This window comes from Shinella sp. HZN7, assembly GCF_001652565.1.
Lineage (GTDB): Bacteria > Pseudomonadota > Alphaproteobacteria > Rhizobiales > Rhizobiaceae > Shinella > Shinella granuli.
This window is the reverse complement of the sequence record NZ_CP015742.1, coordinates 1-110,354: the sequence shown is the minus strand read 5'-3', so window position 1 is coordinate 110,354 and position 110,354 is coordinate 1. Positions and strand designations below refer to the sequence as shown.

At 62.4% G+C, this 110,354-nt stretch carries 117 protein-coding genes, 6 pseudogenes and 1 other annotated feature (1 of these 124 running past the window's edge); of the genes and pseudogenes, 54 read left to right on the top strand and 69 right to left on the bottom strand.

The features are described 5' to 3' along the window. From shn_RS31445 to shn_RS31345, 21 genes are all read right to left on the bottom strand, one after another. Window positions 1–1,562: the 5' portion of a dipeptide/oligopeptide/nickel ABC transporter permease/ATP-binding protein gene (locus shn_RS31445; protein WP_064334448.1), read on the bottom strand. The gene continues 196 nt to the left of window position 1, outside the view; only the first 1,562 of its 1,758 coding nucleotides appear in the window; its start codon is at window positions 1,560–1,562; its stop codon lies off the left edge, out of view. A 28-nt stretch (window positions 1,563–1,590) separates the two neighbouring features. After that, window positions 1,591–2,538, bottom strand: a complete 948-nt coding sequence (locus tag shn_RS31440) for an ABC transporter permease (RefSeq protein WP_064334447.1) — start codon at window positions 2,536–2,538, stop codon at window positions 1,591–1,593. A gap of 30 nt (window positions 2,539–2,568) precedes the next feature. Next, window positions 2,569–4,146 carry an ABC transporter substrate-binding protein gene (locus shn_RS31435; protein ID WP_064334446.1) on the bottom strand — a complete coding sequence of 526 codons (1,578 nt, stop codon included), beginning with the start codon at window positions 4,144–4,146 and terminating at the stop codon, window positions 2,569–2,571. 100 nt (window positions 4,147–4,246) lie between these two features. After that, entirely contained in the window at window positions 4,247–5,404 is a 1,158-nt protein-coding gene (locus tag shn_RS31430; protein WP_064334476.1) for an osmoprotectant NAGGN system M42 family peptidase, read from the bottom strand. A 90-nt stretch (window positions 5,405–5,494) separates the two neighbouring features. Beyond that, on the bottom strand, window positions 5,495–6,778 hold the full coding sequence (locus tag shn_RS31425; RefSeq protein WP_064334445.1) for a DUF2254 domain-containing protein: 1,284 nt from the start codon (window positions 6,776–6,778) through the stop codon (window positions 5,495–5,497). 60 nt (window positions 6,779–6,838) lie between these two features. Beyond that, window positions 6,839–8,200 carry a sigma-54 dependent transcriptional regulator gene (locus shn_RS31420; RefSeq protein ID WP_064334444.1) on the bottom strand — a complete coding sequence of 454 codons (1,362 nt, stop codon included), beginning with the start codon at window positions 8,198–8,200 and terminating at the stop codon, window positions 6,839–6,841. Next, entirely contained in the window at window positions 8,197–10,011 is a 1,815-nt protein-coding gene (locus shn_RS31415; protein WP_064334443.1) for an ATP-binding protein, read from the bottom strand. The genes shn_RS31420 and shn_RS31415 overlap by 4 nt, the downstream gene beginning before the upstream one ends. Window positions 10,012–10,097: 86 nt before the next feature. Next, a complete protein-coding gene (locus shn_RS31410; protein WP_064334442.1) occupies window positions 10,098–10,496 on the bottom strand; it encodes a DUF1850 domain-containing protein in 399 nt (132 codons plus the stop codon). Continuing rightward, complete coding sequence (locus tag shn_RS31405) at window positions 10,493–12,598, bottom strand: TRAP transporter permease (RefSeq protein WP_064334441.1); 2,106 nt, start codon at window positions 12,596–12,598, stop codon at window positions 10,493–10,495. Before shn_RS31405 ends, shn_RS31410 begins: the two co-directional genes overlap by 4 nt. A gap of 77 nt (window positions 12,599–12,675) precedes the next feature. Continuing rightward, a complete protein-coding gene (locus tag shn_RS31400) occupies window positions 12,676–13,632 on the bottom strand; it encodes a TAXI family TRAP transporter solute-binding subunit (RefSeq protein ID WP_064334440.1) in 957 nt (318 codons plus the stop codon). 456 nt (window positions 13,633–14,088) lie between these two features. Next, window positions 14,089–15,774 (bottom strand): exonuclease domain-containing protein, encoded by a 1,686-nt coding sequence (locus tag shn_RS31395; RefSeq protein WP_064334439.1) that lies wholly within the window; start codon window positions 15,772–15,774, stop codon window positions 14,089–14,091. 3 nt (window positions 15,775–15,777) lie between these two features. Next, window positions 15,778–16,308 carry a hypothetical protein gene (locus tag shn_RS31390; protein WP_064334438.1) on the bottom strand — a complete coding sequence of 177 codons (531 nt, stop codon included), beginning with the start codon at window positions 16,306–16,308 and terminating at the stop codon, window positions 15,778–15,780. 11 nt (window positions 16,309–16,319) lie between these two features. Beyond that, window positions 16,320–18,146 carry a DUF294 nucleotidyltransferase-like domain-containing protein gene (locus shn_RS31385; protein WP_064334437.1) on the bottom strand — a complete coding sequence of 609 codons (1,827 nt, stop codon included), beginning with the start codon at window positions 18,144–18,146 and terminating at the stop codon, window positions 16,320–16,322. Window positions 18,147–18,227: 81 nt separating this feature from the next. Further along, window positions 18,228–19,994 (bottom strand): sodium:solute symporter family protein, encoded by a 1,767-nt coding sequence (locus shn_RS31380; RefSeq protein ID WP_064334436.1) that lies wholly within the window; start codon window positions 19,992–19,994, stop codon window positions 18,228–18,230. Between the two features lie 9 nt (window positions 19,995–20,003). Beyond that, window positions 20,004–20,264, bottom strand: a complete 261-nt coding sequence (locus tag shn_RS31375; protein ID WP_064334435.1) for a DUF4212 domain-containing protein — start codon at window positions 20,262–20,264, stop codon at window positions 20,004–20,006. A gap of 320 nt (window positions 20,265–20,584) precedes the next feature. Further along, complete coding sequence (locus shn_RS31370) at window positions 20,585–22,069, bottom strand: SulP family inorganic anion transporter (RefSeq protein ID WP_064334434.1); 1,485 nt, start codon at window positions 22,067–22,069, stop codon at window positions 20,585–20,587. Between the two features lie 70 nt (window positions 22,070–22,139). Then, window positions 22,140–22,195 (bottom strand) — a sequence feature (sul1 is cis-regulatory element that is thought to sense ions involved in sulfur or methionine metabolism; They are found in Alphaproteobacteria). A gap of 36 nt (window positions 22,196–22,231) precedes the next feature. Continuing rightward, window positions 22,232–23,599, bottom strand: coding sequence for a chloride channel protein (locus shn_RS31365; RefSeq protein WP_064334433.1), 1,368 nt, complete (start codon window positions 23,597–23,599; stop codon window positions 22,232–22,234). A gap of 223 nt (window positions 23,600–23,822) precedes the next feature. After that, the gene (locus shn_RS31360) at window positions 23,823–24,290 is read right to left on the bottom strand and encodes a DoxX family protein (protein WP_064334432.1); all 468 of its coding nucleotides are present in this window, start codon (window positions 24,288–24,290) and stop codon (window positions 23,823–23,825) included. Next, the gene (locus shn_RS31355) at window positions 24,268–25,044 is read right to left on the bottom strand and encodes a DUF2063 domain-containing protein (RefSeq protein WP_064334431.1); all 777 of its coding nucleotides are present in this window, start codon (window positions 25,042–25,044) and stop codon (window positions 24,268–24,270) included. Before shn_RS31355 ends, shn_RS31360 begins: the two co-directional genes overlap by 23 nt. Before the next feature lie 3 nt (window positions 25,045–25,047). Next, the gene (locus tag shn_RS31350) at window positions 25,048–25,902 is read right to left on the bottom strand and encodes a DUF692 family multinuclear iron-containing protein (RefSeq protein ID WP_064334430.1); all 855 of its coding nucleotides are present in this window, start codon (window positions 25,900–25,902) and stop codon (window positions 25,048–25,050) included. Window positions 25,903–25,967: 65 nt separating this feature from the next. Then, on the bottom strand, window positions 25,968–26,249 hold the full coding sequence (locus shn_RS31345; protein WP_064334429.1) for a DUF2282 domain-containing protein: 282 nt from the start codon (window positions 26,247–26,249) through the stop codon (window positions 25,968–25,970). 226 nt (window positions 26,250–26,475) lie between these two features. Between shn_RS31345 and shn_RS31340 the strand changes: the two genes are divergently transcribed. The 3 genes from shn_RS31340 (at window position 26,476) to shn_RS35425 (ending at window position 28,358) form a co-directional block, all read left to right on the top strand. Beyond that, a complete protein-coding gene (locus shn_RS31340; protein ID WP_064334428.1) occupies window positions 26,476–27,030 on the top strand; it encodes a sigma-70 family RNA polymerase sigma factor in 555 nt (184 codons plus the stop codon). A gap of 1 nt (window position 27,031) precedes the next feature. Next, complete coding sequence (locus tag shn_RS31335; RefSeq protein ID WP_064334427.1) at window positions 27,032–27,667, top strand: NrsF family protein; 636 nt, start codon at window positions 27,032–27,034, stop codon at window positions 27,665–27,667. A 238-nt stretch (window positions 27,668–27,905) separates the two neighbouring features. After that, window positions 27,906–28,358 carry a response regulator gene (locus shn_RS35425; protein WP_084438697.1) on the top strand — a complete coding sequence of 151 codons (453 nt, stop codon included), beginning with the start codon at window positions 27,906–27,908 and terminating at the stop codon, window positions 28,356–28,358. A gap of 310 nt (window positions 28,359–28,668) precedes the next feature. Here the strand turns inward: shn_RS35425 and shn_RS31330 are convergent, their stop codons facing one another. From shn_RS31330 to shn_RS31315, 4 genes are all read right to left on the bottom strand, one after another. Then, complete coding sequence (locus tag shn_RS31330) at window positions 28,669–30,123, bottom strand: TrkH family potassium uptake protein (protein ID WP_064334426.1); 1,455 nt, start codon at window positions 30,121–30,123, stop codon at window positions 28,669–28,671. Window positions 30,124–30,495: 372 nt separating this feature from the next. Continuing rightward, complete coding sequence (locus shn_RS31325; RefSeq protein ID WP_064334425.1) at window positions 30,496–31,503, bottom strand: YihY/virulence factor BrkB family protein; 1,008 nt, start codon at window positions 31,501–31,503, stop codon at window positions 30,496–30,498. Beyond that, window positions 31,481–32,083, bottom strand: a complete 603-nt coding sequence (locus shn_RS31320) for a hypothetical protein (protein WP_064334424.1) — start codon at window positions 32,081–32,083, stop codon at window positions 31,481–31,483. The genes shn_RS31325 and shn_RS31320 overlap by 23 nt, the downstream gene beginning before the upstream one ends. A gap of 248 nt (window positions 32,084–32,331) precedes the next feature. Beyond that, entirely contained in the window at window positions 32,332–33,945 is a 1,614-nt protein-coding gene (locus shn_RS31315) for a BCCT family transporter (protein WP_064334423.1), read from the bottom strand. Window positions 33,946–34,258: 313 nt separating this feature from the next. Here shn_RS31315 and shn_RS31310 point away from each other — a divergent pair, with 313 nt between their 5' ends. The 4 genes from shn_RS31310 (at window position 34,259) to paoC (ending at window position 38,603) form a co-directional block, all read left to right on the top strand. After that, a complete protein-coding gene (locus tag shn_RS31310) occupies window positions 34,259–34,753 on the top strand; it encodes a DUF305 domain-containing protein (protein WP_064334422.1) in 495 nt (164 codons plus the stop codon). A 67-nt stretch (window positions 34,754–34,820) separates the two neighbouring features. Next, entirely contained in the window at window positions 34,821–35,453 is a 633-nt protein-coding gene (gene paoA / locus shn_RS31305; RefSeq protein ID WP_064334421.1) for an aldehyde dehydrogenase iron-sulfur subunit PaoA, read from the top strand. Next, on the top strand, window positions 35,450–36,400 hold the full coding sequence (locus shn_RS31300; RefSeq protein WP_064334420.1) for a xanthine dehydrogenase family protein subunit M: 951 nt from the start codon (window positions 35,450–35,452) through the stop codon (window positions 36,398–36,400). Before paoA ends, shn_RS31300 begins: the two co-directional genes overlap by 4 nt. Before the next feature lie 4 nt (window positions 36,401–36,404). After that, window positions 36,405–38,603: an aldehyde oxidoreductase molybdenum-binding subunit PaoC gene (gene paoC, locus shn_RS31295; protein ID WP_064334419.1), complete on the top strand. Its 2,199-nt coding sequence runs from the start codon at window positions 36,405–36,407 to the stop codon at window positions 38,601–38,603. A gap of 124 nt (window positions 38,604–38,727) precedes the next feature. Here the strand turns inward: paoC and shn_RS37675 are convergent. The 3 pseudogenes from shn_RS37675 to shn_RS35420 form a co-directional block, all read right to left on the bottom strand. Further along, a pseudogene (locus tag shn_RS37675) lies at window positions 38,728–38,958 on the bottom strand (Tn3 family transposase); the annotation flags it as partial. Further along, a pseudogene (locus shn_RS36140) lies at window positions 38,952–39,709 on the bottom strand (IS5 family transposase). The pseudogenes shn_RS36140 and shn_RS37675, both read right to left, overlap by 7 nt. 94 nt (window positions 39,710–39,803) lie before the next feature. Beyond that, window positions 39,804–41,339, bottom strand: a pseudogene (locus tag shn_RS35420) (RcgA family putative transporter); the annotation flags it as partial. Window positions 41,340–41,519: 180 nt separating this feature from the next. On the opposite strand from shn_RS35420, the gene shn_RS31275 reads away from it, so the two are divergent. Next, window positions 41,520–42,278, top strand: a complete 759-nt coding sequence (locus tag shn_RS31275) for an SDR family NAD(P)-dependent oxidoreductase (protein WP_064334417.1) — start codon at window positions 41,520–41,522, stop codon at window positions 42,276–42,278. A 46-nt stretch (window positions 42,279–42,324) separates the two neighbouring features. On the opposite strand, the gene shn_RS31270 is transcribed toward shn_RS31275, so the two are convergent. The 15 genes from shn_RS31270 to shn_RS31205 form a co-directional block, all read right to left on the bottom strand. Next, window positions 42,325–44,448, bottom strand: coding sequence for a type IV secretory system conjugative DNA transfer family protein (locus shn_RS31270; RefSeq protein WP_064334416.1), 2,124 nt, complete (start codon window positions 44,446–44,448; stop codon window positions 42,325–42,327). Beyond that, window positions 44,445–45,443: a P-type DNA transfer ATPase VirB11 gene (gene virB11, locus shn_RS31265; RefSeq protein WP_064334415.1), complete on the bottom strand. Its 999-nt coding sequence runs from the start codon at window positions 45,441–45,443 to the stop codon at window positions 44,445–44,447. The genes shn_RS31270 and virB11 overlap by 4 nt, the downstream gene beginning before the upstream one ends. Then, window positions 45,440–46,861, bottom strand: a complete 1,422-nt coding sequence (gene virB10 / locus shn_RS31260; RefSeq protein WP_064334414.1) for a type IV secretion system protein VirB10 — start codon at window positions 46,859–46,861, stop codon at window positions 45,440–45,442. The genes virB11 and virB10 overlap by 4 nt, the downstream gene beginning before the upstream one ends. Then, window positions 46,858–47,640: a TrbG/VirB9 family P-type conjugative transfer protein gene (locus shn_RS31255; RefSeq protein ID WP_064334413.1), complete on the bottom strand. Its 783-nt coding sequence runs from the start codon at window positions 47,638–47,640 to the stop codon at window positions 46,858–46,860. The genes virB10 and shn_RS31255 overlap by 4 nt, the downstream gene beginning before the upstream one ends. Then, window positions 47,640–48,374, bottom strand: a complete 735-nt coding sequence (locus shn_RS31250) for a virB8 family protein (RefSeq protein ID WP_064334412.1) — start codon at window positions 48,372–48,374, stop codon at window positions 47,640–47,642. The genes shn_RS31255 and shn_RS31250 overlap by 1 nt, the downstream gene beginning before the upstream one ends. Before the next feature lie 154 nt (window positions 48,375–48,528). Next, window positions 48,529–48,900: a hypothetical protein gene (locus tag shn_RS31245; protein ID WP_064334411.1), complete on the bottom strand. Its 372-nt coding sequence runs from the start codon at window positions 48,898–48,900 to the stop codon at window positions 48,529–48,531. A 15-nt stretch (window positions 48,901–48,915) separates the two neighbouring features. Next, entirely contained in the window at window positions 48,916–49,152 is a 237-nt protein-coding gene (locus shn_RS31240; RefSeq protein ID WP_145926127.1) for a hypothetical protein, read from the bottom strand. Window positions 49,153–49,207: 55 nt separating this feature from the next. After that, window positions 49,208–50,227: a type IV secretion system protein gene (locus tag shn_RS31235; protein ID WP_064334409.1), complete on the bottom strand. Its 1,020-nt coding sequence runs from the start codon at window positions 50,225–50,227 to the stop codon at window positions 49,208–49,210. 4 nt (window positions 50,228–50,231) lie between these two features. Then, the gene (locus shn_RS36680) at window positions 50,232–50,405 is read right to left on the bottom strand and encodes a hypothetical protein (protein ID WP_168169007.1); all 174 of its coding nucleotides are present in this window, start codon (window positions 50,403–50,405) and stop codon (window positions 50,232–50,234) included. A gap of 6 nt (window positions 50,406–50,411) precedes the next feature. Then, window positions 50,412–51,128: a type IV secretion system protein gene (locus shn_RS31230; RefSeq protein WP_064334408.1), complete on the bottom strand. Its 717-nt coding sequence runs from the start codon at window positions 51,126–51,128 to the stop codon at window positions 50,412–50,414. A 10-nt stretch (window positions 51,129–51,138) separates the two neighbouring features. Beyond that, on the bottom strand, window positions 51,139–52,296 hold the full coding sequence (locus shn_RS31225) for a transglycosylase SLT domain-containing protein (protein ID WP_064334407.1): 1,158 nt from the start codon (window positions 52,294–52,296) through the stop codon (window positions 51,139–51,141). Next, on the bottom strand, window positions 52,289–54,700 hold the full coding sequence (locus shn_RS31220; RefSeq protein WP_064334406.1) for a VirB4 family type IV secretion/conjugal transfer ATPase: 2,412 nt from the start codon (window positions 54,698–54,700) through the stop codon (window positions 52,289–52,291). The genes shn_RS31225 and shn_RS31220 overlap by 8 nt, the downstream gene beginning before the upstream one ends. Further along, window positions 54,697–54,987: a type IV secretion system protein VirB3 gene (locus tag shn_RS31215; RefSeq protein WP_064334405.1), complete on the bottom strand. Its 291-nt coding sequence runs from the start codon at window positions 54,985–54,987 to the stop codon at window positions 54,697–54,699. Before shn_RS31215 ends, shn_RS31220 begins: the two co-directional genes overlap by 4 nt. 1 nt (window position 54,988) lies before the next feature. Continuing rightward, the gene (locus shn_RS31210; RefSeq protein WP_064334404.1) at window positions 54,989–55,312 is read right to left on the bottom strand and encodes a TrbC/VirB2 family protein; all 324 of its coding nucleotides are present in this window, start codon (window positions 55,310–55,312) and stop codon (window positions 54,989–54,991) included. Between the two features lie 44 nt (window positions 55,313–55,356). Next, a complete protein-coding gene (locus shn_RS31205; protein ID WP_145926126.1) occupies window positions 55,357–55,875 on the bottom strand; it encodes a lytic transglycosylase domain-containing protein in 519 nt (172 codons plus the stop codon). Window positions 55,876–55,997: 122 nt separating this feature from the next. Between shn_RS31205 and shn_RS31200 the strand changes: the two genes are divergently transcribed. Continuing rightward, the gene (locus shn_RS31200; protein ID WP_064334402.1) at window positions 55,998–56,624 is read left to right on the top strand and encodes a hypothetical protein; all 627 of its coding nucleotides are present in this window, start codon (window positions 55,998–56,000) and stop codon (window positions 56,622–56,624) included. 7 nt (window positions 56,625–56,631) lie between these two features. Beyond that, entirely contained in the window at window positions 56,632–57,123 is a 492-nt protein-coding gene (locus tag shn_RS31195) for a thermonuclease family protein (protein ID WP_084438695.1), read from the top strand. Here shn_RS31195 and shn_RS31190 read toward each other — a convergent pair whose 3' ends face one another. After that, window positions 57,124–57,330 (bottom strand): hypothetical protein, encoded by a 207-nt coding sequence (locus shn_RS31190; RefSeq protein WP_064334400.1) that lies wholly within the window; start codon window positions 57,328–57,330, stop codon window positions 57,124–57,126. 461 nt (window positions 57,331–57,791) lie between these two features. Here shn_RS31190 and shn_RS31185 point away from each other — a divergent pair, with 461 nt between their 5' ends. Then, entirely contained in the window at window positions 57,792–58,583 is a 792-nt protein-coding gene (locus shn_RS31185) for a hypothetical protein (RefSeq protein ID WP_064334399.1), read from the top strand. Between the two features lie 42 nt (window positions 58,584–58,625). Here the strand turns inward: shn_RS31185 and shn_RS31180 are convergent, their stop codons facing one another. The 3 genes from shn_RS31180 to shn_RS31170 are packed head-to-tail and all read right to left on the bottom strand — an operon-like array spanning window position 58,626 to window position 64,064. Next, on the bottom strand, window positions 58,626–61,883 hold the full coding sequence (locus shn_RS31180; RefSeq protein ID WP_064334398.1) for an error-prone DNA polymerase: 3,258 nt from the start codon (window positions 61,881–61,883) through the stop codon (window positions 58,626–58,628). Next, window positions 61,880–63,391, bottom strand: a complete 1,512-nt coding sequence (locus tag shn_RS31175) for a DNA polymerase Y family protein (protein ID WP_064334397.1) — start codon at window positions 63,389–63,391, stop codon at window positions 61,880–61,882. The genes shn_RS31180 and shn_RS31175 overlap by 4 nt, the downstream gene beginning before the upstream one ends. Beyond that, complete coding sequence (locus tag shn_RS31170; RefSeq protein ID WP_064334396.1) at window positions 63,312–64,064, bottom strand: ImuA family protein; 753 nt, start codon at window positions 64,062–64,064, stop codon at window positions 63,312–63,314. Before shn_RS31170 ends, shn_RS31175 begins: the two co-directional genes overlap by 80 nt. Window positions 64,065–64,481: 417 nt before the next feature. On the opposite strand from shn_RS31170, the gene shn_RS31165 reads away from it, so the two are divergent. From shn_RS31165 to shn_RS31155, 3 genes are all read left to right on the top strand, one after another. After that, entirely contained in the window at window positions 64,482–64,694 is a 213-nt protein-coding gene (locus shn_RS31165; RefSeq protein ID WP_064334395.1) for a hypothetical protein, read from the top strand. A gap of 70 nt (window positions 64,695–64,764) precedes the next feature. Then, window positions 64,765–65,745 carry a sensor histidine kinase gene (locus shn_RS31160; RefSeq protein ID WP_064334394.1) on the top strand — a complete coding sequence of 327 codons (981 nt, stop codon included), beginning with the start codon at window positions 64,765–64,767 and terminating at the stop codon, window positions 65,743–65,745. 8 nt (window positions 65,746–65,753) lie between these two features. Further along, entirely contained in the window at window positions 65,754–66,131 is a 378-nt protein-coding gene (locus shn_RS31155) for a response regulator (protein ID WP_064334475.1), read from the top strand. A gap of 123 nt (window positions 66,132–66,254) precedes the next feature. On the opposite strand, the gene shn_RS31150 is transcribed toward shn_RS31155, so the two are convergent. Further along, on the bottom strand, window positions 66,255–66,755 hold the full coding sequence (locus shn_RS31150) for a hypothetical protein (protein WP_064334393.1): 501 nt from the start codon (window positions 66,753–66,755) through the stop codon (window positions 66,255–66,257). Between the two features lie 179 nt (window positions 66,756–66,934). On the opposite strand from shn_RS31150, the gene shn_RS31145 reads away from it, so the two are divergent. After that, the gene (locus tag shn_RS31145; RefSeq protein WP_064334392.1) at window positions 66,935–67,264 is read left to right on the top strand and encodes a hypothetical protein; all 330 of its coding nucleotides are present in this window, start codon (window positions 66,935–66,937) and stop codon (window positions 67,262–67,264) included. Between the two features lie 11 nt (window positions 67,265–67,275). Here shn_RS31145 and shn_RS31140 read toward each other — a convergent pair whose 3' ends face one another. Next, entirely contained in the window at window positions 67,276–67,479 is a 204-nt protein-coding gene (locus shn_RS31140; protein WP_064334474.1) for a cold-shock protein, read from the bottom strand. Between the two features lie 215 nt (window positions 67,480–67,694). Between shn_RS31140 and shn_RS31135 the strand changes: the two genes are divergently transcribed. From shn_RS31135 to shn_RS31125, 3 genes are read left to right on the top strand one after another with little or no spacing between them, the layout of a single operon-like run. Next, window positions 67,695–68,063 carry a hypothetical protein gene (locus shn_RS31135; RefSeq protein WP_064334391.1) on the top strand — a complete coding sequence of 123 codons (369 nt, stop codon included), beginning with the start codon at window positions 67,695–67,697 and terminating at the stop codon, window positions 68,061–68,063. 7 nt (window positions 68,064–68,070) lie between these two features. Then, entirely contained in the window at window positions 68,071–70,707 is a 2,637-nt protein-coding gene (ligD, locus tag shn_RS31130; RefSeq protein ID WP_064334390.1) for a DNA ligase D, read from the top strand. Window positions 70,708–70,744: 37 nt separating this feature from the next. Continuing rightward, on the top strand, window positions 70,745–71,128 hold the full coding sequence (locus tag shn_RS31125) for a DUF4112 domain-containing protein (RefSeq protein WP_064334389.1): 384 nt from the start codon (window positions 70,745–70,747) through the stop codon (window positions 71,126–71,128). Here shn_RS31125 and ligD (shn_RS31120) read toward each other — a convergent pair whose 3' ends face one another. The 3 genes from ligD (shn_RS31120) to shn_RS31110 are packed head-to-tail and all read right to left on the bottom strand — an operon-like array spanning window position 71,129 to window position 73,966. Next, window positions 71,129–72,184 carry a non-homologous end-joining DNA ligase gene (gene ligD / locus shn_RS31120; protein WP_064334388.1) on the bottom strand — a complete coding sequence of 352 codons (1,056 nt, stop codon included), beginning with the start codon at window positions 72,182–72,184 and terminating at the stop codon, window positions 71,129–71,131. Window positions 72,185–72,239: 55 nt separating this feature from the next. Beyond that, window positions 72,240–73,049 (bottom strand): Ku protein, encoded by an 810-nt coding sequence (locus shn_RS31115; protein WP_064334387.1) that lies wholly within the window; start codon window positions 73,047–73,049, stop codon window positions 72,240–72,242. Window positions 73,050–73,060: 11 nt separating this feature from the next. Continuing rightward, entirely contained in the window at window positions 73,061–73,966 is a 906-nt protein-coding gene (locus shn_RS31110; protein ID WP_064334386.1) for a Ku protein, read from the bottom strand. A gap of 202 nt (window positions 73,967–74,168) precedes the next feature. Between shn_RS31110 and shn_RS31105 the strand changes: the two genes are divergently transcribed. Both shn_RS31105 and shn_RS31100 read left to right on the top strand, forming a co-directional pair. Further along, window positions 74,169–74,351 carry a hypothetical protein gene (locus tag shn_RS31105; RefSeq protein ID WP_064334385.1) on the top strand — a complete coding sequence of 61 codons (183 nt, stop codon included), beginning with the start codon at window positions 74,169–74,171 and terminating at the stop codon, window positions 74,349–74,351. 37 nt (window positions 74,352–74,388) lie between these two features. Then, window positions 74,389–75,261: a hypothetical protein gene (locus shn_RS31100; protein WP_064334473.1), complete on the top strand. Its 873-nt coding sequence runs from the start codon at window positions 74,389–74,391 to the stop codon at window positions 75,259–75,261. 2 nt (window positions 75,262–75,263) lie between these two features. Here shn_RS31100 and xth read toward each other — a convergent pair whose 3' ends face one another. Further along, entirely contained in the window at window positions 75,264–76,046 is a 783-nt protein-coding gene (gene xth / locus shn_RS31095; protein ID WP_064334384.1) for an exodeoxyribonuclease III, read from the bottom strand. Window positions 76,047–76,225: 179 nt separating this feature from the next. Here xth and shn_RS35415 point away from each other — a divergent pair, with 179 nt between their 5' ends. Further along, window positions 76,226–76,477 carry a hypothetical protein gene (locus shn_RS35415; protein ID WP_084438694.1) on the top strand — a complete coding sequence of 84 codons (252 nt, stop codon included), beginning with the start codon at window positions 76,226–76,228 and terminating at the stop codon, window positions 76,475–76,477. Between the two features lie 116 nt (window positions 76,478–76,593). On the opposite strand, the gene shn_RS31090 is transcribed toward shn_RS35415, so the two are convergent. Next, entirely contained in the window at window positions 76,594–76,851 is a 258-nt protein-coding gene (locus shn_RS31090; RefSeq protein WP_064334383.1) for a hypothetical protein, read from the bottom strand. Next, window positions 76,851–77,144 (bottom strand): annotated as a pseudogene (locus tag shn_RS36135) (SOS response-associated peptidase family protein); the annotation flags it as partial. The gene shn_RS31090 and the pseudogene shn_RS36135, both read right to left, overlap by 1 nt. A 165-nt stretch (window positions 77,145–77,309) precedes the next feature. On the opposite strand from shn_RS36135, the pseudogene shn_RS37490 reads away from it, so the two are divergent. The 8 genes and pseudogenes from shn_RS37490 to shn_RS31050 form a co-directional block, all read left to right on the top strand. Beyond that, window positions 77,310–77,546 (top strand): annotated as a pseudogene (locus shn_RS37490) (ArsR/SmtB family transcription factor); the annotation flags it as partial. Window positions 77,547–77,672: 126 nt separating this feature from the next. Then, on the top strand, window positions 77,673–78,200 hold the full coding sequence (locus shn_RS37265) for an arsenate reductase ArsC (protein WP_064334472.1): 528 nt from the start codon (window positions 77,673–77,675) through the stop codon (window positions 78,198–78,200). An 8-nt stretch (window positions 78,201–78,208) separates the two neighbouring features. Then, window positions 78,209–78,634: an arsenate reductase (glutaredoxin) gene (gene arsC, locus shn_RS31075; protein WP_064334471.1), complete on the top strand. Its 426-nt coding sequence runs from the start codon at window positions 78,209–78,211 to the stop codon at window positions 78,632–78,634. 9 nt (window positions 78,635–78,643) lie between these two features. Next, on the top strand, window positions 78,644–79,708 hold the full coding sequence (gene arsB, locus shn_RS31070) for an ACR3 family arsenite efflux transporter (RefSeq protein ID WP_064334382.1): 1,065 nt from the start codon (window positions 78,644–78,646) through the stop codon (window positions 79,706–79,708). 44 nt (window positions 79,709–79,752) lie between these two features. Further along, complete coding sequence (locus shn_RS31065; RefSeq protein WP_064334381.1) at window positions 79,753–80,499, top strand: sulfite exporter TauE/SafE family protein; 747 nt, start codon at window positions 79,753–79,755, stop codon at window positions 80,497–80,499. A gap of 82 nt (window positions 80,500–80,581) precedes the next feature. Next, window positions 80,582–80,899, top strand: a complete 318-nt coding sequence (locus tag shn_RS31060) for a helix-turn-helix transcriptional regulator (protein ID WP_064334380.1) — start codon at window positions 80,582–80,584, stop codon at window positions 80,897–80,899. A gap of 49 nt (window positions 80,900–80,948) precedes the next feature. After that, complete coding sequence (locus shn_RS31055; RefSeq protein WP_064334379.1) at window positions 80,949–82,343, top strand: NAD(P)-binding protein; 1,395 nt, start codon at window positions 80,949–80,951, stop codon at window positions 82,341–82,343. Next, on the top strand, window positions 82,340–83,581 hold the full coding sequence (locus tag shn_RS31050; RefSeq protein WP_371328638.1) for an MFS transporter: 1,242 nt from the start codon (window positions 82,340–82,342) through the stop codon (window positions 83,579–83,581). Before shn_RS31055 ends, shn_RS31050 begins: the two co-directional genes overlap by 4 nt. On the opposite strand, the gene shn_RS36130 is transcribed toward shn_RS31050, so the two are convergent. The 5 genes and pseudogenes from shn_RS36130 to shn_RS31025 form a co-directional block, all read right to left on the bottom strand. Further along, window positions 83,541–85,532 carry a tyrosine-type recombinase/integrase gene (locus tag shn_RS36130; protein ID WP_064334378.1) on the bottom strand — a complete coding sequence of 664 codons (1,992 nt, stop codon included), beginning with the start codon at window positions 85,530–85,532 and terminating at the stop codon, window positions 83,541–83,543. The genes shn_RS31050 and shn_RS36130 overlap by 41 nt on opposite strands. Beyond that, a complete protein-coding gene (locus tag shn_RS31040) occupies window positions 85,516–86,622 on the bottom strand; it encodes a tyrosine-type recombinase/integrase (RefSeq protein ID WP_064334377.1) in 1,107 nt (368 codons plus the stop codon). Before shn_RS31040 ends, shn_RS36130 begins: the two co-directional genes overlap by 17 nt. Window positions 86,623–86,663: 41 nt before the next feature. Further along, window positions 86,664–86,966 (bottom strand): annotated as a pseudogene (locus tag shn_RS31035) (SOS response-associated peptidase); the annotation flags it as partial. Window positions 86,967–87,057: 91 nt separating this feature from the next. Continuing rightward, window positions 87,058–88,182 (bottom strand): DNA polymerase IV, encoded by a 1,125-nt coding sequence (dinB, locus tag shn_RS31030; RefSeq protein ID WP_064334376.1) that lies wholly within the window; start codon window positions 88,180–88,182, stop codon window positions 87,058–87,060. 3 nt (window positions 88,183–88,185) lie between these two features. After that, entirely contained in the window at window positions 88,186–90,255 is a 2,070-nt protein-coding gene (locus shn_RS31025) for an ATP-dependent helicase (protein ID WP_064334375.1), read from the bottom strand. A gap of 331 nt (window positions 90,256–90,586) precedes the next feature. On the opposite strand from shn_RS31025, the gene shn_RS31020 reads away from it, so the two are divergent. After that, window positions 90,587–90,937 carry a hypothetical protein gene (locus shn_RS31020; RefSeq protein WP_145926125.1) on the top strand — a complete coding sequence of 117 codons (351 nt, stop codon included), beginning with the start codon at window positions 90,587–90,589 and terminating at the stop codon, window positions 90,935–90,937. A 159-nt stretch (window positions 90,938–91,096) separates the two neighbouring features. Next, on the top strand, window positions 91,097–91,612 hold the full coding sequence (locus shn_RS36125) for a hypothetical protein (protein ID WP_145926124.1): 516 nt from the start codon (window positions 91,097–91,099) through the stop codon (window positions 91,610–91,612). A 497-nt stretch (window positions 91,613–92,109) separates the two neighbouring features. Here shn_RS36125 and shn_RS31005 read toward each other — a convergent pair whose 3' ends face one another. Both shn_RS31005 and shn_RS31000 read right to left on the bottom strand, forming a co-directional pair. Beyond that, window positions 92,110–92,544, bottom strand: coding sequence for a hypothetical protein (locus shn_RS31005; protein ID WP_145926123.1), 435 nt, complete (start codon window positions 92,542–92,544; stop codon window positions 92,110–92,112). Between the two features lie 124 nt (window positions 92,545–92,668). Further along, window positions 92,669–92,932, bottom strand: a complete 264-nt coding sequence (locus tag shn_RS31000) for a helix-turn-helix domain-containing protein (RefSeq protein ID WP_084438690.1) — start codon at window positions 92,930–92,932, stop codon at window positions 92,669–92,671. 52 nt (window positions 92,933–92,984) lie between these two features. On the opposite strand from shn_RS31000, the gene shn_RS30995 reads away from it, so the two are divergent. From shn_RS30995 to shn_RS30975, 5 genes are all read left to right on the top strand, one after another. After that, window positions 92,985–93,494: a hypothetical protein gene (locus tag shn_RS30995; RefSeq protein ID WP_064334369.1), complete on the top strand. Its 510-nt coding sequence runs from the start codon at window positions 92,985–92,987 to the stop codon at window positions 93,492–93,494. Between the two features lie 33 nt (window positions 93,495–93,527). Then, the gene (locus tag shn_RS30990; RefSeq protein WP_064334368.1) at window positions 93,528–93,857 is read left to right on the top strand and encodes a single-stranded DNA-binding protein; all 330 of its coding nucleotides are present in this window, start codon (window positions 93,528–93,530) and stop codon (window positions 93,855–93,857) included. A 130-nt stretch (window positions 93,858–93,987) separates the two neighbouring features. Then, window positions 93,988–94,341, top strand: a complete 354-nt coding sequence (locus tag shn_RS30985) for a type II toxin-antitoxin system RelE/ParE family toxin (RefSeq protein ID WP_064334367.1) — start codon at window positions 93,988–93,990, stop codon at window positions 94,339–94,341. Further along, on the top strand, window positions 94,338–94,631 hold the full coding sequence (locus shn_RS30980; protein ID WP_064334366.1) for a helix-turn-helix transcriptional regulator: 294 nt from the start codon (window positions 94,338–94,340) through the stop codon (window positions 94,629–94,631). Before shn_RS30985 ends, shn_RS30980 begins: the two co-directional genes overlap by 4 nt. A 669-nt stretch (window positions 94,632–95,300) precedes the next feature. Beyond that, window positions 95,301–96,314 carry a hypothetical protein gene (locus tag shn_RS30975; protein WP_064334365.1) on the top strand — a complete coding sequence of 338 codons (1,014 nt, stop codon included), beginning with the start codon at window positions 95,301–95,303 and terminating at the stop codon, window positions 96,312–96,314. A gap of 456 nt (window positions 96,315–96,770) precedes the next feature. On the opposite strand, the gene shn_RS30970 is transcribed toward shn_RS30975, so the two are convergent. Beyond that, window positions 96,771–96,959, bottom strand: coding sequence for a hypothetical protein (locus shn_RS30970; RefSeq protein ID WP_064334364.1), 189 nt, complete (start codon window positions 96,957–96,959; stop codon window positions 96,771–96,773). Beyond that, window positions 96,956–97,123: a hypothetical protein gene (locus shn_RS36675; RefSeq protein ID WP_168169006.1), complete on the bottom strand. Its 168-nt coding sequence runs from the start codon at window positions 97,121–97,123 to the stop codon at window positions 96,956–96,958. The genes shn_RS30970 and shn_RS36675 overlap by 4 nt, the downstream gene beginning before the upstream one ends. Before the next feature lie 225 nt (window positions 97,124–97,348). On the opposite strand from shn_RS36675, the gene shn_RS30960 reads away from it, so the two are divergent. From shn_RS30960 to shn_RS30925, 8 genes are all read left to right on the top strand, one after another. Next, a complete protein-coding gene (locus shn_RS30960) occupies window positions 97,349–97,699 on the top strand; it encodes a DUF2200 domain-containing protein (protein ID WP_064334362.1) in 351 nt (116 codons plus the stop codon). Window positions 97,700–98,189: 490 nt separating this feature from the next. Next, window positions 98,190–99,038, top strand: a complete 849-nt coding sequence (locus tag shn_RS30955) for a DUF932 domain-containing protein (RefSeq protein WP_064334361.1) — start codon at window positions 98,190–98,192, stop codon at window positions 99,036–99,038. 70 nt (window positions 99,039–99,108) lie between these two features. After that, window positions 99,109–99,456: a hypothetical protein gene (locus shn_RS30950; protein ID WP_064334360.1), complete on the top strand. Its 348-nt coding sequence runs from the start codon at window positions 99,109–99,111 to the stop codon at window positions 99,454–99,456. Further along, a complete protein-coding gene (locus shn_RS30945; protein WP_064334359.1) occupies window positions 99,453–99,686 on the top strand; it encodes a hypothetical protein in 234 nt (77 codons plus the stop codon). The genes shn_RS30950 and shn_RS30945 overlap by 4 nt, the downstream gene beginning before the upstream one ends. Further along, window positions 99,673–100,248 carry a hypothetical protein gene (locus shn_RS30940; protein WP_064334358.1) on the top strand — a complete coding sequence of 192 codons (576 nt, stop codon included), beginning with the start codon at window positions 99,673–99,675 and terminating at the stop codon, window positions 100,246–100,248. Before shn_RS30945 ends, shn_RS30940 begins: the two co-directional genes overlap by 14 nt. After that, a complete protein-coding gene (locus shn_RS30935; protein WP_064334357.1) occupies window positions 100,241–100,513 on the top strand; it encodes a hypothetical protein in 273 nt (90 codons plus the stop codon). Before shn_RS30940 ends, shn_RS30935 begins: the two co-directional genes overlap by 8 nt. A gap of 190 nt (window positions 100,514–100,703) precedes the next feature. After that, on the top strand, window positions 100,704–100,997 hold the full coding sequence (locus shn_RS30930; RefSeq protein ID WP_145926122.1) for a hypothetical protein: 294 nt from the start codon (window positions 100,704–100,706) through the stop codon (window positions 100,995–100,997). Further along, window positions 100,994–101,215 (top strand): hypothetical protein, encoded by a 222-nt coding sequence (locus shn_RS30925; RefSeq protein ID WP_064334355.1) that lies wholly within the window; start codon window positions 100,994–100,996, stop codon window positions 101,213–101,215. Before shn_RS30930 ends, shn_RS30925 begins: the two co-directional genes overlap by 4 nt. A 414-nt stretch (window positions 101,216–101,629) precedes the next feature. Here shn_RS30925 and shn_RS30920 read toward each other — a convergent pair whose 3' ends face one another. From shn_RS30920 to shn_RS30910, 3 genes are read right to left on the bottom strand one after another with little or no spacing between them, the layout of a single operon-like run. Beyond that, on the bottom strand, window positions 101,630–101,935 hold the full coding sequence (locus shn_RS30920; protein ID WP_371328637.1) for a hypothetical protein: 306 nt from the start codon (window positions 101,933–101,935) through the stop codon (window positions 101,630–101,632). Between the two features lie 10 nt (window positions 101,936–101,945). Next, window positions 101,946–102,353, bottom strand: a complete 408-nt coding sequence (locus shn_RS30915; protein ID WP_245337536.1) for a type II toxin-antitoxin system PemK/MazF family toxin — start codon at window positions 102,351–102,353, stop codon at window positions 101,946–101,948. Then, window positions 102,334–102,585 (bottom strand): type II toxin-antitoxin system Phd/YefM family antitoxin, encoded by a 252-nt coding sequence (locus shn_RS30910; RefSeq protein ID WP_064334353.1) that lies wholly within the window; start codon window positions 102,583–102,585, stop codon window positions 102,334–102,336. Before shn_RS30910 ends, shn_RS30915 begins: the two co-directional genes overlap by 20 nt. A gap of 502 nt (window positions 102,586–103,087) precedes the next feature. On the opposite strand from shn_RS30910, the gene shn_RS30905 reads away from it, so the two are divergent. Both shn_RS30905 and shn_RS30900 read left to right on the top strand, forming a co-directional pair. Beyond that, entirely contained in the window at window positions 103,088–103,291 is a 204-nt protein-coding gene (locus shn_RS30905) for a hypothetical protein (RefSeq protein WP_064334352.1), read from the top strand. Then, complete coding sequence (locus shn_RS30900; protein WP_064334351.1) at window positions 103,288–103,575, top strand: hypothetical protein; 288 nt, start codon at window positions 103,288–103,290, stop codon at window positions 103,573–103,575. Before shn_RS30905 ends, shn_RS30900 begins: the two co-directional genes overlap by 4 nt. Window positions 103,576–103,817: 242 nt before the next feature. On the opposite strand, the gene shn_RS30895 is transcribed toward shn_RS30900, so the two are convergent. Next, window positions 103,818–104,126: a hypothetical protein gene (locus shn_RS30895; RefSeq protein ID WP_064334350.1), complete on the bottom strand. Its 309-nt coding sequence runs from the start codon at window positions 104,124–104,126 to the stop codon at window positions 103,818–103,820. 503 nt (window positions 104,127–104,629) lie between these two features. On the opposite strand from shn_RS30895, the gene shn_RS30890 reads away from it, so the two are divergent. The 8 genes from shn_RS30890 to shn_RS30855 all read left to right on the top strand — a co-directional run bounded on the left by shn_RS30890 (window position 104,630) and on the right by shn_RS30855 (window position 109,076). Further along, window positions 104,630–104,950 carry a DUF736 family protein gene (locus shn_RS30890; protein WP_064334349.1) on the top strand — a complete coding sequence of 107 codons (321 nt, stop codon included), beginning with the start codon at window positions 104,630–104,632 and terminating at the stop codon, window positions 104,948–104,950. Between the two features lie 91 nt (window positions 104,951–105,041). Next, a complete protein-coding gene (locus shn_RS30885) occupies window positions 105,042–105,833 on the top strand; it encodes a hypothetical protein (protein WP_064334348.1) in 792 nt (263 codons plus the stop codon). A 34-nt stretch (window positions 105,834–105,867) separates the two neighbouring features. Beyond that, complete coding sequence (locus shn_RS30880; protein ID WP_064334347.1) at window positions 105,868–106,110, top strand: hypothetical protein; 243 nt, start codon at window positions 105,868–105,870, stop codon at window positions 106,108–106,110. Beyond that, complete coding sequence (locus shn_RS30875) at window positions 106,107–106,415, top strand: hypothetical protein (protein WP_064334346.1); 309 nt, start codon at window positions 106,107–106,109, stop codon at window positions 106,413–106,415. Before shn_RS30880 ends, shn_RS30875 begins: the two co-directional genes overlap by 4 nt. 238 nt (window positions 106,416–106,653) lie before the next feature. Then, window positions 106,654–106,911, top strand: a complete 258-nt coding sequence (locus shn_RS30870) for a type II toxin-antitoxin system Phd/YefM family antitoxin (protein ID WP_064334345.1) — start codon at window positions 106,654–106,656, stop codon at window positions 106,909–106,911. Further along, window positions 106,904–107,320 (top strand): hypothetical protein, encoded by a 417-nt coding sequence (locus shn_RS30865; protein ID WP_064334344.1) that lies wholly within the window; start codon window positions 106,904–106,906, stop codon window positions 107,318–107,320. The genes shn_RS30870 and shn_RS30865 overlap by 8 nt, the downstream gene beginning before the upstream one ends. 660 nt (window positions 107,321–107,980) lie before the next feature. Then, window positions 107,981–108,421: a hypothetical protein gene (locus shn_RS30860; protein WP_064334343.1), complete on the top strand. Its 441-nt coding sequence runs from the start codon at window positions 107,981–107,983 to the stop codon at window positions 108,419–108,421. A 79-nt stretch (window positions 108,422–108,500) separates the two neighbouring features. Then, window positions 108,501–109,076: a hypothetical protein gene (locus shn_RS30855; RefSeq protein ID WP_064334342.1), complete on the top strand. Its 576-nt coding sequence runs from the start codon at window positions 108,501–108,503 to the stop codon at window positions 109,074–109,076. Between the two features lie 548 nt (window positions 109,077–109,624). Here shn_RS30855 and shn_RS36120 read toward each other — a convergent pair. After that, window positions 109,625–109,924, bottom strand: coding sequence for a hypothetical protein (locus shn_RS36120; protein ID WP_145926121.1), 300 nt, complete (start codon window positions 109,922–109,924; stop codon window positions 109,625–109,627). Between the last annotated feature and the right edge of the window lie 430 nt (window positions 109,925–110,354).

The following is a 110,354-nucleotide window of genomic DNA, read 5'->3' as shown; positions in this document are numbered from 1 at the left end:
ACCACGCCGAAATCGTGCGTGATGAAGAGGAGCGCCATGCCGCGTTCGCGTTGCAGGTCGCGCAGAAGTTCGAGGATGCGCGCCTGCACCGTCACGTCGAGGGCGGTGGTCGGCTCGTCGGCGACGATGACGTCCGGATCGTTGGCGAGCGCCATGGCGATGCCGACGCGCTGGCGCTGGCCGCCCGAGAGCTGATGCGGATAGTGCCTCGCCCGCTCGCGGGCGTTGGGAATGCCGACCTTGTCGAGCAGGGCGACCGCCTTTTCGCGACGTTCCGCCGCGCCGAGCGGCTGGTGCGCGGCAACCGCCTCCTCCACCTGCCGCCCAACCGGCATCATCGGGTGCAGCGTCGTCAGCGGGTCCTGGAAGACATAGGCGACGCGGCTGCCCCGGCTGGCGATGAGGCGCGTCTCGGGCATGGCCAGCACGTCCTCGTCCTTCAGGTAGATCGCGCCGTTGCGGATGAGGCCGGGCGGCGAGGCGACGAGGCCCATGACGGACAGCGCCGTCACGCTCTTGCCCGAGCCGCTTTCGCCGATGAGGCCGAGGCATTCGCCCGGCCGGACGTGGAGAGAGACGCCGCGCACCGCCGGCAGGACATCGCGGCCGCGCCGGAAGCCGGTTTCCAGCCCCTTGATGGAAAGGGCGGCGTCCTTCGCCGTGTTTGGCGGCGCGGCGCGGCCGGGCGCGACATGGGTGACGGGGCCGGGCCTTGCGAGCGCGCCGGAGCGCAGGCGCGGATCGAGCACGTCGCGGATGCCGTCCCCCAGTAGATTGAGGCTGATGACGATGAGGAAGATCATCACGCCGGGGACGATGGAGACATGCGGCGCGGTGAAGAGCTGGGCGCGTCCCTCGCCGAGCATCGAGCCGAGATCGGCCTGCGGCGGCTGCGCGCCGAGGCCGAGGAAGCTCAGCCCCGCCGTTTCGAGGATCATCCAGCCGGCCGTGGTCGACATGGTGATGACGATGACAGGCAGGACGTTGGGCAGCACCTCCGTGACGACGATGGCGAGCGGTCCCTTGCCGGAAAGCCGCGCCGCATCGACGAATTCGCGATGCGCGTAGCCGAGCGTCACGCCGCGCACGTTGCGCGCGAAGAAGGGAATGTTGACGACGGCGATGGCGTAGAGCGCGTTCATGAGGCCGGGGCCGAGGGCGGCGACGATGGCCAGCGCCAGCAGGATATAGGGAAAGGCCATCAGCATGTCGATGCCGCGCATCATGAGGTTGTCCGCCCGCCCGCCTGCATAGCCGGCCACGATGCCGATCGCCGAGCCGAGGACCGCGGCGATGAACGTGGCCGCGAGACCGACCGCCAGCGAAATGCGCGCGCCCCAGAGCAGGCGGCTGAGGATATCGCGGCCGAGTTGGTCGGTACCGAGCAGGTGGCCTTCCGTCAGCACCGGCTTCAGGCGCTCGGCGGGGGCGGTCGCGTCGGGATCGGGCAGCGGCAAGAGCGGGACGAGCAGGGCGAGAAGCGCGATGACGAGGATGAGGCAGAGCCCCGCCGCCGCCAGCCGGTTGTTGGCCAGCAGGCGCCAGGCGGTCAGGCGCGGGATGCGGAGGCCGCTGTGACGGCGTGCGCGCTCATGCGCGGATCCTCGGGTCGAGCATGGACTGGAGCAGGTCGGCCGCGAGGTTGAACAGCACGTAGCTCGCCGCCACCACGAGCACGCCGCCCTGCACGAGCAGGATGTCCCGCGTCGAGATGGCCTTCACCAGCATCGCGCCGATGCCGGGCCACTGGAAGACCGTCTCGATATAGACCGCGCCGCCCAGAACGAAACCGGCCTGGATGCCGATGACGGGAATGATGCCGACCAGCGCGGCGCGGAAGGCGTGGCCGTAGATCACGCGCCGCTCCGGCAGGCCCTTGGCGCGGGCCGTGCGCACGTAGTCCTGCCGCAGCACTTCCAGCATGGCGCCGCGCGTCAGCCGGGCGATGACGCCGGCCGCGACGACCGAAAGGGTTGCGGCCGGCAGGATGAGATGAAGGAGGAGATCCTTGAGATCGCCGCCGCCATAGACGGCATACATGCCGGAAGCCGGCAGGATGCGCCAGTGCACGGCGAAGAGGTAGATGAGCAGCAGGCCGAGCCAGAAGGAGGGCATCGAGATGCCGGCGAGCACGACGAAGGTGATCGCCCGGTCCGCCCAGCCGAACTGGCGCACCGCCGAGACGACGCCGGCCAGAAGCCCGATGGTCGAGCAGAGCACCAGCGACACGCCCGCCAGCACGAGCGTCGCCTGAAAGCGCTCCAGCACCTCGTCGAGAACCGGCCGGTTGAGCGCGAAGGAGCGGCCGAAATCGCCGTGCAGCACGTTGCCGATCCAGATCAGATATTGCTGCGCCAGCGGCTTGTCGAGGCCGAGGTCCCGGTTGATGCGCGCGACGTTTTCCGGCGTGGCATAGGCGCCGAGAATGGCCGTCGCCGTATCGCCCGGGATCAGCGCCATCACGAGGAAGACGATGACCGACAGGCCGAACAGCACGGGCACGACGGCGAGCAGCCGCTTCGCGATATAGGCCGGCATGGGACCTCCCGATCTTCGCGGCGGGCGCCGCTATTGCTTCGCCACGCCGCGCAGGTCGAGAAGGAAGGAGGGTTGCAGCTTGAAGCCTTGGACGGCGGCCGTGGTCACGGCGTTCTGCTTCCAGTTGGCGACGAAGAGCCAGGGCGCGTCCTCATGCACCGCCGCCTGCACCTTCGCGTAGAGCTTGCCGCGTTCGGCCTGGTCCGTCGATGCGCGCGCCTGTTCGAGCAGCGAATCGACCTCCGGATTGGAATAGTAGCCGGAATTGAAGCCGCCCTTGTCGGGCATGGCGTCGGTGCGCAGCGTCAGATAGGGCACGGTGTCCGGGTCGTTGGTCATCCACGCCATCTCGGCCATGTCCGCCTTGCCTTCGAGGCCCGGATTGACGCGGCCGAGGAAGGTGTTCCACTCGTAGGTCTCGATCTTCACCGTAAAGCCCGCCGCCTGGAGGTCCGCCTGAATGGCCGCGCCCATGGTGACCGGATCGAGCATGCCGGAGCCGCCCTCCGTGACGTAGAAGGTCACCTGCGGGTTTTCCACGCCCGCCTCGGCCAGGAGAGCCTTGGCCTTCTCCGGGTCGTAAGGATAGGGCTCGACCGTGCTTTCCACCCAGTTGAAGGCCGGCGGAATGGGCCCGGCGGCGACCGTCGCGGTGTCTTGCAGGACGTCCTTGACGAGCGTTTCCTTGTTGACCGCGTAGTTCGCCGCCTGGCGCACGCGCTTGTCGGCGAAGGGGCCTTCCTTCGTGTTGAGGATCGCGAACCAGACATGGGGGCCGGCCTGTTCGGCGACGGCGAAATTGGCGTCCTGCCTGAAGGTCGCGAGATTGTCCGGCGGCACCTCCACCATCACGTCCAGGCCGCCCGCCATCATTTCCGCCACGCGCGTGTTGGCGTCGGTGACCGGCCGGAACACGACGGCCTCAAGCTGCGCGGTGCCGCCCCAGTAGTCCGGGTTGCGTTCGATCACCACCCGCTGGTTCGACTGCCATTCGGCGAATTTGAACGGTCCGGTGCCGGAGGGGCTGCGGCCGTAGTCCTTGCCGTGCTGTTCCACCGCGGCCGGCGAGACGATCAGGCCGGTCGGATAGGCGAGGTTGGACAGGAAGGGCGCGAAGGCCTCCTTCAGCCTGAACTCGACCGTGTGCGGATCGACGGCCTCGACCGAGGCGATCGAGGAGAAGTTGAAGGAAAGCGGGAAGGGGCCGGTGTTGTAGAACGGATGGTCCTTGTTCAGCATGCGGTCGAAGTTGAACTTCACCGCCTCGGCGTCGAAATCCGAACCGTCGTGGAATTTCACGCCCTCGCGCAGCTTGAACCGGTAGGTCCTGCCGTCGTCGGAAACCTCCCAGCTCTCGGCGAGCGCCGGCTCAACCTCCAGCGTGCCGTCCTTGAAGCGCACGAGGCCGTCATAGAGGTTGACGAGGATGCGGAAGTCGTTGGTCGCCGTCACCGTGTGCGGGTCGAGGGACTGGGGCTCGGCGATCTGGCCGACGACGAGCACGTCGGGCGGGGTCTGCGCTGCGGCCGGCAGGGCGATGAGCCCCGGGACAAGCGCGGCGCAAGTAAGGGCGGCCGCCGCAAGGGCGCTCCGAAACAGCCTCTTCATGGGGAAGATCCTTTCGATTTGGCGTCGTTCGTTCGGCCTATTTATAAGGATAAATTTCCACCATGCAATAATTTATCATGATTAAATGGCCGTCGGCCCGTCAGGGGGCGTCCGGCTCGTCCGCGCTCAGGTCCTGTTCGGCCTGCTCCACCTTCTGGTGCGTGAAGCCGCGCAGGCCGGAGATCTCCTCGGCGTCGCGTTCGATCTGCACCTCGCTCGCCGCATAGAAGACCGCCAGCCGCGCCAGCGAGATCAGCGCATGGAGATGGATGCGCTCGTAACCGTGCGAGGCGTCGACGCCGAAGGCGAGCAGGGCGGTGCGCACGTCGTGCCCGGCCTCGATGGCGGAGGCGGCGTCCGAGCGATAGTAGCGGAAGACGTCCTTCTGGACGCGGATGCCGTGTTCGCCGCAAAGCTCGAAGAGCTTCTTCGACAAGTGGTAGTCGAAGGGGCCGGTCTGGTCGGCCATGGCGAGCGTCACGCCGAACTCGTCGGAATTCTGGCCGGGTGCGGTCGTGCCGTTGTCGATGGCGACCAGCGAGGCGATATCGGGCACCAGCGCGGCCGAGGCGCCGACCCCCACTTCCTCGCCGATGGTGAAGAGCCAGTAGGTATCGACGGGCGTCTCGACCGCTTCGCGCTGCATGGCCTCCAGCGCGGCCAGCATGATCGCGACCCCGGCCTTGTCGTCGAGATGGCGCGAGACGATAAAGCCGTTGTCGAGGAATTCGGGCTGCGGATCGATGGCGACGATATCGCCGACATCGATGCCGAGCTGCGCGATGTCCTTGCGGTCGCGCGCCAGCGCGTCAATGCGCAGTTCGACATACCGCCAGCCCGTCGGCTGGGTGTCGACCTCCTCGTTGAACGTGTGGCCGGACGCCTTCAGCGGCAGGATCGTGCCGCGATAGGTTCCCTTGCCGGAAAAGATCGAGGCTCGCGCGCCCTCGGCGAACCGCGCCGACCAATGGCCGATGGAGACGAGTTCGAGCCGCCCGTTGCCCTTCAGCGCCTTGACCTGCGCGCCGAGCGTATCGAGATGGGAGACGATGCCGCGCGCCGGGCGGCCGGCAGCGCCGGGGCGGCGGGCGCGGATCGCGCCGCGGCGGGTCAGCTTGACCTCCAGCCCGAGGCTTTCGAGTTCGCGCGCGGTATAGCGCACGGCTTCGTCGGTGAAACCCGTGGGGCTCGGTATGGCGAGCAACGCCTTCAGCCGGCTTGTCAGGTATTCCGGGTCGATCGTGATCGGTGCCTGCATGCGGCCGTTGTCGCAGCCAAGGACCGCCCGCGTCAACAATCGTGTCCGGAAAATCATCTTCCGACATGGCGTTCTTATGGCGTTTTTGCTTTATTTCACCCTGTTAGGATCTCGAACGCTTTTTGCCGCCTCCTGCAGCCTATGCAGGTCACTCTCCAGCCCGAGAGCCAGGGCGGCGCGATCAAGCGCTTCTTTCGAGTGCCGCTCCGCGGCCGCGCGGAACCGTGGCTGGCGGAAGTTTGCCAGAGTGGCGAATGCCTTCTGCAGGCGGATGCCGACTTCCACGATCGCCGCGCCGTCTCGTGCAATCGGCGTGAAGAGATCGTCGAAGATGTCATCCAGTTCGATCGCCGGGACATGGATATCGGGATAGAGCACCTCGGCATCTTGTCCGGCTTCGACCGGCTCCGTCCACACGGCAAGGACCCGCAATGCCCGGCTGATGACGTCGATGGCTGTGCCCGGGTCATTGACGGCCGGGGAAAGGGCGCGCGAGGCGATTTCCGCCAGAACGGAGGCGCCGAACCGGGGATCCTGATCGAATGTCCTGGTGTCCTCCACCGAAAAGCAGGTGGCGATCTGTGCCACCGTTTTCTCAGCGTCCTGCTCTGTCCCGCCGTCGAAAAAGGCGACGGGTCTTGTCGGATCAACGAGCTGGCCGGGGATCAGGTGAACAAAGATTCGTGCCTCCGCAGCGGTCGCGATATCGGAAAGCGTACCGGTATCGAGATGCTGGATGTATCCGATCCTGTCGATGAAGACAGGCTTGGCGACCGACGGGATGTCCGTCCTGTCCGCCAACCTTTGACCGCCGAGATGGGGGCGCTGCCGGCGGGCGCGCATCGCCTCGATCGTCGCGGCCTCGACCCTTTCCGTCGTTTCGGTGACACGTCCCAGGCGCGAGAGATGGTCGATCCAGCGCAGCAGGGTCACGATGACGAGACCGATGACGCCGATCGTAACGAGAAACAGCACCACGCGGCCCTGGTCGCCGTAAGCCCCCGTGCTGAGGGCGATGATGCCGACGAGGCTGAAAAGAAAGGAGCCGACGAAGGTCGCGAGCACGTTCTGCGTCGTGCTGTCCTCCATCACAAGTTTCGTCGCGCGTGGTGTGACGTTGCTGGTCGCGGCGGAATAGGCGGATACCATGGTGCTCAAGGAGAAGGTGGTAACCGTCAGCATGCTGGAAGCGATGATCCCGAGAATGTTGTCCACCGCATCGGCCCCGATGCGGGTTGAAAGGTCTCCGGGGATGAAGGGGGCCACCACGATGGCGATCAATGCCGTTACGATGGCGAGAACGGAAAATAACGTCGCCCGGACCCAAATCCGGCGCACAAGCTGCGAAAGCAGCCATCCCCATCGCGACGTCATTGGCAAATCCTGTGAAATCCGAAGACAAAAACGCTTTGCGGCTGCCTGCTCATGCCAATGTCATTCCTCTCTGTGGTCGGGGCGGCGTCTGCGCGGGCCCGCAAGACCCCGGCGGCTCATCTTCTCGCTCAATGTGCGAAGGGGCACGCCGAGGCTCGCGGCGGCGCGGGCGGTGTTGCCGTCGTTGCGTTGCAGCGCTTCGCCGATGACATGCGCCTCATAAGCTGCCAGCCGCTCCGGCAGGGTGAGCGTGTCGTCCTTGAAGGGGGTATCGCGCACCGTCGCGGCAGGTTCGTCGAGGCCGAGGGCAAAACGCTCGGCCTGCGCCTTGAGTTCACGCACATTGCCGCGCCACTCCTGTTGCCGCAATTGCTCGATCCGGCTGGCGGGAACCGCCCGAACGGGCCGGCCGTATCTGTGCGCCGCAAGGGAAGCGAAATGGCCGAACAGCAGGCCGATATCGTCGCGCCGCTGGCGCAGCGGCGGAATGCGAACGTCGACCGTGGCGAGGCGATAAAAGAGGTCTTCGCGGAAGCGCCCGGCCGTAATATCGGCGAGAAGGTCGCTTTTGGCGGCCGCGACGATCCGAACGTCGACGGAGCGTAGCCGGTTCTCGCCGAGGCGCTCGACGACCCGCTCCTGCAGCACGCGCAGGATCTTCGCCTGCAGGCCGAGGGGCATCGATTCGATCTCGTCGAGAAAGATCGTGCCGCCGGCGGCATGCTCGAACTTGCCCTCGCGATCTGCGCTCGCGCCGGTGAAGGCGCCTTTCACATGGCCGAAGACCTCGCTTTCGAAGATGGATTCCGGCAGCGCCCCGCAGTTGATGGCGACGAAAGGTCCGGCGGCGCGCCGGCTGAGCCGGTGGAGCGCTCGGGCGACAAGTTCCTTGCCCGTGCCTGTCTCGCCGATGACGAGGACGTCAATATCGACATCGGCAAGCGTCGCGACGCGGTTGCGCAAGTCGCGGATCGCTGGGCTGTCGCCGATGATGGCGTCCTTTTCCTCGCCGACGCCGACAAGACCCTGGAGACGTGCGATCTCCTCTCTCATGCGCCGCTTCTCCACGGCCTTGTCGAGAACGGAGAGCAGGCGGTCGGCATCGTAGGGCTTTTCCAGAAAGTCCTCCGCGCCGTGTTTCATCGCCTGGACGGCAAGGCCGACATCGCCATGGGCCGTGATGAGCACGACAGGCACATCCGGCTTCTGGCGGACGATGGAATTGAGCAGCATCATGCCGTCGATGCCCGGCATACGCACGTCGGTGACGACGACATCGGGCCCGATGCGCAGCAGGGCCGCGAAGGCCTCCTCTGGTCGATGGAACGCGTCGACGGAAAAACCGCTCACGGTGAGCCAGTCCGTCGCAGCCTTCAGGAGATCGCGGTCGTCGTCGACGAGCAGGATGCGGCCGCGCTTCATTGCGCCGCCTCCAGGCGTCCGGCGCCGCGCCTGCCGAGCGGGACGGAGACGGTGGCGGAGGTTCCCCCGCCCGGCACTTCGGCGAACCGGATTTCGCCGCCGCATTCGCGTACGATCGTCGTGGCGATGGACAGGCCGAGGCCAAGGCCCTCGCCCGTCAGCTTGGTGGTGAAAAAAGGTTCGAGAATGCGCTCGCGATGTTCCGGCGCGATGCCCGATCCGTTGTCGATGATCGCCACCTCCACCCGATCGGCATCCTGCGTGCGCCGGATGGTGATGGCGGGATTGGGCCGCCCTTCGACGGCATCCAGCGCGTTTAAAAGGAGATTGAGAATCGCCTGCTCAAGCTTCAGTGCGACGGCGATTACAACGGGCGAAGGTGCCTGTGTCTCGATGACCGGGGTGATGCCGAGGCTTTTCGTGCGCGGGGCGGCGAGGTCCGCCACGTTGCGGATGACGCTGTCGATCGACACCTCCTCAAGGTCCGAGGCATCCTTGCGCGCGAAGGTCTTGAGATGCTTGACGGTGCGCTGCATGCGCTTGACGAGGGAGCGGGCATCGACGATGCGCTCGCCCGCGGCTTCGGCGGCTTCCTTGCCCACCAGTACGCCTGCGGTGGCAAGCGTCGCGTCGAGCGCCGCGAGCGGCTGGCTCACCTCATGCACGATGGCCGTCGACATGCGGCCGAGCGCCGCCATCTTTTCCGAATGGATGAGGCCTTCCTGGGCGCGGCGCAACTCGTCCTCGGTCCGGCGGCGCATGTCGATCTCGCAGGCGAGATCCTGGGTGCGTTCGGCCACCATGTGTTCGAGCAGTTCGCCTTGCCGCAGCCGCATGCGCATGATCTGGGCGCGCTGATGCAGGAAGTACAGCGTGCCGGTCGCAAGGAGCCCGGCGATTAGCGCGGTGAGCGCCCAGAAGCCGGCGAGCTTGGCCGTATCCCCGGTGCCGGTCGCCGCCAGCACGCGCCAGCCGTCCGGCTCGACCGGCGAGAAGCGGGCGAGCAACGGCGTGCCGCTCTCCGCGAGGCGGAGCGCCGGTTCCTGCAAGGCGCCGGAGGGCAGGCCCACCCCCTGTGGCAGGATCGGCCTGCGCGCCGCAGGGTCGGCGCCCTCGTAGGTGCGTTCCGCCGCAAGCCGCGCCGAGGCTTCCGTCCCGAGCGGTACCAGCGGACGGTACTTCCAGTCCGGGTTGCCGGAGAGGAAGACGATGCCCCAGCGGTCGGCGATGGCGGTCTGCACGCCAGCTGCCTCCCAGGTCAGCTCCAGCGGCGACAGGTCCGCTTTTACGACAACGACGATGGGCGGCTTTCTGGCGATATCGATTCGCGAGGCGAGGAAATAGCCAGGTTTGCCGGTCGTTACGCCGATGGCGTAGTAGCGGCCCTCTCCTTCGCGCAACGCATTGCGGAAATAGGGGCGGAAACTGTAGTTCTGCCCGACGAAGCTTTCCGGCGTCGCATGGTTGCTCGCCGCAAGGGTCACGCCATGCGCATCGAGCACGTAGAGTTCGGCAGGGCCGGCCTGCCGGACGATGGTCTCCAGATAGGCATTGGCGGCGGCAAGGGCTGCCTCGCCGCGCTCCGGTCCGGCTATCGCGCGAATACGCGCATCCTCGCCGATCACCATCGGCAGGTAGCGGAAGCGCTCGATCTCCGTTTCGATGGCGCGATTGGTCAGGACGAGGCTGCGCTGAAGCTGGCCTTCGAGCGTGCCGATGGCGACGCCGCTTGCCAGGTGATAGGCGACGAAGGGGGCAATGCAGGTCACGACAAGCATGGCGATCGTCATGCGGCCGATGGTGCGCGTCATTCCGGGACCGATCCGTCTCTCATTTCTCTCGGCCGAGAGCTTAGCGCCCCTTGCGTTTGGAAAGAACAGGAGAATGGTGTCCCGGATCATTTGCCAGGCTCCTGCCCGGTATCCGCGCCGGCTTCGGCGCAGGGCCGCAGGACGATGGGCTCTCCCTTCTCGCGGCCAAGCTCTCGGCATCCGTTTGCGGCGCAGAGCGTCCAGCCGGAGCCGGTGGCGCCGGACGATGCGAGGACCAGTTCGGCAAGCGGCGCGGCACGCGGCTCCCACACCCACCAGCCGTCCTCGCGGTGCGCGCCTTCGCCGGGCTCCATGCCGGCGCCCGATCCCTTCACGCGCGCTTCCCGCAGCACCAGTCCGTCCGGCGTGACGGCCCAGCGTTCCTGCCACGCGATCTTCTCCACCGAATGGGTCCAGCTCAGGGTGAAGAGACCGGCGGCAAGGACGATGGCCTTGCCGCCGGCAAGGCACAGCAGGGTGCTCATGCCGCTTTAGGCGCGACCGCCGCTCGCGCTCTGCGCCAGACGAGGACGGCGAAGACGGCCCCAAGCGCGAAGCCGATCTCGTCCGTCAGGGGCAGCGCGGCGAGCATGGTGAAGGAGGCGGCGGTGGCCAGCGCCCGCTCGAAGAGGTTGAGCCGCACGGCGGCAAAGCCGATCACCGCCGCGCCCCACAGACCGATGGCGAAGCCCGTCTTGAAGACGATATAGGCGACGGCCGCGGGATAGCCGAGGGACGCGGCGGCCGGGCCGCCGTCCTGCAACATCAGCGCTGGCGAATAGACGGCCATGAAGGGGATGACGAAGCCGGCGGCCGCGACCTTGATGGCCTCGAAGGAGATCTTCAGGCCGCTCTCGCGGGCGATGGGCGCGGCAGCGAAGCAGGCGAGCGCGACGGGCGGCGTCAGGTCGGCGAGAATGCCGAAATAGAACACGAACATGTGGCTGACGATCAGCGGCACGCCGAGTTCGAGCAGCGCGGGCCCGGCGATGGAGGATGTGATGATGTAGTTCGGGATCGTCGGAATGCCCATGCCGAGCACGAGGCAGGTCACCATGGTCAGGAGCAGCGACAGGAACAGACTCTTGCCGCCGACGGAGACGATGAACTGGCCGAAGGTGTTGGCCGCCCCGGTCAGCGTCATCGTGCCGATGATGATGCCAACGAGCGCGCAGGCGATGGCCACCGGCAGCGCTGTCTTGGCGCCTTCCGCCAGCGCGTCGCGGCAGATGGCGAGCGTCTCCCGGCCGCTTTTCCACGCGGCATTGGCGAGGATCAGCACCGCCAGCGCGACGACGATGACCTCCATGCCGAATTTGAAGAAGGCGGCGGCGACGAGGCCGAGGCCGATCCAGAAGATCGTCCGGATCGCCGTCGAGGGAAGGCCGAGGGCGATGGAACTGCCGAGGATGAGCAGCAGCGTGAAGCCGAGGCCGACCGTGCCGGCGAAGAGCGGCGTATAGCCGGAGAACAGCAGCCAGACGAGTGCGGCGAGCGGCAGGACGAGATACCAGCCCCTGGCGATCGCGGCGCGCGCCGAGGGCAGCTCGTCGCGGGGCAGGCCGAGAAGCCCGCGCTTGCCAGCCTCCAGGTGCACCATCCAGAAGGCGGAGGCGAAGTAGAGGATCGCGGGAATGAGGGCGGCCTTGACGACCTCATGATACTCGACGCCGAGCGTCTCGGCCATGATGAAGGCGACAGCGCCCATCACCGGCGGCATGATCTGGCCGCCCATGGAGGCGGTGGCCTCGACGCCGCCGGCGAAGGCGGGGCGGTAGCCGAAGCGCTTCATCAGCGGAATGGTGAACTGGCCGGTCGTGACCACGTTGGCGACGCCGGAGCCGGAAATTGTGCCCATCAGGCCGGAGGAGATGATCGACACCTTCGCGGCCCCGCCGCGTCGCGCGCCGACGAGGCTGAGCGAGACGTCGTTGAAGAGCTGGATCATGCCCGCCTTTTCCAGGAAGGCGCCGAACAGGATGAAGAGGAAGATGTAGCTGGAGGAGACGAGCGTCGGAATACCGTAGATGCCCTCCGTGCCGTAGGCCATGTGATCGATGACCTGGGAGAAATCGTAGCCGCGGTGATCGAGCGGGGCGGGCAAGTATTCGCCGAACAAGCAATAGGCGAGGAAGACGCCGGAGATGATCGGTAGCGCCGGTCCCATCAGCGCCCAGGCGGCGGCGAAGACGACGCCGATGCCGATGACGCCGAAGACGATGTCCTGCGGCAGAGGGTCGCCTGCGCGCAGCAGGAGGTCGGCATATTCGTAGCACTGGTAAAATGCGACCGCCGCGCCGAGCGCCGAGAGGCTCCAGGCGAGGATGCGCGTGGCGCCGCCCTTGCCGGACATGGCGGCGAGCAGCGGAAAGATCAGGACGGTGACGAAGCCGACATGAATCGCGCGGATGAGCTGGCTCGGCGGATCGAGCATGTGCGCGGCTGTGGCGATCTGGAAGAGGGAAAACAGGAAGGCGATCGCAAAGAGCAGGCGTCCTTCCGCCGTTGCGGGGAAAGCGCCCGCGAGCGCGTCATGCTTGCTGAGATCGACGGCTGCGCCGTCGACCGGTCCATGGGTGTCGTGCATCGTTTCCTCCCGAGCGCCGATGGGTGAGGGCTTCCATGCGGCGCTCCTCCGTCGCCGCATGGATCGTCCCGGACTCGTCAGAGCAGCCCCTTTTCCTTGTAGAAGCGCTCGGCGCCCGGATGCAGCGGGATCGGCATGCCCTTCAGCGCCTCCTTGAGGTCGATCTGCTCGGCCGCCTTGTGCGCGGCGACCATGGCCGGAAGGTTCTCGAAGAGCTGTTTCGTCATCTGGTAGGCGGTCTCGTCGGAAACCTCCGAGTGGGTCACGAGGAAGTTGACCACGGCGACCGTCGGCACGTCCTTGTCCTGCCCCTGGTAAGTGCCGGCCGGAACGGTCGCGGCGATGTAGGGCGCGCCGAGCTTCGTGGCGATGTCTTCCGGAACCGAGACCATCTGCACGTCGAGCGAGGTCGCGAGGTCCTTGAAGGACGAGACGCCGAGGCCGGCCGATTGCAGCGTGGCGTCGAGCTGGCGGTTTTTCATCAGTTCGACGGATTCGGCGAACGGCAGATATTCCGTCTTGCCGAGGTCGTCATAGCTCATGCCAGCCGCCGTCAGGATGGCGCGGGCATTGAGCTCCGTGCCGGATTTCGGCGCGCCGACCGAAAGACTCTTGCCCTTGAAGTCGGCGAGCGTGGCGATGCCCGAATCCTTCGACGCCATGATCTGGATGTAGTTCGGGTAGATGGCGGCAATGCCGCGCAGCTTGTTGAGTGGCGCCTTGAAGCCGGCCTCGGCATTGCCTTCCCAGGCCAACTTGACCGAATCGCCGAGCGCGAAGGCAATCTCGCCGCGGCTCTGCTGCAAGAGGTTCAGGTTCTCGACCGAGGCCTTGGTGGCCTGGACCTGGGTGCGGGCGCCTTCGATCTTCTCGCCGTAGATCTTCGATAGCGCGACGCCGAGCGGATAATAGACGCCGGATGTGCCGCCCGTCAGCACGTTGATAAATTCATCCGCCCGTGCACTTACGTTGGACATCGTGAGTGACATGGCCGCGACTGCCGTGATGGCGGCGTAGTTGAAAGCTCTTTTCATGGAAATTCCTCCCTGGCTATAAGGCGCGCGTCTGTCTCCCGTCCGCGCTGCTCCTAAGCAGCAAGAGTCGGGCCAAATCGAAGCCGCTGAATTATAAGGCTAAATTGACCGGATTGAACCTATATCGGCAAAGAATTGCTACCCAGTCGATGGTGTTTGGCAGAATTTTGCCAAGACGCCACAAAATTGTTTAGACAAACCTTCGTGCCGTCATGAACTTGCACGAAAAGGAATAAAACTGGTCGAACACAAGGAATTTAGCGGGCGCGGAGCATATCAACACCAGGCCGTCATCGGAGGACTTCTTAGGGAGAAGAATTGACGACGGCCTGGGACCGATACCGGTAGAATATAGCCTGCATGACGTGGAGGCATTGTCAACCTGTGTGCTTGGACACAATGAAATTATCGGCATGAAGCAGTGGCTTCGTGTCTTTCGCTATGCCAGCTGAGCCTTTAAGGTTTGCGAACTCCTTCAACTATGCGATGACCATCGGAAAGCGTGCGGTTCTGCCTCATATGCGCGACGAGATCCCCAAACCTTGTTATCCCCCGGCCCATCAATATCCCTTTGAGCTTGAGGAAGACCTCTGCCGTCGCTACGGCGTCGCCCAGGGCCGTGTGGCGCTGCATCGCCGGTATGGATATGGCGAGGCGGCTCGCCAAGGCGTCCAGCGTGTGGCTCTCATGCTGCCCGAAAGTCATGACAGAGATAATGCCGGTATCGAGAACCGGGTTGTCGAACTGGATGCCTAGCGCCTTTTCACGCCGATGGAGAAACGCCATGTCGAACGGCGCATTATGGGCGACGAGCACGCAGTTCCCGACGAATTTGTGGAATCGTTCCACGGCGTGAAGGACATCCGGCGCTTCGGCGACCATGGCATCCGTCACCCGGTGGATCGCCGTCGACGCTGGTGGAATAGGGCGTCCTGGATTGACGAACGTATCGAAGACCTCGCCCGGCATGAGCTTGCCGTTCACAATCCGCACTGCAGCAATCTGAACCAGCTCGTCGCCCCGTTCAGGAAGAAGGCCCGTCGTTTCGGTATCGAAGACGACATAGTTGAGGTCGTCGAGTTCCGCGTCGGCGACGACGTCCCGGCTTACACGGGAAAGCAGGTCGAAATCATAGACGACCGTTCGCGGCAAGGTCGCGGCGGGCGAGGGGAACGGCTCGAAGGTCTGCGCCACGCTGTTCAGCGCGCCGGCCAATGTCGTCGGCCAGCCGTCCGCCTCGCACGCCTGATACCGATGCTCCAGTTCCTCCCAGTTCCAGATCGCCCCGGTTTCTCTTAGGCTGCCGTCGCCGGCTGGAGAGCCGGGCGTTCCGATCATTGGACGCAGTGCCGTGAACACGTCGCGCAAGAGCGCATCGCGCCGGGCGAAGGCGGCAACCTCTTCCGTCACGTCGCGCAAGGTCATGACATAGGCGCCCGCGTCCCCGTCGTTGTCACCGGCCAGACGCATACGGCCCGCGAGCCGCCGCGCGCCGCTCACGCAGACGAATTCGAGGACGGCGTCGGGCGTGTCTCGTTCCAGCAGGCGCTTATGGGCGTGGCGTATCTCGTGGTCGCCGAGATAGTCGAACAGGCTGCGGTCGAGGCAGACCGGCGTGTAGCGCGTGCCGAGCAACTGCTGGGCGACGCTGTTATAGAAGGCCACATGGTGGCGTCCGGTGCACAGGAGGACGGCTGGCGGGACGTCGGACAGCATCTGCTCCAGCTTGCTCCTGTCGGCAAGGAGCCTCGACGTTTCTCGTGCGATGGTCTCGGCAAGGTCACTTCGCGCCCGGTTCAATGTTGCAATGGCGGTTGAAGCCGCCACGGACAGTTCACCCAGGTGTTCCGCGTCCATGATAAGAAGGTCGTTGGTCACGTCCGCATGCGTGCGTGCATGCATGGCCGCCGTGATCCCTTTTATCGGTCGCGCGAAATATCGATCGAACAGGAACCACGCCCAGCAGATCAGGGCGGAAAGCCCGAAGCCGATGGCGATGGCGGCCTGCGTGACCGCATTGTGGACGGTCGCGACCTTCTCGCGATGATAGCCGAACCCGATGCCGAGCGCGAGGATAGCCATGCTGCCCGCCGCCAGGGCGACGAAGAAAATCAGTACCCGTCCGCGAATGCCCACACGCACCGGTCATCCTCCTGACGGCGCGCAGGCGGCCCTCAGGACCGCGTCGTCGGGCGCCAGATCGATCCATGCTGCGTTTTCGATCCCGCCATTCGCCCCGATGGAGACATTCCCGCCGGACAGGTCGGCGCGTTTGTTTCCGGCGCAGTCGAACGCCACCTTGACCAGCGTGCTTGGCTGCCAGCGCGCGGCCAGCCGGAGGCCGACGATCCTCTGATCGGGAAAATCCGGATGACGCTGAATGGAGCGGGTATCGACCGCGGTGAACCGTGTAGTCACAGGTGCGAGATAGGACCATGGCCGCCAGGGCGCGCTTTCCCCGTTGTGCCATGCAACGACGACGCCATTCGGCTGGGCTGCGACAGATCGGGAAAACCAGCTATATTCGCTCCATACGGAATACCCCAGGATGCCGATGCCGGCGGCGGCGGGGACCAGCCATTTCGGCAGCAGCCCGCCGGTCAGGCGGCGCAAGGCCATCGCGATGCCCGCTAAAGCCACGCCGGCGACGACGGCAGCAATCAACTCATATAACATTCAGCCTCCCCTTACACAGGTGCGCTTCCCCGCTGAGCCAGCGCGGATTGCATCGTTCGGACGACAACGAAGGCATCGCGGAGGTGGGAGCGCTCCAGATCACCGAATTCGTAAGGCGCAAGATAGTTGTCGGGCCTGCGGCCGGCTCTGACCTGCGCGGCCTGATTGCGCAATCGGAATTCGGCGATGAGATCGTAGGCCGCGACGAGATCGCTCGCGCCGGCGCCGGAAATGACGCCCGCTTCCTGTGCGGCGAGCAGCCGGGCGCGCGTATTGGCCGGCGCAAGCCGCGCAATCAAGGCGTAGACCCTGCCGAGATCGACGACCGGGATCACGCCATTGTGCTTCATGTCGATCTGGTTGCGATGCTCACCAGCGCGAACAGTGGCAAAACCACGCAACAAACCGAGTGGCGGGGCGTGCTTCAGGGAGTTGCTGATCATATGGGCGACGAAGATGGAATTGCGGCTCGCCCGATCCAGCGTCTCGGCCTGGAGATCGGCAAACAGCGCCGCGCTGCCGGCGATCGGGCGCAGATCGAACATGACGCTTGCGAGCATTTGCGCCATCGGGTCGGGTGTTGTGATCCATCCCTGGAAATAGGACCGCCACACGCGTACAGGCTGGCACCAGCGTGGATTTGTCGCCATCATGTCGCCCGGGCAATAGACATAGCCGCAGGCGTGCAGGCCGTCGCTGACGAAGCGGGCGAGTTTTTCAAACCAGGGACGCTGGCTTTCGACGAAGCTGTCGTCGATAAAGACGCAATTGTCCTGGTCGCTGATACCGGTCTGCTCCTGCCTACCCTGACTACCGCAGGCAAGCCAGACGTACGGCACGGGCGCAGGGCCCAGAATCTCCTCGGCAAGATGTATCAGCCGTCGTGTCACGGCATCGGCGACGTCGGTAATCAGCCGCGTGACGACCTCGTGGCGATTGTTGCCACCGACAAGCTGCACGAGCAATCTGGGGATATGATCGGTCACCGTGCGCAGCTCTTCCACCTTTTGCGCCTTGGCGATTTCATGGATAATCTGGGTCGAGGATACGGCTTGGAACCGTGTCAGGTCGGTCTGCGTCACCATGCCGACAAGCCTGCCGCCGTCGATCACCGGTAGGTGGCCGATATGCCTTTCCAGCATCAGATTGAGAACGTCGGAGCCGAGTGCCTCGACGGGCAGGCCGATCGGCTCGCGGGTCATCACGGCCGAAACCTGCGTGGTGTCAGGGTCGAGCCCTTCCGCAAGCACTCCCGTTGAGAGATCGCGGATGGTCAGGATACCGACAAGGTGACCATCGTCGACGACACCCAACGAGGAGATCCGTCGATCGCGCATGAGACGGGCCGCGTTTCGGATATTCTCTTGCGGCGTGCAGGTGACCGGTGGGCTCGACATGAGATCCCCGACCTTCTGCACCGACATGTCGCCGCGTAGCGGTTCGGCATGGCGCCCACGAGCAAAGAAACGTTGAAAGAGGGGCTGCTCCGCGATCAGCCGTCTGAATTCGTCCGACGGCAGAAGGAGAAGCAACGTATCCGAAAGCGTACGCGCCGTCGTGGCGGCGAAGCCGTCTTCCATCAGGCCCCGTTCGCCAAAGGAATTACGGGGGTGAAGCTGGGAGATAACCGCTCCGGCGGCGTCCGTTACTTCGACCCCGCCGTCCATTACGAGGAAGAGACCGGGTACGGGCTCTCCGCAGCTATATATTATTTCGGCTTTGCCGTGGGCGTGGCAGGTGAAGCGCCGTGCAACGCAATCGAATTCCGCCTTCGGCAGGCTATCGTAAGGATGCACGGATTCCAGGAATTTCGCGATGTCCGCTGGCGTAGGAACCATGGCAATCCTGATCGAGCGCAAGGCAATCTGAAGAGGAAGTGGAAGGCGGACCAATGAGGTCCGCCTTCCCTGAACATCGAATCAGTGGCTGGTTGCGGCACCCGCACCACGCGGGACGCGGATGGACTCGACGAGATCCTGAACATGCTTCGGCGGAGCCGCCGTCATCGTGGAGACGACATAGGCTGCGCCGAAGTTGAGTAGGGCACCGATTGGACCAAAGGCCGTCGGAGGAATGCCGAAGAGGTAGTTTTCCGGCACGTTCTCCAGCATGTTCGTGCCTGCGACGAAGAACCAGCCCAGATAGGTGAACAGGTAGACGCAGGTGACGATCAGGCCGACGAGCATGCCGATGGTCGCACCGGCCGAGTTGATGCGCTTCGAGAAGATGCCCATCATCAGTGCCGGGAAAATCGTCGCGGCTGCGAGGCCGAAGGCCAGCGCCACAGTCTGGGCGGCGAATCCCGGGGGATGCAGGCCGAGCAGCGTCGCGATGAGGATTGCGCCTGCCATGGCGATACGGGCCGCCATGAGTTCGTTCTTCTCCGAAATGTCCGGCTTCAGCCAATCCTTGATCAGGTCGTGGCTGATGGCCGAGGAAATGGCCAGAAGCAGGCCGGCGGCCGTCGACAGGGCGGCAGCGAGACCGCCAGCGGCGATAAGGCCGATGACCCAGCCGGGCAGTTGCGCGATTTCTGGATTGGCCAGAACGAGGATGTCGTTGTTGATCGTCAATTCGTTGCCAGTCCAGCCGCGTTCGGCAGCCGTGGCGGCAAAGCCTTCGGACTTGTCGTTGTAATACTGAATACGACCGTCGCCGTTCTTGTCCTCGAACTTCAGCAGGCCCGTCACTTCCCAGGTCTTCATCCAGTCGGGACGCTCATCATAAAGGACCGCCTGCTGCTCCGTGCCGGCAGGGAAGATCGTGTTGATGATGTTGAGACGTGCCATCGCGCCCACGGCCGGGGCCGTCAGGTAAAGCAGCGCGATGAAGACAAGTGCCCAGCCGGCGGACCAGCGCGCGTCGGCGACTTTCGGAACGGTGAAGAAGCGGATGATCACGTGCGGCAGGCCGGCCGTGCCGATCATCAGCGAGAGCGTGAACAGGGTCATGTTGAGCATGGAACCCTGGCCGGTGTAGGCGCCGAAGCCGAGATCGGTCACGACCTGATCGAGCTTCTGCAGAAGGGGCATGGCCGATTCGGTGTGCGTGCCGAACAGGCCGAACCACGGGATCGGATTGCCGGTGAGCTGAAGCGAGATGAAGATCGCCGGAATGGTGTAGGCGATGATCAGAACGACATATTGAGCCACCTGCGTATAGGTGATGCCCTTCATGCCGCCGAGAACCGCATAGACGAAAACGACCGCGGCCGCGATCCACAGGCCGGTGGACGCTTCCACCTCGAGGAAGCGCGAGAACGCAACGCCTGCGCCAGTCATCTGACCGATAACATACGTCACCGAGATGACGATGAGGCAGACTACAGCGACGAGACGGGCGGACTGGCTGTAGAAGCGGTCGCCGATGAATTGCGGCACGGTGAACTTGCCGAACTTGCGGAGATAGGGAGCAAGAAGCAGCGCCAGCAGCACATAGCCGCCGGTCCAGCCCATCAGATAGGTGGAATTGACGTAACCGCCGCTGGCGATGATCCCGGCCATCGAGATGAAGGAGGCGGCGGACATCCAGTCCGCGGCGGTGGCCATGCCGTTCATGACAGGATTGACGCCGCGATTGGCGGCGTAGAATTCCGCCGTGGAGCCTGCACGGCTCCAGATGGCGATGCCGATATAGAGTATGAAGGACGCCCCTACAATCAGCAGGTTAAGTGTGTACTGGTCCATTTGCCTGCCTCACTCCTCGTCGACGCCGTGTTCGCGGTCGATCTTGTTCATGTAGATGGCATAGTAGAAGATCAGCGCAATGAAGATCACGATTGATCCCTGTTGCGCGAACCAGAAGCCCAGGTCGCTTCCGCCCACTGGAATTGACGCCAAAACGGGGCGCAGCAGGATACCAAAGCCGTAGGATACGACCGCCCAGATAGCCAAACAAATGAAGATGACGCGAATATTTGCTGACCAGTATGCATTGGACGAAGAATGTTCCGTCACTTGATTGCTCCTCCCTCTAAACAGCGTGCCTTCCGGTCACGCCCTCCTTTGCTCATCCAATCGTCCTCTTTTCGCGACGGAATGAGCAATCGTTAAGGGATACCTTTTCTTGATCAGTCGGGATATTCGTCATTAGTCGAGTGTGTTCGTTTGCCCCGCACGCGTAAACCCGATTTCCGGTCGAGCGCCGACCATGCCCGATTGGCAAGGCGGGCCCGGAACGGCCGGCGCCTTGTCGTCCCAGGCCCCGCGTTGGTCCGTGAGAACGAGTCAAGCCAGCCGCCACCGATCTCGCCTCCCGCATTCGAGCCCGGTCCCAGTCATTTGCCGGACGCCGAGAATGCCGCATGCTCCTTGTCGTGCAGGGCGAAGCGGTCGAGCATATGGGCGCTTGCCTTGTTGACGCCAATGACAGCGACATTGACGCGCTGCCGGCGGTATTTGAGGACGACCTTGTCGAGCGCGCCGACGGCGGTGATGTCCCACAGATGCGCCTGCGTGACGTCGATCGTCACCTTGCGGAGCGGCTCCGTGAAATCGAAGGCGGCGACGAAGCTCTCCGCCGAGGCGAAGAAGATCTGGCCATCGACGTGATAGGTGCGCTCGCCGCGCTCGTCGTTCAGCACGGAACGAACGTGGAAGAGCTTTGCCACTTTGCCGGCGAAGAACACGCCCGAAAGAAGAACGCCGACCAGCACGCCTTTGGCCAGGTCATGCGTGCCGACGACGGTCACAACGGTCGCCAGCATGACGATGGAAGATGACGGCGGATTGCGGCGCAGATCGAGGATCGAGCGCCAGGAGAAGGTGCCGATCGAGACCATGATCATCACGGCGACAAGGGCAGCCATCGGAATGATGCGCACGAGATCGTCCAGCACGAGGATGAGGAACAGCAGGAAGCTGCCGGCGACGAAGGTGGAAAGCCGCCCGCGGCCGCCGGAAGTGACGTTGATCACCGACTGGCCGATCATGGCGCAGCCGCCCATGCCGCCGATGAGGCCGGAGGCGATGTTGCTCGCCCCCTGGCCGATGCATTCCTGGCTCTTCGAGCTCGGCGTATCCGTCATGTCGTCGACGATCTGCGCCGTCAGCAGCGATTCGAGCAGGCCGACGGCGGCGAGCGCGACGGAATAGGGGAAGATGATCTGCAGCGTCTCGAAGGTCAGCGGCACCTGCGGCAGGGCGAAGACCGGCAAGGCGGAGGGCAGCTCGCCGAGATCGCCGACGGTGCGCAGGTCCAGCCCGCCCCACCATGCGATGCCGGTCAGCACCAGGATGGCGACGAGCGGCGACGGAATGGCCCTGGTGACGTATGGAAAGAGGTAGATGATCGCAAGACCAGCCGCGATCATGACATAGGTGAGGCCCGGTACGCCGATGAGTTCCGGCATTTGCGCCATGAAGATCAGGATCGCCAGCGCATTGACGAAGCCGGTGATGACCGAGCGCGACACGAACCGCATCACACGGCCAAGCTTCAGGAAGCCGGCGCCTATCTGGATCAGGCCCATCAGCAGCGTGGCGGCGAAGAGATATTCGAGGCCGTGCTCCTTCACCAGCGTGACCATGAGGACGGCGGTGGCGGCCGTCGCCGCGGAGATCATGCCCGGCCGGCCGCCTGTGAAGGCGGAGACGCAGGCGATGGCGAAGGAAGCGAAAAGGCCGACTTTCGGATCGACGCCAGCAATGACCGAAAAGCCGATGGCTTCCGGAATGAGGGCGAGCGCGACGACGATGCCGGAAAGAATGTCGGCGCGGATGTTCGAGAACCATTCGCGCTTGTAGGCTGTCAGATTGAACATGGAAAAGTCCGCAAGAGTAGTGCATCCAGACCGGAAGTTGTCCGGCATGTGAACTGGTTTGATGCTTTTGCGTTGTCTGGCGGATCGGCGGCCAGAAGAGCCACCCGGAATTTCACCGGGTCCAGGGTGAATGGTGTGGTTATATAAATGGATGCGTGCGGGTCAATGGCGATTCTGCGACTTTGTTTCTTCAAGGCCCTTTTCGGCCGCCCGTCGCGACCGGATGGCCGCCGCGATGAAGACACGCGAAAGTCCATGGTAGAGTGGTTCGCGCGAGAGGATGCGGGAAGTCAGATAGCCCAGCATCGAAACCGCCATTAGCGGAATGGCCGCCTCGTGGTTACCGGTCATTTCGAGGATGATGACGAATGCTGTCATCGGCGCTTGCACAACGCCGGCGAAATAGCCCGCCATGCCGAGGACGGCTGCAAGTGAGATGCTCGTGCCCAGGAGCGTGCCCAGGGTACTGCCGAGACCTGCTCCAATCGAAAGCGAGGGGGCGAAAATGCCGCCCGGTATGCCCGAAAGCAGGGATAGGAAACCGGCCGCGAATTTCTCAAGGAAGAAAAGCATCGGCAGCGCTTCGTCTTGTACGGCGCTCCTCGCCTGCTCGTAGCCGGTGCCGAACGTCTTGCCGCCGGAGAGCACGCCGATGGCCGCGATGGCCAGGCCGCAAAACAACGCTAGCAGCACCATGCGTTTCATCGGCTCGGGCTGCGCCCAGCGGCGAATGCGCCGACCGAAATGTAGCGCCATCCCGCTGAAGGCGGCGCCGAGCGCACCGCCCCCGACGCCGCAAGCCAGGACCAGCCCCCAGTCCCGCGTGCTCACCGGCGCGACTGACGTCGAACCGAAATAATGGTAGCTGCCGGAAAGACCGAGGGCGGCAAGGCCCGAGATGATGACGGCGGCAAGGACAATACCGTTGGTGCGCGCCTCGTAGGTGCGGCTCATCTCCTCGATGGCGAAGACGATGCCGGCAAGTGGCGTGTTGAAGGCGGCGGCGATGCCGGCGGCAGATCCCGCCAGGATAAGCCCGCGTGCCTGCGCCATGCCGCCGAAGCGCGCGACGGCGAGCATGATCGACGCGCCCACCTGGACGGTCGGGCCCTCGCGGCCGATGGAAGCGCCACAGAAAAGACCGAGCGCGGTCAGAAGGATCTTGCCGAAGGCGATGCGTAGCGACAACAGCTTGCCGCGATCCTCGTCCTCTTTCAGGTGCCGAGCAGCGATCGCCTGTGGAATGCCGCTGCCTTGCGAGTTCGGAAAGAACCGGATCGCAAGACAGGCCGAAAGCGCAAAGCCGGCTGGCGTGAGGAGGAGCGGCAGCAGAAAGCTCCACTCGGTCGCGGTCGTCAGGCCGTGAAAGCCGTGTTGCGCCAAGTCAGCAAGCTTGGCGAAGCCGACACTGATAACGCCAGTCGCCAATGCGCCGCACCAGAAGATGAGGCGGGGACGCCAGAGAGAAAAGGAGCCCCAGAACACGCGGGAGCGCCGGATCAGCTTCGATTTACGGTAGAAGTCAGCCATTCGATGGTATAGGTCTTTTCGTACTGGGTGGCAGGTCAAAAGCCACGCCAAGGCATCAGCCCATTTTTGCACAGCTCGGCGGACGTCAATACCCCTTTTAATGTGCAGGTTTCAGTTTTTTGCCTCGGTAGGGCCTCTGTTCGGGCCGCGCAGCCGGAATAACGGCATTCCGTCTCGGCCCATCTTTCCTGGGGCCACCGATCAACTTTGATGAAGTCCTTCGCTACGGTTGGCCGTATCGCTTTGCGATCATCGCATCCAATGAAACCACGCCCGGCCCCTTCGCTGCGACGAGCAGCAGGCAGGCAGCCCACGTGCCGTGTGTCGGCCAGGCAGCAGGATAAACGAAGACCTGGATCACCAATGTCATCGTCAGCAGCGCCAAAGCGGAAAGGCGGCTGGCGAGGCCGATGACCAGCAGGATCGGAAAGATATGCTCGGCTAGAGCCGCGAGGTGGGCTGCGAGCCAGGGATCGATGAGCGGTAGCTTGTACTCGTTCTCGAAGAGATAGAGCGCGTTGTCGGACAGCATCCAGCCGTTCACCTTCGTCTGGCCGGACTGCCAGAAGATGGCGGCGACAGAGAGCCGGGCGATCAGCGCGATCAGATCAATCGGAATGCGACCGAGCATGGAAAGCAATAGGTCGAAGGAGGGCGGTGCCGCGATATCAAGCTTGCCATTGATCTTCATCGCCATTGTCCTCTTTGATCGTCGTGAAGGCACCGGAGCGGAGCAGCGTGGCGAGAACCTCTGAAAGGTCGAAGCTGTCGTCTTCTGCTGCCACCGTTTCCGCAAGGTTCGCCCCGCCGGCAAGACGGCGGAGGAATGCCGCGGCGGCGGCCGACAGGGGTGTGACCTCGACGGTCAAGTGAGGGCGGGTGACGAGCGCATGCTCTCCTCGCCAGGAATTTATGGGGCCGAGCGGCATCTCGCCGGCATTCATCGCCCAGATCGTCACCATGGGGTGGGCCGAGGAGAGGATGGACAGGGCGGGATGTGGCACGAGGACGAGGCCGCCGAGCCGGGCGGGATCGATCGCGGCCAGCGCCGCCGAATCGAGCGGTCGTGCATCGGCCGCGTGATAGGCGCGCCCGCGCGCCACCTCGAGACGCATCACGTCCGGCAGATAGGCGAGAGCCTTTGCGGGCTCGAAAGCGGCCGCGAAATCCGGGAAATCGTCGCCATAGGCAAGCAGCACCGGCGAGCGTGGCGGATGGGCCTTTATGAAGTCCCCTGCCATGGCGCGAAAGAAATTCGGCCCGACGATGCTTTCCGTTGCCGGAAAGCGTGAGGCCAGGGCTCCCGTGAGGCTTGCCGTGACATTGTTGCGATAGACGCCGTAGCGGCGCTGCGGCACGGCTTCGTTCCAAGCCACCAGCCCCACGGGCGGCGGGCTCGCTTCGAAAAGCCCCGCGGCAAAGGCGCGTTGGGTGATCTCGGACATGGCTCAGGCCGCCTTCTGCCGCGCTGCGGCGTCGAGCATGCGCTGGGCGGCGACCACCTCGTCGCGCAGCACCGGCCAAGCGGACACGTCATTGTCCCATTCGATGAGGCTTGCCACCGGCCCGATGCGGTCAAGGACGGTCTGGTAAAGTGCCCAGACGGGGTCTTTTACCGGCGTGTCATGGCTGTCGATGAGGAGGCGCGCGCCGAGATCGTCCACCGTTTCGCAATGGCCGCCAAGGTGGATTTCGCACACGGCTTCGAGCGGGAAGCGCGCGATATAGGCGTCGGGATCGAGATCATGGTTCGTTGCGGCAACGAAGACGTTATTGACGTCGAGCAACAGCCCGCAGCCGGTACGCCGGGCGATCTCGGCCAGGAAGGCGGTTTCCTCGATGGTGCTTTCCGCGAAGAGCAGGTAGGTGGCGGGGTTTTCGAGCAGCATCCGGCGGCCGAGCACCGCCTGCACCTCGTCGATGTGATTGGCGACGCGAGCGAGCGTTTCTTGCGTGTAGGGCAGCGGCAGCAGGTCGTTGAGGAAGACGCTGTCATGTGTCGACCAGGCAAGATGCTCGGAAAAGCTCTCCGGCTGATAGCGGTCGCACAGGGTCTTCAGCCTTGCGAGATGGTCCGGGTCGAGAGATTGCATGGAGCCGATGGAGAGGCCGACGCCGTGAAGGGAAAGCGCATGGTCCTCGCGCAGCCTGCCAAGCTGGGCATGTGGCGGGCCGCCCGCGCCCATGTAGTTTTCCGCGTGGACCTCGAAGAAGCCGATTTGCTGCGGCTCGGCGAGGATATCGGCGAAATGCTCGGGCTTGAAGCCGGCGCCGGCACGGCGCGGCAGAGCGGAAGGGATCATGGCGGGGCCTTTCTGAAGAAATGTGACGGCGCCGGGGTGGCGCCGTCCGGTGGGCAGGCTTGGCGTCAGGCCGGCGCCGGACCCTGTTCCAGCATGCCGTGGCCGTCGGGCGTCTCCATCGAAACGCAGGTGCCCTTCGGAACCAGCTTGAAAGCGTTCTTCTGGTAGTCGATCTTCGAGGTACCGGCGCAGGTCGTGCCCGGGCCCGCGGCGCAGTCGTTCTGGCCCTTCATCGCGATGCCGTAGCATTTCTCCTTGGCGTCGTCGGCGGCCGCAGGCGTGGCAATGGCGGCAAGCGCGGAAGCGAGCGAGCCGGCAAGAGCGAGGGTGGCGATCGTGGTCTTCATTCTCTGTCTCCGTTTTGGGGCCAGCCGCGATTGGCTGTGCAGGATCGGCTACGGAGAGGCGGAGGCGGTTCGTTACAGGGGGCTGCCGATTTTCTTGCGAAACCTCTGACAAGAGATCGGACTTTGAGAGAAAAAAGCGTTGTATGTCAGTTGGTTGATCGGATTGTGCGCTTCTCGCCACGGGCGTGGTAACAAAATCGTGTCTCCCGGCGTAGGGTAGGCAGCAGTGAAACAGTCGGCGCGCGAAGAGGAATGGGCGGCTTGGCTGCGCCTCGCCATGAAGGGCGACGCGCAGGCCTATAATCGTTTCCTTGTGGCGGTAACGCCGTATCTGCGGGCTACGGCGCGGCGGCGCTGCGATCAGTACGGCGCGCCGGCGAGCGAGGCGGAGGATGTGGTGCAGGAAGTGCTGCTTGCCATCCACCTGAAGCGCGGCACCTGGGATCCGGCCCGCCCGCTCGGCCCCTGGCTGACGACGATCGTGCGCAACAAGCTGGTCGACAGCCTGCGCCGTCGCGGCCGGCACGGGAATGTGCCGTTGGAGGATGTCTCGGATTTCCTCGAGGCGGAGGACGAGACGCGCGAGGCTGCTGACCGGCTCGATACGAAGACCATGCTCAACCGACTGAAGGATCCGCAGCGCGATATCGTCCGCTCGATTTCTCTCGAAGGCGCGAGCGTGAGGGAGACAGCGGACAGGCTTAATATGACGGAGGTCGCGGTGCGCGTATCCCTCCATCGGGCGCTGAAATCGCTGGCCGCCCTTTATCGGAGTGAATGACATGAAGACCGACGACCTGATAGCCCTGATGACGCAAGACGCCGCCGTCGGCATGCGCTACGGCCGGGCACTCACCCTTGCGATTGGAGCCGGCATCATCTTCTCAACTCTGCTGCTCATCTCGACGGTGGGCCTGCGGCACAACATGGCGAGTGTCTTCGAGACCACGCGCGTGCTGTTCAAAGTCACCGTCACCTTGGTTCTCGCTGTTGTGGCCGTGCCGCTCGCCATGCGCATCGGCCGGCCGGATGAAAAAACACGCCTTTCGTCGCTGCTGCTTGCCCTGCCGGCCTTGATGGTCGCGACCGCCGTTATCCTCGAACTCTTCGCGTTGCCGACCGATGCGTGGCGGAGCAATCTCATCGGCCGCAATGCGCTATTCTGCCTGTTCATTGTGCCGGTTCTATCGCTGGCCCCCTTTGCCGGACTGTTCTGGGCCCTGAAGAAGGGCGCCCCGCAGAGCCCGACGGCGGCAGGGGCGGCCGCAGGCCTTGCCGCCAGTGCCATCGCCGTCGCAATCTATGCTTGGCATTGCCCGGACGACAGCCCTCTGTTCCTGGCTACCTGGTACACAATTGCTATCGCTGGAGTGACCATTGGCGGTGCGCTCCTCGGCCGCCATTGGCTGCGGTGGTAATGCAGGGGGATTTCCTGTTGTTAAAGGAATAAAAAAGTGAGTTTTTTGCGACAAAATTTCTGAAAATGCAACCTTAATGGCAAGATATTTATAGTATAATTAGGATGTAAGATTTTTATCTTGAAGATAAATTTGTGAATTTACAAATCGTCTTTAACATTAATTTCTGTTTTTGATTTTTATAATTTGTATTGTGGTTTTGGTAATGGATTTTAAGGGAAATTACAGGATTGTTACGATGAAAGGTGATGGGGTGCGAAGAATTCTTGTGGTCGAAGACGAGCCTTTGTTGCGTATGGCTGTGGTGGATTTGGTTGAGCATGCAGGGTTTACTGCTCTTGAAGCTGAGAATGCAGATAAAGCACTCGCGATTTTGGAAAGGCGAGATGATATCAGAATCGTTCTGACGGATATAGACATGCCGGGTTCGCTTGATGGGGTGGCGCTCGCCTGGGCAGTTCGAGATCGTTGGCGAGCGATCAAGGTCATCGTTATGTCCGGGCGGGTACTTGATGAAAGCAAGCTGCCGCCCGGGGGCGCTTTTTTGGCAAACCCCTCAATGAGCGGGATATCATTGCCACTCTCCAGCGCTTTTCCGTATGAGACGCGCCGTCATTTGCGCCGAATTTGGTGTTCCGAAATTGCGTCTGCAAAAGAGCTGGCAGAAAGGTGTCGATGGTTCATGACTTGACATACAAGATTGGCTACGGGACCATCTGGCACGGTAACAATCCATGAGGACTGGCTGATGGCGAAGATCAAGGACAAGGCGGAACGTGCGGCAGAGGTAGCGGCAAATGTTGCCTCTTTGATTATTGCTGCACTTCTCGTCTCGCCTCTCGTCATGAAGCTTTTTTGATTGCGAGAATAAGCTCTGTAGATTTTAGAGATCGAGGTCTTCGGCTCCTCGAAAAGTTTATATTACCTCGAGCCGGTCAACCTTGCCGAACTGATCGGATGAAGCGAGCAGCTACAAAATGGATGCGCAGCATGTGATCTGTTCACGAACGCCAAAAGAATGGTGATAAGATTAAAACAACTGTCACAATCTCCAAGCGTCCCATCAACATTAACGCCGAAAGCAGGGCCAACGCCGGATCGGACATTCCGGCAAAATTGCCAGCCGGTCCAACCATTGAGCCGATTCCGGGGCCGACGTTGGAAAGGGAGCTCAGGACTGCGGAGGCCGACGTCGCAAAATCATACCCCATTGCACTGAGGCTGAGCGTTCCGGCTGCCCAGAACGAGATGAACATGGAAAAGAAAAGGAATATGGCCCTTTGCATCTCCGGATCAACGATGGCCCCTCCATAACGGACCGTCATTATGCTGTCGGGATAAAGCACTTTCATGATCGCGGGCCTGACGGCCCCGTACATGATCACGAAACGGTAAGCCTTGATGCCGCCCGACGTTGAGCCTGAGCAACCGCCGGCGACGGTTGCTATGAACGCGAGGGAAACCGCGAAAGGACCCCAGGCAGTGTAGTCCTCGCTCGCGTATCCGCTAGTCGATAGAATGGATGCCAGATTGAAGAAGGCGTGGCTCAGCGATGTGCCGAAGTCGGCGCCACTTTCTGCCCGGCGGTATATCGCCAGGAGTATGGCCGATACAAAGAGGTAGCCAAGAAAGACAATGATTTGCGGATCGCGAATGGAAGCGGCACTTCGTTTGACGGCGAAAAGGACGAGGATCGAAAATGGAAGGCTGCAAATCGTCATGAAAAACGTCGCTGTCCACAGCAAGGGTATGTTCTTGAAATATCCAAACGATTGATCGTGAGTTGAGAAACCTCCCGTAGCGATCGTGGTCATCGCATGGTTAAGCGCATCGAACTGCGTCATTCCCAAGACATGATAGATAGCGGCACAGACGAGCGTCAGTGTCACGTAGATTGCAACGACCGCGCGCATGAATGTTGCGATGCGCGCGAAAACCTTTTCGTTTATATCCGACGATTCCAACCTGAAGAACGCCATTCCGCCCAGCCGTAGGAAAGGCATGACGAAGAGACCAAGTGCAACGATGCCAACCCCGCCAAACCATTGCAGCATCGACCGCCACAGAAGCAGGCCGGGCGGCGCGTGATCGAGCCCGGTCATGACCGTTGAGCCGGTGGTGGTGATCGCGGAAACCGACTCGAAAAGCGCCTTCGTAAAGGTAAGATTTTCCGTTGATAGCCAAAGAGGGATTGCGCCTACAAGGCAGAAGACTATCCAAAGAAGGTTGACAAGCAGAATCCCCATGCGGCGGTTGAGCTGAGGCGGCCCTTCACGGGTTGCCATGGCAAGCGCGCTGAAAAACGCCGTTCCCAGAACCGACAAGCGCGCGAACACAACAGCATCAGGGTTGCTGACGTAAGCGTCTGCGAAAGCGGGCACGACCATTGCGAGCGTGAGATAGATGCCGAAAAGAGCGGCGACGTGCAGCGCCGCTCGTAGGTCCGCAGTTGTCATCGATTCATCGCGTTTGCCCGGAGGCCGGAAAGGTAACTCGTATCATTTCAGATAATGATAGATGAGCGGTCCCATGCAAAGACCATAAATCAGGGCGCTCAGCCCGATCCCAATCACCTTGCCGATCTTCCTGACGGCATCGTCGCTTTCTTGCATTTCCATGTTCGATCCACCCGTTAACCAGCAGCAGATTGGAGAGAAATCTGGAAATTGTCCAGCGCTGTCGACGGTTGCCAGAACGCCGGCCAACTCGCCAAGATGGAATACAGCGGCGCCCTTGTCGTTAGCGACCGCGTCAAAGCAGTGAGCGCCGTCCTTTGGTCGGCAGAGAAAAACTGGATAAGCCGACGACTGGTTGCCATCGATGCAAGGTCAGTCGGCCGCTTCTCCGAGCGTGTCGGCGACGAACGCCCCGCGCTTGCCCATCGGTTCCGGCGCGCCGGTGGTGGAATCGCAACGCGTCTGGTGTTCGAGTTCGGCATTGATCTCGGCGCCCAGGATCAGCACGATGATCGAGAGCCAGAGCCAGACCATGAGGCCGATCACGGCGCCGAGGGCTCCGTAGGTGACATTGTAATTGGCGAAATTCTCAAGGTAGAAGGCGAAGCAGAACGAGGTGCCGAGCCAGAGGAAGGCGCTGAAAGCCGCGCCCCAGGTCACCCATCGCATCTTGGCCCGCTCGCGGCTGGGCCCGAAACGGTAGATCAGGGAAATGGCGCCCATCATCAGCATGAGGACGACCGGCCATCGGGCAAGGCGCGCAAGGGCCTCCTGCCAGCGGTCGAGCCAGAGGTATTTGAGAACGACGGGCAGGACGCCGACGGCGGAGATCATCAGCGCGGCAACCGCCAGCGCGGCGATGGTGGCGGAGAACGACAGGAGGTTCAACCGGAAGAAGCCTCGCTTTTCGTCTTCCTTGTAGGCGATGTTCATCGCATCGACGAGCGCCTTCATGCCGCTGTTGGCGCTCCAGGCGGCTATGAGGAGGCTCCCGGAGAAGGCGATGCTGAGCGTCGAAGCCTTCTGCCGGGCAAGGACGGTCAACTGGCCGGCGATGAGGTCAAATGAACCCGGCGGCAGGATCGCTGACAACAAGGCAACATGATCGACGATCGTCGCCGGATCGGCGATGAAACCGTAGACGGCGACAAGGGCCGACAGGGCCGGGAAGAGGGACAGGAGCAGGAAATAGGTGACCCCCGCGGCGATGAGCGTCACCCGGTCGCGGACGGCCGATCCGACGACGCGCCAGAAGACGTCGCGAAGGCCCTTCAGCGGTATTCCCCCGGGCGCCTTTGCCGTTCTGCCTCGCTCATCGCGGTCGTCCTGATCGCAAGACAGGTTCGTACCCTCCCGTCTACTTGTCGCGCTTGAGGTCATGCACAAGCTGCCGCCGCTCGCGTCGTTTCCTGATCTGTTGTGTCTCGATGGTATCGCCCTCGATGCGCACGCCGCCCTGCGATCTCACCAGAATGAAACGCCGGCGCGCGCCCACGGGCAGGTCTTCCGAACCGTAGACGCCCAACACCTCGACCAGAACCGCCCTGACGACCGCCGGAGATGCGTCCGTCTCTTTCAGCCCGTGTGACATAAGGCTCCTGAACGAGCCGATATCCTTCAGTTGACCCGGATGGAGAGGCCCCTGACGGGTGCGGTCCAGCGAATTCACCTGTGTTTTGTCCTGAATGTCTCGGATGTCGGTCGCCGCGCTGACGATCTTCCGGTCCTCCGTCTCCAGCGTCACCATCACGCTCTGCACATAGACCGGGCCGGCGCTCATGTTGCTGACGAAGCAACGGGTATCGTCCTCGTCGCCCGCGCCGCGCGTGATGAGCAGCGTCGCGCGCAATTGTCGCCGATAGCTGCTAACGAACACCTGGAGATAAATGATCCAGACGATCAGCGTTCCCACGCCGGTCAAGGCGGACACGAGGTCGCCGTGCTGCGCGATCCAATCCAAGGCGCTCTCCGCTCTCCTGCCTGACGGCGAGCCGCGCACCGCCACCGGCGTTCAGGCAGAGGCGGCATGCGCGGCCGTTCGGAGAGATAAACCCGGGAAGCGCCCACTCGTTCCAGGACTGTCCGGCCGCGCCAGGAACACTCAAGCGCTCCGAAGCGATGGTCGAGGCCGGCGGTTTGCGCGGCAGCATATCGGGATCGAAGGCCCGGAGCGCATCCTCGTGCCTCGGGCCTTCGATTTTTACAACTTTAGCGCGGCTCGTTGGCAAGACCCTTGAGGATCGCGAAGCAGGCGAGCAACAGGACGATGGTGAACGGGAAGCCGGTCGAGACGGCCATCGCCTGTAGGGCCCCCAATCCCCCGCCGAGCAAAAGGGCGATGGCGACGAGGCCTTCGAAGCTCGCCCAGAAGACGCGCTGGGGAACCGGCGCGTCCACCTTGCCGCCGGCGGTGATGGTGTCGATGACGAGCGAGCCGGAATCGGACGAGGTCACGAAGAAGACGATGACCAGCACGATGCCGATGAAGCTCGTGATCGCCTGAAGGGGCAGGGCTTCCAGCATAGCGAACAGCTTGAGTTCCAAAGGCGCGTCGACCACGGCCTGGTAGCCGTCGTTGACGATCTGGCTGATCGCCGTTCCGCCGAAGGCCGTCATCCAGAAGACGGAGACCAGCGAGGGAATGATGAGCACGCAGGTGAGGAACTCGCGCACCGTACGCCCGCGCGAGATGCGTGCGATGAACATGCCGACGAAGGGCGACCAGGAAATCCACCAGGCCCAATAGAAGGCGGTCCAGCCCTGGCGGAAGTTGTCGTCGGTCCGGCCGAAGGGGTTCGACAGTTCGGGCAGGTAGCGCACGTATTCGTAAAGGTTGGTGAAGAAGCCGGTAAGGATGGCCAGCGTCGGGCCGACCGCCACGACGAAGGCCAGCAGCAGCGCCGCCAGGATCATGTTGACCTCGGAAAGGCGCTTCACGCCCGCATCGAGCCCGGCCACGACCGAGGTCAGGGCGACGGCCGTGATGGCGACGATCAGCACGACCTTCGAGATGTCGTTGACCGGCACGCCGAACAGGTGGTTGAGGCCGGCATTGGCCTGTTCGGCGCCGAAGCCGAGCGAGGTGGCAAGGCCGAAGAGCGTGGCGAAGACGGCCAGCACGTCGATGACATGCCCCACCCAGCCCCAGACGCGCTCGCCGAAGATCGGGTAGAAGATCGAGCGCATGGTCAGCGGCAGGCCCTTGTTGTAGCAGAACAGCGCCAGCGCCAGCGCGACGACCGCGTAAATCGCCCAGGGATGGAGGGCCCAGTGGAAGATCGTCGCGGCCATGCCGAGATGCCGGGCGGTCGCCGTGTCCCCTGCCGCGCCGCCGAGCGGCGCCCAGCTCTCGGGACTTGCGGCATCGGCCGCGACGGCGGAGGAATAGTGGGATATCGGCTCGGACACCCCGTAGAACATCAGGCCGATGCCCATGCCGGCGGCGAAGAGCATGGCGAACCAGCCGGAATAGGAATAATCCGGCACGGCGTCGCGCCCGCCGATGCGGACCTTGCCGTAGGGCGAGACGATCAGGAAAAGACACAGCAGCAGGAAGACGTTGCCGGCGGCCAGGAAGAACCAGTCGAAGGTCGCCGTCAACCAGTCGCGCAGGCTGGAAAAGAGCGGGCCGACATATTGCTGGAAGGCGAGCGTCAGGAAGACGAAACCGACGATGGTCAGGCCCGAGATGAGGAAAACGGGATTGTGCACGTCAAGGCCGAAGGGCCCGATCTGCCGCGTGATGTTGTCCTGGCCGATCGTGTAGTCCGTGTCGATCAGTTCCGTGGGACCTTCGGGAACGGGAATGCCGGTGTCGCTCATGGTGTCCTCCAGATAGCGAGTTTTGCGTCCGGGTGATGCGCGGCTGCGGATCGCAGCAGCACGGGACGGAGAAGACCCCTCATAGGTTCTTGAAAGTTTGGAACATCCCGCCCGTGCCGTCAGTATTGCTGACAGGAATAGGGAGCATTGATCGTCTATCGGCCAGCGATGGTCTATCTGCGACCTGTAACGGCAATAATGCGCCTCCGATGACCAGGCCAAAGCAATTATCGAGCGGCAGGCGGCACAAATTCTCCGCTCGTGAGTTTCGTAATCTGCGCGCATTTTTTATCGATGAATGGGAACATGAAACATGAGCTATGTCCGCTTCGGCTTCATGATCGCGGTTTCGACCGTCGTGATGTTCGGCCTCATGTATCTGAACACGTTCGCAGCCGATCACGTCTTCTACAGTCAGACACGCATGTGGATGGCGCTTCTCATGGGCGCGGTGATGGCCATCGTCATGATCGCCTTCATGTGGTCGATGTATCCCGATCGCAGGGTCAATGCAGCGATCGTCGTTGTGGCGGCAGTCGTGTTCTGTCTGTCGCTCTGGCTGGTCCGCAGTCAGGAAACGGTGGACGACGTGTCCTTCATGAAGGCGATGATTCCGCACCATTCCATCGCGATCATGACGAGCAGCCGCGCGCATATCAAGGATTCCCGCGTGCGCAAACTCGCCGACGGGATCATCGAAGCCCAGGTCCGGGAGATCAAGGAGATGAAGCAGCTGATCGCTGACCTTCAGGCAAATCCCGTCGCCGACAGCTCGCCGGACCTTCAGCCTACCGTACCGACGCAGTAACGATGGAACAGCGCGTCTGCCAGGCGAAACGATGCAATCAGGCTTTTCCAGTGAATTGGAGTAGACCATGCAAAGCCTTCAACTCGAAATCTCCCGCCGCGACCTGCTTGCGTCCACGGCCGCCACTGTCGCGGCCACGGCGCTTGCCGGAGAAGCGGCGGCTCAGTCCAAAGGAACTGCGATGACCCACGGATCTCAGGTGGCATTCACCGTGAACGGCCGCAAGCATAGCGTCGTGGTCGACAACAGAACCACGCTTCTCGACGCGCTGCGCGAGCATCTGCATCTCACCGGCACGAAGAAGGGATGCGATCATGGCCAATGCGGTGCCTGTACGGTGATGGTCGGCGGGCGCCGCATCAATTCCTGTCTGACGCTCGCCGTCATGCATGACGGCGACGACATCATGCCGATCGAGGGGCTGGGGCAGCCGGGCGAACTGCATCCGATGCAGGCGGCGTTCGTCAAGCATGACGGCTTCCAGTGCGGCTATTGCACGCCCGGCCAAATCTGTTCCTCCGTGGCGGTGCTGGAAGAGATCGCGGCGAATGTTCCCAGCCATGTCACGGCTGATCTGACCGCGCAGGCAAAAGTGACGCCGGAGGAGATCCGCGAGCGGATGAGCGGCAATATCTGTCGCTGCGGGGCCTACTCGAACATCCTGGATGCCATCACCGAAGTCGCGGGGATACCGACATGAGACCCTTCACCTATGAGCGCGCCTCATCCGTCGAGGCCGCGGCGAAGGCCGCCGCCTCCAATACGGACGCAAGGTTCATCGCCGGCGGCACCAATCTTCTCGACCTGATGAAACTGGAGATCGAGACGCCGGCGCACCTGATCGACGTCAACGGCCTTGCCCTCGACACGATCGAACCGACCGCCGAGGGGGGCTTGCGTATCGGCGCGCTGGTGCGCAACACCGATCTGGCCGCGCACGAAACCGTCCGTCGCGATTACGGCCTGCTGTCGCGCGCGCTGCTTGCCGGCGCATCCGGGCAGTTGCGCAACAAGGCGACGACGGCCGGAAACCTGTTGCAGCGAACGCGCTGTCCCTATTTTTACGATACCAACCAGCCATGCAACAAGCGACAGCCGGGCAGCGGCTGTTCCGCCATCGGCGGCTTCAGCCGCCAGCACGCCGTGGTCGGGGTCAGCGATGCCTGCATCGCCACGCATCCCAGCGACATGGCGGTGGCCATGCGCGCCCTCGATGCGACAGTCGAAACCGTCAAGGGCGATGGCAGCAAGCGGTCCATCGCGATTGCCGATTTTCACCATCTGCCGGGCGACACACCGCACATCGAGACCGTTCTGGAACCCGGCGAGTTCATCACCGCTGTGGTGCTGCCGCCGCCGATTGGCGGCAAACACATCTATCGGAAGGTGCGCGACCGCGCATCCTACGCCTTTGCGCTGGTCTCGGTCGGCGCGGTCGTCCAGCCCGATGGAACGGGCCGTATGGCGGTTGGCGGCATCGCCCATAAGCCATGGCGTATGGAGGCGGCGGAGCGCGAATTGCCGAAGGGTGCGAAGGGGGCCGCGTCGGTGCTTCTCGCCGATGCCCGGCCGACCGACCAGAACCGCTTCAAGATCGATCTCGTCGCGCGCACGCTCAGTGCCGTCATCGCCGGGGCAGAGGAGTGAAACCATGCAGTTCGACAAGCCAGCAACCAGCAATCCGATCGACCGGCTCAAGGTCGTGGGCCGGCCAGTCCATCGCATCGACGGCGAACTCAAGACCAGCGGGCGGGCGACGTATGCCTATGAATGGCATGATCCCGACGTCAGCTATGCCTATGGCTACCCGGTGGGCTCGGCCAGCGCCAAGGGGCGGATTACATCGATGGATGCGAGTGCTGCGAAAAAGGCACCCGGCATCCTTGCCGTCGTCACCGCGCCGGAAATCGGCGAGCGCAAGAAGGGGGAGCACAACATCGCCAGACTGTTCGGCGGTGATGAGGTCCAGCATTATCATCAGGCAGTCGCCGTCGTCGTGGCGGAAACCTTTGAGCAGGCGCGTGCGGCAGCCGCGCTGGTGAAGGTGGAGTATGACGAAGAAAACGGCGTCTACGATCTTGCGCAAGTGAAGGGATCGGCCGTCAAGCCTGACGAGTCGCAGGAGCCGGATACGGCCGTCGGCGATTTCGACGCCGCCTTTAAGGCGGCGTCGGTGACCCTCGATGAGATCTATACGACACCTGACCAGTCGCATGCGATGATGGAGCCGCATTCGTCCGTCGCGGTGTGGGACGGCGACGAGTTGAGCGTGTGGACCTCCAGCCAGATGATCGACTGGTGGCACAGCGACCTTGCGACCACCCTTGGTATCGAAAAGGAGAAGATCCACCTGATGTCGCCGTTCATCGGCGGCGGTTTCGGTACGAAGCTGTTCCTGCGGGTGGATGCGGTGCTGGCGGCGCTTGGTGCACGCGCCACCGGGCGGCCGGTGAAGGTGGCGCTGCCACGTCCGTTCGTGGCCAACAACACCACCCATCGCCCGGCGACGATCCAGCGAATTCGCATCGGGGCGGAATGCGACGGAAAGATCACCGCCATTGCGCATGAGAGTTGGTCTGGAAACCTGCCGGGCGGCGCGCTTGAAACCGCCGTCAACCAGACGCGCCTGCTTTATGCCGGAGCGAACCGTATGACGGCGATGCGTCTGGCAACGCTCGATCTGCCGGAAGGCAATGCCATGCGCGCGCCGGGCGAGGCGCCTGGTCTGATGGCGCTCGAAATCGCCATGGATGAAATGGCGGAAAAACTCGACATGGATCCGGTTGAGTTCCGGATCCTCAACGACACCCAGGTCGATCCCGAAAATCCGGAGCGCCCGTTCTCGCATCGCGATCTCGTCGGCTGCCTGAGGCTCGGGGCGGAGCGGTTCGGTTGGAAGGGGCGCGGTACGCCGGGCGCGCGACGTGACGGCGACTGGCTGGTCGGACAGGGGATGGCCGCCGCCTTCCGCGACAATCTGCTGGTTCCGTCCGGGGCGCGGGTGCGGCTCGATTGGGACGGGGTCGTCACCGTCGAAACGGACATGACCGACATCGGCACGGGCAGCTACACGATCATCGCCCAGACCGCCGCCGAGATGCTGGGCCTTCCCCTCGACAAGGTAGCCGTTCATCTCGGGGATTCCCGCTTCCCCGTCTCATCCGGCTCCGGCGGCCAGTTCGGCGGCAACTGCTCGACATCGGGTGTTTACGCCGCCTGCGTCAAATTACGTGAGGCGGTGACGAAGAAGCTCGGCCTCAACGCCCGGGACGTCAGCTTCGAAAATGGTGAAGTGCGCTCCGGCAACCGCTCGGTTCCATTGGCAGAGGCGGCCGGTCCCGAAGGGATCACCGCCGAAGACAAGATTGAATGGGGCAAGCTCTCTAAAACGCACCAGCAATCCACCTTCGGCGCGCATTTTGTCGAGGTCGGCGTCGATGCGGCGACGGGAGAAACCCGCATCCGCCGAATGCTGGCGGTGTGTGCCGCCGGACGGATCCTCAACCCGATCACCGCCCGTAGCCAGGTGATCGGTGCGATGACGATGGGAGCGGGCGCCGCGCTGTCGGAAGAACTGATTGTCGATACCCGCCGTGGCTTTTTCGTAAACCATGACCTCGCCGGCTACGAAGTCCCGGTCCATGCCGATATTCCGCATCAGGAGGTGATCTTCATGGACGAGACCGACCCGTTATCCTCGCCCATGAAGGCGAAGGGGGTCGGCGAACTCGGTCTTTGCGGCGTCGCCGCGGCGATCGCCAATGCGATCTACGACGCGACCGGCGTTCGCGTGCGCGACTATCCCGTGACGCTCGACAAGTTGATCGGGGACCTTCCGGATATCGCGTAACTGGCGCTTTGCCAGCTGGTGTGGAAGTCTCTTCCGTCGCCGAGCGCGGATTTCGCTGCGCATGATTGGGGTCGGAACAAGAGCAGTTCAAAATCGTACGTTAAGTTCGAACGGACGGTGAACATCAAGCAGCGCGCAGGAGGCGGCCAGGAAGGCGCAAGGGCCTGAAGCCCTCCGGCATCTGTTGCTCAGCGTCCCAAGAGTAGATGCCGGTGAGATTTATGTGCTCCCAACTGAGCGGCGAGACGTGTTTGAGCAGTTCGTTGGGAATACTCCGGCCCTGCTGTCGTAAATGAGCGGCGGCGTGGCTAAGATAAACGGTGTTCCAATGGACGATGGCGCTGATCACTAGGTCCTGTTGACAAAGTATGGCAGCCATATCTTTGCGGCTGCCAGGGCGAGGAATGCCGAGAAGGATTTTCGTGTCTTGTCGTATCGGGTCGCGACGCGCCGGAACTGCTTGAGACGGTTGAACATCCGCTCGATGCGGTTTCGATCTTTGTAAACCCGAAAGTCGCAGGCAGGCGGGTTCTTTCGGTTGGTTTTTGGCGGAATGACCGGCCTGATACCGTGGATCAGGAGTTCTTCACGCAGGAAGTCACCGTCGTAGCCTTTGTCGGCGAGGAACAACCTCGGCTTGCCGACCGGTATCGCCAGCAAGTCAGGAACGGCGTTGTAGTCCGAAGCCTCGCCGCCTGTCAGGACGAAGCCAAGAGGGCGGCCCTGACCGTCTGCTCGGGCGTGGATTTTCGTCGTAAAGCCGCCGCGTGATCGACCAAAAGCCTCCTGATAAGTCCCCCTTTTGCGCCCGCCGCCTGCGAATGGCCGCGAACAGTGGTGCTGTCGATCATGTGCTGCCAGTCATCCGTCAGCCCCAGTTCGACGAGGGTCTCAAGCAGGGCGTCCCAAACGCCTTGTTCGGCCCAACGGCGGAAGCGCACATAGACCGAATTCCACTTTCCGTATCGCTCATGCATGTCGCGCCACGGGCATCCGACCCGAAGGACATGCAGCATACCGTTCAGATATTGCCGATTATCGTGCGACGGTCGGGACTTCCTGCCGCGTTCGGTGGGCAACAACCCCTCGATGATCCGCCATTCCATATCTGTCAGGTCGCCGCGAGCCAAAACTGCCTCCTAAAAAGCAGTCTTGAATCACGCTTCTGCTGATTTGGGAATCCACTTTGTCAACAGGACCTAACACACCGACGCTCAAGAGTATCGAGAATCCAGTGAAAGTACCGATCAACAAGTATCCTGCAACTAGCAGAAAGACGATCGCCGACATCTTGCGAAGACGCGCGCGAGAATGGCGTCCGGCATTGATCCGAACAGAGCCAAATAGGAATACAATACAGGATGAAGTAACGATGAGGAGGCTGCTGTAGTGTGTCGGCATTACAAAGCCGCCTTCTTCACTCACATATTTTCTGTCGTGAAACGCTGAAGACATGTCCTTGATCAACCAGGCTACAATGTTCTGATCAGGCGATGTTAGATAAGAGCTTTGGACCTTCATGCATATGGCAACCAGAGTCCCTAAAATAGCGCACCGAAAGATCGCATTCATCAATTTTAAACCGACTTCGGCCATCTCGTTTCGATGATCTACTACCTTCGAGGCCTTGAGTCTCTCGCTGATTTTCTGGAAATCATATGCAATTGTGTAAAGAAGGATAAGACCAACAAAGAAAATATAGAAGCAAACGGACATGTATAAATAAGAGAAGCCTGTGAATAGGATCGCCTCGGGAACCGTTGTGATCTCCGGACGCACGATTGCCATTTTCGCCCAATCTGTTGCGTAGTAGTCTCCTTCGCCTCCTATGAGAGGGATCAAACACACCTCTATCCATTGAAAAACCCCAGCGAATACCAAGCAGACCAAGAAAACAGCCCAGAAGGTCGCAGAAGAGCTTGCCACATTGTGCGACCACGCATCCATGCTCTCTACTCGATCGCAATGCGCGGCTAGACACAGGCGACCCTCAAGTTTCCAGAAGACCAGCACCTCTGTTACGAATGTGAAAAGCAATGGCAGGAGCACCATGAAGACGAGTGTCCAATTCGGCGCCCAAAGGAAGCCGACCTGCTTCGCGACTCCGTCCAACCGATCATAGGTCGCACTGTGAACTCCGGTGATGTACGACAAAAACCCGAGGGCGGTGGCACCCGCAAACACCGCGGCAGGCAAATTCAACGGGGATCCACTGCTAAAAAGCGCCTCTGATCTCATCGCCAAGCCCAAATGCGGACGAAGCTTCAAAGCATCAGCATCCCGAGCTGGCCGCGCGGAGGGTGCGATCTGGTCGTTGGCGGTCGCGGCCTGCGCGATGTCCGGATCTCCAATCGCTACGCTACTTCCGGCTTTCCTCCCTTCACGTCGTCTGGCTGTGAGCCGAGATTGCGCTTCACTCAACTCCATCTGCCATTCGCTTGTTGCTGTCGGATCATCGCACCCAAAGATCCTCGCCAACCACCGAATGTTGGCCGTGCTAACTCCCTTCTCGTTCTCTTGAAACCAAAGCTGCACCGTGCGCAGATCGACTCCGGCTCGGTTAGAATCGATCTGTGAAATAGCCTCCGCGAGTAACTCCGGCGTCCATGGCCCAGCGGGAAACCCATCGTCGCCTAGCGGCCGTCCTGCTCCTGCCGCAGCCAGTCTCTTGAATAGTTCTTTGAAATCACTCCCATCTTTTGGCGGAGGGAGGAAAAACTTTCCGTTGTTCAACAAGGACTTACTGGCCCACGTTTCGTTTCGTTTCGCTCGATTTCGTATTCTGTCGTGCTTTCGTTTCCGAATTGAGGCGTTTTCTCACGGAAACGTGGCGCAGTTCTTGGCAGGCGATTGTGGTTTCACGTAGTCCAAGGCGCCTGCTGAAATCGAAGAGGATCGCAGCAGATGGAACTATGTATGGAAAAGCCCTTGCAGGGGCAAACGGTCCTAGTCACCGGCGCATCTGGCGGCATAGGGGCGGCTATCGTGGAGCGTATAGCGCTGGAAGGGGCGCGCCCGATCATTCACTATTGTCAGGACGAGCATGCGGCTGAACTATTACTGGCCCGGATTGGCGGCAATGGCTTGATTGTGCAATCCGACCTTTCTGATTCGGAGGGCCCGTGCGCGCTATGGCAAAAAGCGGTCGCTTTCGCTGGGCGTATCCACGGCGTCATCAACAATGCGGGTATCCGTACGGAAATTCCTATTGAGGCTTCGTCTAAGGCTTGGAAGGCAGCTTGGCAAAAGGAGTTCCAGCTAAATGTTTTTGCGGCGGCTGATCTTTGCAGAGAAGCGATTCAGCATTTTCGAACCGAAGGTGGTGGGCGCATCGTTAACATGGCAGGCCAGGCTGGTCAGCGTGGCTCCGCCGCCGATGTACTTCCTCATGGCGCAACCGAGGCCGCGCTAATCAATCTGACCAAATCCATCGCCTACGGCTTTGGGCGGGAGGGCGTGATGGCGATGTCTATCGCGCCGGGCTTGGTCCGCACGGAGAGGGCAGGGAAAAACGTTGCCGCCCACGACAATGAAGCCGATATAGAAGAAATTCCAATAGGAGATATGGCTGAACCTACTGAGATAGCTGAGCTTGTCGCGTTTGTGCTGCGCTACTCGCAGGAATCGCTGAATGGTGCCACGCTCGATGTCAATGGTGGCAGCTACATTCGCTGATCGCTGCCATTTGAAAACGCGCTCGGCAAACCCGTGTGGAACGGGTTTATTCGTCGGCGAGCGCAGACGTGATCTCTTTTTGTACCTTCTTGGCCGCTCGCTTCTTCGTGGGAGAGCTGTTGAATATGGTCAATATCTTCTCGATCGACTGCTCTGCTTCGGCCTTTCGGCCAGCGCTCGCTTCCAACGCTGATTTAAAGTCCGGGCTTCTGCCTGGATTGGGTGCGCCGTTGCGTCGGTCAGAATGCTGCTCCTCATCAACGGTGAAAGCCGGTTTATGAACCTGTGCGGTCTCCAATAGGCTCGACTGCATCGTAGTAGCCACCGCGCTATTCGCCACAAATTTCGCGCCTGGTATCGAGCTGGCGTGGGAAGCCCTGGTAAGGGGCGGGACGGTTTCTGAGAGCTCAAAACCGGCGTCGCTTGGTTCATCAATGGTAATTTTACTCGTGGGCACCCGCAATTGTTGCCATGCGCGCTTCACAAGCTCCTCGTCGGCATAATAGAAGTTCCGGAGACCAAAAATCGGCTGCTGATTGCGAAGCTTGATGATACACCGCGTTTCGTTCATCGCGCCCAACTCATCCGGCCGCATCAGCGGCCGCATCGTGGTCCTGTGCGACATGGTCGCGCCCTTGCGATCGAACAGGGTCACGCCGGTCGAAACCGCCTTGTCGATCGTCACTTCCTTCCGCTCACCAAGCAGCTGTGACACGTACCGTTGATCCTCGGGATCCTGCGCGCCAAGGAAGATCTGAGCGCGGGCAGAGTTGACCAGCGTTTGCCGGCCTTCGCGCGTGTAAACGTTGTCGATCGAGCGCAGCGATTGGACGAAGAACCAGCAGGGAATGCCATAGCCGCCGAGGACGGTGGCGACGGTCAGCGCGTTTTCCAGCTTGCCGAGGTTCTGGAATTCGTCGAGCAGGACCAGCACGCGCCGCTCGCCTCGTTTCATCATGTTGCGGGACATGTAATCCATGAACTGGACCATCAGCACATTGAAGATCGGCCCGATCGAGGCGATCTGCTGGATACGGAAGTCCAAATAGAGGCTCATGTTCTCCCGCCGCATCGCCCGGATGTCGAAAGTCGACCGCGCCGTCGCGCGCAAGATGCGATTGTTCTTGAACGGCCGGACGGCCGCGGCGAGCGAACCATAGACCCCGTCAAATTGCTTGCTGGCCATGACGGCGAAACGGGCCAGGGTGGTGTAGGTGAAGGAGCTGATCCAGGTTGCGCGGAGCTCCGGATTGGCAACCTGCTCCAGCCATTCGCGGAGCGGCTGGTCGCCGCCTTCGACGACATTGAGGACCGTGCCAAGATTCTTGTCCTTGTCGAGAATATCCGGATTCTCCAACACCCAGGAGGTGACGCCGGCGAACAGCGCGCGGGCGTCGGAGATCCAGTAGGCATCGCCCTTCGGCGTCGGGAGCAATGCCGTCGCGATCGAGTTGATGTCGATATCGCGCTGATCGGGATCGATGGCGACGAAATCGAGGGGATTGTAGCATTCCGTGTCGCCGTTCTCGTCGGCCGGCGAGAAGCGCAGCACGCGGGAGAATTTCGAGCGATAGCCGGCCGTCGCCTCATAGGTCTCGCCGCGCATGTCGAGCACGACGATGCTGTCGGGCCAGAGCAGGCAATTCGGCACGATCAGCGATGCGCCCTTGCCCGAGCGGGGCGGGCCGATGACGAAACCACCGACGTCATCGCCATCGATCCAGAGTTTTTTTCCGCCGAACAGCATTGGCTTCGTGAAGCGCCGCCGGCCGGAACCGCGCTGCGTGAAGCCGCCGGGAACCTTGATCAGGCTGCCGCCGATCCGACCGACGAACACGCCGCCGGTGCGCGTGAGGCCAAGAGCGCGGGCCTCACGCGGGTTGAGGAACCGGGCGTCGGTCGACTTCTTCTTGCCCGTCGTGGCGGCGAGGAGCACGGCGCAAGCGGCGAACAGGCCTGCCACAGTCGCTATCGCCGGTCGATACCAGTCGCCGGCGGCGAGATCGAGGCGCGCCGCGCGATAGGACGCGAGCATGTCGGTTTGCAGCGCCTGGAACATCGACGTCGAATTGTCGAAGGCGTAGTAGAGGCCGGCATAGGCGAGCGAGGCAACGAATGCAGCGACGGCCGCGGTGACGACCAGCCCGAACAGCAGGATCGCCGGGTTCATAACGTGCCCTCCTTGGTGAAGACGATTTCAGAGACGACACGGCGGCCGTCCGGAAGACGCGTCAGTTGGACGACGATCGGGATGACCTCCTTCAGGTAGTCGATGATCTCCTGCTTCTCGAGCGCGACACCACTCTGCATGACCATTAGTGCCAGGCGGTCATAGGCCGAGCGCGCCGAGTTTGCGTGGACCGTCGTCAGCGAGCCGGGATGGCCGGTATTGATCGCCTGCAGGAATGAGAACGCTTCGGCGCCGCGCAGCTCGCCCAGCATCAACCGATCCGGACGCATGCGTAGCGAGGCTTCCAGCAATTCCTGCGGCGTCACCTTGGCACGGCCCTGGTCGCCTTTCGAGGCAAGCAGCGCAACCGTGTTCGGCGTGATCGGCTTCAGTTCGCGGGTGTCCTCTATCGTGACGATGCGCTCCTCGTCCGGCACTTCCTTCAGAAGCGCATTGAGAAAGGTGGTCTTGCCGGTTGAGGTTCCACCGGACACGGCGATCGAAACCCGCGAGCGCACGGCCATCCGGAGAAACAGCATGGCGTCGACATCGCCCTGCATCATGGCGGCAAGCTCTTCCTCGGCCGCCGAAAGCGTCAGCTGGCGGCCGACCTTGGTGTCCTCGAACGCACCGCGCTCTTTATAGACGTCCAAGCCGATATCGTGGATGACCTGTTTGCGGATCGAGATCGCACCTCCGTCGGGCGCGGCCGGCGGCAACACGCATTGGAAGCGCTCCCCGGTCGGGAGCGACGCCGACAGGATGGGATGCTCATCGTTGACGACCTGGTTGGTGGAGCCTGCGACGCGCTCGCTCAGCGTCCGTATCCATTCGGCGGAAAACTGGGCATCGACGACACGCTCCATGCCGCCGACGCCGAGCCGTTCGATGAACAGTTCGCCGGGGCGGTTGACCGAAATTTCCGAAACGCGCTCATCCGAGAGAAACGGCTTCAGCCGCTCCAGCGCCTTGTCGAGGAACGGGTATTGCTTCATTTGTAAACCGGCGCGACGGGATAATAGGGCGTCGGATCGACATTGCGGCGGATTTGTCCCCCACGCTTCAGCCGCATCATCTCCTGGCGGACCGGATCGGCGTAGAAGGCTGAGAAATCGAGATCGCGCCGCAGATAGACGACGATCGACTCACCTTGGGCGACGTAGATGGTCGGCGGGATCTTCGAGCTTTCCTTGAACGCTTCGTTGGCAATGTCCTGCAGGATGGCCGAAGACTTCTCAGCGGCAATCGAGCGGGCTTCGGCCGCCGTGCGGCTCGGCTCGGTGGTGATCGTCGTAACCGCGCCGGTGATCGGATCGACCGTCGAGATCGAGCGGGCGCTTTCCGATGCGGTATCGCCGAGCGCCGAGACATATTCCGCCGCGCCGCCGATCACCGACAGCATGATCGCGGAACCGAACCGCTCCCAGAAATGCGTGTCGATCTCGCCAGTAAGTCCGGCGCGGCCGAGCCGATCGGCGCCGGGCGAGGCGATTTCAACGGAGACGCCATCGGAGCGAATGACGCGGGACCAGACGATGAAGATGCGCTTCTGCCCGCGTGCCAGGCCGGACTTGTATTCCCCGATCAGGCGCGAGCCTTTGGGAATCAAGATGCGGCCGCCATCGAGCGAGCGGACGTCTTCGCGCACGACGGCGCGCACCATGCCTGGCAGGTCGGTGTTGATCGCCGTTTCGAGGAATCCGCGGATCATCGTGCCCTGGGCGACGAGCGCATCGGTGCGGTCGAAGCGTGTCGCTTTGACAATACCGGCGGTCTGCTTTTCCGATTGGGCGAGGAACGCCTTGTTGGCGTCGCTCTCCGCGCCGGGGACGGCGACGAGCTGGCCGTCATCGGCGATCGTCACCGACTGGTCGCCGGCCGCCAGGCTTTCGCGGCCGGAGCCGTCGACGATGATTTGTTCCGAGCGCAGCCGTTCCCAGCGCGCCTTCTCCTCGTCCTCCCGGCGCTTTGCCTCCAGCTCGGCAAGCCGTGCATCCTCTTCGGCACGCCGGCGGGCCTCTTCCGCCCGAAGCCGCTCCTCTTCGGCGCGCCGACGCTCTTCCTCGATCTGGCGCAGCTTTTCCAGGTCGTCGCCGGGGTTGACGGTGACGTCGACCGCGGCGGAGTCCACCGGCTTCTTTTCCTCGACCGGGATTTGCACGAGGTTCGGATCGGCTGCCTGTTTTACCGGCTCATCGGGGAAATCGCGAATGCTAGTGTTGGAGGTCTCGAAGGTCTCGCCGGTGTCTTCGGTGAGGTTGGAGGTCTGCGGACCGCTAGGCCAGTTGACATAGGCGAGCACGCCAGCCCCGACGAGAAGCAGCACAGGAAGGGCGAGCTTTCCGAGACGCCCGTTGCGGTCGCTGGCGACGCTGCTTTGCCCGTCCAGATGCTCGAAATCGACTTTGCTCATCGCTGGCGCTCCTCTTTGCTGCCGAGGCGCTTCGGCCCGTAGGCGTCCTCGATGAGGTCGAACGATTGACGATTGGCCTGCCGGTTATAAAGGCACAGCCACTTGTCGCCGGCGCGCAGCGTGAACTGCGCTGCGATCTTGTCGACTACGACGTATTTGCCCTGGGTGCGCAGGTTGACGAGCGATTCCTGACGCTTGCCTTCGACGATGAACACGGCGGGAATTTCGCCGGGGAACTCCAGATACATATGCGTGCCGTCGTCGAAGGCGACCCGGGGTTTCAGGCTGGTATCGCCCTTGAACACATAGTCATAGTTCAGGCGGTTTGGATCTAGATCCTTGAGGAGCGGATCCTTGGCGCTTTCCTGTGCGGCCGCCAGCAGCCGGGCGTTGACGTCCTCGTCCGGATATTTGAACCGCACCTGAAATGCCGCGCGCAGGTCGGCCGCCGCCGAGCCCTTCAGCAGCAGGGCATAGACGCGCTGGTTGGTGACGATGTTGACGTTGGTTTCGGCGTTCTCGCGAAGGGGCTTCACGAACAGTATGCCGGAGCCCTTCTTGGGGACGATCGACCAGCTCACCGTGTCGCCGGCCGAGATCGTCTCGATCACTTCCGAGCTGCCGAGCTGGATCATGGTCGAGACGCCAAGCCCGGCCGGCACGGTGACGACGGCATTGTTGTTGAAGGTGATGTAGCGGATGCGCGGGTCGGCGGCAGTCACGGGATTCGGCATGGCCAGCAGCGAGGTGGCGGTGAGGGCAAGGAGAAATTTCCGCATCAGCGCGCAGCCTTGTCTGCCGGCAGCACTTCGGGCAGCGATTCCTGGTCGCGCCTGTATTCGACAACCTGGAAGCCGAGCGGATTGTTGAAGCGATATTCGTTCTTCAGCGGCGCGGACGTATACCGGAATCGGACCACTGAGACCCAGTGCTCGCGCCGAAGGGTGTTGTCGCGTCGTGTCTCTGTCGAGAAGCGGACGGTCGCGGTGGAGGCGTTGAGGAACGACACCGACTTGATGGTTACGGAAATGCGCGTGTTGCGACCGAGCACCTTGTCCTTCGATTGCGGATTCGACGGCTCGAACTCGTGACGCAGGTCCGTCGCGGCCTGGCCTGTCGAATAGAGCTGGGCGAGATCGTAATTGTCCTTCAGCGCCCGAGGATCGTAGGTCTCGCGCGCCCGGATATAGCGCACGATGTTCGCCGTCTTGATGGCGTCGTTCTCGGAGAGTTTGCTCTCGTTCAGCGAGCGGGCGACCTCCACAAAACCCGTCGTCTTGTCGGCGATCACCACCACGGCCTCGAACTGCTTCAGCGGGACGAGGAGGTTCAGGGCCGAGAGGCTGAGCAGCGTTGAGATGCCGGCGACGGTGGCGACCGTCCAGGCGATTTTCCGCGAGCGGCGCTCCTTGCGATAAAGCTCCGCCTCCCAGGAGGCGCCGGCTTTCCAGTAGGCGGTAAGATCGATCGGCGGGGATTCGGGCGTATTGGCGGCTTGTTCTGGGTTGCTCATTTGGTCTTCCGATAAGCCGCCAAACCCGGCGGAATTAAATATAGTTTACTCATCAGGCCGAGCGATTACCTCTACCGATCGAAACGGCGCTAGGCGGGACTCGAAATGCCTGGATTCTGGAGCGTTCGGCTCCGCGGCGCAGCCGTCCGCAGACCTAGCTGCACCACCGCATCAGTGTTTTTTTCGACGCCGTATTCGAGAAGAAGAAGGAGCGATCGTCCTTCACATCGATCCGGACCGTGTCGCGGTCGCCGTCCGCCTCGTCAGAGCCGGCTTCGATCCACAGCACGTCGAGGATAAAGGATCCGCCATCCCGTTTGACGGAGAGAACCTTGCCGGCGGTCTTGTTCGCGCCGATGCCTTTGTCCTCGACATAGATGAACGCAGCGGCCGCGGCTTCACAGCCACCTTCGGCCGGAGCATAAGCGCCATTCAGCACGGGCAGGATCGAACTTGTCGATTGCGACAATGCCGTGCCGGGAAGCAGCAGGCCGATGGCAATCATGGTCGAGGCGATTTTCTTCATGGAGAAGCTTCCCGCTCAGAACCCGAACGTACTGCCGACGCTTTGCGTATATCCGGCCAGCGTGTTGTAGAGGTCGATGCAATATTCAACGAACGGTTTGAAGAAAATGACGACGCCGATGAAAAGCAGGACGCCGAGACCTCCGCCCTTCTTGGCCTCAGAGCGATCGTTCTCTGCCATCTCTTCGTTGAGGCGGTTTTGCGCGTCCATGGCGGCGATGCGCCGACGGTCATCTTGCCAGGGGTGATCCACGGCCGTTCTCCTTCGAATAAACTATAGTTACCAAGAATGAGCATGAGAGACTACCTTAAAGTTGCCCATTCTTTTCGGTTTCTCGCTGGATTGCACGGGCGCGGGCTGCCTGAACATCCAACGATGTGCGCCGCCGACCGAGGCCGGCGCGCAGAATCCCTGCGCGTCCGGTGATCTGGCGTCCGGCATAGGCAGAAGAGCGTCGCCCGCCGATGAAGGCGGAATCGCCTTGCCCCAACACACTGCCGCCGACGATGGATGCCGCAAAGGACGGGATGAACCGGAACACGACGATCCCGAGCAGGCAGACGATCACGAACGGCGCGACATAGGAGAGCTTGCTTTCCGTCGCGGTGTTGTTAGCCGTGTTGATGGCCAGTTCGATGAGCTGGTAGAGGAAGGCGAGAAACGCCATCATCAACGTCTGCGTCACCATCAGGTTGACCATCAGCAGCAGCCATCCATCGGTGAAACGGAAGGTCCAGCGGTAAAGCGCCAGGACGATGAACACCGGCGCCAGCGCGAGGGTGATGAACAGCATCAGCTTGGCGGCGAGGATCGCAGCCGCCGCAACCGCGATGAAGATCATCGCGACCACGAAGACCACGGCGCCTATCAGCGCGCCAACATATTCGAAGGTGCCGGTTGCGACCTGCTCGTAGACCTTGCCGGCTGTCTCGAAGACGGCATCGAGGATCTTCACCACGCCCGTCGTGTCATCGGTCCCGCCATCGAGAATGCCGCCGGCGCCGGCGATCGACTCGATGATCGTGTCGGAGATCAGGTTGGGAACCGCCTGGACGAGCTGGTAGAGCGTGGCGGAAAATGCTCCCCAATTAGTCGCCATATAATAGATGAAGAAGGCGCGGCCGAGCCGCCAGGCCGCCTCCGGTACGGAAAACTGGTCGCGGCCCGCGAGGACCATGTAGCCCCACCAGATGACGTAAAGCGTGAGCATCGACCCGAACAGGACATTCACCTGCAGCGCGAGGCCGTCATAGGCGTTCTTGATGAACGTCTCGCCGATGGCGTCGAGCTTGGCAAAAATGTCCGAGATGATCGTGGTCGCCGCCATCCATCTATTCCTTCAGGACGGGCGCGAAGGCGTCGTTGACCGGCATGGCCGGACCGCACAGGTCGTCGGCCTCGACATATCCCGAGATCGGCGGGCAGGGGGCTTTCTTCTCACCCTTGGTCTGGCAACCGGCGAGCACCGCCAGACCGGAGAGCATGATGGCAACGGGCAATCTCATACGGCCTCACTTGAACGGGTTGACGTCTTTGTATTGCAGCATCTTGGCGGTCTCCGACTGCTGGGTCAGCCGCATCTGCATCTCGGTATTGAGCGCGGAGACCGCGCCGTTGGAAACGCCAATCAGCTCGTTGATGGTGCGCGCCGTCTCCAGCTGTATGCGGGTGTTGGCATCGACCGAGCCCTTCACGTCTTCGGCCGAGCCGATCTGGCCGGTGGCCGACTGAAGCGATTGCTCGCGCTGCGACACACCCTTCGATGCCTGCTGCGTCAGCGCCGAGAGCAGCGCCACCGTGTTGACCGCGCCGGAAAAGGCATTGTTCATCGCACCGGCGTCCTCGCCTTCGATGATCGCCTTGACCTGTTTCACCAGCTGCAGCCCGTTGATCAGCGTCGCGGCGATATTCTGCGCATCCGAGCCAAGGCCGCCGAAGGACAGCGTGCCGCCGTTCATGATCGAGGAGAAGGACGGTGCGGCCGAGACCGACATGTTACCGCCAAGGCCGGACGAGGAAATCCCCATCGAGCCGTCACGGCTGCCGGAGAGCGCGCCGAGGATCTCCTTGGTCTTTTCGAGGATGTTGGTGTTGGTCTTCATAATCTCGCCGGTGTTCTCCGCATTTTTCTTGGCGATGGCGAGATTGGTGTTGTCGATCACCGGAATGTCGGCGAGCGCCGGCGTCGAGAAGGCGAGGGCGGCAGTGACGATGAGCAGTTTGTTCATGGGAACCCCCTTAATCGGCCGCGTTGGCGGCATTCTGGATGGATAGAAGATTGTTGCCGATCGTGCCGTCCGAGCCATCGGACGACAGGACCGATGTTTCCGCATCGGCGGCCGCGACCACCGCGCAGCGCGGCCAATTCTCGCGTGGCACCTTCATCTGTTCGAGGATGACCGGATCGCAGCTGTAGGGATTGACCTTGTTGTCGGATTTGAGGGACTTGGCCGTCTCGGACGTCTTCGACAGGTTCATCTGCATGCGCGCCTGCAGCAGTTCGTTGAAGAGATTGCGGGCGGTGATCAGGTTGTTCAGCAGCTCGGTATTGGCGGCGCGGGCCTGCGTGTTGTCGTCCCAGGCATCCTGATAGATCTCCGACGCGCCGACCGAAGCCGACAGCGCATCGATGCGGCGACCCGCCTCCTGGACGCGCGCCGTGCTCGCGTCGATCCCCGAAACGGCACGGTCGACCGCGCCGGCCGCCGCGCTGTTGGAGCTACGGGTCGCTCCGGAGCCGTAATCGACATAGAACGAGGGCGACGAGATATCCTCGATGTTCGAGCCGCCGGAGTAGGCATTAAACCACGCATGGTTCCGGCCGACCTTTCCGGCCCAGTTCTTTTGCTCGGCGGCCGTCGAGCCGTTGTACCAGGAGGCGAGGCAGGCATAGTCGGTGCTGCCGCATTTGTTGACGCCCATGCCGAGATATTTGACGCCGCCCTCGATGTTCTCCTCGTTGATGTCGCGGTCGAAGCCCATGCCCTTGCCGGTCTTCTTCGTCAGCTGCATCACGCCCTTCACGCCGGTCGGCGAGCCCGAGCAGGTCGAGATGCCCGATTCCGCATGCGCAACCGACAAGGCGAGGCCGACCGGCACATCGTACTTTTCGGCATAATGCTTGATCAGCTCGACGTTCTTGGCGTCCTCTTTCACGGCTTGCGCCGGCGAGCGATAGAGGCGGCGGTTCTTCTCCTTCTGCGAGATGTTGCAGTTCGTCACCGACTGTTCTTCGAGCTGGTCGGTCTGTGTCTCGGTGTCCTGTTTGGAGTGGGCCTCGTCTTCAGCACGCTTTTCCTTCACGTCATCGTCGATGACCGGAATGTCGGCGAAGGCCACCGGCACCGGCGCGGTCACGAGCGCGGCAGAAAGCAGGAGCAGGATCGTTCTACGCATCGGTCGCCTCCGGGATCGTCCAGCCACAAAAATGCGGGAGCCACGCGGCCGGCTCCTCGCCGTAGGTCTGGCGCAGCGCCTCACACTCGCGCACCGTTTCCGGCCGTCCGGACAGCACCTTCACCAGGTCCGGCATCGCGGAGAGGTCCAGCCGCGCGATGATCGAGTCCTGGGCGTGTTTGATCAGAAAGGTGCGGCTCGACTTGTCGGCCTGCTTCACGAACCGGAATTCCTTCTCCGAGAGGCCGAACGCCTTCCGGTAGCTTTCCTCATCGGCCGACGCATTCGGGAAGAAGATATTGGTCATCGTCTGCTCGATGATCGTATTGCGCAGGTCGGAGCGCACGACGTCGGCCGCCGACTGCGTGCCGAAGCCGACGATGCCGTTCATTTTGCGGATGGTCTTCAGCCAGTCCTTGATGAAGCCGGAGAAGACCTCGTCATCGAGCAAGCGCCAGCCTTCGTCGAGGAAGATCATCGAGGGGCGGCCGTCGAGGATCTCCTGGATGCGGTGGAACATGTAAAGCAGCGCCGCCGAACGCGTGCGCTTGTCGGAGAGGATCTCCGTCATGTCGAAGCCGATCACCGAACCGGCGAAATCCAGCTTGTCGGTCGGGTTATTGAACAGCCAGCCCTTGTCGCCCGTCGTCCATTCCTTCAGCCGGTCGGCGAGGTCGCCAATGCCCGATCGCATGCGGCCGCGCAGCGCTTCCGCCAGCATGTCGAGACGCCGCTGCGGCCGCTCGAAATCGGTGTAGATGCTATCGACCGCATCGGAGATCACCGCCATCTCTTCGGCATTCAGCACTCGGTCCGAGGGCGTGACGAGATAGGAGATCAGCGTCTTGCCGAAGCTGCGGTTGGCGGGCGTGTCGTCGAGTTGCAGCGGCGCAAATCCGGTCGGCTCGCCCGGCGACAGCCGCTCGTAGCGCCCGCCCATGGCGCGCACGAAGATCTCGCCACCGCGATCCTTGTCGATGAAGACGCAGCGCGGCCGCGGCTCGACGCGCATGCCCTGGGCGAGCAGGAAGGACAGCGCCACCGTCTTGCCGGAGCCAGTCGGCCCGATAGCCGTGAAGTTGCCAACGTCCGCCTCGTGGAAATTGAAGAAATAGGCCGTCTGGCTGGTGGTCTCCAGCAGGGAGATCGGCAGGCCCCAATGGACCTTGTGCGTCTGGCCGGACGGGAAATTATGTGCGGAGAACAGGCCGGCGAAGTTCACCGACGAGATCAGCCCTTGCCGGGCGATATAGGTGAAATTGGTCGGGAGCTGCGCCCACCAGGCCGCTTCCTGATTGAGGTCTTCGCGCACGGCGACCACGCCCATGCGCGCCAGCTCGGCGGTGACATCGGCGACGGCGCGGTTCAGCCGTGACAGGTCGCGCTCGAGGACCGCGACCGTCATGTGATGCTTGCCGAATATCACCTCGCCCGAGGCCAGCCGGTCGCGCGCCGTCTCGATATCGTCTTCGACGGCCGTACCGCCATCGTCGGAATTAGCGATCTGCCGGCTGATCGTGGCGATCGCCTCCGTGACCGTGGTGCGGTCTTCCGGCGCGAACGAATGCGTGACGATGAACTCGTAAGGCAGGCGCAGCAGCCCGTCGAGCTGGCCGGGCGTCGTCATCGGCGGGTATTCCTTGATCGACACCATGGCGGCGACCTTGGAAGTCGCGCCGTCCACGGACCAGATCTCAGCCGCTTTCCGCCCGAACATGATCCGGCCGGTTCCGACATAGTCGGCCAGCGACATGCGGGGCAGGGGCATCGTCCGCTCGTCGCCGGCAGCAAGGATCTTGGCGAAGAATTCGGCTGGCTCGGAATAAAGGCCGCCGTCGCGGGTGACGCAGGAGAGGATTTCCGGCCGATAAGATCGGAAATCGCCAACAATGCCCGAGACCATGTCCTTCAGGTCGCGCAGCGCCTCGCCGCGTGCTTCGACCTCGTTGTCGGCCATGCGGAAGACGTCGAACATGCGGTCGACCTTGCCGGCACGTCCGGTCATCGGTCGCCGGATGACTGTCAGGTGCAGCTCGTTGACGAACATCGTGCGGTGCTTCAGCCCGTCCATGTAACGGGCGTTCAACTCGTCAGCGAAAGGGTTGTCGAAATCGCCGTCGATATCGGGCACGATCTGCCGCCGGATGATGGTGGCATAGAGCGCAAAACGCGACGATCCGAGCGAGCGCACCGTCATATTGCGATTGGCGAGCCGTGCATTGATCTCTGCCTGGTCCATCGTCTGGTAGGGTAGGCCGGAAAGCCGGATGACCTGCAGCAGCAGGCCGGACTTGGTGACGATCGTCTCCTCGTCGACATGGCGGAGATAGGGGACATGCGTGCCGATCCCGAGATCGCGGGCGCGTTCCCGGCCGAACTTCAGGTCGTGATTGACGATGTTCATGGGGCGTAGCTCCCCGCTTTCCAGAAGCGTCGGTTGCGGATCGCCCGGCGCATCGACAGGAAGACCTGCACCACGCGGACGATGTGGATGTCCCGCTGGCAGAGGTAGAGGGCGATGAAATGGATCGGCAGGACGACCAACGGCGCCAGGAAATTTGACGATGCGATGAAGAGGACGATCCCGCAGATGCCGTTGATCACGAAGACGATGATGTCGACCCCGAAATACAACGGCGGGCGCGTCAATGGCAGGATCAGCGGCTCTACGTCGGGCGCGTCGTCTCGCATGTCACATCCCCGCAGAGGAACGCATTGCGTCGACCAATTCGCCAGCACCGAAGATGATCGCGATGCCGATGATGATCGAGAAGGCCCATTGCCAAGCCATGCGGCCGGTGAGGAACAGGAATCCCATGGCGCATACAGCAATGATCATGCACGATCTTGCGATGTTGCCCTGTAGAACCGTGACACCCCAGTCAAGAACGTTCTCGACTGGAACGGCCGACTGTGCGTGCGCGAATTCCGGGACCAGCGCGATGGAGGTCGCGAACAGCGCCCACGAAAGGCGGGCCTTGCCACGCAGGCGCGGCGTGATGGGAGAAATGCTCATTCGAATGTCCTTCGTATTTTGGGAGGATCGGGATTCGGGCAGCCCTATTCGGCGGTCCAGACGTGCTCTTCGCGCCAGGGCGACGGCGCGAGAGCGACCGTCTCCTTACGGGACAGGCTGCTTCCGCTGCGCTTCTCCGCGGCTGCCGATGCCTTGGCGTTCAGCGTCCAGCGGTTCATGACCTTGGCGATGTAGAGGGTCGTTTCGTTGAACTCGGGGATGCCGCCCTTCTGATAGACGCGCTCCGGCCCGGCATTGTAGGCGGCGAGCATCAGCAGCGGATCGTCGAACTCCCCGTAGAGCTTCTTGAGGTAGCGGACGCCCGCCCGGATGTTCGATTCCGGATCGCAGCGGTCCGTGACGCCATAGTCGGAGGCAGTCTCGGGCATCAGCTGCATGATGCCGACCGCGCCGGCGTCCGAGACCTGGTGCCTTCCGCCGGCACTCTCGACATCAACCACGGCGAGCGCCAGATCGGGATCCAGGTCCTCCTCGGTGGCGATGGTCCTCACCAGCTCCAGCACGCGATCGGGATCGGCCGGCTCGCACGCCTGGGCGGTCATGGCCGATGTCGAAAGGAGGAGAAAAAGCAGGGTGGTTTTCAATGGTTTTATCCGGGTTGCCGCGCTTACGAATAAACTATAGTTAATTCGTGCCGGATTCTCCTGTCAATTCCGAAATGGCCATGGCTGCTATGCGTAAACAACTCAAGGTTATCGGCTTGGCCGGTTCTCTCCTGTTTGGAGGTATGTCCGCCACCCTCGCGGAAGGCGAGGATCCCTATGCCGAGCCGTCTCCGGAATACCTCCGCCAATTCTCCCAGCAGGGAGGGAAGGCATTCGTGCTGGAGCGCTACGACGCCGACGGGAAACTTGTGGCACGGTCGGTCGAGAAGCTGGAGGGACAGGTCGGGATCGACGACCCGGTTCATCGAACGATCGCGGGCAGGAAAATCTCCTTGCGCGGCCTGACGGCATGCCCGAGCAAAACCGTCGTCTATAACCGAGTGCAGACATGGAGCTGCGCGGATGCGGCGCGTGACTATACCGACGCCGTCTACAACAGGCGGGCCAGCGTGATCCTGTGCAAGACCCTGGTGTTGACGTCGGCCGGCGGCGAAGCAATCCCGGCGTCATGCTTCGTCCTCGCCGGGGGCAATGGCGAGCCGTTCAGGACGGTCAATGACGACGACAGCATGGTCTTCCTCGGCCTGGCGGCCATCGGGCGGACCGAGGACGGCCGCTCCCGCCGTCCCGACCTTGAGACGTCGCAATCTCTTTCACGATCGATGGGTTTCCAGAATGCGGACTAAGTTTTCCATGGTCATCGCCTTGCTGGTCGCCTCGACTGCCGCCGCTCAGGAGCAAACCATTTCTTTCCCGACCGGCGTCAGCTTCGAGACCGGCGACACCTGGACCTATGAAAGCCGGAAGTTCAGGCTGTTCGGCGTCCAGTCCTGCCTTCGCGGCACGACGTTTCGTTCGCCTGATGGCGACGAGGGCGATTGCGGGCTGCGTTCGATCGCGTCGATTGCTGCGCTGTTCTCGACCGGTTCGATCGGCTGCCAGCCGGTCGGCCGCGCCAAGGATGACGCTACCTTTGTGGTCTGCGCGGCCGAGGTCGATGGAAGGACGGTCGACGTCGGTACGGCGCTCATATCCTCTGGCGCTGCATTTGCCGCCGTATTCCCGTCGGGTGCGCCGGTATCGTCGGTCTATGCCGTCGCCGAATCGGCGGCGAAGGAAGGCCGAAACGGTCTTTGGGCTGGAACCTTCGAGCACCCCACCTCCCTGTTGCTGCGACAGGAGTAATCAGAGCCTCCAGAAATCGACGTGAAGGGTTTCCGAGATGATCGCGATTTCCCTGAGCGTCAGCTGATTCCAGGCACCTTTCTGGAGAAGTTCGAGGCGCTCTTCGGAGATGCCGGTCAGTTCGGCGAATTCCTCGGGCTTTGTTCCGCGGCGGTTCAGTTCGTCGGCAAGCAGTTTCACAAGCTCAGCGGCATTCTCAATAGCCATTTACGGTCATCCTTTCCTGTCACCGTCCCTGCGCCGTCGGCGTTAAGGAGGATGATGGCTCGCTCTGTCCGTTGCGCACGAAGGCCGGCGCAAGTTCATTCGATGAGGTGGTGGCGGGCGGGGCGAATCCCTCGCCAAGCCCAATGTCGCGCGCAACCCCTACACGAGTCAAAAGCGGCGTTTTCGCGGCAGGGGAAGGTTTATGTTTGTTTCGCGCGTAAAATATAATTAGCTTTGCGACTCGCTATGTCAGCGAATGAGCCGAGGAGGCCCTATGCCGTAGACAAAATAAAACCCGCCTCGGAGAGACGGGTCGAGAGACACACGAAGATGTGCGCAAAAGTCTTATAAGCCACGGATTTTTTCGCACATCGACGCCGCCGCTGCAAGCTATTTCTTGCCACGAATACGTGCGTCTTGCGCCCGGGTTTTCTCTCCGCCGCCGTTAACAAGGAGAGATCATGCTTGCCGCATCCCCGACGGCCTATGGGCCGAACCTATTGGCGCGCCTGCTCGCAGCGCGCACCCTTCAGCAGATCGACGAGTGCGCCAAATCCGCCTGGATATTGAATGGAGAAGGGCTCATAGGCGACGACGAGATGGCATATCTCGCGCCCATCATCGAGCACCAACGGAAGGCGATTCGCACGCGACCTCCGTTTTGGCGGCAGCCGACTGGTCACCACACGCTCGCCGATACCCGATCGAACCATCGGCGTCCGGCAATTCCCGACAGCAAGCGGGCAGCGGCCTGGTTGCGGCGGCGCTCGCTCGCGAAGAACTGCATCATTCCGACCTGCATCGCCGGAAGGCTGACCATCAGCAAGCTCGCAGTGCTTTCGGTCATCGCCCGAGCGGTAGCGGACCATGGCCAATCGAATATGTCGCTGCCTGAGATCGCCGCGCGCGCCGGCGTCGGATGCACCACGGCGCGCTATGCCATCCGCGATGCCGTCCGGATGGGGCTGATCCGCGTGTCCGAAAACCGCGTCAACGGCCTCTGGAGCCGTCCCAATACGATCAGCATCGTGTGCGGGCGCTGGCTGCGATGGTTGAGGGGACGCCCGAAAAAATCGGATGGCCGATTGATCGCCCATTGCTTCGCCACCCCCCTCAGAAATCTGATCCCCACGATTGAGATTATAAGATTCACGATGCGCAGCACCGTGAGTCTGAGGTGCGGAGGTGTTGCCAACCCGCCCTGCTGGCGCGGCAATACATGCTTTGGCGGGGGAGGGCGGGCTTTGGAGTAGCGGCTCGCCGGTTTCCACCGACCTCCGGCAATGAATCACCGGCTAGTGGAAGTTGCGCGCCTTGACCTTCAGGGTGTCGATGTGGAGATCGCGCGTGAACATATCGCGCGGGCGGACGGGTGGTGCTTGACTGTCGCGCGGATCCGGTCCGCCGCCATGGGCGAATTCGTCGCCGCGGCCCGCTGGAAGCCGGAAACCGGCATCGCGTTCGGAAAGGCTCGACAAATCGACCGAGAGGTCGAACAGCTGCTGGGCGATGAGATGCACAACCTCGCCTTCACGCTGAATTCGGCCATTGATCGCCATCATCGACGACCCGAGCACGACGCGCCGCCGGCGCTCGAAGAGCTTCGGCCAGACGACAATGTTGGCGGGACCGCTCTCGTCCTCGATGGTAATGAACATCACCCCCTTCGCGCTGCCCGGCTTTTGCCGGACGAGAACGAGGCCGGCGGTCAACAGCCAGCGGCCGTCGCGTGCAGACATCGCCTCCTGACAGGTGACGATGCGCCGCTCGGCGAGATCATGGCGGAGGAACGAGACAGGGTGCTGGCGCAGCGTCAATCCCGTATGGCTATAGTCCTCGATGACACTGTGCCCCTCCGTCATCTGGCGCAGCTCGACACCGGGCTCATGTTGTTCGGTTATCGTCCGCGCTTCGCGCTCGGCCGCCGCCGCAAAGAGGGGTAGGGGTTCGTCGCGTAGCGCCTTGATGGCCCACAGCGCGTCGCGCCGCTCCAATCCGAGGGACGGCAGGAAGGCATCGGCCTCGGCAAGTTCGACGAGAGACGCCGCCGGCACGCCGGAGCGCCGCCACATGTCGTCGATGCTGTCGAAGGGCTGGTCGGCGCGGGCTGCGACGATCTTCGCCGCATCGGCAGTGGCCAGGCCGCGTACCATGCGCATGCCGAGGCGAACCGCGTGTCGCTCACTATTGCCGATTGGCTCAAGCGTGCAGTCCCAGCGCGAGCGGTTGATGCAGACAGGGCGCACCTCGACACCATGCTTGCGCGCATCGCCCACAATTTGCGCGGCCGCGTAAAATCCCATGGGCTGCGAGTTCAGGAGGGCAGCGCAGAAGGCGTCCGGATAGTGGCATTTCACGAAGCTGCTGGCGTAGGCGATGAGGGCGAACGACGCGGCATGCGATTCCGGGAATCCGTACGATCCGAAGCCTTCGAGCTGGCCGAATGTCTTTTCGGCGAATTTCGCCGAGTAGCCATTGTCGATCATTCCGTTGACGAGCTTTTCCTTGAACCGGCTCACCCCGCCGGTGAACTTGAAGGTGGCCATGCTCTTCCTGAGCTGGTCGGCCTCACCTCCGGTAAAGCCGGCGCAAACCATCGCAACCCGCATCGCCGACTCCTGAAACAGCGGCACGCCGAGGGTCTTGCTCAGCACTGCTTCGAGTTCGGGGGTCGGATATTCCGGCTGTTCCTTGCCTTCGCGGCGCCGCAAGTAGGGGTGGACCATGTCGCCCTGGATCGGCCCGGGCCGGACGATCGCCACCTGGATGACCAGATCGTAAAACGTGCGGGGTTTCATCCTCGGGAGCATGGACATCTGCGCCCGGCTTTCGATCTGGAACGTGCCGAGGGTATCGGCCCTGCGGATCATCTCATATGTCCTCGCATCCTCCGGTTCGATTTTCGCAAGGTCGAGATCGCGCCCCTTGTGCTCGCGGATCATGTCGAAGGCCTTGCTCATACAGGTCAGCATGCCGAGCGCCAGCACGTCGACCTTCATCATTTTGAGCGCCTCGACGTCATCCTTGTCCCATTCGATGATGCGCCGGTCTGGCATGGCTGCGGGCTCGATCGGCACAAGATCGTCCAACCTGTCGTGGGTCAAGACGAAGCCGCCGGGGTGTTGACCGAGGTGTCGGGGCGTGCCCATGAGCTGCTGGGCGAGCTTCAGCGTCAGGACCAGACGCCGATCCTCCGGATTGAGATTGAGTTCGCGAACGTTACGATCGCTGACTTCTTCCGACCAGGACCACATGCCCGACGAGAGCGCCTTGATCACGTCTTCCGGCAGGCCCAGCGCCTTGCCTACATCCCGGATGGCGCCTTTGGCGCGGTATCGGGTCACGGTCGCGCATAGCGCCGCCTTGTCATGCCCATAGGTCTTGTAGATCCATTGGATGACCTCTTCGCGCCGGGCATGTTCAAAATCGACGTCGATATCCGGAGGTTCGTCGCGCTCCCGGCTGACGAAACGCTCAAAAAGCAGGTCATTGGTTTCCGGGTCGATCGAGGTGACGCCGAGAATATAGCAGACTGCGGAATTGGCCGCCGATCCGCGCCCCTGGCAGAGAATGCCTTGCGAGCGGGCGTACCGGACGATGGAAAAGACCGTGAGGAAATAGGGCGCATATTGCATCGCCTTGATCAGGTCGAGCTCGTGCCGGACGATCTGCAGCGTCTTGGGCGGCAGTCCCTCCGGATAGCGGTCGGGCACACTTTCCCAGACATAGTGCTCCAGCGAGGCCTGCGCGTCCTTGCCCGGAACGATGGCTTCCTCCGGATACTGATAGGTCAGCTCCTCCAGCGAGAACCGGCAACGCGCGACGATCTCCATCGTGCGCGCTAGCGCCTCGCGATAGCGGGGAAAGAGCCGTTCCATTTCCTCCGGGGGTTTCAGGAAGCGATCCGCGTGGCGTTCCCGCGAAAATCCTACGTCATCGATGGTGGTGTGCGTCCTGATGCAGCTCACGACATCCTGCAACTGGCGGCGCTCCGGATCGTGAAACAGTACGTCGTTCGTCACCACCGGGCGCACGTTGAAGCGGATGGCGAGGTTCGATAGATTGTGCAGGCGCAGCTGGTCGCGCGGCCGGCGGCGGAGCGTGAGCGCCATATAGGCCCGGTCGCCAAAGATCTCCGCCATCTTCCGCAACTGCACGGCGCAGGCCTCGTCGGGCAGGTCCGGGACGAGCACCCCGATCAAGCCATCGGCATAATGTGCGACGTCATCGAGATTCAGAATGCAGTTTGCCTTACCCCCTCTGCTTTTGCCGAGTGTCAGGAGGCGGGTCAGTCGCGAGTAGGCCGCGCGGTCGGTCGGATAGACGAGGATCGACATGCCGTCCTGGAGATCGAGGCGGCAACCGACGACGAGACGGATGTTCGTCTCGCGCGATGCCTCGAGCGCGCGGACGATGCCGGCCAGGGAATTGCGATCGACGACACCGAGCGCCGAGATGCCAAGCGCCTTCGCTGTCGCGAACAGCTCATTGGCCGACGATGCCCCTCGAAGGAAACTGAAATGCGTTGTCACCTGCAGCTCGGCGTAGCTCATGCGAAGATCCCATGCATGAACCAGCGATGCGATCCGGTCGCCGGATCGACGCCATCGCCGCAGCGGTAAATCCAGAGCCGCTCGCCGGCCTCATCCTCGACGACAAAGTAGTCGCGCACCGCCGCATATTCGGCATCGCGTGTCCACCATTCCCCGAATATCCGCTCCGGTCCATCTGCGCGCTTCACACGCCGGCGCTTGCCCCGCCAGGTGATCGACACCGGCGGATGGTCCGGCATCAGCGCGATCACCTCGATCAGCTCGGGACGAGCGAGCAGCCGGACCGGCCGCGGCCAGTGCTGCGCCCAGGTTGCGCCGGCCGCGACCGCTGCCGGATCGATCCGCCGCACGCTGCGCTCCGGCACGTCGCTCGCCACCGGCGTCACGCGATAGACACGCTGGCCACGGTTCGCGAAGACGTCGATCAGCGGGATGACGTCCGTCACCTGGTCTTCGACGAGCGATGATGTTCTTTGGGCCTCCTCCAGCGGCTCGGTCATGACGGCGACCAGCGTCAGCCGCTCGATACCGAAACCGGGCTCGATTTTCTCCGTACGATCGCGGAAAAGCTTGGTTAGCCACGCGATATCGCGAGACGGCTTGGCTGTACCGGCGCGGACCGCCTGGCGGGTGCCGTCCACCTTCTCGACGATGAGGTCGGTGCGACGAACGCCATGCCCCCGACGTTGCAGTTCGCCGACAAGGTCGGTCACCAGCAGGCCGACATATCGGTTGATAGTCTCGGCAGCACCGATCGGCTCGGCAAAGGATTTGCTGACCTCGACAATATCAGGCGTGCGGATAGGATCGATGGGCTCGGCCATGCGTCCATGCATCTGATCGAGCCGGCGTCCGATTTCCGGCCCGAAGCGAAGGGCGAGGGGCGCGCGGGCCGTCGCCGACAACTGGCCAATGGTCTGAAAACCAAGCGTCCGGAGATCCGAGACGACGTTGTCCGGCAGGCGGAGCAGCGAGATAGGCAGGCGCTCGACGGCCCGCGCCGTCTCTCCTTTCGGCACGATGACGGTTTCTCGCGTGATCGCGCGGGCACAGGCATGCGCCGCGCCCCAGGTGTCGGCGATGGCGACGCGAGCGGCGAGGGATTTCGCGCGGAACCGGTTCGCCGTCGCGGTCAACATGCTTTGCTCACCGCCTTGCAGGTGGTCCGCGCCTTCGGTGTCCATGACGATGCCGTCAGGGGAGTCCATCGCGACGATCGGAGAATATTGCGTCAGCGCCCATAGCGTAATGCGTTCCAGCGCCGCGGCATCGGCCGCGGGATCGGCATCGATGAGCATCAGGTCGCGGAAGAGCGCCTGCGCTTTCGCCGCCGGCATCCCGACGTGAACGCCGACATGCCGCGCCGCTGCGTCCGCCGCCGCGACCCAGCGCCGGGAACCGCTTCGTGCGATCATGGCGATGGGCTGTTCAACCGGGAGCGAAGGATCGGCCCGCCTGATCCTGTCGGTCGGCAGGTCCGGTAGATAGATCGATACGACCCGAGGCATCACAGGCTCCAACGATAAACTCAGCGCACTCGCCCGCCTTCACGCGCATCAATTCCAGCAGCCAGTTTGCCCTTCCCACGGTGGCGACCGGCAATTCTTCGGAGGGGAGGACACTCACCCGCCATCTGGTGGTCGAGGCGGTCGGCTGGCCATAGTCGGAGGCCTCCGTCGGACGCCGCCAGCGCCGGACCACGAGCGCCATCGCCCCGGTTTTTTCGGCGGCGAGCTGCAGCCGGCGGCTCGCCACCATCGGTAATCGCACCAACTCGGCGACGACGGCGCCGAGCCCGCCATAGGCAAGCGCCTCCTCGGCGTTCGCCAGGATATCCTCCTCCTTGTCGCTCTCGACGAAATAGACGCGATCGGGATGAAGCCCTGCCTGAGCGAGCGCCGGAAAAAACAGATCCGGCCGCGTCAGACACCAGACGATCGGTCCCGTGGTGCGCGCGGCGATGCCGGCGGCGAAGAGCGCGGCGGCCGCGCCGTCGACCGTGCCGGCTCCGCCCCCCGAGAATTCGTGAAGCGCGCCGTAGGCAAGGCCACCGCCCGGAAGCGCCGCGTCGATCTCCGCCACCCGAAATGGCAACGCACCAGCCTTTCGCGAGGCAGGGCTCTCCAGGGAGGCGATGCTCTCTCTGAGGTCGGCTATCACCCTTTTCCGGGCAGCATTCATCGTTCACGGACTCCAGGGCGTTCGTGTTGGCTGGTGACGTCATGTCGTTCAGGTGTATTTGTTCTGTATCTGTTCCTCTCTCGAAAAAGAGTCAAGCCACCCGAAAATAGGAAAATTGTCTCCAATATTGTCCAATCAGTAAATTTTGCTTGCGAATCATCGGGATGGTGGTGGGGCGAGACGGGATGCCCGCCTCAAAAAAATGCGTGCGATGCGAGTTCGGAACGTGCCGGACGACCAATAACGGTTCCAGCGTCCGCCCGCACATGTCGTCAACCTTGGCATCAGCAAACACCTGCCATGGGATGCGCTCATCATCCGGCAGTTGGGCTCGATGCGATCCGACATCGGATGAACTGCACAGTGGAACATTGCCTGGTCGGGGTCGTTCGTTGTTCTGAACCCGGAGTTCGTCCAATGCCAGTGCTAATCTGCTACATGCTGAGCCGTCTCTTTATCGGCTTTGTGCTCGGCGCCGTAAGCGCGGTGGCCGTCCTGCAACTGGAGCCGCCCGCGTTCGGTGCAGCGCTTGGCCCCTTGGAAGCTATGCTCGTTATCTATAGCATCGGCGCTGCCTTTGCCCTAGGCTATCTCGCGACCGCGCTGGGCTGGGAGAACACGGAACTGTAGCAGTCGATGTCTCCGCCCGGCCGTGTCGTCCGTTCGGCGGTCCCCTGAAACGGTCGCAGGAAGGCGAACGATGGTCCTTGAAGATTTGTACCGCCTGCTCCGCGCCGGCCACGTCCAGGCGCAAGGGATTGTCGACACGCTGACACAGCCTCTCGTCGTGCTCGACCAGGGCTTTTGCGTCACCAGCGTCAACAACGCCTTCATCGATGCGTTCAAGGTGGAACGGGACGATATTCTCGGCCAAAGCCTGTTTTCCCTCGGCAACGGCCAGTGGGACATCGCCGACCTGCGCAAGCTGATTGCGGAAGTCATTCCGAAGACGGCGGCCGTCGTCGGCTACGAGGTCACGCACGATTTTCCCACCATCGGAGAGCGCACATTCCTCATCGATGCCAGACGTCTTGTCCATCCCGACAACAACAGCACCAGCATCCTCGTCGTCTTCGAAGATGTCACTGAGAGTAATCGGGAGCGGACGGAGAGCGATATTATCCTTGCCGAAACCCGCCATCGCATGAAGAACCTGTTCTCGGTCATCCGGGCGCTCGCCATGCAGACGCAAACAGAAGGCTACACGGCGCAGGAATATCGCGAGACCTTTCTGGGGCGTATCGACGTTGCCTTGCGGGCGCAGGAGATCGCGCCTGGCGAAACGAGCGCGGACTTCGCTGCGCTGCTCGACGTCGCTGTCACCGCTACGGACGGCAAGCGCGTTAACATCGAAGCGGGGCCCTCCACCACGCTTCCGTCCTCGAAGGTCCTGCCGGTCAGCATGATGTTCCACGAGCTGACGACAAACGCGCTTAAATACGGCGCGCTCTCGGTGCCGGATGGGCGGGTCTGGCTGTCGTGGCGGATCGAGGAGGGCGATGACGACCAAACCATGCTGGTCTGCGAGTGGCGGGAGGAGGATGGGCCGACGGTTCGACCGCCTGTCCATCGCGGATACGGCACAGAGTTGATTACCGCGACCGCGAAACATCTCGGCGGATCGGCGGAACAAAGGTTCGATGCGCGCGGTTTGATCGCCATCGTCAAACTGCCACTATAGGGATGTGCATGTCTTCCGATGACGGCCGCGATCAGGCTACAGGGCGCATCCTTGTTGTCGAAGATGAATTCTTCATCGCGATGGAGATCGAGCGCGCGCTGACAAAGGGCGGTTTTGAGGTTCTGGGGCCTGTTGGAAGCATAGAAGACGCTTTGCAGCTCCTCCACCGGGAGCAGCCGGACGCCGCGGTCCTCGACGTCACCTTGAGGGACGGCAGGGTGACACCGGTCGCCGTATTGCTCAGATCGCAAGGCGTGCCCTTCGTCCTGACGTCTGCCGAGGGACGCCAACTCACCGAATCCGGTTTCTTCAAAGGCGCCACCAATCTCGGCAAGCCAACGGACATTCCCCGGATGATTGGAGAAATCCGTCGCTTGCTCAGCTAATATGGCCTTATGTCTTCCGATAATGTGCCCCGAATATCGCGGCCATCCGGACCGCGCGTCCGAAGTGACGGAAAGAGAGGTTTTTGCACGTCTGATCGTCGGCCTTGTCTCGGCCGCCTCGTGTCAAGCATGCCCGTACCAGGTATATGTTCCATCGTCCTGGAAGGGCGTGCGCGCATGCCTGTGCTGGAACCGGCTCTCGGCGATCGAGGATGCCTTGCCCAGGAGATCGCGCAGCCGACGGGTGTCTTCGTCGACCTGGCAAAGGACCTCTTCCAGCACGTTCACTGCCGTTGTGCGGGTTGGATCGACGTTCGTCGCACAGGCCGGCGTCACGGAGATGCGCGTTCCGACGCGGTCCTGAAACTGGGCGAGGATATGACCGGCAGACGATAGCGCCTCTCGCACGTCGCCGCCGGCCTCCGTGGCGATCACCAGCCTGAAAGCGCTGATGAGCGAAGATTTGCTTGCCGGCAGGCAACGCGCGTCGAGAATGTCGTTTCTCGGCCGCTCCAGCCGCAGGAAGGTCAGAAAGGTTTGGACGAGGTCGTGCGCCCTGGCGAGGACTTCGGTGTCCGACCATTCGGTCTCGGGATCGGATGGGTTTGCATATGCTCTGGCCACACACTGTTCTCCGGTTTCGAACAGGTAATGTCGCTGAACAGCAAAAGGTTTCGACCAGCATGTCGATGCCGATGCCGTCGACCTGGATCGGGCGTCCGACTTGTTTTGCTCAAATTGAGCGTTAGCTCTCTCGGAGGTGCAAACGCAGCGCCAGCGGGTGCAGCGCATTGAGGTGACAGGTGAAAAGCATCGCGGACTTCGTTGTCGAGCTGACCCGGGCGGCACAGGACGTAGGCACCCTTTCCGAGGGCGAGAAGCTCCGCCTGCTCGGCCGCGCCTATGTCACGATACGGGAAGGCTGGCGGGTTCTGGGAGAACCTGCGCGTCTTGAGGAATCCGCCGAGGCCATGGACCTCATTCAGGCGGGCGGAATGCCCGTGCATCTCTACGACGACGAGATGAAGGCTATCCTGCTCGAAGCGGCCAAGGTCATTCGGGAGATCGAAGCTGCGATCGCAGCCAAGGGCAGCGTAGTGCCACCGGCGGCGTCAGCGACGAAAGATCGGTGACGTCCGCCTGCTTAGATCGCGCGGACGTTTTCCGCCTTCGACTTGCCGGTCTTGCGGTCCTGGCCGACGTCGTAGCTGACCTTTGTTCCGTCGCGAAGCGGGCCACCTGACAGCACGGCCGAAACGTGGACGAAGACATCCGTTCCGCCATTGTCGGGCGTGATGAAGCCGAAGCCCTTGTCCTGGTTGAAAAACTTGACCGTGCCGGTTGCCATGTAACCCTCGTGAACTGAATGGCAGTAGCGCCGCGGTCGAACATATTCGTCGCCGATCATGATCGCAACCACGCTGCCAATGAGCGCGCGGAACAACGATCGTGCAGGTGTGTTTCCATCTCGGCGCCCGGTGAGGGTTCTCGGGTAAAAGCGAAGGCCGATCGCCGCGACTTTTCCCTGGCGCCGAAGCGTCGACGTCGTGGGAGACAAACGCAATGACCGATATACGAGCAAAGGGCTTCGACAGCCCGGCCCAGCTGCGCGAGCATCTCGCCGAACTCGAAGAGGAAAGCCCTGCCGAAGATTCGGACGTTCGGAACGAAAATCCGTCAACCCAGCAGCAGATTGAAGCCCTTCGGCAGGAAGTTGCCGATCTGCGTGTTCGGCTGACCACAATCCGAAAGCAGACCGATGGGATGGATGCGCGGCCTTCACGAGGCGATGTGCATCCATGGCTCAGGGTCCTCGCGACGGCCGCCACGACCTATCTCCTCGGTCGGCTCGTGCAGCGTCTCAGTCTCGGCGCGCCCGGCGCGGCCGCCGTGCCGATGATCGCCTCGCAGATCGATCGCAGGATCTGGTGAGGCGGCCATGGCTGACAAGCTATCGACATACAAGAAGAAGCGGGATTTCAAGCAGACGCAGGAGCCGAGTGGCTCGACGGCCGTCAAATCCTCGAACCGGCTGCGCTTTATCATCCAGAAACACGATGCCACGCGCCTGCATTACGATCTTCGCCTCGAGTTCGACGGCGTTTTCAAATCCTGGGCGGTGACCAAGGGACCATCGCTCGATCCCCATGACAAGCGGCTGGCGGTCGAGGTCGAGGATCACCCGCTCGACTATGGCGACTTCGAAGGAACGATCTCGAAGGGCCAATATGGTGGCGGCACGGTGATGCTGTGGGATCGCGGCTACTGGGAGCCTGAAGGCAACAAGTCCCCCGAAGAGGCTTTGAAGAAGGGTGACTTCAAGTTCGTGCTCCATGGCAAGCGTCTGCATGGCAGCTTCGTGCTCGTGAGGATGCGCAACGATCGCGATGGCGGTAAGCGGACAAACTGGCTGCTGATCAAGCACCACGACGAGCACGCCGTCGAGGAGAACGGCGCCGCCATCCTGGACGAGAACATGACCTCGGTCGCCTCCGGCCGGAAGATGGAGCAGATCGCCGGCGGCAAGGGGCGGAAGCCGAAACCGTTCATGACGGCCAGCGGCGACGTCGAGGCCGATGCTGTCTGGGACACCAAGCATGGCCTCGCGGCTGACGAGCGTAAAAAGAAGACGCGCAAGGACGTCGCGACATCGACGTCAGCCGATCTGCCTGACTTTATTCCCCCGCAGCTCTGCGAAACGCTCGAACGCCCGCCCGCCGGCGACAAGTGGCTGCATGAGATCAAGTTCGACGGCTATCGAATTCAGATGCGGGCCGCGAATGGCGATGTGACGCTCAAAACCCGCAAGGGCTTGGATTGGACCGCCAAGTATCCGGAGATCGCCGAGGCCGCCGCATCACTTCCGGATTGCATCATCGACGGCGAGATCTGCGCGCTCGACGATAACGGCGCCCCGGACTTCGCGGCCTTGCAGGCGGCGCTCTCGGAGCGCAACACGGGCAACCTGGTCTATTTCGCATTCGACCTTCTGTTCGATGGAGGGGAAGACCTTCGCGATAAGCCTTTGGTCGACCGGAAAGCTCGGCTGCAGGAGCTGCTTACTGATGCAACCGAGGATCCGCACTTGCGCTTTGTCGAGCATTTCGAGACGGGCGGCGACGCGGTTCTTCGCTCCGCCTGCAAGCTCTCGCTCGAAGGCATCGTCTCGAAACAGGAGGATGCGTCGTATCGTTCGGGTCGTACCGACACTTGGGCGAAATCGAAATGCCGCGCAGGGCACGAAGTCGTCATCGGCGGTTATGCCAAGACGAACGGCAAATTCCGCTCGCTGCTGGTCGGCGTCAATCGCGGCGAGCATTTCGTCTATGTCGGCCGCGTCGGTACGGGCTATGGCGCCAAGAAGGTCGAAACGCTCCTGCCCAAGCTCAAAGCCGCTGAGACGGAGAAATCCCCTTTCACGGGGATAGGCGCGCCGAAGAAGGAGAGGGAGGTCGTCTGGCTCAAACCCGAGTTGGTCGCCGAGATCGAATTCGCCGGCTGGACCGCGGACGGTTTGGTTCGCCAGGCCGCGTTCAAGGGCCTGCGGGAGGATAAGCCGGCCGCCGAGGTCGAAGCCGATAAGCCCGCCTCGCCGGCAAAGACCGAGACACCAGAGCCGGCCGTGGCCGCAAAGGTGAAGCCCGCGCGCCGGAAGGGTGCAAAGGCGGAGGTCATGGGCGTGCTCATCTCCAATCCGGACAAACCCTTGTGGCCGGACGCGGGCGACGGCAAGCCCGTGACCAAAGAGGAGCTGGCCCACTATCACGAAGCTGTCGGCGCCTGGCTCATCGAGCATGTGAAGGGTCGGCCGTGTTCGATCATCCGCGCGCCGGATGGCATTGGCGGCGAGCAATTCTTCCAGCGGCACGCCATGCCGGGCACTTCGAACCTGCTGGAACTGGTCAAGGTCTTTGGTGACAAGAAGCCCTACCTGCAGGTCGATCGTGTCGAAGGCCTCGTCGCCATCGCCCAGATCGGCGGCATTGAGTTGCATCCGTGGAACTGCGAACCGGGGAAACCCGAAGTGCCGGGTCGGCTGGTATTCGACCTCGATCCCGGCCCGGACGTGCCATTCTCCGCCGTGGTCGCCGCCGCGCGCGAGATGCGCGACCGCCTGGACGATCTCGGCCTTATCAGTTTCTGCAAGACCACGGGTGGCAAGGGGCTGCATGTTGTGACGCCGCTTGCCGTCAATGCCCGCAAGCCGCTCTCCTGGGCCGAGGCCAAGGGCTTCGCCCACGATGTCTGCCAGGAGATGGCGCGCGACAACCCCGACCTCTATCTCATCAAGATGACCAAGAGCCTGCGGGAAGGCCGCATCTTCCTAGACTATCTGCGCAACGACCGAATGGCGACGGCGGCGGCACCCCTCTCGCCGCGAGCGCGGCCCGGCGCCACCGTGTCGATGCCGCTGACGTGGACGCAGGTCAAATCCGACCTCGATCCGAAGCGGTTCACAATCCGCACTGTGCCGGGGCTGCTGGCGAAGACGAGTGCCTGGGAGGATTACTGCGATGGCCAGCGCCGGCTGGAACAGGCGATCAAGCGCCTCGGCAAGCACAAGGCGGCCGCATGACCTTTGAACGGGCGAGCGTCAGGGCCACATAGGAAGAATGAAAAAGCACAACCTCCCCATCGAGCACTTGGCGCGCCTCCGGCGAATTCGCGGGCTGGCGCGGCTGATGGACACGGCGCTACGGGTTCCCGGCACGCGGATTTCGCTCGGGGCGGACTCTGTTCTCGGCCTGATCCCGGGCATCGGCGATTTCGCTGCGGCGGCTGTCAGCCTCGTCATCGTCAACGAGGCGCGCCGTCTCGGCGTGCCGAACGACAAGCTCGTCAAGATGCTGGTCAATGTCGGGTTTGATACGTTCGCGGGCAGCGTGCCGGTGCTGGGCGACGTCTTCGACGTCTATTTCAAGTCAAACCGCCGGAATTTGCAGCTGGTGCTGGATCACTTCGGTCTCGACCATGCCGATCTCGATCGGCATAGATAGTCACTTGCCGACGGCCGATGTTCCCATCTCGAAGACCGCGGCATTGTCCTGGACCTCGCGCAGACCCTTGTAGGAGGCATGGCGGAGATTACCGTCGTCAGTCCAACCGCGGAATTCGATTTCTGCGATGAGCGTCGGTAGCGCGAACACGTAATTCTTGCCCTTGAGCGGCACGGCCGGTTTCTTCGTCTTCAGCTTGTCCAACGTCTTGCGCAGATATTCGGCGTCCTTCGTCTTGAAGCCAGTTCCGACCGAACCGACAGAAACCCAGGTGTCGCCGCGCCGGGCCGCAAGCAATAAGCTGCCGATCCCGCCGCGCGCTGCGGCGGATTGCTCGTAGCCGACGATTATAAAGCTTTCGCTCTGGACGCACTTGATCTTGATCCAGTCGCCGGTGCGGCCGGAGCGGTAGGGCCGGTCGCGGTGCTTGGCGATGATGCCTTCAAGGCCGAGCGAGCAGGCCTTCGCCAGCAGCCCGGCGCCGTCGCCGTGGGCTTCTTCCGACAGCTGCACAGCTCCGGTGGCGCCGTCGAGGAAATCCGAGAGAAGATGCCGCCGAACGTCGAGCTCCGTGTTGGTGAGGTCATGGCCATCGAAATAGAGAAGGTCGAAGGCGAAGAACACCGCTTCCGTCGAAGCGCGCTTGCCGCCGCGGCCGCCGAGCGAGCGCTGTAGCGCCCCAAAATCGGCATGACCCTCCTTGTTGAGGACCACCGCCTCGCCGTCGAGAATGGCGGTCCCGACGCCGAGCATCTTCGCGGCTTCGGCGATCCTGGGAACGCGATGGGTCCAGTCATGGCCGCCACGCGTGATGATCCGCACCCCTTTTGGCTCGATGTGGATGGCGAGGCGATAGCCATCCCATTTGTTTTCGAACAGCCAGTCCGGTCCCTCCGGCGGCGCCTGCCGGAGCAGCGCAAGGCAGGGCTCGACGCGATCGGGCATCGGATCGAACGGGAGGCTCGGCTGTTCGGGATCGCGTTTGCGAACAGGGCGAGACTGAAGCCTTTCACGCGACTCGTCGTAGAGAGGTATGGCGGTCTGCCGCTTCTTCATGGCTGTCCATCATGCGTGTGAGAGAGAACCAACATAAGTGCCTTCCGTGAAGAATTCAGGATGCGCGCTTGCCTTTTTCGCCGGCGAGGCTCTTGCGCAATGCGTCCATGATATCGATGACGTTGCCGCCCGACGGCCGTTCTTCTCCCTTGCCTTTGCCCTTCTTCGCGGGCCTCAGCGCCTTCTTCTTCTTGGCGATGATATCGAGAAGCGCGTCCTGCACGGGATCGGAGACCATGTCCGGGGACCAGGTCTTGGTGTGCTGCTTGATGAATTTCTGGACGAGGGGAACGAGGTCGGGATCGGACTTTCCGTCGATATCCTCGAAATAGGACTCCTCCGGTCGCACCTCGTCGCCAAAGCGCAACGACCACAGCACGATGCCTTCGCCTCGCGGCTCGAGCACGACCGCCCGCTCGCGCCGGCCGATGACCAGGCGCGACACCCCGAAAACCTTGTCCGAAGCCATGGCGTCGCGGATGACGGCGAAGGCTTCGTGGCCAACCGGATCGTCGGGCACGAGGTAGTGGGGCTTCTCCAGATAGACCCATTCAATGCTGTGGCGCGGCACGAATTTCTCGATGTCGATGGTCTTGACGGTATCGAGCGCCACGGCGTCGAGCTCATCATCGGTGAGAAGGACATAGTCGTTCTCGCCGCGGGCATAACCCTTCACCTCGTCGTCGTCCTTGACGGGCTTGCGCGTGACGGCATCGACATATCGCGAGACGACGCGATTGCCGGTCGCCTTGTTCAGGGTGTGGAAGCGGACCTTTTCAGACTCCGAGGTCGCCGGTGACATCGAGACGGGGCAGGTGACGAGGGAGAGCTTCAGATAGCCTTTCCAGTAGGGACGCGGCGCCATGATCGTTCTCCTCAACCGGCTTTACGCTGCGCGGCTGCCGGGCTGCGCGCCTTCGATGCCGCGGCGCGCGCAGCCGGCTTGCGGCCGGTGCCCTTGTTGGCATTGGCGGCGGAGCGTTTCGGCGTGTCGTCACCGGCCTTCAGCATTTTGGCGCTTTCGCGCAGCGCGGCCAGCAGATCGTCGGGCTTGGAGACCTTGACCACCTTACGCTTTGGAAGGGCCTTACCCTCGATCTTCGCCTTTACCAGTTCCGCGACCGCCTCTTCATAGCGATCGTCGAACGCGGCCGGGTCGAAGTTGCCTTTCTTGGTGGAGATGATGTGCTTGGCGAGATCGAGCATTTCGCCCTTGATGCGCAGCTTCGGGATCTCATCGAAAGCCTTCTCCGAGGAGCGGACCTCATAATCATACTGCAAGGTCGTGGCGATCAGTCCCTTGCCATGCGTCCGGATCAGCACGGTGCGCATGCGGCGAAACAGGACCGTGCGTGCGACCGCAGCGACCTTGGATTTCTCCATGGCGTCGCGCAGCGCCGTGAAAGCGTCGGAAGAGACGCGGTCGGTCGGCACCAAATAGTAGGGCTTGTCGAAATAGACGTCATCGACATCGGAGCAGGGGATGAAGGCCTCGATCGTCAGCGTCTTGTTGCTCTCTGGAATGGTCGCCGCGACCTCTTCCGGATCGATCATGATGTACTGGCCGGTCTCGATCTCGAAGCCCTTGGTCTGGTCCTCGCGCTCGACCTCCTTGCCGGTGTCGCTGTCGATGAACACGCGGTTGACGCGATTGCCAGTCTTTTTGTGGATGGTGTGAAACGAGATGCGCTCGGAGGTGCTGGCGGCCGTGTAGAGGCCGACGCCACAACACACCTCGCCGAACTTGATGAAACCCTTCCACTGGGCACGATGACCGGCCATGTCCAAACTCCCGACTCGACGCAACCAAAGCGAGTCAAGCGAATCACGAACGAATTTGTTCCGATTAAAAAACGAATCAGAAATCAATAACTTAGGGTCGTTCATCCTCATCTATTGCGAGTCTCGAATATGCCTTTGATTCGCTGCATCTTTTTCGCGTCGTCGTGCGTTCTTTTCCTGACTGCAACCAAAGGAGAATGTCATGACCAAGCGTGAACTCATCGATACCGGGACCGACAAGCGTTATGTTCGTCGTGACGAGAAGGGCCAGTTCAAGGAAAGTGTCGATGTCAGCCGATCCTTGTCCGCTGATCGGCAGCAGAAGGCCAAGAATGAGGCCAAACCGGGCGAAGGCGATCGCGGTGACCGGCACACCAAGCACTGAGGCCGCGGATCGCCCCCGTCAACGGATGGGTGATGCGATGGTGGTCGACGATGTCGAAAGCGAGGATGGCGGCGAGCGCGCGGCCGTCTCGTTTGCGTTCGACCGGATGACCGTGCAGCGGTTTCGCGAGACCTTTCCGCGCGCACGCTGGAGCGACCGGCGAAAGGCCTGGATCGTTCCCGGCAAGACGGCGCGCCGCCGCATCGATCGCTGGATTGCCAAGGAAGAATCCCGTGCCGATCCCTACGCAGAGGCGAAGGGCAGGGATGCTTTTGCTTTCGAGCCGATCCTCAGCCCCTATCTCGGCGTCGATAAGGACGGACTTCGCATAACGACACCCTATTCCCGCAAACTGGTCGAGGAGATCCGCCAGGTGCCTTTCGCCCGCTGGGACGGCGAGCACAAGGTCTGGCGTGTGCCCTTCGCCTCCTATGACGATCTTGTCGACCACTGGCAGGCCATCGAGGCGGAAGCACAGCGGTGCGAGCCCGAAGAAAGGCGCAAGCGCGCTGAGGCGCGCAAAGGGACCGACCAGGAAAGGGCGTCCCGCCGTGGAGCGGCTGAGCGCAAGCGCCGGCGCATCCCGCTCCCCGCCCATGATTTGCCCCCGCTGAATCGACCGATTGCGACTACACCGTACGGCATTATCGTTGTGGACGACATCACCGGCGAGCTGATCGAGCCCAAAGAGATCGCTGACCTCTATCCTGATATTGCCGACGATCATATCTGGGGCATATGGCGGACGCCGTCGTTGGACGAATTGGTGCAGACCTGGCCTTCGCGAACCGAACCTGGCGACGAGGAGCGCCAGCGCGGCTGGTGGCTGCCGACCCTCGAAGAGTTGCGCGAGGCGCGGCGAGCCGCGAGGGCGCGCGAGCAGCGGGCGTCACCGCAGCCGTCCGCTTGACCTCAATCTGATGGCGTTTCGATCTCGATCATAACCGGCGCGTGGTCGCTGGTGTGGTCCCAGCCGCGCGGACTGCGGCGGACGCTCGCCTTCCTCAACCAGGGCGCCAGCGCCGGGCTTAGGAGAAGATGGTCGATGCGCAGGCCCGCATCGCGTTCGAAGGAGTTTCGCCAGTATTTCCAGAAGGTGTAGATCCGTTCCTTTGGATGGAGATGGCGGATGGCGTCGGTCCAGCCTTGGGCGACGAGATCGGCATAGGCTTTCCGGACCTCCGGGCGGAACAGCGCGTCGTCGCGCCAGCGCTCCGGCGCATAGACGTCGAGATCCGTCGGCATGACGTTGAAATCACCGATCAGCGCCACGGGAAGATCGAGCGCCAGAAGGTCGGCCGCGTAGGTCTGAAGCCGCTCGAACCAGCGCAGCTTGTAGTCGAATTTGGGACCGGGCGCCGGATTGCCGTTCGGCAGGTACAGACAGCCGATCAGGATGCCGTCGACGGCGGCCTCAATATAACGGCTATGGGTGTCGTCCGGATCGCCCGGCAGGCCGCGGCGCGTCAGGACGGGGGTCGCATCCCTGGCGAGGATCGCCACGCCGTTCCAACTTTTCTGCCCGTGCCAGACGGCCCCGTATCCCATTCGCTGAAGCTCGCGCCGGGGAAAGCGCTCGTCCGGGGATTTGAGTTCCTGCAGACAGACGATGTCGGGCGCGTCTTCTTTCAGCCATCGCAGAAGGATGGGAAGCCGGCCGTTGATGCCGTTGACGTTGTAGGTGGCAATTTTCACGAAGCTGCTCCGGGCGGGGCAATGGTCCGAGAGAAAACCATCCCGGAATTACAAAGGTTCCCGCGCCCTCGAAGCTCTAGGGAGGTATGCGGCAAGATGATCTCGCTTGGCGAGATCCCCGCCATTGCAAAGATTTTGAGCGCTCCTATTTGTGCTCAAGATCGTTGGAGACGACCGCGATGAAGACGATTCCCATCGATACCCTTTTTGACGCCGCCGCCGAAATCATGCTGCCGCGTCGGTGCGATCACGCTGCCCGATCTACAGTTTCGTGCATCTGTTGCGGGCAGGCGGATCGGGCGATGGACGATGACGGCTGCGGTATCTGTGATGCCTGCCTCGATGCGCCGCTGCAGGCGACCGGCAATCCCGATGGTCTTGATTTCCCAGATGGCTTTCCCCATCTATCGCTCACTGCCCGTCATCGATGAGCTGCCTGCAGCGACGATACCAGTCGCGCGTTCGCAGTCGTCCGGGTCAGAAGGGCGCTCCCCGCAAGGGTCGAGCGCCCTTCGTCACTTCGGGAAGGGGTCGCCGCAAGGTGCGGTCACGCGGATCGCCGCGAGCGCCAGGTTCCATTCTTGTCGTGGGCCAGCCGCCAGCGCCGAGCCTCGACATCCGTGCCGCTAGCGGTGCGGTAGGCCGGGATGGAGAGATGAACATCGTCGCCGTCCGGATGCCATTCTCCGATCATGGCGATCCCGTCGCCGAACTCGACCACGCACATTCCTTCGGCCGCTTCGGCATCTTCGACGCGGACCTCGCCGCCGGGGAAGGCGTGACTATGCGGGAAGGAGAAACGCATCAGCCGACTTGCTCCACTGAAAGGGAGCCGGCCGGAAGTGGCTTGATCAGTGACTTGGCGGACACGGATGGATCGAGCCAATCCGCCCAGGCGTCGCGCTCGAGGATGACGATCTGGCGGTCGTGGTAGGGGGCGATATCAGGACCGGGCTCCAGAGTGAGCATGGTGAACGCCTCGCCGACCTCCTCGGTGGCCCGCCAGATTCCGGCAATGGCAAAGATTGGCTCCCCAGCTTTCCGAAACAGCCACTTGTCCTTGCGTTTCTTGCCTTTCTCGATCGGATCCGTGAACTCAGTTATGTGGACATGCAACATCAATCTGGACGCCTTCGTGCAGAAGCATAGCAGCCCCGGCGCGCGGAGCCATCCAAAACAGCACAGCGTGCCGGGGCTGCTATGCTTACCCACTGGCACGCATGAAGGCTGGACTCGCTGCCATATGTCGATTAGTCTCGACATATGGAATCAGAACAAGCCATTCTCGCCTTCGCTGCGCTCGCCCAGTCCACGCGCCTCGACGTGTTCCGGCTCCTCATGGAGCACGAGCCTGACGGACTTCCGGCTGGCGAGATCGCCAAGCATATGGCGGTGCCTCACAACACCATGTCGACGCATCTGGCCATCCTCAGCCGCGCTGGGTTGATCGACGCCGAGCGCCAAAGCAGATCCATCATCTACCGGGCGAAGCTCGACGCCGTGCGCGATCTGACCGGCTTCCTCGTCAAGGATTGCTGCGGCGGCCACCCGGAGATCTGCGCGCCACTGGTCGCCGAGCTGTCGCCATGCTGCCCCCACAAACGAACGCCGCCAAGGAGGCCGCCCATGACTGAACGCATCTACAACGTCCTGTTTCTCTGCACCGGCAATTCGGCACGGTCGATCCTGGCAGAGAGCATTTTGGCCAAGGACGGCGGCGGCCGCTTCCGGGCGTTCTCCGCCGGCAGCCAGCCGAAGGGCGCCGTCAATCCGTTCGCCCTGAAGGTGCTGCGGGCCTACGACTATCCGGCCGATGGATTCCGCTCGAAGAGCTGGGAGGAGTTTGCGCGGCCCGACGCGCCTGTCATGGATTTCGTGTTCACGGTCTGCGACAACGCGGCCGGGGAAGCCTGCCCGGTCTGGCCGGGCCAGCCCATGACGGCGCATTGGGGCATTGAAGATCCCGCCGCGGTCGAAGGAGCGGACATTCAGAAGGAGGCCGCTTTCGTCGCGGCGTTCCGCTACCTCAAGACCCGGATTTCCGTATTCACCGCATTGCCGCTCGCCAGCATTGATCGCATGGCGCTCGGCTCGAAGCTCGTCGAGATCGGTCAGTTGAAGGGTGCGACCAGGCCGCGTCCAAGCGTGGCATGAGGCCGGTCATGGACGTCATCATCTATCACAATTCGGACTGCGGCACGTCGCGCAACACACTCGCGATGATCCGCAACGCCGGCGTCGAGCCGCATGTCATCGAGTATCTGAAGACACCACCGTCAAGGCTGATGCTGGTCCAACTCATCCAGCGCATGGGCATTTCGATGCGCGACCTGCTGCGTGAGAAGGGAACGCCCTATGCCGAGCTTGGTCTTGGCGATCCGAACCTAGCCGAAGATCAGCTCCTCGACGCCATGATGGCGCACCCGATCCTCATCAACCGGCCGATCGTGGTCAGTCCGAAGGGCGTTCGGCTCTGCCGGCCCTCGGAAGACGTGCTCGATCTGCTGCCGCCGCAACGCGGTGCGTTCGTCAAGGAAGACGGCGAGCGCGTTGTCGACCAGCACGGCCGCCGTGTCGCGACAGCATGAGGAAGTACCATGTCCACCTTTGAACGCTATCTCACCCTCTGGGTGGCGCTGTGCATCGTCGCGGGCATCGCGCTCGGCCAATATATGCCGGGGGCCTTCCACGCCGTCGCCGAAGCCGAGATCGCCAAAGTCAACCTGCCGGTCGCTGCGCTGATCTGGCTGATGATCATCCCGATGCTGCTGAAGATCGACTTCGCCGCGCTCGGCGAGGTCGGACGTCATTGGCGCGGTATCAGCGTCACCCTGTTCGTCAACTGGGCGGTGAAGCCGTTCTCGATGGCGGCGCTCGGCTGGCTGTTCATCGGCTATCTGTTCCAGCCCTACCTGCCGGCCGACCAGATCGACAGCTACATCGCCGGCCTGATCATCCTCGCCGCCGCGCCCTGCACGGCGATGGTCTTCGTCTGGTCGAACCTGACCAAGGGCGAGCCGCATTTCACGCTCAGCCAGGTGGCGCTCAACGACACGATCATGGTGTTCGCCTTCGCCCCGATTGTTGGACTGCTGCTCGGCCTCTCCGCCATCACCGTGCCGTGGGACACGCTTGTCTTCTCGGTCGTGCTCTACATCGTCGTGCCGGTGATCGCCGCGCAGCTTCTGCGCCGCCGGGTGCTGGCGACAGGCGGCGAAGCGACGTTGAAGCGCCTCCTCGACCGGCTCCAGCCGCTGTCGCTGGTCGCGCTTCTCGCCACGCTCGTTCTGCTCTTCGGCTTCCAAGGCGAGCAGATTCTAGCGCAGCCGCTCATCATCGGGCTGCTGGCCGTGCCGATCCTGATCCAGGTCTATTTCAACTCCGGGCTTGCCTACCTGCTCAATCGGATCTCGGGAGAGCAGCATTGCGTGGCCGGACCCTCGGCCCTGATCGGGGCGTCCAACTTCTTCGAGCTGGCGGTCGCCGCCGCCATCAGCCTGTTCGGCTTCCAGTCGGGCGCTGCGCTCGCCACCGTCGTCGGCGTGCTGATCGAGGTGCCGGTCATGCTGTCGGTCGTGTGGATCGTGAACCGCTCCAAGGACTGGTATGAGCGAGAATCTTCCCGGCCAACGAAAGTGGCGGATGCCGCCCAGGATAGCTAATAGTCAATCTTCCGGCTGAGACATGGAGAGGTGAAAGAGACGCATTGAGCAGCGACGATACATGGCTCGCACTTCTGTTCCTCGTTATCGCGCTGCTCTACGCTTCGGTCGGACAGGCGGGCGCGTCCGGCTACCTCGCAGTCATGGGTCTTTTCGGGTTTGGCCCCGCGGCCATGAAGACGACGGCCCTGTCGCTCAACCTCCTCGTCGCGGCCATCGGAACATTCCAGTTTTGGCGCAGCGGTTTGCTGTCCTTACGCACGTTTTATCCGTTAGCAGTTCTGGGTTTCCCATTCTCGTTGTTCGGAGGGGCGATTCACCTACCGGGGCACTACTACTATCCTGTCGTCGGCATCATTCTCCTCCTCTCGGCCGCCCAGATGATCCGCTCGGCCTTACAGCCCGCAGCAGAGCGGCGACTGCCTCCATCTGAGCCTCCGTTCATTCCGGCCCTGTTGGTCGGCGCGGGCATCGGCTTTCTGTCGGGAATGACCGGCACGGGAGGCGGGATTTTCCTCGCCCCCATCATTCTGGCGATGAACTGGGTGCCTCTGCGCAAGACTGCCGCTGTGACGGCCGCCTACAATCTGCTCAACTCGGCCGCAGCACTGGCCGGCGCCTACAGCATCATAGGAGCAGTCCCCAGTGCCCTTCCGATGTGGTTGCTTGCGGTCGGTATCGGGGGTGCGGTCGGGGCGTTCGTCGGCAGCCGTCACCTGCCGGACAATGCGCTGCGCTTCATCCTCGCCGCTGTCCTTCTGATATCCGGCGTCAAGCTTCTCTTATCCTGAGCAGCGGCGTTTTTTTGCCGATATTTCGAGAATCATGGAAAGAGCGATTGACCCTCGCTGTTTGCAGGCGTACCTTATTTCCATGAATCTCGAACAAACAGCAAAGCAGCTCGAAGCGATCGGCAACCCGACCCGGCTTCAGGTCTATCGGACGCTCGTGCGGGCCGGCGATGCCGGTCTGCCGGTCGGCCGCCTGCAGGAGCGGCTGGGCATACCCGCCTCGACGCTCTCCCATCATCTGCAACGGCTGATCGCGACGGAACTGGTGACGCAGGAGCGTCAGGCCACCACGTTGATCTGTCGCGCCAACTACCCGGCCATGAACAGGCTCATCGGCTTCCTCGCCGACGAATGCTGCGCCGACGCGGCCTGCGCGAGCAGCGAGGAAGCCGCCGCATGAACGGCTCTCTTTTTTGCCATCTATTTCGATGATCCTGGAAGGACCGAATATGACGAAGCAAGCTCTCGAATCCCTGCCGGTCGCTGTCATCGGCGGCGGTCCTGTCGGTCTGGCCGCTGCCGCGCATCTCGTCGGCCGCGGCGTGCCGGTGAGGCTCTATGAGGCGGGAGCCGCGATCGGCGCCAACCTCCGCGACTGGGGCCATGTTCGGGTGTTTACGCCGTGGCGGTATTGCGTGGACGCGGCATCGGTCGATCTGCTGGAGCGCCAGGGTTGGTCGCTGCCGCCGGCCGACGCATTCCCGACCGGAGTCGAGATCGTGCGTGACTATCTCGAGCCGCTTGCCGCGACACCCGAGTTGGCCCCGGTCATTGAGACCAACGCCCGCGTCACGGCGATCTCACGGCTCGGCATCGACAAGGTGGTCAGCCACGGCCGGGAGGAACGACCGTTCGTGCTGGTGGTGAAGACCGCCGAAGGAATCCGCCGTGATCTTGCCCGCGCGGTGATCGACGCTTCCGGCACGTGGGCCACGCCCAACCCGCTCGGCGCGAGCGGTCTGCCGGCCAACGGCGAAGTCGAATTCGCCGACCGCATTGCCTATGGCATTCCCGACGTGCTCGGCCGGGATCGGAGTACCTATGCCGGACGAACGACGCTGGTGGTCGGTGCCGGACACTCTGCCGCGAACGCGCTGCTCGATCTTGTCCGTCTGGCGGAGACGGAGCCGACGACCAGGGCGATCTGGGCGACGCGCAGCACCAACCTCGTCCGCATCTACGGAGGCGGCGATGCGGACCAGTTGCCGGCGCGTGGTGAGTTGGGCGCTGACACGCGCGATCTGGTCGAGAGCGGCCGCGTGCCCCTCGTCGCCGGCTTCGCGATCCTCGCCATTCGTGAAGAGAATGGTCGGCTGATCGTGGATGGCGAGACGACCGAAGGCCCGCGCACGGTTGGCCCTGTCGACCGGATCGTCGCCGCGACCGGCCAGCGGCCCGACCTGTCGCTGACGCGCGAGCTACGCCTCGATCTCGATCCATGGCTCGAAAGCACAAAGGCGCTCGGCCCGCTGATCGATCCCAACGAACACTCCTGCGGCTCCGTGCCGCCGCACGGCCATCGCGAACTCGCCCATCTGGAGCCGGGTTTCTACACTGTGGGCATCAAGAGCTACGGCCGCGCGCCGACCTTCCTGCTGCTGACCGGCTACGAGCAGGTCCGGTCCGTTGCTGCGGCGCTCGCCGGCGATATCGTCGCCGCCGACAATATCCATCTAGTGCTGCCCGAGACAGGCGTGTGCGTCACCAATTTGGATGTCGGCGGGGCTGGCGTGTCGGGATGCTGCGGCGGTCCGGCGCCGGCCGAGGTCGATGCCTGCTGCGTTGCCGACGCCGTGGCGAAGGAAGAAGGCAAGAAGGGATGCGGCTGCGGGGTCGCCGCGTGAGCGTCGCAGCCAGCGACGCAGCCCCTTCGCACTACGAGCCGCCGCGCCTCCTGTTCGTCATTCCGGTCCTCGGCATCACGCAGATCCTCGCCTGGGGCTCGTCCTACTATCTGCTGGCCGTTCTCGCGCAGCCGATCGCCAGCGATACCGGCTGGCCGCTGGCCTGGGTGGTCGGCGGCCTTTCCCTTGGTCTGCTGGTCGCCGGCATCGTCTCGCCGCGCGTCGGAGACAGCATCCAGCGCCTCGGCGGCCGGCTGGTGCTTGCCACCAGTGCCGTGTTCCTTGCGCTCGGGCTCGCCGGCCTTGCCCTGTCGCCGAACCTGCCGTTCTACATCGTGTCGTGGCTGGTGCTCGGTATCGGCATGGGCGCCGGCCTCTACGACGCAGCGTTTGCCACGCTCGGCAGGCTCTATGGTCAGCGCGCTCGCACGGCAATCGCGTCGCTCACCCTGTTCGGCGGTTTTGCCAGCACAGTTTGCTGGCCGCTCTCGGCCCTGTTCGTCTCGGAGTTCGGCTGGCGGAATGCCTGTCTGATCTATGCGGCGGTCCACGTCGTCGTGCTGCTGCCGCTCTATGTCTTCGCCCTGCCGACCGAGCCGAAGCGTAGTCTCCGTGCCGGCCTAGTCCCCGAAAGCCGTGCTGGCGCGACCGTCGCTCCGGCGGCGGCGACCTCGAAGCTGGTATTCGGGCTGGTCGCCCTGGTCATTACCATCAGCTCGATGATCTCGGCGATGCTGTCGGTGCATCTGCTCACCATCCTTCAGGCGCGCGAGATCGCGCTTGCGGCCGCCGTCGCGCTCGGCGCGATCGTCGGGCCGTCGCAGGTCGGCGCCCGGGCGATCGAGATGCTGATCAGCCGCTTCCATCATCCGATCTGGACGAAGTTCGCTTCCACAGTGTTCGTGGCGATCGGCGTCGGGCTTTTATGGATCGGGTTCCCGGTCATCGCCGCCGCCTTGATCTTCTACGGCGCCGGCATAGGCATCGAGTCGATCGCGCGCGGCACGCTGCCGCTCGCCGTTTTCGGAGAAGGCCGCTACGCCTCGATCATGGGCCGCATCGCCATGCCGAGCCTCATCATGCAGGCGGCGTCGCCGTCGCTCGGCGCGCTGTTGATCGACTCGTTCGGAGCCGATGGCGCGCTCGAAACGCTGCTTGCCGTCGCGTTGGTCAATGTGGTGCTGGTGGTAGCGCTGTTCACCGTGCTAAAGCGTCATGAGGTGAGGCGTCCTGGTTGACGATTTGTGGTTCGCCGAGATCCGATAGAAGTTCCTCGATGCGACGCTGTGTGCATTCGTGACGCTCGGCCTCCCGATGAAAGCCCTTCATCCGCGCTTCGTCGGCCAGCGTAATCTCGCGAATCCGACGCTCGCGCAGCCGCGGCGCGTAGTCGGGCGTCGTCACGAACTTTGCACAAGTCAGGTAGAGATCGCATTCGCACGGACCTTCCTCCGGTAGTCGGAGGCAATGACCAAGCTCCAGCTCCGTGCGGAAGAAGTTGGCCTTCAACCAGGCGAGGGAATCCTCCGGCATTGCCCTCGAACGCAACGTCTCGGCGAGAGGTCCAGCGATCAGCGCACCGGGGCCAAGCACCTTCATATAGTCCTCTCGGACCGTCGCATCGCTCAGATGCGCATAAACCAGCGTCATGCCGGTGCTGGTGTGTCCGAGCATCTTCATCACGGTGTGGACCCGTGCGCCGCCCTCGATCAGTTCGGTGCCGACGGTATGGCGAAAGCGATGTGCGGTGATCGTCGCGCGACCACGATCGTCCACCAGACCAGCGGTCTGGCATGCCGATTCCAGAGAGGCTTCGAACAACCAACTTGCCGATATGCATCGGCCCTTCAGTGAGAAGAGCCGGCGCACCTCGATTCCTGTGCGCTCGTCGGCGAATCCACGGCCGGGCGGGTCCAGGGCCTGAAGCTCGCGAATAGCGTCCGCGGCTTCCGGGTGGAGCGGAACCATTCGCTCCTTGCCAGTCTTGCCAGCCGGAATGCGCAGGCGCGGTGTGCCATCCGGATAGGTATCGAGACAATCGAACTCAAGCCGCATAATCTCGGACCGCCGGGCGCCACTCCATCTTGCTATGATCAGCGCGGCTCGCTGATAGACATCCGATAGCTCTCGAACTGCCGACATGAGGCGGCCAAGCTGTTCGGCTGGAATAAAACGCGGAAGTCTGGTCGGCCGCTTGGGCAGGTCGCGCGATCCGATGATCGGACGCGACGGTGCTTCCGGCCACTCCCAGGCAGTTGTGTCATGGAACATGACCGACAGGCCACAGAGACGCTGGAGCTGGACGTCGAGCGACAGGCCAGCCTCCACAAGGCTGGCTGCATAGGTGAGGATATGCTCGCGCTCCAACTCGCTGAAGGATTCGATGTCCGGCTCGTTGTCCCAAAGCCAGTTCGCCAGATGACGCCCGCCATTGCGGTACTTCTGCACCGTATCTGGCCGAGCGCCCATCGCAGCGCGCGCCTCTGCATATCGCACGATGAGCGCTTCCATCCTCGGCTTGACGCGGAAGATGCGCGGCCGGATCGCCGTGCGACGTGGCGGCCTCGCCACAAGATGCTGGTGATAGAGCGCGGTTTGCAGCGACCACGCGGCTCCACGCATCGCCACTCGCCGGCTGCGAAAGAACGCCTCGGACCTGAACAGTTCCGCGAAGTCCTTTCTCGCCTCCAGAGCGCCCCATGCGGCCCGGAACTCTTCGATGTGCCGCTCACCGACGTTGATCACGCCCTCTCCGTGGCGAAGATAGAACAGCCTGATCGCGCGACCGATCCGCTCGTGGCCGCGCTTATATCCAAGCGTCACGAGTTGCTCGCCGAGCCGTTTCTCGAACGCCCGCACAGCCGGCGGAAGAAAGTCGTCGCGGAACCGATGATCGCCAACACCAATGATCCAGTCCCATTCGAGATCGATGCGCCCGATCGACGAAAGGAAGTAGATGTATTGCCGCCCCTTGAGGCTGGCATAGGCCGGACCGCGCCTTACCACGGACGCACCGATACGATCGGTGAGTGGGGCCGTTAGCCATTCATCGAGCTGGGGGTAAAGGCGCGAGAAGGCCCAGGCGTGCTGGAGGGGTTGGTTGCGACCTCCCGGTGGATGTGAGCCGACAACCGCCTCATAGAGATCGAGCGCATGTCCGCCTTCGGGCCGTTCAAAGAGCTTCGGCATTGCGCACCCGGTCGGCCTGCACCGCGAGGGCGCGTCTGTAATCCTCCAGCATCATGGCATCGCTGACCCTGGTATAGCCCTTGGTCGATTCATAGGACGCGTGACCAAGGCGGCGTTGGAGGGCCAGTTCGCGCATCCCTCCTTCCCAGAGCCAGGTCGCATGGGTGTGGCGCAGCGCGTGCGGCGTGATCCAGGATTCGCGCAGTCCGGCCGCGATGCAGCGGCGTTTGAACATCTTGGCGAGCGCGGCATAGCTGAGAGCCTCGGTCGCCCGGTGCCCACCTCCGCCGACGAGGAACAGGTGGCGGCTCGGCGCGTTCGTTGGTCGTTCGGTGGCCACATAGCGGCTGACCGCCGCGAGGGCCTCTGGCTCGTGCAGATCGATGACGCGCTCCTTCCGGCTCTTTGTGCGCACGCCCTTGGGATGGTCGGTTCGATGGCGAATCGTGACGCGCCGGCGGCCATACTCGATGTCGTCGAGATGGACGTTCAGCACCTCTCCGGGGCGCAGCCCTCCTTGCAGCATCAGCAGGATCATCGCGCGGTCGCGAATCCTATCGATTACCGCCAACAGGGCTTCGACCTGATCGCGCGATAGCGGCCGCGGAATACGCTCCACCCGCTTCAGGCGCCGCGCACCACGCGCTCGCCGTCGCGCGACGCCGCCCCGTGCCAGCTCCTGCGATGTTGCCAGCGGATTGGCGTCAACACCCGGTTCGCCGGCCAGAACGAGATGATCGAAAAAGCTCGAGATCGCCGCCATGATGCGGTTGATGCTGGTCGGCGACAATGTGGTGCGCACGGCGGCTGGAAATGAGGTCAGCCGAACCCGATTGCTTTGAATCTTGCCGAGCCAAGCCAGCAGATCGACGCTGTGTGCGACCTTGAACGATGAGAGGGTCAGGCCGCTCTCTCCGAGGAATACATAGAAGCGCCGGAGGTCGTAGAGATAGCCGGCAACGGTATGCGGCGAACACCCGCGCCCAAGCAGACTGCGGACAAAACTCGCCGCGCGCCCATCGACCTCACCATGTTCGTCGATCAGCTCAAAGCGATCGCCAGCCTCCTCTCGCACCCGGACAACGCGCATCCTCGACCCCTCCAAATCGCATAATCAATAAGTGTCCACATAAACTCGTAGAACCCATCACTGAGGATCAAAGCCCGGTTCGAGGCGAACTCGCGCCCCTCCGACCTGAAATTATAGACCGGCTTCTTGCTCGGTCCCGGCCAGCTCCACCGGCGCTGGACAAGCTCGCCTACGCCGCGCTCGCCTTCAATAGTGCGAACGATCGGGGCCGTGTCGGTGATTCTGATATCCTCGCGCGCCTCGATGTTCGGCCTGCCCTCGGGAAAGCGGATCTTGATCTTAAGGTGCTCGAATTCCTCGATGACCGAGGCAAGCTCGACCATCAATCTGTAGTCGTTGCACATGGTCCCTCCAGCGGCTCGGCGGTATCGCGGCTTGGAATAATCTAGCGCGGCGATCTCGGATTTCGATGCGGCCGGGCGAGCAGAGGTGAGTTTAGATCTCTAGTTGAAGCTGCTCATCGTGCCCGCTCTCGACGTCGTCGGTGAAGGACGACAGGGTGACGCCGAGAAGACGAATCCCCTTCGCCGTGGGAAACAAGGGAACAAGGAGGGAGTGGACGGTCGCGACGATCTCGCCGGCCGATCCGAATGGAGAGGCTTCGGTCCTGCTCCGCGTGATGATCTGGAAGTCGGCGTATTTCACCTTCAGGGTCACTGACCGGCCGTGCAGGTTCTTGGCTTCGCAATGCCGCCATACCTTGGCGACGAGCGGGGAGATTTCCGTACGCGCTGCATCCAAATCGAAGATATCCGTCATAAAGGTATCTTCGGCGCCGACGGACTTGCGCTCCCGGTCGGGGCGAACCGGGCGATCGTCGATGCCGCGGGAGATGTTATAGTACCAAGCACCCGACTTTCCGAAATGCTCCTGCAGGAAGGCAAGCGACTTTTCCCTGAGATCGGCGCCGGTCAGAATGCCGAGCCGTTCCATCTTCGCGGCGGTCGCAGGTCCCACGCCATGGAATTTCTTGACGGCGAGCCCCTCGACGAAAGCCGGTCCGTTCTTGGGCGTGATGACCGCCTGGCCGTTGGGCTTGTTGAGGTCGGAGGCCATCTTGGCCAAAAACTTGCAGTAGGAAATCCCGGCCGAGGCGTTGAGCCCGGTGACTTCCTTGATGCGGGCGCGGATCCTGGTGGCGATCTCCGTCGCGATCCGAATGCCCTGCTTGTTGGCCGTGACATCGAGATAGGCCTCGTCGAGCGACAAGGGCTCGATAAGGTCGGTGTGTTCTGCGAAGATCGCATGGATCTGCGATGAAACGGCACGATAGACGTCAAAGCGCGGCGGAACGAAGATCAGATCCGGGCAGCGCCGCTTGGCGGTGATCGATGGCAGGGCGGATCGCACGCCGAACACTCGGGCCTCATAGCTTGCTGCCGCCACGACACCGCGGGCGGCCGCACCGCCGACAGCAACGGGTTTGCCCCGCAGTTCCGGATTATCGCGCTGTTCGACGGAGGCATAAAACGCGTCCATGTCCACATGGATGATGCGCCGGACTCGCTCCTCGCGGTCCGGTTTCTGCTCCTCTATCTCGGCCGATATGACGGGCTGCATGGCTCATTTCCACATCGATCGCATCCGCGCACCGATATCGACGCGGACTTGGCGCGTGCTCTGCTCGCCGGCGGAGGCACCCACCTTCGGCCAGCCGGCCACCTCGAAAAACTGCAAGAGCGTGGCCGGGATGAAGCGTGTTCGCGCAGCGGTCACGTATCGGTCGCCCCTTGCGTTTTGCCCGCTCGTAAAAAACCGCTGCGGCGTGATCAGGGTGAGGCTATCGCGCGCCCGCGTCATGCCGACATAGAGCAAGCGCCGTTCTTCCTCCAGCTCGGGGGTAGAGCCGGTGCCAAGGTCAGATGGGATGCAGCCGTCGACGACATTGAGCATGAATACGGCACGCCATTCCTGGCCCTTGGCCGAATGGATCGTGCTCAAGATCAGGTAGTCTTCGTCAAGGAGCGGCACGCCGGCCTGGTCGCTGGTCGCATCGGGCGGGTCCAAGGTCAATTCCGTGAGAAAGCGCTCACGACTGGCGTAGCCGCCGGCGATCTGTTCGAGCTGCAGCAGGTCATCCTTGCGGGTGTCGGCGTCCTCATGGATGCGTTCGAGGTGCGGCTCGTACCACATTCGAACCGTGCCGATCTCCGCCGGCCAGCCTGCCTCCGCCTTTCGTAGCGCCGAGACCAACGTCACGAAGGCGCCCCAGTCGTCGCCGGTTTTTGCCGGTGGCGGAATTTCGGCGAGCGACTGCAAGGGCTCGGGGTCGGCGGCAATCGTGTTGAGGATCTTGCCGGCCGTCTGCGGCCCGATACCTGGCAACAACTTCAGCACCCGGAAGCCGGCAACCCGGTCGCGCGGGTTTTGGCTAAACCGCATGACCGCCAGCATGTCCTTGACGTGCGCGGCGTCGAGGAATTTGAGACCGCCGAATTTGACAAAGGGAATGTTTCTCCGCGTCAGTTCGATTTCCAGCGCGCTGCTGTGACTGGAGGTGCGGAACAGCACCGCCTGCTGCTTCAAGGTGAGGCCGATTTCGCGGTTGGCGAGCACCTGCTCGACGATATAGGCGGCCTGGTCCACCTCGTCCTTGACGGTGACCAGCATGGGCCGTTGCTCGGAGGCGCGGTCGGTCCAGAGATTTTTCGTATAGCGTTCCCGCGCCAGTTCGATGACACCGTTGGCCGCAGCCAGGATCGGCTGGGTCGAGCGATAGTTGCGGTCGAGCGTTATGACATCGGCCGGCTTCGGCGAGAATTCTTTCGGAAAATCCAGGATGTTGCGGATGGTCGCAGCGCGGAAGGAATAGATCGACTGCGCGTCGTCGCCGACGACAGTCAGGCCGCGGCCGCCGGGCGCCAGAGACATCAGGATCGACGCCTGCAGGCGATTGGTGTCCTGGTATTCATCGACAAGGATGTGGTCGAAGCGGTTGCCGACGTCCTCGGCCAGCTCCGGCTCGGAAACCATCTGCGCCCAGTAGAGCAATAAGTCGTCGTAGTCCAGAACGTTCTGTGCCTGCTTGGTTTCAACGTAGGCGGCGAAGAGCTGCTTCAACTCCTCTTCCCATTCCAGCACCCATGGATAGGACGATTTCAGGATCTCCTTGATCGAAGCCTCGGAATTGACCACGCGGGAATAGATGGCGATGCAGGTGCTCTTTGTGGGGAACCGGCTCTGCTTTGCAGAAAAGCCAAGGTCATGCCGGACGAGGTTCATCAGGTCGGCGCTATCCTCGCGGTCATGGATGGTGAAATCGACGCTGAGACCGATCTGCTCGGCATACATGCGCAAGAGCCGGGCGCCGATGCCATGGAAGGTGCCGGCCCAGGCCAGCGCGTCGGTCATGACGGCTGCGTTGTCACCGAGCACCTGCCGGCAGATGCGCTGCACACGGCGCGCCATCTCGGACGCCGCCCGCCGCGAAAAGGTCATCAGCAGTATACGGCGCGGATCAGCGCCATTGACGATCAGATGCGCGACGCGGTGCGCCAGCGTGTTGGTCTTGCCGCTGCCCGCGCCGGCGATGATCAGCAGCGGGCCGCCGATCTTCCCATCCGGCAGGCCGATACCGTGCTCGACCGCCTCGCGCTGCCGGTCGTTGAGTTTTTCGAGATGAGCCGCTGCCATTCGTCCATAGCTTTGAGAAGAGATTTCCGAGCCCGCCGCCGAATTAGGGGATAACGTGGAAGCGGGAACATACAAAGAACGTATCAGCGCATTCGCCAAATTGAAACCCTGTAGATCAGCGACACGACGGTCGGCGCGGTCTCATTCGCCGATCCGCGGTGAGGAAGTCCTGGAAGATTATGCTGGCCGCCCTTTGCCCTTTATGCTGGAAAAATGGTCGGTCCGGGCGTGCAATCGTGAACTGAATAAAGCGCCGCGACAGGCGCGGTGCTGGATTAGCGAACGAACTCCGTGCTAATTTCTTGCGTAAAGGCGAGGTGAGGCGCGCGCCTTGACCGCGTCCGCTATTTCGATGGTGTTGATGAAGCAGTTTGTTCCTGAGCCTTTGCCCGAGCCGGATGACCCGAGCTTCAATGACCTTCATCGCGCATGCCTTTTGTGGGTCTATTACCTTCGCGCGGAGAGCGAGGTGAAGAAGCAGGCCTTTCTATATGAAGCGGCCCGTCACCTCATGGTGCTTGAACCCTGTGGTGATGAGGGCGAACAGGTGTACGCGCAGGTGTGGGAGGCGATAAGGCGCCGCGAGCTCGCGAGAGCCTCCGTCAAGACGAATGCCGGTTATAAATATGTCGAGGCGACGGACGAAGGTAGTTTCAGCGCTTTCAAGGTGATCGCCTACTGATGTCAGGGGATGGTTATACAAACATAATCAATAACTTAGTTCCATAATGAAACTTATGTGACATGATATAACGCCACGTTTATATCTTGTTCTCAGATGCGACAGAGAGTGGGGCGATGCGTGGGCGGATTAGTACTGGTAAACCATTGGGAGCGCATTGTGCTGGCTTCCGTCATGGAATTCTTGGGTGCAGAGGATCGCGCTGCCGCTCTTGAAACACGACAAGATGCAGAGGCGGCGCGGGACGCAGCCTACGAGGCGTTGCGGCGGAGCATGGTCGCAGCCGTTTTCCTGCACCACTTTGCCGAAGTTGCCGTTAACCGGAAGCATCCGGCACTTCATGGCTTGGACAAACTGGATATTTACAAGCAACTCTCAGCAAAAACGGTCGCACCTGATCAATCCGCCCGCCCCGACGATGGTAAGATTCTCGGAGAGGTGGCGGATGCAATCAAACATGGGGAACTTACCGCCCATCATATTCGCCATGTTGCAAAAAATGGACGCGTCATCGAGTGGACCTATGACCCTGCGTCCCTGTTTGCGGAAGGTAGCGCTAACGGCGTGCCGCAGATTGTTGTGGTGACTGCGGCCGGCAGCCGATCATTGCGCGCCGTGATGCAGAATGTCTGCACCACCTGGAGCAACTGGCTTGGATTAACTCCCACCGCATAGATCGCGAATGCGGCCAGGCCGAATGCGCCAAGGGCAATCAGCCCAAGCAAGGTTTCAATAGGAAGACCCGAGACGCTCTTCGTCACTTCAACAATCGAGTCCTGCATCACCTGCGCTCCGTAAGTCGTGGGGCGATTTCCGCGTTTATGCGAAAAATTTAGTCGCTAGACAAATCTATCTCTAGAGACAGTTGGAGAGCAGTTGAGGGACTTTATTGCATTTATGATTTAAAAATCAATGGGATATTTTTCTGCAAAGAGTTTATAAAGGTCCCTGAAACAGTTCACGAATGACCGCCCAAGGACTAAACTGCCGCTTTCGCGGGATTTTCATGAACTCAATTTGCCCGCTGAAGTTCGACGAAAACGAGTTTTTAGACCTAAGAATTCCGACCCACGGTCATGAGTGGCCGCAGCAAGATAGCGATTGGGACGGCCAAAATCATCAAAGAAGTTGCAAAGGCCCTCACTGATAAGACGGCCCGCGGGCAGCACCACTTACTCTGGTTTGCTCCCTGGTTTGCAAATGAGCGGCCGAAGCTCCTGCACGATCACACCAGCTTTCGGCGATAGCATCGCGCCGATCCAGTTGTCCGAAAATGTCCCGGCCGCATCAGCCGGTGAAAGCCAGATCACCTCGTTCGTGTCGAGCTCGATTTTCACCTCGCTCCCGATCGGACTGCCGGCGACGGTCTGAACATAGTGACGTTTGATCGAATGGGCCTTTCCTTCCGCGTCGACCAGCTGGTTCTCGCGATAGGCCACCGCGATCGTGCCGGCCTCCCCGCGCGATGCGCAATCGGTCGCCCGCTCGCATCGAATGACCGTCGAAAACGTGCAGGACCAGGTAAAGCCGCTACGCCACATCGGATTGTCCGCAGCCCATGCCGCGGACGCCGTCAGGAGCAGCGCCGAAATCAGCGGGTATTTCAAGATTCTCATCCCTTTTGGCCCGAACGCCATGTCCGGTGCGAAGCGCATGGGAGGATGATAAATTATAATTTACGGAAACCGCAACAGCAGTGCCGGGCCGGTTCAGCCGCGCATGCCATGAAACTCAGCCGTCGCTGGATTTAATGCCCATCATCAACTCTTGCAGTGGAACCTTCAAATTCGTGCTGATCCGCGTGATGACCTGGAGGGACGGATTGGCTGTGGCGTTGAGAATCCCGAAATAAAATGGACTGGTGATCTCACAGAGGCGCGCCATCTCTTTTTTCGTCAATTCGCGCTTCTCCCGCTCGCGCTCCATGACCATCGCCATGTTTCGCAGGATCATCGTGCCAAGATCAGTATCAGGCTTCTTACGCTTGCTCGCCATCGTCGGATAAACTATAATTTACGAATTAGTATGTTGGATGAGAAGGTTGCCGATGTCTGCCAAAGCCACACCCGTCAACGTCATCGTCGGAATGCTTCTGACGGCCGCCTTGTTTCCCTCCCCGGCTTCCGCAAGCGAGTGGGGCTGCGAAGTCCTGCTGTGCGCTTCGTCTTCCAACCCATCCTGGAGGGGCGTGCCCGCCTGCCATCCGCCTATGAACCGGCTGATCTCCGCGATGAAGAAGCCGGGCTTCGACTGGCCGACCTGCCCCGAAGGTGGCACGGGAGCGCCGGGCTACGAGAGGTATGCGCAATGCCCGGAGGGCTATCAGGTCGGGAGCAGCAGGGACCACAACGGATTCGCCAGAAACGGCGACTTGTGCGTCAAGACAGTCAACGTTTGCCAGGGCAATACGCACGGTCTCTATAACTCTGATCGGCAGCGGAGCTGCATACAAACGGTCTCCATTTCCCGACCGCTCAGGTCAGAGCCTTACTATTTCGAGATCAAGAATGACACCTCTGGTCAAACCGAGCGGCATTGGTTCGAGCTGCACAAATAAACGGTTTCTAGCAGTTAAGGAAGGTTTAAATCCGTGCGAAGCGTCAACCGTCACACCCTTCTTGGCCATGTTGGCAATATAATACAGCTCGAAAATGTGCTGAAAGTAAACATCGCGACCAATCGCGAATGGCTGTCGGATGGAGACCGTCAAACCGCGACCGACTGGGTCCAGGTCACGATCCTCGACAAGAAACAGGCCGAATGGATCGAGGGCAATGTTGGGCAAGGCGACCTTGTCTATGTCGAGTCCCGCATCTCGAATTCCAGCTACGAACGCAACGGCGAGCAGGTCTATACGACCGACGTCATCGCACAGGTCTTCACCCTGGCTTCAAAAAGCCGTGTGCATGATCATCCGTAGGAACGGTTGATCGGATCCAGGGCCATTGACCCCCCCCCCCCCCCCGGCCGGTGGCCCCTGCCCTGCCGGCGATATGCATCCCTCTTGAAATTCATTGTGCGGGTGTACCAAGTATGGTACATCACTGGCAATGATCGATCCTCAGAAGAAGTTGCCGGCAAAGTTCTATCGCTCGGAATCCGGACGTCAGCCCGTGCGGGAATGGTTGCTGGACCTGTCCGAGGAGGATCGCAAGGTCATCGGTGACGACATCAGGACGGCCGAATTCGGTTGGCCGATTGGCATGCCCCTCTGCCGCCCGATGAGCGGGACCAATGGGCTTTGGGAAATTCGCACCAATCTGCCAGGCGGCAGGATCTCGCGGGTACTGTTTTGCGTGCATGACGGCCACATGGCCCTGTTGCACGGATTTATCAAGAAAACGCAGAAGACCCCGCAACCCGAATTGAAGCTGGCCGAGCAACGGATGAGAGGCTTGAAATGAACACGGAAATCGAACGCGGTTCTCTCGGCGACTCCTTCGAGGATTTTCTGAAAGAGCAAGGTACCTACGAGGAAACGACCGAACACGCCATCAAACGCGTGCTCGCGTTCCAGCTTGAACAGGCGATGAAAGAGCAGAACATCGGCAAGGCCGAGATGGCAAAGCGGCTGCACACCAGTCGATCGCAGCTCGACCGGCTTCTTGACCCCGAATATCAGGGCGTAACGCTTGCCGTGCTTGCCCGCGCTGCCAATGCCGTCGGTCGCAGGCTTCACCTGGAACTCGTCTGATCCTTGATATGGTCGCACCATCCCTTTGCATGAGGACAGGCTGCCATTGATCGAGGTCTCACCCCGTACAGCCCGTCTTCCGGCGGTGCAGCCCGTTTTCCAGCCGCAGCGCCGTGAGGACGGCGCGGCCGCGGCCGCAGCGAACCGGCCATGCCGGTGAGCGGAGCAGGCGGAGGAAACCCGCGCTCCCCAATTGCGCCGTAGGGTTTTCCGGAGCCTCGTGGGAAACGGGCGTTTTTCCATGATGGTGATGTTCTTCGATATCCTGTCGGGCCACCGCCCGTTCCGGCCGGTCGCGCTCTATGCGAGCACGCAGCCAGCCGGCGGCCGTCTCCGCAGATCCCGGTGACGATCGCTTGTCCGGTCGGTGGCTGCGCCCCCGGCACTGAGGCCCGTCGACGGGCCGCTCGTTCCCTGCCGCTCGTACGACAGGCCGCCAATCCGGCCAATGGGCAAGCGCGCCCAAGGCGCTGTCGCCCGGCGAAAAAATCGGCTTTCACCGCTGCGCGCCGAACCTTCCGATTTTTGCCCCGGCCGCCCCATGACCGGATCGCCGCCCCGCCGGGAGCGGTCTTCGCCCCCTCCCTTCGTCCCGAGGACGTGTGGGCACGTCCTTCGGCGCGAAGGAAGAAGGCTTCGCCCACGGCGAAACCGAAAAGGAAAACGGGCATGACTATTGCAGTCGTTGAAAACAATTCCCTTGTCGTGACGGTCGGCAGCTATGCAGCCAGCATCACCGCCGCCAGCATTATCAGCAGCTTTGATGCCTTGAGCCATTTCCCGGAGCGGCGGGCCGCGCTCGAACTCTCCGATCTGGCCATCCGCATCAATCGCTTCGGGGATTTTGTCGACCAACTCGCCGCGCAGGAGAGCGTCGACGTCGGCTTCAACGTCATGGAGGAAAAGCAGGCTTTCGCCATGCAGCATGTCGCAATCACCCGCGCATTCTGGGCGGCCGAGAGCCGTTGCATGAGCTGGTTCGTCACCGGCGCAGCGAACTTCCCCGTGGCGAGAAACGAAAAGCGCCAGCGGTCGGCCGATGCGCGCAGCGCCGAAATCCGCGAACACGACAGGAAGGCCCGCAAAGCTGCAAAGCGGCGTGCCTTCCCCTACGGCGCCGAGGGCGAGGCAATTCGCTCGAATGATCCGGAGGCGCTGGAGAAGATCAGGAAAAAGATTGCCGGGTTGGAAAACGACTGCGAGCAGGCGAAGACCGCGAACCGGATCATCCGCACCATGCGCACAAGGAAAGCCGAAATGGCGGAGATCGTTCGCGCCGTAGTGGAGCAGACCGATATTGAAGCCCATGTCATCGGCCGTGCCTTGCAGCAAGCGGAAACCTTCCGCTCGCCCCTGAAATTCGACACGACCCTTGACCGTGCCGAAATTCGCCGCCTGCAAGACCGCCTCGCTTCGCTGGAGCGGCTGCAGGAGCGCGGGGATGTCGAAACGACGGTGGAAACCAGCCTCGGCGAAATCGAGATCATCGAGAACACCGACGCGGCGCGCATTCAGCTCGTCTTTCCCGGCAAGCCCGATGACGAGACGCGCCGGCTCCTGAAATCCAACGGCTTCCGTTGGTCGCCCACCCACGGCGCATGGCAGCGTCATTTGAACGAAAACGGCCGATGGGCGGCGCAGCGCGTCGTCAAGCAGCTTCAGGACGGAGCCGGGGGCGCTTAAAGCGCCCCTCATATTCATGGTTGCAAGGTTGTGTCGTCGTCGGCACGTTCACCCCGGTGGCTGGTCCTCGCCGCATCGAGCGGCGCAGGCCCAGGACGAGGGGTGCCCCGAAGCCCCACCCCTCGAGCACCCCTGCCCGCCCGAATGCTTTAGCATCCGGACGACAAATTGTCGGACTCATCGGCCTTTTGAACGCGGTCTTGCGCAGGCACTAGTAGTAGAGATTATAGCCGTCCTGCCCCCAAGACATAAAAAAACCGGCTTGCGCCGGCTTTCTCCCCCAATAGCCCGGAGCCCATGTCTCTCAGGATGCTGGGTTAGTTGTTAGGCACAACATGGTGTCGGTTGCTCCTCGCGTCAACCGATAACCACGATCCTTCCGATCCCGCAGGCCGCATCAGTCTTGTCGCGCCGCGCGACAATGGGCCACCGCCCGTTCCGGTCGGCCACGCTCTCTTATGGCCGCCATCCTCTGGTAAATCCACGGCCCATCACGAGCGTCGCGATCGCAAGCCGTTCTTCCACGGCATCTCGCTCGGCAATCAAAGTCCGCAACGCTTCGAGTGCATTGCCGTCATGAAGACGCAGCACCTCGATCGCCTCGTCTTGCGCGGCCGGCTCCTTCCGTTGATGCACGTCGTTCATTGAAGGCGCAGTTCGAGCTGCTTCTTATGCTTCAAGACGTAAAGCGGTTTCGCCGCAGCTTCCAGCTTGCGCTGGGTTTCCGCGCGAAGGGCGAGCTGCTTTTCCCTCAGTGCGCGGCAGGCTGCGACTTCGGCAAGGGCCTTTTCGATGCTGTCGATCTGCATGGCGATCTCCATTGTTCTTGATATGTTCTCATTATGCGCGAGAGAGTCAAGAGAAATACGAGGCTTGCTTTCCGGGAGTGCGGACCGTTTTCCAGCCGCAGCGCCGTGAGGACGGCGCGGCCGCGGCCGCAGCGATTCCGAGATTGGTGGCATTGCAACGTTGGCGACGATGGGGATACCGGCTATCATCGACCGGGCGATTTCTGACTTCGCTCGGGAGGGCGCATGAAGAAGCACCGTGTGTACTCAATCAGCGTCGCGAGCGTGTATCCCCACTATGTCGCCAAGGCAGAGAAAAAGGGGCGCACCAAAGCGGAAGTCGATGAGATCATCTGTTGGCTGACTGGGCATAGCCAGGAGAGCCTAGATGATGAGTTGGCAAAGAAGACGACTTTCGAAGATTTCTTCGAGCATGCGCCTAAGCTGAACCCTTCGCGATCACTGATCACAGGCGTAATTTGCGGCTATCGCGTGGAAGACATCCAAGAACCCCTCATGCGGGAACTGCGCTACCTGGACAAGCTGATCGACGAACTCGCCAAGGGCCGTGCCATGGCGAAAATCTTGCGAACCTAGTCAAGCCTGTTGGCTTGATATTTGTTCTCGCAGTCGGCGTCGGAAAACGTCCTGACCTGAGATCTGCTGTTCTGGCCACCGCCCGTCCCGGTCGGCCGCGCTCTATGCGAGCACGGAGCCAGCCTGTGGCCGTCTCCGCCGATCCCGGTGACGATCGCTTGTCCGGTCAGCGGCTACGCTCCCGGCACTGAGGCCCGTCGACGGGCCGCATTATTTCCTTCGCCCCTGACATCGCCGGCCGCCCGGATCAAGGGGCAGGCGCGGCAAGCCGCTTGTCGCGCCGGGAAAAAAACGGCTTTCACCGCTGCGCGCCGAACCTTCCGTTTTTTCCCCGTCACGACCCCTTGACCCGAACAACCGCCGCCGTGGGGCGGGCTGCGCCCTCCCCCCTCTGTCCGGGGAATGTCAGAGGCCATTCCCCCGATCAGATCGGGGAGGCTTCGCCCAAGGGGGCTTCCCCTGCGGGACTTCGGGAAAAAGGAGACAGAAAATGAGCATCTACACCGAGACCGCCCGTTTCGATACCGGCCGAGCCCTGACGGAAGCCGAAATGCGCCGCATCGCCCCGTCGATCTTCGCCGTGACCGCCCATGAGAGCCGGTCCGAGCGCTTCAAACCGATCCCCACCATCGAGGTGCTGCGCGGCCTGATGAATGAAGGCTTCATGCCGGTCGGCGCCAAGCAGTCCCGCAGCCGCACCGAAGGCAAGGTGGATTTCACCAAGCACCTCATTCGCCTGCGCCGCGTTGATGACGGCAAGGTCTACAATGTCGGGGACACCGTCTGCGAAATCCTCCTCAAGAACGCCAATGACGGAACGAGCGCCTACGAGCTGATGGCCGGGCTTTTCCGCATCCGCTGCCTCAATTCGCTAGTGACGCAGACCGGCACCATCGACGCCATCAAGGTCCGCCATTCCGGCGACGTGCAGCACAAGGTCATCGAAGGCACCTATCGCGTTCTCGGCGAGGCCGAGCGCACCCTTGCCGCTCCGCAGGATTGGTCGACCATGCGCATGAACCACGAGGAGGCGAGAATTCTGGCGGATGCCGCCCATGTTCTCCGCTTCGGAGACAATGAAGGCGAGACGACCACGCCGATCAAGCCGGAGCAGCTGCTTGTCCCGCGTCGCCACGACGACCGTGCGAACGATCTTTGGACGACGTGGAACGTGGTTCAGGAAAACGCCATCAAGGGCGGTTTGCGCGGCGTCGGTCGCGACGACCTCGGCAGGCCGCGCCGTGCGACGTCCCGCGCCGTCAACGGGATCGATCAGGATATCAAGCTGAACAAAGCCCTTTGGCTGCTTGGCGAGCGGATGGCCGCCCTGAAATCCTGAGCGGGACCACAGGAGCGCCGTCGGCAATGGCGGCGCTCTCACCCATCACCACCAGATCGGAGGGTATACCATGAAGCCCGCGCATCCCGTCGCCATCTCGAATCTTCGGGAAATCACCGGCCATGTCCGTCCCATGGCGTTGGCCAATGCAATTCACGCCTGCTTTCTCTCGTCTTGGGGCGGCGCGTTTTTCATCACCTTGAACAATATCCGCGATTGTATCGAAGCCGGAGACCGATGGTTCGAGGAAGAGGCCTCCGAAGGGTTCCGGATTTCCACCGATAGCGGCTTTTCCTGCATCGTTCGGGAACGCCTTGCTTTTTGTTCAGTCCCGCACGCGATCGCTGAGCGCCTGACAGGCCGCGAGCATGGCGACCAGCCCGGGGCCGCGACAGCACCGAAAGGCGGTGGCGCATGAGCTACGCAATCAAGTGCCGCGTCGCTGGCACGAAAACCTGGTCATTCTTGAGCAACCGGGGAAGCAACCGCTTGCGCGTCCATGCCATCCGGTTCGCGACCGCCGAAAAGGCGCAGGCCCTCATAGACAACAACAGCGAAGAAAACCCGGAATGGGAATGGAAAGTCGTCGACCTCACGACTGGCAGGACCATCCGGGCAAGGAATGGAGGCTCCGATGCAGGTAACTGACGAGTTGGTCGAGCGCGCGGCCAAGGCGCTCGAAAAGCGGATTAAGCAATCCACCTATGGGTGGTCCGATGAGCAATTTGAAATCTGGTGGAACAAGGATTTCCGTTTCGTCCAGCATGAGAATTCCTGGGGCGATGCGTTTGGGCGCGGCACTCAGAAGGACCACCTTCAATGGAAGGTCCGGATCGCGCTTGAAGCCGCACTTTCCCATGGAGAGGATACGGCGCCGGCGGAGTTGTTGGACTCGCTGAAATTCGCGGTGGCGCGCGTAAGGGTGGCGAACGCCGAAGGCGATCCGATCCTCAGCGCATGGCTACCCGGCGCGGATGCCATTATCGCCAAGTTTGCGCGCGGCGCCGACGTCCCCAAGCCTTTGTCGGGGACAGGCAGCGGTGACGCCGTGCTCGACGCGCTCCGGCGGGCCGAAAGTTTCATGACCGGCTTTGAAGGCGATCCTCTGCAGGAGGGCATTGACGATGATCTCGAAGCGATCAGGTCGGCAATCGCCTGCCTGAAAGATGGCGTGGCCGCCAGCACAGAGAAAGGTCCTGCCCATGAATAAAGCACGCCGCAAGACCATCGCCGATCTAATCGACCGCCTCGATACCTTGAAGGGGCTTGCAGACGAAATCAGGTCCGATCTCGAAACGATCAAAGATGAGGAACGCGAGGCGTTCGAGAACTTGTCCGAGAGCTTCCAGGGCAGCGACCGAGGACAGGCGATAGAAGCGGCGGCCGATGCACTTGAGGAAGCCGTGGGCGCCATAGATGAGATCGGGGGCACCATCGATCAGGCCGTAGAATATTTGAACACGGCATCGGAATGATGCCGATGCTTCTGCCGCTCGAACGCCTCCCCACGACAACTGCACCGAAAGGAACCTTCTAATGACGAAGGATCATATGACCCCATTTGGATCGGACGGCGAAATCCGTGCAGGCCACTACGTCGCCACGGCTACGGTCGATTCAGCCCGCCGCAATCTGTTTTTCTCGATGCCGGGGAAGGAGCGCCACTTGGCGACCATCGTCAGCGGGTCGCGCTCGAAACTCCTGCAATTCGACCTCGACATGAAACGTATGTGCGCCGCCCTTGCCGCCTTCGATAGCTGGACCGAAATCCCCCGCGTCGAACACCCCGAACGGGCGGCGGACGCCTGCCGCCTTCTGATCGAAGCCTACATGCACAATCCCGAACAGGTGGATTGGTCGGATATCCAGATCGCGCTTGATGCCGCGCTGGAAGCCTTCGGCCTGCCGGAGGACTACCCGGAGAAAGCTTTCGCGGCCCAGCACGAGGACCTGTCATGACGAAGCCCCTGACCACCGAAGAACATGCCGCCGTCACCGCCTACGCTCTTGCCCATGGCGAAAACTGGAAGGACGAGCTTCTGGCGGACTGGATGAACGGGCGCACCGAAGGCACGTTGCAGCACCTTAGCAACACGCGCGGTCCCTCCTGGCTCGCAGATTATTCGCTGGCCGATTGGCCCAAAAGCCTGTTCTCCGCCAAGCAGAGGGGCGCGTGATGGAATCCGACCCGCACGACTTCACCGCCCACGCCCATCCGGTATTGGCGGTTCGCTGCCCCGATTGCGGCAAGCCTATCGGGGCTTGGTGCGTCAGGCCGAGCGGCCACCGTGCCAGTGACCTGCACCGCAGCCGCCGCTTGGAGGCGGATCGTGTGTTCATCGCTCAGCACGGTGAGAGCGCCGCTATCAACCGGACGCCTGATGGTTGGACAATCTCGCAATAGGCTTCACCTTGCAGAACAACTGGATGCCTGGCCATCGTGGTCAGGCATCTTCTTGTGTTGACGGACCATGCGGCGGGCGAGTTGACTGGCCGAGTGCCTGGTCCTCACCGCGTCGAGCGGATCGGACCAGGACGAGGGGTGCCCCAAAGCCCCATCCCTCGAACACCCTTCCCGCCCGTCATGCCGGTCAGTCTTGGCTTGCGGCCCAGATCTCGGGCCGCCAGGCCTCGATAAGGGCTTCGATCTCCGTTTGATATTCTTCGGGGTAGAAGGCTTCGGATTGGCGGCCGAGGCAGATGAACATCGTCCCCATGTCGGCGGCGATCGCGTGATCGACGCTGAACAGGTCCGCCAGATCGAAACCGCCAAGGCTGGCGGCATTCCACCATGCAAGAATAAACGCCGCCACGCGTCGAGACTGTCCGGTATCGTTTCTCGCGATTTTCAGGAGTCGCTCGAAAGCAGCGCGTTCATGGTCGGTCATTGCTGTCATGTCTTTCCCCTTATGATCGGTTCACGCCCATGACCCGGCGGCTGGCGGAAGCTTGTTTGATGACGGCCGCGATCTTTTCGAGGAAAGCCGCGCTTACGCTCCCGATAGGCTTGGTGGAGTCGAAGTCGAATGCCTTGTCGAGCTCCACACGATTGTACTCATCGAGGATGATCCAGCAGGGAAAGGACAAGCCCACACGGCGGCATTCCATTTCGGAAAGAGAAAGGGAGATGCGCTCGCTCTGCGGCTCCTGCGACGTGATCGGGAAGAGATAGACCGCACCCGGATTTCCGGGCGAGCGCACGACAATGCAGACCGGACGCGCTTTGCGGCCGGATTCCTCGCCCGCGCTTGCTTGCCGCGCCCACAGATAATGGAATCGGACGACCTGCCCCCGCTCAAACATCGCGGCCTGCATCGTCGAGGATTGCGTCGATGCCGGTCATCAGCTCATTGTGGATCTCGTCGGGCGCGTCTTCCAGGCGGTATGCCTTGGCATGGGTCTCGCCCTTCAGGCGCTGATAGGCGTCGGCCGTCAGGATCACCAGCTTTTGCTTGCCGCGCTTGGTGAGCGCAACGGGCTCGATAAGGGCCGCCTCGAGGATTTCCCCGGATGCCCGGTTCATGTCGGAAAAGGTGAACTGCTTCATCGCCGGCCTCGATTCTCAATGTACCTAATATACGTATTTCATGCGAAATATGCAATCATATAGTTGGTTGGGCCACCGCCCGCTCCGGTCGGCCGCGCTCTATGCGAGCACGGAGCCAGCCTGCGGCCGTCTCCGCCGATCCCGGTAACGATCGCTTGTCCAGCGGGCGCTGCGCGCCCGGCGGTGAGGCCCGTTCCGGGCCGCATTGTTTTCTTCGCCCCTGACATCGTCGGGCGTTCGTATCAAGGGGCAGGCGCGGCAAGCCGCTTGTCGCGCCGGAAAAAAAACGGCTTTCACCGCTGCGCGCCGAACCTTCCGTTTTTTGCCCGTCACGACCCCTTGACCCGAACCACCGCCGCCGTGGGGCGGGCTGCGCCCTCCCCCCTCTGTCCGGGGGAATGTCAGAGGCCATTCCCCCGATCAGATCGGGGAGGCTTCGCCCGAGGGGGCTTCCCCTTCAGGCAAATGCCAGATCGATATAAAACCCTCGGAGGGCAGGCTGATGGAAATGGAAAGGGCCGAGATGGAACGCGGTGGCCTCACTGCAATGCATGACACGGAATTTGCAACGGCGCTCGCCGCCGAAATCGCACGCCTGAAGGCCCAAGGCTACAGCAAGGCTTATATCTGCGAGCGCAGCTTTGACATCGAGGACGCCGTCCAGCGCCGTGTCGCTCGCACCGCGCAGCAAGGAGATTTTTCATGACGCATGTCGAAAGCAACGATCCCGACGAATTCATCGACGATCGCGACCCGAAACGCGCCGCGTGGGAGACCGAAGTCCATCTGCCGACCAGAGCCACGCCCGAATTCATTTCCGCTGCGCTGTTGCATTTGATCGAGAACAAGATCGAATTCGGCATCTTTTACGAGGGCGACAAGGTCGTTATCGCCTACGAATTCGGGAATGATCCCTATGTCCCGTCCATGTGGTCCGACAGGAGCTGGCGCATCGGCCATGAGCCGTTTTACGGCGACGACGACGATTGATGCGAGATCGTGAGGCGGCTCCGGCCGCCTCCCCATGATGGTTGGGACATTGAGACACCACGATGGTGCGGCCGGCGGAGTGAATAGCCGTGTGCCTGTTCCTTACCGCGTCGAGCGGCGCGGACCAGGACGAGGGGTGCCCCAAAGCCCCACCCCTCGAACACCCCTTCCCGCCCCTGCACGATCAGGCCGGCTATTTCGGCCGACGCCTCAGCCGGCGCTGACCGTTGCGCCAGTCGGCCCTATCGGCGATCGACGGCGATCTCCTCGATGATCTGGTAGCTGCCGATGATCGCGCCGACACCATCATTGAGCAGCGCCACGATCGCGGATCGTGTCATGGGAACGGTTTCGACCCTCTCCAGACATATAGGCGGATAGGCGTTGGGAGCATCGGCCGCCAGTCGATCGCGCAACGCGAGAAGATCCTGCCTGGCTAAGGCTTCATCCTCATAGAAGTAATCCGGCTCGGTGCGGTCCTCCCAGCGAGCGTCGCCAAGCGCCAACTTGCTGGTGTAGGCGTAGAGTACGAGGGTCGGAGCCGCTTCCATCCATTTCTCCTTTTGGACAATGATGCTTATCGGGTCTGAGCGTATCCGCATGGTCGACGCCGGCAACTGACAGAAATGCGAGTAAGGCCACCGCCCGTTCCGGTCGGCCGCGCTCTATGCAAGCACGGAGCCAGCCTGTGGCCGTCTCCGCCGATCACGGTGACGATCGCTTGTCCGTCGGTGGCTGCGCCCCCGGCACTGAGGCCCGTCGACGGGCCGCTTTGTTTCCTTCGCCCCTGACATCGCCGGCCGCCCGGATCAAGGGGCAGGCGCGGCAAAGCCGCTTGTCGCGCCAGGAAAAAAACGGCTTTCACCGCTGCGCGCCGAACCTTCCGTTTTTTGCCCGTCACGACCCCTTGACCCGAACGACCGCCGCCGTGGGGCGGGCTGCGCCCTCCCCCCTCTGTCCGGGGGAATGTCAGAGGCCATTCCCCCGATCAGATCGGGGAGGCTTCGCCCAAGGGGGCTTCCCCTGCGGGAAACGCAAACTCAGGAGACAGACCATGACCGAACTTTCCAACTTCATCCGCTTCAACGAAGACGGCACCCTCAGCGGCAATATCGCCTCCATCGCCTACGACATCGACGTCGCCGGCGAACCCTACACCAGCACCAACAAGGACGCCCCGGTCTACCGCATCTTCGCCAAGTCCCCGCGCGGGCGGCGTGTCGAACTCGGCGGCATCTGGAAGAAGAAGAACCAGAACGGCGGCGACTATCTCAGCCTTTCCGTCAGCACCGGGCACGGCAGGCTCAACGCCAATCTCGGCCGCTACCCCGGTCAGGATGACGAAGACCTGATGGCCGTCATTCCGTGGGATTGATCCGCGACCGAAACACCGGCCCTGCCCGAAGGGGAGCGATCCCCTTCGGCGAACACCGAACTTTCAAGGATGAACTCAGGAGGAGAACACCGTGGACACGCCGAACACCGACACGCTGGGCGATACGCTGGTGGAGACGGGCTTCGCGCCGAACCTCGCCATTCTCGACATCAACAATTCGCTGGCCGTCCCGCATGGCTTCGAGCTGCCCGAGCCGTGGAACCTGCCGTCGCGCATGTTCCGGCATCCTATCGAGGTTTGCCCTCCGGATAGTGCGCATCCGCGCAAGATCGGCCTTCGCCATCCCCTGCTGGCCGACCATCCCTTTGTGCGACATGTCGAGGCCCGGCTAGGTTTCGAGATCGACCGAAACGGCGCGCCGAACCGCCACGGCTATTCGAGCGGTCCGACCGCGCGCTGGTGGCACGCCGTCGACCTGATCACGGCGCGGAAATGGCGCGAATTGCTGGCGACGCGGCAATTCACCGAGCGGGAGTGCATCATGCATGCCGTGGCATATGGGTGCCGCTATTCCCATCACGAGGACAAAAAGGCGTCGGGCTACATCTCGATTACCGACGCTCGCACGGTCATGAACGCGGTCGGGGCGAGCGAACCCGGCGACCGCAGCGCCACGATCCGCGCATTCTCGGCCCCGTGCGTCTGCCGGCAGGACAAGGGCAGCGAGCATTGGCCGATCAACACCGGCCGCCTGTCCGCCGAGGCCGAGGCGTGGGGAATGATCTTCGGCATCGAGGACGGCTGGTTTCGCTATGATCGCGCCGGTTTCCTCCAATGGTCCGAGCTGGGCCGCGAGCGGTACGCGGCGGGTGATAGCGCCACCTTCATACAGGCCAGCGGCCAAGCTGCCTTCGCCTTCTAGGCGGCGCGCGCCATTCCGGGCGCGATGCCGAAAAATGATCGAAATTCAACGTCATGCGAAAAGCAGGGAGCAGAGAATGCCTCGACTTATATATGCTTGTTTGGACTTTGACCGGGCGGAGATCGCCACCATCATCGCCGCGCTACACCACTGGCGCGACAGTACCGAGACGCCCGGAGAGCTTGACTATATCGCGTGCGGATTTGGCGAATTTGCCGTGCTCGACGCATCCGATATCGACCGACTGATTCACCGTTTCACATTGGAGGCAGAATGAGCCGCTACACCATCACCCTTCTGAAAGGCGAAAGGACGGACGAGGAAGCGGTCATCGGCTTCGATCCGCCGCTGCGCACCTTTTTCCTTCAGGGCTTCGAGACCGACGATGATTTCGGCACGCCGGAAATCTGGCTCGGCACGCTCTTGGAGGAATTCCCGACCTTGGAGGGCATCATTGAAGAGGCCCGCCGCAAGGGTTACGAGATCCGCGATCTCGACCGCGCGGATATGATCGCCAAGCTTGCGCAGGCGGGCCATGATCATGAGCCATCCATCGCCGAGAAGCTCGGCTTCATCCTGTAGCAATGCCGCCTGCCCCTCCTCCTATCGCGGAGGGGCAGAAGCGCGAATGACCGCTTCGCACCCGCATCGAGCGGGCGCGCTGCGGTACGAGAGGAGCCCCAAAGCCCCTCCCCTCGCCCTCCCCTGCCCGCCCCGAGGAGGATCGAACGTGCGGCCGCCTTCTAGCCTTGAAAGAGTTTCGGCTTGCAAAATAGTCAAATAATTTGTATAAATCGACTTAATTGAAGGAGGCAGCACGATGCAGAGATTCACAACCGTCGACCTGCTGCGCGACATCAAGACCGTCACCATGGCGGCCGACCGCCAGCCGGTCGCCATCACCCAGCACCGCAAGCCGCGCTACGTCCTCATGACCTACGACGAGTTCGAGGCCATGAAAGGCAGGGGCGATCCCCGGCGGGCCTATGCTGCAGGCGAAGCGCCGCAGGAGTTGGTCGACATCATCCTGCCCGAGCTGGACCGTCTGATCGCGGAAGGGCGGGACACCGATGGCTGATATTCCGGCCAACGGCTCCATCTTTCGCTATCCCTATCTCTGGGCATGGCAGCGCGACAAGGGTGAAGCAGAGGGGCGGAAGGCCCGCCCCGTCTGCATGGTGCTGGCAATCCCCAAAGGTGCGCAGACCCATCTGATCATTCTGGCGATCTCCGGCACGCCGCCGCGTGCCGACCAGACAGCGCTCGAAATCCCCCAGCTCGAATGCCGTCGCGCCGGAATCCGTGACTGGAAGGACGCGTGGATCACCGTCTCGGAATTCAACCACGACATCGCGGAGATGTCCTTCTACTACGATCCGAATGCCGAGCTGCTGGGCAGCTTCAGCAAGGGGTTCCTCGCCAAGGTCGCCGCAGCCTTCAAGCCGTTCCTCGCCCTGCCGGCGGCACGGGTGAGCAGGACGGAATAGGCCGGGCCTCTATCCGTCCGGCTTTTTTGTCTCCGTAACGCCTGTTTCCTGGCAGTGCAGCCCGTTTTCCAGCCGCAGCGCCGTGAGGACGGCGCGGCCGCGGCCGCAGCGAACCGGCCATGCCGGTGAGCGGAGCAGGCGGAGGAAACCCGCGCTCCCCAATTGCGCCGTAGGGTTTTCCGGAGCCTCGTGGGAAACGGGCGTTTTTCCATTATGGTGATCTTCTTCGATATCCTGTCGGGCCACCGCCCGTTCCGGTCGGCCGCGCTCTATGCGAGCACGGAGCCAGCCGGAGGCCGTCTCCGCCGATCCCGGTGACGATCGCTTGTCCGGTCAGCGGCTGCGCCCCCGGCACTGAGGCCCGTCGACGGGCCGCATTGTTTCCTTCGCCCCTGACATCGCCGGCCGCCCGGATCAAGGGGCAGGCGCGGCAAAGCCGCTTGTCGCGCCGGGAAAAAAACGGCTTTCACCGCTGCGCGCCGAACCTTCCGTTTTTTGCCCGTCACGACCCCTTGACCCGAACAACCGCCGCCGCGGGGCGGGCTGCGCCCTCCCCCCTCTGTCCGGGGGAATGTCAGAGGCCATTCCCCCGATCAGATCGAGGAGGCTTCGCCCAAGGGGGCTTCCCCTGCGGGACTTCGGGAACAAAGGAGACAGAAAATGAGCGCAGTCAAAGCCTTCCTGATCGAGCCGATGGCGGGGACCATTCGCCCGGTGACGATCAACCTTGAAGGCAGCTATGCCGAGATCAAGAATCTCGTGAAATGCGACATGATCGACATCGTGCGGGTGAACGGTCTCGATATCATCGTTGATGACAACGGACTGGGTGACACCGTGCCGTGCCTGACCGAAGTTGCAGGCGCGCCTACGCCGCTGGCCGGAAACCTTCTGGTCACGAAGTCCGACAGGCTGGGCGAACTGGTAGACGTCACCGAGGCCATTGAGAAGATTGCCAAGATTATTGTCATTGTTCGTCCGGTCCTTCGCCCCGTCATCGTCGTGTCCGAGCGGCCCGGCGTCATCGCGGCCGAGATTGCGCGCATCGAAATCATCCTCGACCGGAGCGCGCCGAAGGTCTTGGCGGCCGCCGAGGATTGACCGATGAAGGGAGCGGGGCGGCCATGCCGTCCCGCTCCCCCTACCCGCCAGACGAAGTGATGTTGCCGGAGGACCCTCAATGGATGACCGGGAAGAACTGGACCGCCTGCTAGGTGAAAGCGAACCCCCTGCCCTCACCCCCGAAGGCCAATGGCGGGCCGAGTACCGCAAGGCGCAGCGCCAGCGCCGGCTTGCGGGCGTTCAGCCGAATATGTTCGGCGCGCCCGCGACGGAGCCTTTCCACCGGAATCCGACTCCGCCCAAGACGGAGGATTACCCGCTCGACTATGAAATCACGCGGTTTCACGATCTTGCGCCGGACGAACAGGCGCAGCAACTCGTCGCTGACCCGCACACGCCTTGGGCGCGCACGACCCGCAACACCCTGACATCGGAGGAAAAGGCCGCGATGATCGCCAGCGCCGCAAACTGGCTGCGCCTCGGTCAGCGCGTGCGCATCATCGGCACCTCGCCATCCATCGACGGCAGCAACGAGCGCCGTGTCGGTCGCGTCGGCGTCGTCTGGCGGCTATGCAGTTCGACCTTTGCCGATTACGTCTATATCAATCTCGACCTTGTCGGGCAGGAGCGTAGTGAAAAGGTGATTTTCATCGAGCTGCGCGACGTGATGCCGATAGAGGATGGAGAGGGATGACGCAGCGGGCGGCAGGACCGCCGCAATGCTGAACCTGGTGTTGGGAGACTCGATAGACCGGGCAAACCTGCCCACGTCGCATGCCTGTTCCTCGCCGCGTCGAGCGGCGCGGAACAGGACGAGGGGTGCCCCGAAGCCCCACCCCTCGAACACCCCTGCCCGCCCCTGAAAAAGCGGAGCGCTGCGAGCGGGCGCAGTCGGTCCCGGCTCGCCCTGCGGGCCGCTATGCTGAGCCTCCTGCGGCTGCGCTTCATCCGCTCTCGCGCGACGAGAATTCCCGAAATCCCGCCCACGGGGCGGCGCGATGCTGATTTCTCCGATACTCTCCATTTTTCTAAAGGCCGCGCCTGCTCGTTTCACGTCGCGGCGGCGCGTCCGGCGCTGCGCCCTCCCCTCCTCCGATCATGATGTCGTCGCGCCTGGCTGTCCGCCGACGAAACCGCTCGGTTCCTTCAGCTGCACCGCGGCGAGCTGGATCCGGCCCGTGCTGTCACGCTTCCTGCGGCTGGCCTTTGCCGAGATTTCATCGAGGCAGGGCTGCCAGCGGTCTACCTCCTTGCCGATGGCGGCACGTCCGTAACGCCGGCGGCGTCCGCTTCCTTCCGGCAGGCAATGACCATCAGGCGATCAGGCTCCGCAAACGGCGCGACGCCGACCCGATGGTCAGATTCTGAGGCAAGCCCCGTTGCTCCAGCGACGCGAGAAAATCCGTCGAAATCGATACCGATCCGGCCGACATCGTTGGCCTTCTGCGCCGTCGGTTCCGCAAGAAACGGGCGGATCGATGGGCGACCTATCGGCAGATACCCACATAAAATCAATAGCTTGGGATGGTTATTCGTTCCCATTTTGTTCTGCCCCGAACTAGGGATACTCCATCTTGTTTGTGACCCTGCAGCTAGTAGCGGCCACCGCCCGTCCCGGTCGGCCGCGCTCTATGCCAACACGGAGCCGGGCTGTGGCCGTCTCCGCCGATCCCGGTAACGATCGCTTGTCCAGCGGGCGCTGCGCGCCCGGGGATGAGGCCCGTTCCGGGCCGCATCGCTTGTCTCGCCCCTGACATCGCCGGCCGTCCGGATCAAGGGGCAGGCGCGGCAAAGCCGCTTGTCGCGCCGGGAAAAAAACGGCTTTCACCGCTGCGCGCCGAACCTTCCGTTTTTTTGCCCGTCACGACCCCTTGACCCGAACGACCGCCGCCGTGGGGCGGGCTGCGCCCTCCCCCTCTGTCCGGGGGAATGTCAGAGGCCATTCCCCCGATCAGATCGGGGAGGCTTCGCC

Excerpts from the sequence above, each read along its gene's own strand:
- shn_RS31440 (WP_064334447.1), bottom strand. The coding sequence starts at position 2,538 with ATGCCGGCCTATATCGCGAAGCGGCTGCTCGCCGTCGTGCCCGTGCTG.
- shn_RS31435 (WP_064334446.1), bottom strand. The coding sequence starts at position 4,146 with ATGAAGAGGCTGTTTCGGAGCGCCCTTGCGGCGGCCGCCCTTACTTGC.
- shn_RS31430 (WP_064334476.1), bottom strand. The coding sequence starts at position 5,404 with ATGCAGGCACCGATCACGATCGACCCGGAATACCTGACAAGCCGGCTG.
- shn_RS31425 (WP_064334445.1), bottom strand. The coding sequence starts at position 6,778 with ATGACGTCGCGATGGGGATGGCTGCTTTCGCAGCTTGTGCGCCGGATT.
- shn_RS31420 (WP_064334444.1), bottom strand. The coding sequence starts at position 8,200 with ATGAAGCGCGGCCGCATCCTGCTCGTCGACGACGACCGCGATCTCCTG.
- shn_RS31415 (WP_064334443.1), bottom strand. The coding sequence starts at position 10,011 with ATGACGCGCACCATCGGCCGCATGACGATCGCCATGCTTGTCGTGACC.
- shn_RS31410 (WP_064334442.1), bottom strand. The coding sequence starts at position 10,496 with ATGAGCACCCTGCTGTGCCTTGCCGGCGGCAAGGCCATCGTCCTTGCC.
- shn_RS31405 (WP_064334441.1), bottom strand. The coding sequence starts at position 12,598 with ATGCACGACACCCATGGACCGGTCGACGGCGCAGCCGTCGATCTCAGC.
- shn_RS31400 (WP_064334440.1), bottom strand. The coding sequence starts at position 13,632 with ATGAAAAGAGCTTTCAACTACGCCGCCATCACGGCAGTCGCGGCCATG.
- shn_RS31390 (WP_064334438.1), bottom strand. The coding sequence starts at position 16,308 with ATGTTATATGAGTTGATTGCTGCCGTCGTCGCCGGCGTGGCTTTAGCG.
- shn_RS31385 (WP_064334437.1), bottom strand. The coding sequence starts at position 18,146 with ATGGTTCCTACGCCAGCGGACATCGCGAAATTCCTGGAATCCGTGCAT.
- shn_RS31380 (WP_064334436.1), bottom strand. The coding sequence starts at position 19,994 with ATGGACCAGTACACACTTAACCTGCTGATTGTAGGGGCGTCCTTCATA.
- shn_RS31370 (WP_064334434.1), bottom strand. The coding sequence starts at position 22,069 with ATGTTCAATCTGACAGCCTACAAGCGCGAATGGTTCTCGAACATCCGC.
- shn_RS31365 (WP_064334433.1), bottom strand. The coding sequence starts at position 23,599 with ATGGCTGACTTCTACCGTAAATCGAAGCTGATCCGGCGCTCCCGCGTG.
- shn_RS31360 (WP_064334432.1), bottom strand. The coding sequence starts at position 24,290 with ATGAAGATCAATGGCAAGCTTGATATCGCGGCACCGCCCTCCTTCGAC.
- shn_RS31355 (WP_064334431.1), bottom strand. The coding sequence starts at position 25,044 with ATGTCCGAGATCACCCAACGCGCCTTTGCCGCGGGGCTTTTCGAAGCG.
- shn_RS31350 (WP_064334430.1), bottom strand. The coding sequence starts at position 25,902 with ATGATCCCTTCCGCTCTGCCGCGCCGTGCCGGCGCCGGCTTCAAGCCC.
- shn_RS31345 (WP_064334429.1), bottom strand. The coding sequence starts at position 26,249 with ATGAAGACCACGATCGCCACCCTCGCTCTTGCCGGCTCGCTCGCTTCC.
- shn_RS31335 (WP_064334427.1), top strand. The coding sequence starts at position 27,032 with ATGAAGACCGACGACCTGATAGCCCTGATGACGCAAGACGCCGCCGTC.
- shn_RS35425 (WP_084438697.1), top strand. The coding sequence starts at position 27,906 with ATGAAAGGTGATGGGGTGCGAAGAATTCTTGTGGTCGAAGACGAGCCT.
- shn_RS31330 (WP_064334426.1), bottom strand. The coding sequence starts at position 30,123 with ATGACAACTGCGGACCTACGAGCGGCGCTGCACGTCGCCGCTCTTTTC.
- shn_RS31325 (WP_064334425.1), bottom strand. The coding sequence starts at position 31,503 with ATGACCTCAAGCGCGACAAGTAGACGGGAGGGTACGAACCTGTCTTGC.
- shn_RS31315 (WP_064334423.1), bottom strand. The coding sequence starts at position 33,945 with ATGAGCGACACCGGCATTCCCGTTCCCGAAGGTCCCACGGAACTGATC.
- shn_RS31310 (WP_064334422.1), top strand. The coding sequence starts at position 34,259 with ATGAGCTATGTCCGCTTCGGCTTCATGATCGCGGTTTCGACCGTCGTG.
- paoA (WP_064334421.1), top strand. The coding sequence starts at position 34,821 with ATGCAAAGCCTTCAACTCGAAATCTCCCGCCGCGACCTGCTTGCGTCC.
- shn_RS31300 (WP_064334420.1), top strand. The coding sequence starts at position 35,450 with ATGAGACCCTTCACCTATGAGCGCGCCTCATCCGTCGAGGCCGCGGCG.
- paoC (WP_064334419.1), top strand. The coding sequence starts at position 36,405 with ATGCAGTTCGACAAGCCAGCAACCAGCAATCCGATCGACCGGCTCAAG.
- shn_RS31275 (WP_064334417.1), top strand. The coding sequence starts at position 41,520 with ATGGAAAAGCCCTTGCAGGGGCAAACGGTCCTAGTCACCGGCGCATCT.
- shn_RS31270 (WP_064334416.1), bottom strand. The coding sequence starts at position 44,448 with ATGAACCCGGCGATCCTGCTGTTCGGGCTGGTCGTCACCGCGGCCGTC.
- virB11 (WP_064334415.1), bottom strand. The coding sequence starts at position 45,443 with ATGAAGCAATACCCGTTCCTCGACAAGGCGCTGGAGCGGCTGAAGCCG.
- virB10 (WP_064334414.1), bottom strand. The coding sequence starts at position 46,861 with ATGAGCAAAGTCGATTTCGAGCATCTGGACGGGCAAAGCAGCGTCGCC.
- shn_RS31255 (WP_064334413.1), bottom strand. The coding sequence starts at position 47,640 with ATGCGGAAATTTCTCCTTGCCCTCACCGCCACCTCGCTGCTGGCCATG.
- shn_RS31250 (WP_064334412.1), bottom strand. The coding sequence starts at position 48,374 with ATGAGCAACCCAGAACAAGCCGCCAATACGCCCGAATCCCCGCCGATC.
- shn_RS31245 (WP_064334411.1), bottom strand. The coding sequence starts at position 48,900 with ATGAAGAAAATCGCCTCGACCATGATTGCCATCGGCCTGCTGCTTCCC.
- shn_RS31235 (WP_064334409.1), bottom strand. The coding sequence starts at position 50,227 with ATGGCGGCGACCACGATCATCTCGGACATTTTTGCCAAGCTCGACGCC.
- shn_RS36680 (WP_168169007.1), bottom strand. The coding sequence starts at position 50,405 with ATGAGATTGCCCGTTGCCATCATGCTCTCCGGTCTGGCGGTGCTCGCC.
- shn_RS31230 (WP_064334408.1), bottom strand. The coding sequence starts at position 51,128 with ATGAACAAACTGCTCATCGTCACTGCCGCCCTCGCCTTCTCGACGCCG.
- shn_RS31225 (WP_064334407.1), bottom strand. The coding sequence starts at position 52,296 with ATGCGTAGAACGATCCTGCTCCTGCTTTCTGCCGCGCTCGTGACCGCG.
- shn_RS31220 (WP_064334406.1), bottom strand. The coding sequence starts at position 54,700 with ATGAACATCGTCAATCACGACCTGAAGTTCGGCCGGGAACGCGCCCGC.
- shn_RS31215 (WP_064334405.1), bottom strand. The coding sequence starts at position 54,987 with ATGCGAGACGACGCGCCCGACGTAGAGCCGCTGATCCTGCCATTGACG.
- shn_RS31210 (WP_064334404.1), bottom strand. The coding sequence starts at position 55,312 with ATGAGCATTTCTCCCATCACGCCGCGCCTGCGTGGCAAGGCCCGCCTT.
- shn_RS31205 (WP_145926126.1), bottom strand. The coding sequence starts at position 55,875 with ATGACCGCCCAGGCGTGCGAGCCGGCCGATCCCGATCGCGTGCTGGAG.
- shn_RS31200 (WP_064334402.1), top strand. The coding sequence starts at position 55,998 with ATGGCTGCTATGCGTAAACAACTCAAGGTTATCGGCTTGGCCGGTTCT.
- shn_RS31195 (WP_084438695.1), top strand. The coding sequence starts at position 56,632 with ATGGTCATCGCCTTGCTGGTCGCCTCGACTGCCGCCGCTCAGGAGCAA.
- shn_RS31190 (WP_064334400.1), bottom strand. The coding sequence starts at position 57,330 with ATGGCTATTGAGAATGCCGCTGAGCTTGTGAAACTGCTTGCCGACGAA.
- shn_RS31185 (WP_064334399.1), top strand. The coding sequence starts at position 57,792 with ATGCTTGCCGCATCCCCGACGGCCTATGGGCCGAACCTATTGGCGCGC.
- shn_RS31180 (WP_064334398.1), bottom strand. The coding sequence starts at position 61,883 with ATGAGCTACGCCGAGCTGCAGGTGACAACGCATTTCAGTTTCCTTCGA.
- shn_RS31175 (WP_064334397.1), bottom strand. The coding sequence starts at position 63,391 with ATGCCTCGGGTCGTATCGATCTATCTACCGGACCTGCCGACCGACAGG.
- shn_RS31170 (WP_064334396.1), bottom strand. The coding sequence starts at position 64,064 with ATGAATGCTGCCCGGAAAAGGGTGATAGCCGACCTCAGAGAGAGCATC.
- shn_RS31165 (WP_064334395.1), top strand. The coding sequence starts at position 64,482 with ATGCCAGTGCTAATCTGCTACATGCTGAGCCGTCTCTTTATCGGCTTT.
- shn_RS31160 (WP_064334394.1), top strand. The coding sequence starts at position 64,765 with ATGGTCCTTGAAGATTTGTACCGCCTGCTCCGCGCCGGCCACGTCCAG.
- shn_RS31155 (WP_064334475.1), top strand. The coding sequence starts at position 65,754 with ATGTCTTCCGATGACGGCCGCGATCAGGCTACAGGGCGCATCCTTGTT.
- shn_RS31140 (WP_064334474.1), bottom strand. The coding sequence starts at position 67,479 with ATGGCAACCGGCACGGTCAAGTTTTTCAACCAGGACAAGGGCTTCGGC.
- shn_RS31135 (WP_064334391.1), top strand. The coding sequence starts at position 67,695 with ATGACCGATATACGAGCAAAGGGCTTCGACAGCCCGGCCCAGCTGCGC.
- ligD (WP_064334390.1), top strand. The coding sequence starts at position 68,071 with ATGGCTGACAAGCTATCGACATACAAGAAGAAGCGGGATTTCAAGCAG.
- shn_RS31125 (WP_064334389.1), top strand. The coding sequence starts at position 70,745 with ATGAAAAAGCACAACCTCCCCATCGAGCACTTGGCGCGCCTCCGGCGA.
- ligD (WP_064334388.1), bottom strand. The coding sequence starts at position 72,184 with ATGAAGAAGCGGCAGACCGCCATACCTCTCTACGACGAGTCGCGTGAA.
- shn_RS31115 (WP_064334387.1), bottom strand. The coding sequence starts at position 73,049 with ATGGCGCCGCGTCCCTACTGGAAAGGCTATCTGAAGCTCTCCCTCGTC.
- shn_RS31110 (WP_064334386.1), bottom strand. The coding sequence starts at position 73,966 with ATGGCCGGTCATCGTGCCCAGTGGAAGGGTTTCATCAAGTTCGGCGAG.
- shn_RS31105 (WP_064334385.1), top strand. The coding sequence starts at position 74,169 with ATGACCAAGCGTGAACTCATCGATACCGGGACCGACAAGCGTTATGTT.
- shn_RS31100 (WP_064334473.1), top strand. The coding sequence starts at position 74,389 with ATGGTGGTCGACGATGTCGAAAGCGAGGATGGCGGCGAGCGCGCGGCC.
- shn_RS35415 (WP_084438694.1), top strand. The coding sequence starts at position 76,226 with ATGAAGACGATTCCCATCGATACCCTTTTTGACGCCGCCGCCGAAATC.
- shn_RS31090 (WP_064334383.1), bottom strand. The coding sequence starts at position 76,851 with ATGCGTTTCTCCTTCCCGCATAGTCACGCCTTCCCCGGCGGCGAGGTC.
- shn_RS37265 (WP_064334472.1), top strand. The coding sequence starts at position 77,673 with ATGACTGAACGCATCTACAACGTCCTGTTTCTCTGCACCGGCAATTCG.
- arsC (WP_064334471.1), top strand. The coding sequence starts at position 78,209 with ATGGACGTCATCATCTATCACAATTCGGACTGCGGCACGTCGCGCAAC.
- arsB (WP_064334382.1), top strand. The coding sequence starts at position 78,644 with ATGTCCACCTTTGAACGCTATCTCACCCTCTGGGTGGCGCTGTGCATC.
- shn_RS31060 (WP_064334380.1), top strand. The coding sequence starts at position 80,582 with ATGAATCTCGAACAAACAGCAAAGCAGCTCGAAGCGATCGGCAACCCG.
- shn_RS31055 (WP_064334379.1), top strand. The coding sequence starts at position 80,949 with ATGACGAAGCAAGCTCTCGAATCCCTGCCGGTCGCTGTCATCGGCGGC.
- shn_RS36130 (WP_064334378.1), bottom strand. The coding sequence starts at position 85,532 with ATGCCGAAGCTCTTTGAACGGCCCGAAGGCGGACATGCGCTCGATCTC.
- shn_RS31040 (WP_064334377.1), bottom strand. The coding sequence starts at position 86,622 with ATGCGCGTTGTCCGGGTGCGAGAGGAGGCTGGCGATCGCTTTGAGCTG.
- dinB (WP_064334376.1), bottom strand. The coding sequence starts at position 88,182 with ATGCAGCCCGTCATATCGGCCGAGATAGAGGAGCAGAAACCGGACCGC.
- shn_RS31025 (WP_064334375.1), bottom strand. The coding sequence starts at position 90,255 with ATGGCAGCGGCTCATCTCGAAAAACTCAACGACCGGCAGCGCGAGGCG.
- shn_RS31000 (WP_084438690.1), bottom strand. The coding sequence starts at position 92,932 with ATGGCGAGCAAGCGTAAGAAGCCTGATACTGATCTTGGCACGATGATC.
- shn_RS30995 (WP_064334369.1), top strand. The coding sequence starts at position 92,985 with ATGTCTGCCAAAGCCACACCCGTCAACGTCATCGTCGGAATGCTTCTG.
- shn_RS30985 (WP_064334367.1), top strand. The coding sequence starts at position 93,988 with ATGATCGATCCTCAGAAGAAGTTGCCGGCAAAGTTCTATCGCTCGGAA.
- shn_RS30980 (WP_064334366.1), top strand. The coding sequence starts at position 94,338 with ATGAACACGGAAATCGAACGCGGTTCTCTCGGCGACTCCTTCGAGGAT.
- shn_RS30975 (WP_064334365.1), top strand. The coding sequence starts at position 95,301 with ATGACTATTGCAGTCGTTGAAAACAATTCCCTTGTCGTGACGGTCGGC.
- shn_RS30970 (WP_064334364.1), bottom strand. The coding sequence starts at position 96,959 with ATGAACGACGTGCATCAACGGAAGGAGCCGGCCGCGCAAGACGAGGCG.
- shn_RS36675 (WP_168169006.1), bottom strand. The coding sequence starts at position 97,123 with ATGCAGATCGACAGCATCGAAAAGGCCCTTGCCGAAGTCGCAGCCTGC.
- shn_RS30960 (WP_064334362.1), top strand. The coding sequence starts at position 97,349 with ATGAAGAAGCACCGTGTGTACTCAATCAGCGTCGCGAGCGTGTATCCC.
- shn_RS30955 (WP_064334361.1), top strand. The coding sequence starts at position 98,190 with ATGAGCATCTACACCGAGACCGCCCGTTTCGATACCGGCCGAGCCCTG.
- shn_RS30950 (WP_064334360.1), top strand. The coding sequence starts at position 99,109 with ATGAAGCCCGCGCATCCCGTCGCCATCTCGAATCTTCGGGAAATCACC.
- shn_RS30945 (WP_064334359.1), top strand. The coding sequence starts at position 99,453 with ATGAGCTACGCAATCAAGTGCCGCGTCGCTGGCACGAAAACCTGGTCA.
- shn_RS30940 (WP_064334358.1), top strand. The coding sequence starts at position 99,673 with ATGCAGGTAACTGACGAGTTGGTCGAGCGCGCGGCCAAGGCGCTCGAA.
- shn_RS30935 (WP_064334357.1), top strand. The coding sequence starts at position 100,241 with ATGAATAAAGCACGCCGCAAGACCATCGCCGATCTAATCGACCGCCTC.
- shn_RS30925 (WP_064334355.1), top strand. The coding sequence starts at position 100,994 with ATGACGAAGCCCCTGACCACCGAAGAACATGCCGCCGTCACCGCCTAC.
- shn_RS30920 (WP_371328637.1), bottom strand. The coding sequence starts at position 101,935 with ATGACAGCAATGACCGACCATGAACGCGCTGCTTTCGAGCGACTCCTG.
- shn_RS30915 (WP_245337536.1), bottom strand. The coding sequence starts at position 102,353 with ATGCAGGCCGCGATGTTTGAGCGGGGGCAGGTCGTCCGATTCCATTAT.
- shn_RS30910 (WP_064334353.1), bottom strand. The coding sequence starts at position 102,585 with ATGAAGCAGTTCACCTTTTCCGACATGAACCGGGCATCCGGGGAAATC.
- shn_RS30905 (WP_064334352.1), top strand. The coding sequence starts at position 103,088 with ATGGAAATGGAAAGGGCCGAGATGGAACGCGGTGGCCTCACTGCAATG.
- shn_RS30900 (WP_064334351.1), top strand. The coding sequence starts at position 103,288 with ATGACGCATGTCGAAAGCAACGATCCCGACGAATTCATCGACGATCGC.
- shn_RS30895 (WP_064334350.1), bottom strand. The coding sequence starts at position 104,126 with ATGGAAGCGGCTCCGACCCTCGTACTCTACGCCTACACCAGCAAGTTG.
- shn_RS30890 (WP_064334349.1), top strand. The coding sequence starts at position 104,630 with ATGACCGAACTTTCCAACTTCATCCGCTTCAACGAAGACGGCACCCTC.
- shn_RS30880 (WP_064334347.1), top strand. The coding sequence starts at position 105,868 with ATGATCGAAATTCAACGTCATGCGAAAAGCAGGGAGCAGAGAATGCCT.
- shn_RS30875 (WP_064334346.1), top strand. The coding sequence starts at position 106,107 with ATGAGCCGCTACACCATCACCCTTCTGAAAGGCGAAAGGACGGACGAG.
- shn_RS30870 (WP_064334345.1), top strand. The coding sequence starts at position 106,654 with ATGCAGAGATTCACAACCGTCGACCTGCTGCGCGACATCAAGACCGTC.
- shn_RS30865 (WP_064334344.1), top strand. The coding sequence starts at position 106,904 with ATGGCTGATATTCCGGCCAACGGCTCCATCTTTCGCTATCCCTATCTC.
- shn_RS30860 (WP_064334343.1), top strand. The coding sequence starts at position 107,981 with ATGAGCGCAGTCAAAGCCTTCCTGATCGAGCCGATGGCGGGGACCATT.
- shn_RS30855 (WP_064334342.1), top strand. The coding sequence starts at position 108,501 with ATGGATGACCGGGAAGAACTGGACCGCCTGCTAGGTGAAAGCGAACCC.
- shn_RS36120 (WP_145926121.1), bottom strand. The coding sequence starts at position 109,924 with ATGGGAACGAATAACCATCCCAAGCTATTGATTTTATGTGGGTATCTG.